General features: G+C 73.1%; 102 protein-coding genes and 2 tRNA genes (2 of these 104 cut by a window edge). 53 read left to right on the forward strand and 51 right to left on the reverse strand.

What is annotated here, in order from left to right; genetic code table 11:
* Window positions 1-56 carry the end of a RecB family exonuclease gene (locus ACFPCY_RS00560; RefSeq protein WP_378252539.1) on the forward strand. Its footprint begins 820 nt before the window's first position, so 56 of the gene's 876 nt are visible here — the last part of the coding sequence; its start codon lies off the left edge, out of view; the stop codon is at window positions 54-56.
* Between the two features lie 102 nt (window positions 57-158).
* On the opposite strand, the gene ACFPCY_RS00565 is transcribed toward ACFPCY_RS00560, so the two are convergent.
* Window positions 159-1,064, reverse strand: coding sequence for an oxygenase MpaB family protein (locus tag ACFPCY_RS00565; RefSeq protein WP_378251539.1), 906 nt, complete (start codon window positions 1,062-1,064; stop codon window positions 159-161).
* Between the two features lie 161 nt (window positions 1,065-1,225).
* A complete protein-coding gene (locus ACFPCY_RS00570) occupies window positions 1,226-2,113 on the reverse strand; it encodes an alpha/beta fold hydrolase (RefSeq protein WP_378251540.1) in 888 nt (295 codons plus the stop codon).
* A gap of 69 nt (window positions 2,114-2,182) precedes the next feature.
* On the opposite strand from ACFPCY_RS00570, the gene ACFPCY_RS00575 reads away from it, so the two are divergent.
* A complete protein-coding gene (locus ACFPCY_RS00575; protein ID WP_378251541.1) occupies window positions 2,183-2,869 on the forward strand; it encodes a glycerophosphodiester phosphodiesterase in 687 nt (228 codons plus the stop codon).
* 17 nt (window positions 2,870-2,886) lie between these two features.
* On the opposite strand, the gene ACFPCY_RS00580 is transcribed toward ACFPCY_RS00575, so the two are convergent.
* Window positions 2,887-4,962 carry a phosphocholine-specific phospholipase C gene (locus ACFPCY_RS00580; protein ID WP_378251542.1) on the reverse strand — a complete coding sequence of 692 codons (2,076 nt, stop codon included), beginning with the start codon at window positions 4,960-4,962 and terminating at the stop codon, window positions 2,887-2,889.
* Between the two features lie 172 nt (window positions 4,963-5,134).
* Window positions 5,135-8,086, reverse strand: a complete 2,952-nt coding sequence (locus ACFPCY_RS00585) for a DEAD/DEAH box helicase (protein WP_378252540.1) — start codon at window positions 8,084-8,086, stop codon at window positions 5,135-5,137.
* A gap of 442 nt (window positions 8,087-8,528) precedes the next feature.
* On the opposite strand from ACFPCY_RS00585, the gene ACFPCY_RS00590 reads away from it, so the two are divergent.
* Entirely contained in the window at window positions 8,529-9,314 is a 786-nt protein-coding gene (locus tag ACFPCY_RS00590; protein WP_378251543.1) for a hypothetical protein, read from the forward strand.
* On the forward strand, window positions 9,311-11,389 hold the full coding sequence (locus tag ACFPCY_RS00595; RefSeq protein ID WP_378251544.1) for a serine/threonine-protein kinase: 2,079 nt from the start codon (window positions 9,311-9,313) through the stop codon (window positions 11,387-11,389). The genes ACFPCY_RS00590 and ACFPCY_RS00595 overlap by 4 nt, the downstream gene beginning before the upstream one ends.
* Before the next feature lie 205 nt (window positions 11,390-11,594).
* On the opposite strand, the gene ACFPCY_RS00600 is transcribed toward ACFPCY_RS00595, so the two are convergent.
* From ACFPCY_RS00600 to ACFPCY_RS00635, 8 genes are all read right to left on the reverse strand, one after another.
* Window positions 11,595-11,879, reverse strand: a complete 285-nt coding sequence (locus ACFPCY_RS00600; RefSeq protein ID WP_378251545.1) for a GlsB/YeaQ/YmgE family stress response membrane protein — start codon at window positions 11,877-11,879, stop codon at window positions 11,595-11,597.
* 245 nt (window positions 11,880-12,124) lie between these two features.
* On the reverse strand, window positions 12,125-12,358 hold the full coding sequence (locus tag ACFPCY_RS00605) for a DUF3107 domain-containing protein (RefSeq protein WP_378251546.1): 234 nt from the start codon (window positions 12,356-12,358) through the stop codon (window positions 12,125-12,127).
* Between the two features lie 197 nt (window positions 12,359-12,555).
* Window positions 12,556-13,179, reverse strand: a complete 624-nt coding sequence (locus tag ACFPCY_RS00610; protein ID WP_378251547.1) for a TetR/AcrR family transcriptional regulator — start codon at window positions 13,177-13,179, stop codon at window positions 12,556-12,558.
* Between the two features lie 194 nt (window positions 13,180-13,373).
* Window positions 13,374-13,580 (reverse strand): hypothetical protein, encoded by a 207-nt coding sequence (locus ACFPCY_RS00615; protein WP_378251548.1) that lies wholly within the window; start codon window positions 13,578-13,580, stop codon window positions 13,374-13,376.
* A 60-nt stretch (window positions 13,581-13,640) separates the two neighbouring features.
* Window positions 13,641-15,317 (reverse strand): dihydrolipoyl dehydrogenase family protein, encoded by a 1,677-nt coding sequence (locus ACFPCY_RS00620; RefSeq protein ID WP_378251549.1) that lies wholly within the window; start codon window positions 15,315-15,317, stop codon window positions 13,641-13,643.
* 156 nt (window positions 15,318-15,473) lie between these two features.
* Window positions 15,474-16,373, reverse strand: a complete 900-nt coding sequence (gene ligD, locus ACFPCY_RS00625; protein WP_378251550.1) for a non-homologous end-joining DNA ligase — start codon at window positions 16,371-16,373, stop codon at window positions 15,474-15,476.
* Window positions 16,363-17,337 carry a non-homologous end-joining DNA ligase gene (gene ligD, locus ACFPCY_RS00630; RefSeq protein ID WP_378251551.1) on the reverse strand — a complete coding sequence of 325 codons (975 nt, stop codon included), beginning with the start codon at window positions 17,335-17,337 and terminating at the stop codon, window positions 16,363-16,365. Before ligD (ACFPCY_RS00630) ends, ligD (ACFPCY_RS00625) begins: the two co-directional genes overlap by 11 nt.
* Window positions 17,338-17,595: 258 nt before the next feature.
* A complete protein-coding gene (locus ACFPCY_RS00635; RefSeq protein WP_378251552.1) occupies window positions 17,596-18,027 on the reverse strand; it encodes a hypothetical protein in 432 nt (143 codons plus the stop codon).
* 284 nt (window positions 18,028-18,311) lie between these two features.
* Here ACFPCY_RS00635 and ku point away from each other — a divergent pair, with 284 nt between their 5' ends.
* Entirely contained in the window at window positions 18,312-19,385 is a 1,074-nt protein-coding gene (ku, locus tag ACFPCY_RS00640) for a non-homologous end joining protein Ku (RefSeq protein WP_378251553.1), read from the forward strand.
* 53 nt (window positions 19,386-19,438) lie between these two features.
* On the opposite strand, the gene ACFPCY_RS00645 is transcribed toward ku, so the two are convergent.
* The 3 genes from ACFPCY_RS00645 to moeZ form a co-directional block, all read right to left on the reverse strand.
* Window positions 19,439-20,209 carry an SGNH/GDSL hydrolase family protein gene (locus tag ACFPCY_RS00645; protein ID WP_378251554.1) on the reverse strand — a complete coding sequence of 257 codons (771 nt, stop codon included), beginning with the start codon at window positions 20,207-20,209 and terminating at the stop codon, window positions 19,439-19,441.
* A gap of 62 nt (window positions 20,210-20,271) precedes the next feature.
* On the reverse strand, window positions 20,272-20,574 hold the full coding sequence (locus ACFPCY_RS00650) for a hypothetical protein (RefSeq protein ID WP_378251555.1): 303 nt from the start codon (window positions 20,572-20,574) through the stop codon (window positions 20,272-20,274).
* Between the two features lie 504 nt (window positions 20,575-21,078).
* On the reverse strand, window positions 21,079-22,260 hold the full coding sequence (gene moeZ / locus ACFPCY_RS00655; RefSeq protein ID WP_378251556.1) for an adenylyltransferase/sulfurtransferase MoeZ: 1,182 nt from the start codon (window positions 22,258-22,260) through the stop codon (window positions 21,079-21,081).
* Between the two features lie 210 nt (window positions 22,261-22,470).
* Here moeZ and ACFPCY_RS00660 point away from each other — a divergent pair, with 210 nt between their 5' ends.
* The 6 genes from ACFPCY_RS00660 to ACFPCY_RS00685 all read left to right on the forward strand — a co-directional run bounded on the left by ACFPCY_RS00660 (window position 22,471) and on the right by ACFPCY_RS00685 (window position 28,725).
* On the forward strand, window positions 22,471-23,289 hold the full coding sequence (locus ACFPCY_RS00660; RefSeq protein ID WP_378251557.1) for a hypothetical protein: 819 nt from the start codon (window positions 22,471-22,473) through the stop codon (window positions 23,287-23,289).
* A 2-nt stretch (window positions 23,290-23,291) separates the two neighbouring features.
* The gene (locus tag ACFPCY_RS00665) at window positions 23,292-24,554 is read left to right on the forward strand and encodes a S8 family serine peptidase (protein ID WP_378251558.1); all 1,263 of its coding nucleotides are present in this window, start codon (window positions 23,292-23,294) and stop codon (window positions 24,552-24,554) included.
* A gap of 163 nt (window positions 24,555-24,717) precedes the next feature.
* Window positions 24,718-25,449 carry a hypothetical protein gene (locus tag ACFPCY_RS00670; protein ID WP_378251559.1) on the forward strand — a complete coding sequence of 244 codons (732 nt, stop codon included), beginning with the start codon at window positions 24,718-24,720 and terminating at the stop codon, window positions 25,447-25,449.
* Window positions 25,443-26,651, forward strand: coding sequence for a S8 family serine peptidase (locus ACFPCY_RS00675; RefSeq protein WP_378251560.1), 1,209 nt, complete (start codon window positions 25,443-25,445; stop codon window positions 26,649-26,651). Before ACFPCY_RS00670 ends, ACFPCY_RS00675 begins: the two co-directional genes overlap by 7 nt.
* 20 nt (window positions 26,652-26,671) lie before the next feature.
* Complete coding sequence (locus ACFPCY_RS00680; RefSeq protein ID WP_378251561.1) at window positions 26,672-27,478, forward strand: hypothetical protein; 807 nt, start codon at window positions 26,672-26,674, stop codon at window positions 27,476-27,478.
* Window positions 27,472-28,725, forward strand: a complete 1,254-nt coding sequence (locus ACFPCY_RS00685) for a S8 family serine peptidase (RefSeq protein WP_378251562.1) — start codon at window positions 27,472-27,474, stop codon at window positions 28,723-28,725. The genes ACFPCY_RS00680 and ACFPCY_RS00685 overlap by 7 nt, the downstream gene beginning before the upstream one ends.
* A gap of 50 nt (window positions 28,726-28,775) precedes the next feature.
* Here the strand turns inward: ACFPCY_RS00685 and ACFPCY_RS00690 are convergent, their stop codons facing one another.
* The 3 genes from ACFPCY_RS00690 to ACFPCY_RS00700 form a co-directional block, all read right to left on the reverse strand.
* Window positions 28,776-29,522: an SDR family oxidoreductase gene (locus tag ACFPCY_RS00690; protein WP_378251563.1), complete on the reverse strand. Its 747-nt coding sequence runs from the start codon at window positions 29,520-29,522 to the stop codon at window positions 28,776-28,778.
* A 128-nt stretch (window positions 29,523-29,650) separates the two neighbouring features.
* On the reverse strand, window positions 29,651-30,046 hold the full coding sequence (locus ACFPCY_RS00695) for a DUF397 domain-containing protein (RefSeq protein ID WP_378252541.1): 396 nt from the start codon (window positions 30,044-30,046) through the stop codon (window positions 29,651-29,653).
* Between the two features lie 21 nt (window positions 30,047-30,067).
* A complete protein-coding gene (locus ACFPCY_RS00700) occupies window positions 30,068-30,928 on the reverse strand; it encodes a helix-turn-helix domain-containing protein (RefSeq protein WP_378251564.1) in 861 nt (286 codons plus the stop codon).
* A 250-nt stretch (window positions 30,929-31,178) separates the two neighbouring features.
* On the opposite strand from ACFPCY_RS00700, the gene ACFPCY_RS00705 reads away from it, so the two are divergent.
* Both ACFPCY_RS00705 and ACFPCY_RS00710 read left to right on the forward strand, forming a co-directional pair.
* Window positions 31,179-31,406: a hypothetical protein gene (locus tag ACFPCY_RS00705; protein WP_378251565.1), complete on the forward strand. Its 228-nt coding sequence runs from the start codon at window positions 31,179-31,181 to the stop codon at window positions 31,404-31,406.
* A gap of 168 nt (window positions 31,407-31,574) precedes the next feature.
* Window positions 31,575-32,420, forward strand: coding sequence for a helix-turn-helix transcriptional regulator (locus ACFPCY_RS00710; RefSeq protein WP_378252542.1), 846 nt, complete (start codon window positions 31,575-31,577; stop codon window positions 32,418-32,420).
* Window positions 32,421-32,444: 24 nt separating this feature from the next.
* On the opposite strand, the gene ACFPCY_RS00715 is transcribed toward ACFPCY_RS00710, so the two are convergent.
* On the reverse strand, window positions 32,445-33,893 hold the full coding sequence (locus tag ACFPCY_RS00715; RefSeq protein WP_378251566.1) for an MFS transporter: 1,449 nt from the start codon (window positions 33,891-33,893) through the stop codon (window positions 32,445-32,447).
* Window positions 33,894-34,005: 112 nt separating this feature from the next.
* Here ACFPCY_RS00715 and ACFPCY_RS00720 point away from each other — a divergent pair, with 112 nt between their 5' ends.
* Complete coding sequence (locus tag ACFPCY_RS00720) at window positions 34,006-34,317, forward strand: MGMT family protein (protein ID WP_378251567.1); 312 nt, start codon at window positions 34,006-34,008, stop codon at window positions 34,315-34,317.
* A gap of 69 nt (window positions 34,318-34,386) precedes the next feature.
* Here the strand turns inward: ACFPCY_RS00720 and ACFPCY_RS00725 are convergent, their stop codons facing one another.
* Window positions 34,387-35,508, reverse strand: coding sequence for a polysaccharide deacetylase family protein (locus ACFPCY_RS00725; RefSeq protein WP_378251568.1), 1,122 nt, complete (start codon window positions 35,506-35,508; stop codon window positions 34,387-34,389).
* Between the two features lie 242 nt (window positions 35,509-35,750).
* Between ACFPCY_RS00725 and ACFPCY_RS00730 the strand changes: the two genes are divergently transcribed.
* The 4 genes from ACFPCY_RS00730 (at window position 35,751) to ACFPCY_RS00745 (ending at window position 43,865) form a co-directional block, all read left to right on the forward strand.
* Window positions 35,751-39,074, forward strand: a complete 3,324-nt coding sequence (locus ACFPCY_RS00730; RefSeq protein WP_378251569.1) for an ATP-dependent helicase — start codon at window positions 35,751-35,753, stop codon at window positions 39,072-39,074.
* Window positions 39,071-42,514, forward strand: a complete 3,444-nt coding sequence (locus ACFPCY_RS00735; protein ID WP_378251570.1) for a UvrD-helicase domain-containing protein — start codon at window positions 39,071-39,073, stop codon at window positions 42,512-42,514. Before ACFPCY_RS00730 ends, ACFPCY_RS00735 begins: the two co-directional genes overlap by 4 nt.
* 97 nt (window positions 42,515-42,611) lie before the next feature.
* Window positions 42,612-43,430, forward strand: a complete 819-nt coding sequence (locus ACFPCY_RS00740) for a class I SAM-dependent methyltransferase (protein ID WP_378251571.1) — start codon at window positions 42,612-42,614, stop codon at window positions 43,428-43,430.
* A 63-nt stretch (window positions 43,431-43,493) separates the two neighbouring features.
* Entirely contained in the window at window positions 43,494-43,865 is a 372-nt protein-coding gene (locus ACFPCY_RS00745; protein WP_378251572.1) for a hypothetical protein, read from the forward strand.
* A gap of 110 nt (window positions 43,866-43,975) precedes the next feature.
* On the opposite strand, the gene ACFPCY_RS00750 is transcribed toward ACFPCY_RS00745, so the two are convergent.
* The 4 genes from ACFPCY_RS00750 to ACFPCY_RS00765 form a co-directional block, all read right to left on the reverse strand.
* Entirely contained in the window at window positions 43,976-45,568 is a 1,593-nt protein-coding gene (locus ACFPCY_RS00750; protein WP_378251573.1) for an AMP-binding protein, read from the reverse strand.
* A gap of 96 nt (window positions 45,569-45,664) precedes the next feature.
* Window positions 45,665-47,329: an IucA/IucC family protein gene (locus ACFPCY_RS00755; RefSeq protein WP_378251574.1), complete on the reverse strand. Its 1,665-nt coding sequence runs from the start codon at window positions 47,327-47,329 to the stop codon at window positions 45,665-45,667.
* Window positions 47,326-48,777 (reverse strand): IucA/IucC family protein, encoded by a 1,452-nt coding sequence (locus tag ACFPCY_RS00760; protein WP_378251575.1) that lies wholly within the window; start codon window positions 48,775-48,777, stop codon window positions 47,326-47,328. The genes ACFPCY_RS00755 and ACFPCY_RS00760 overlap by 4 nt, the downstream gene beginning before the upstream one ends.
* Before the next feature lie 524 nt (window positions 48,778-49,301).
* A complete protein-coding gene (locus ACFPCY_RS00765; RefSeq protein WP_378251576.1) occupies window positions 49,302-50,435 on the reverse strand; it encodes an ATP-grasp domain-containing protein in 1,134 nt (377 codons plus the stop codon).
* 114 nt (window positions 50,436-50,549) lie between these two features.
* Here ACFPCY_RS00765 and ACFPCY_RS00770 point away from each other — a divergent pair, with 114 nt between their 5' ends.
* From ACFPCY_RS00770 to nudC, 3 genes are all read left to right on the forward strand, one after another.
* Complete coding sequence (locus ACFPCY_RS00770; RefSeq protein ID WP_378251577.1) at window positions 50,550-51,185, forward strand: HD domain-containing protein; 636 nt, start codon at window positions 50,550-50,552, stop codon at window positions 51,183-51,185.
* 146 nt (window positions 51,186-51,331) lie between these two features.
* Window positions 51,332-52,720 carry a dipeptidase gene (locus tag ACFPCY_RS00775; protein ID WP_378251578.1) on the forward strand — a complete coding sequence of 463 codons (1,389 nt, stop codon included), beginning with the start codon at window positions 51,332-51,334 and terminating at the stop codon, window positions 52,718-52,720.
* A 9-nt stretch (window positions 52,721-52,729) separates the two neighbouring features.
* On the forward strand, window positions 52,730-53,686 hold the full coding sequence (gene nudC / locus ACFPCY_RS00780) for an NAD(+) diphosphatase (protein ID WP_378251579.1): 957 nt from the start codon (window positions 52,730-52,732) through the stop codon (window positions 53,684-53,686).
* Window positions 53,687-53,753: 67 nt separating this feature from the next.
* On the opposite strand, the gene ACFPCY_RS00785 is transcribed toward nudC, so the two are convergent.
* Window positions 53,754-54,428: a transmembrane-type terpene cyclase gene (locus ACFPCY_RS00785; RefSeq protein WP_378251580.1), complete on the reverse strand. Its 675-nt coding sequence runs from the start codon at window positions 54,426-54,428 to the stop codon at window positions 53,754-53,756.
* A 143-nt stretch (window positions 54,429-54,571) separates the two neighbouring features.
* A complete protein-coding gene (locus ACFPCY_RS00790; RefSeq protein ID WP_378251581.1) occupies window positions 54,572-54,853 on the reverse strand; it encodes a mycoredoxin in 282 nt (93 codons plus the stop codon).
* A 183-nt stretch (window positions 54,854-55,036) separates the two neighbouring features.
* Here ACFPCY_RS00790 and ACFPCY_RS00795 point away from each other — a divergent pair, with 183 nt between their 5' ends.
* On the forward strand, window positions 55,037-57,124 hold the full coding sequence (locus ACFPCY_RS00795) for an ATP-dependent DNA helicase UvrD2 (protein ID WP_378251582.1): 2,088 nt from the start codon (window positions 55,037-55,039) through the stop codon (window positions 57,122-57,124).
* Between the two features lie 39 nt (window positions 57,125-57,163).
* Window positions 57,164-58,027 (forward strand): acyl-CoA thioesterase II, encoded by an 864-nt coding sequence (tesB, locus tag ACFPCY_RS00800; protein WP_378251583.1) that lies wholly within the window; start codon window positions 57,164-57,166, stop codon window positions 58,025-58,027.
* A gap of 92 nt (window positions 58,028-58,119) precedes the next feature.
* Here the strand turns inward: tesB and ACFPCY_RS00805 are convergent, their stop codons facing one another.
* The 4 genes from ACFPCY_RS00805 to ACFPCY_RS00820 form a co-directional block, all read right to left on the reverse strand.
* Window positions 58,120-58,428, reverse strand: coding sequence for a DUF6510 family protein (locus ACFPCY_RS00805; protein ID WP_378251584.1), 309 nt, complete (start codon window positions 58,426-58,428; stop codon window positions 58,120-58,122).
* Between the two features lie 2 nt (window positions 58,429-58,430).
* Window positions 58,431-59,204 carry a ferredoxin reductase gene (locus ACFPCY_RS00810; protein ID WP_378251585.1) on the reverse strand — a complete coding sequence of 258 codons (774 nt, stop codon included), beginning with the start codon at window positions 59,202-59,204 and terminating at the stop codon, window positions 58,431-58,433.
* Between the two features lie 4 nt (window positions 59,205-59,208).
* Window positions 59,209-59,811, reverse strand: a complete 603-nt coding sequence (locus ACFPCY_RS00815; protein WP_378251586.1) for a sulfite oxidase-like oxidoreductase — start codon at window positions 59,809-59,811, stop codon at window positions 59,209-59,211.
* A 296-nt stretch (window positions 59,812-60,107) separates the two neighbouring features.
* Window positions 60,108-60,935, reverse strand: coding sequence for an alpha/beta fold hydrolase (locus ACFPCY_RS00820; protein ID WP_378251587.1), 828 nt, complete (start codon window positions 60,933-60,935; stop codon window positions 60,108-60,110).
* 495 nt (window positions 60,936-61,430) lie between these two features.
* On the opposite strand from ACFPCY_RS00820, the gene ACFPCY_RS00825 reads away from it, so the two are divergent.
* The 3 genes from ACFPCY_RS00825 (at window position 61,431) to ACFPCY_RS00835 (ending at window position 63,692) form a co-directional block, all read left to right on the forward strand.
* Entirely contained in the window at window positions 61,431-61,967 is a 537-nt protein-coding gene (locus ACFPCY_RS00825; RefSeq protein ID WP_378251588.1) for a hypothetical protein, read from the forward strand.
* A 100-nt stretch (window positions 61,968-62,067) separates the two neighbouring features.
* On the forward strand, window positions 62,068-62,775 hold the full coding sequence (locus ACFPCY_RS00830) for an RNA polymerase sigma factor (RefSeq protein ID WP_378251589.1): 708 nt from the start codon (window positions 62,068-62,070) through the stop codon (window positions 62,773-62,775).
* Window positions 62,772-63,692: a CU044_5270 family protein gene (locus ACFPCY_RS00835; protein ID WP_378251590.1), complete on the forward strand. Its 921-nt coding sequence runs from the start codon at window positions 62,772-62,774 to the stop codon at window positions 63,690-63,692. Before ACFPCY_RS00830 ends, ACFPCY_RS00835 begins: the two co-directional genes overlap by 4 nt.
* A 40-nt stretch (window positions 63,693-63,732) precedes the next feature.
* Here the strand turns inward: ACFPCY_RS00835 and ACFPCY_RS00840 are convergent, their stop codons facing one another.
* Together ACFPCY_RS00840 and ACFPCY_RS00845 are read right to left on the reverse strand one after the other, a co-directional pair.
* Window positions 63,733-64,473, reverse strand: coding sequence for a hypothetical protein (locus ACFPCY_RS00840; protein WP_378251591.1), 741 nt, complete (start codon window positions 64,471-64,473; stop codon window positions 63,733-63,735).
* A 21-nt stretch (window positions 64,474-64,494) separates the two neighbouring features.
* Window positions 64,495-65,046 carry a GntR family transcriptional regulator gene (locus tag ACFPCY_RS00845; RefSeq protein ID WP_378251592.1) on the reverse strand — a complete coding sequence of 184 codons (552 nt, stop codon included), beginning with the start codon at window positions 65,044-65,046 and terminating at the stop codon, window positions 64,495-64,497.
* 42 nt (window positions 65,047-65,088) lie between these two features.
* Here ACFPCY_RS00845 and ACFPCY_RS00850 point away from each other — a divergent pair, with 42 nt between their 5' ends.
* Window positions 65,089-66,012 carry an alpha/beta fold hydrolase gene (locus tag ACFPCY_RS00850; RefSeq protein ID WP_378251593.1) on the forward strand — a complete coding sequence of 308 codons (924 nt, stop codon included), beginning with the start codon at window positions 65,089-65,091 and terminating at the stop codon, window positions 66,010-66,012.
* A 30-nt stretch (window positions 66,013-66,042) separates the two neighbouring features.
* On the opposite strand, the gene ACFPCY_RS00855 is transcribed toward ACFPCY_RS00850, so the two are convergent.
* Complete coding sequence (locus ACFPCY_RS00855; RefSeq protein WP_378251594.1) at window positions 66,043-67,206, reverse strand: hypothetical protein; 1,164 nt, start codon at window positions 67,204-67,206, stop codon at window positions 66,043-66,045.
* Between the two features lie 494 nt (window positions 67,207-67,700).
* Here ACFPCY_RS00855 and ACFPCY_RS00860 point away from each other — a divergent pair, with 494 nt between their 5' ends.
* The 3 genes from ACFPCY_RS00860 to ACFPCY_RS00870 all read left to right on the forward strand — a co-directional run bounded on the left by ACFPCY_RS00860 (window position 67,701) and on the right by ACFPCY_RS00870 (window position 68,775).
* On the forward strand, window positions 67,701-68,087 hold the full coding sequence (locus ACFPCY_RS00860; protein ID WP_378251595.1) for a hypothetical protein: 387 nt from the start codon (window positions 67,701-67,703) through the stop codon (window positions 68,085-68,087).
* Between the two features lie 123 nt (window positions 68,088-68,210).
* Window positions 68,211-68,489, forward strand: a complete 279-nt coding sequence (locus tag ACFPCY_RS00865; protein ID WP_117359259.1) for a WhiB family transcriptional regulator — start codon at window positions 68,211-68,213, stop codon at window positions 68,487-68,489.
* A gap of 7 nt (window positions 68,490-68,496) precedes the next feature.
* Window positions 68,497-68,775 carry a hypothetical protein gene (locus tag ACFPCY_RS00870; protein WP_378251596.1) on the forward strand — a complete coding sequence of 93 codons (279 nt, stop codon included), beginning with the start codon at window positions 68,497-68,499 and terminating at the stop codon, window positions 68,773-68,775.
* A gap of 400 nt (window positions 68,776-69,175) precedes the next feature.
* Here the strand turns inward: ACFPCY_RS00870 and ACFPCY_RS00875 are convergent, their stop codons facing one another.
* Window positions 69,176-70,513: an ABC1 kinase family protein gene (locus ACFPCY_RS00875; RefSeq protein ID WP_465251207.1), complete on the reverse strand. Its 1,338-nt coding sequence runs from the start codon at window positions 70,511-70,513 to the stop codon at window positions 69,176-69,178.
* Window positions 70,514-70,669: 156 nt separating this feature from the next.
* On the opposite strand from ACFPCY_RS00875, the gene ACFPCY_RS00880 reads away from it, so the two are divergent.
* A complete protein-coding gene (locus ACFPCY_RS00880; RefSeq protein WP_378251598.1) occupies window positions 70,670-71,464 on the forward strand; it encodes an enoyl-CoA hydratase/isomerase family protein in 795 nt (264 codons plus the stop codon).
* 64 nt (window positions 71,465-71,528) lie between these two features.
* On the opposite strand, the gene ACFPCY_RS00885 is transcribed toward ACFPCY_RS00880, so the two are convergent.
* Complete coding sequence (locus ACFPCY_RS00885) at window positions 71,529-72,320, reverse strand: SDR family oxidoreductase (protein ID WP_378251599.1); 792 nt, start codon at window positions 72,318-72,320, stop codon at window positions 71,529-71,531.
* Between the two features lie 396 nt (window positions 72,321-72,716).
* On the opposite strand from ACFPCY_RS00885, the gene ACFPCY_RS00890 reads away from it, so the two are divergent.
* Together ACFPCY_RS00890 and ACFPCY_RS00895 are read left to right on the forward strand one after the other, a co-directional pair.
* Window positions 72,717-73,220, forward strand: coding sequence for a M48 metallopeptidase family protein (locus tag ACFPCY_RS00890; protein WP_378251600.1), 504 nt, complete (start codon window positions 72,717-72,719; stop codon window positions 73,218-73,220).
* A 5-nt stretch (window positions 73,221-73,225) separates the two neighbouring features.
* A complete protein-coding gene (locus ACFPCY_RS00895; RefSeq protein WP_378252543.1) occupies window positions 73,226-73,846 on the forward strand; it encodes a hypothetical protein in 621 nt (206 codons plus the stop codon).
* A gap of 128 nt (window positions 73,847-73,974) precedes the next feature.
* Here the strand turns inward: ACFPCY_RS00895 and ACFPCY_RS00900 are convergent, their stop codons facing one another.
* The 3 genes from ACFPCY_RS00900 to ACFPCY_RS00910 all read right to left on the reverse strand — a co-directional run bounded on the left by ACFPCY_RS00900 (window position 73,975) and on the right by ACFPCY_RS00910 (window position 76,297).
* Entirely contained in the window at window positions 73,975-74,508 is a 534-nt protein-coding gene (locus tag ACFPCY_RS00900; RefSeq protein ID WP_378252544.1) for an NUDIX hydrolase, read from the reverse strand.
* Between the two features lie 62 nt (window positions 74,509-74,570).
* On the reverse strand, window positions 74,571-74,747 hold the full coding sequence (locus ACFPCY_RS00905) for a hypothetical protein (RefSeq protein ID WP_378251601.1): 177 nt from the start codon (window positions 74,745-74,747) through the stop codon (window positions 74,571-74,573).
* Window positions 74,744-76,297 carry a zinc-dependent metalloprotease gene (locus ACFPCY_RS00910; RefSeq protein WP_378251602.1) on the reverse strand — a complete coding sequence of 518 codons (1,554 nt, stop codon included), beginning with the start codon at window positions 76,295-76,297 and terminating at the stop codon, window positions 74,744-74,746. The genes ACFPCY_RS00905 and ACFPCY_RS00910 overlap by 4 nt, the downstream gene beginning before the upstream one ends.
* Before the next feature lie 89 nt (window positions 76,298-76,386).
* Here ACFPCY_RS00910 and ACFPCY_RS00915 point away from each other — a divergent pair, with 89 nt between their 5' ends.
* Both ACFPCY_RS00915 and ACFPCY_RS00920 read left to right on the forward strand, forming a co-directional pair.
* Window positions 76,387-77,472, forward strand: a complete 1,086-nt coding sequence (locus ACFPCY_RS00915; RefSeq protein ID WP_378251603.1) for an NAD-dependent epimerase/dehydratase family protein — start codon at window positions 76,387-76,389, stop codon at window positions 77,470-77,472.
* 47 nt (window positions 77,473-77,519) lie between these two features.
* Window positions 77,520-78,209 (forward strand): hypothetical protein, encoded by a 690-nt coding sequence (locus tag ACFPCY_RS00920; protein ID WP_378251604.1) that lies wholly within the window; start codon window positions 77,520-77,522, stop codon window positions 78,207-78,209.
* Window positions 78,210-78,340: 131 nt separating this feature from the next.
* Here the strand turns inward: ACFPCY_RS00920 and ACFPCY_RS00925 are convergent, their stop codons facing one another.
* Window positions 78,341-78,847 (reverse strand): hypothetical protein, encoded by a 507-nt coding sequence (locus ACFPCY_RS00925; RefSeq protein WP_378251605.1) that lies wholly within the window; start codon window positions 78,845-78,847, stop codon window positions 78,341-78,343.
* Between the two features lie 267 nt (window positions 78,848-79,114).
* Here ACFPCY_RS00925 and ACFPCY_RS00930 point away from each other — a divergent pair, with 267 nt between their 5' ends.
* On the forward strand, window positions 79,115-80,377 hold the full coding sequence (locus ACFPCY_RS00930) for a serine hydrolase domain-containing protein (protein WP_378251606.1): 1,263 nt from the start codon (window positions 79,115-79,117) through the stop codon (window positions 80,375-80,377).
* 9 nt (window positions 80,378-80,386) lie between these two features.
* Here the strand turns inward: ACFPCY_RS00930 and ACFPCY_RS00935 are convergent, their stop codons facing one another.
* The gene (locus ACFPCY_RS00935; RefSeq protein ID WP_378251607.1) at window positions 80,387-83,353 is read right to left on the reverse strand and encodes a UPF0182 family membrane protein; all 2,967 of its coding nucleotides are present in this window, start codon (window positions 83,351-83,353) and stop codon (window positions 80,387-80,389) included.
* A 192-nt stretch (window positions 83,354-83,545) separates the two neighbouring features.
* On the opposite strand from ACFPCY_RS00935, the gene ACFPCY_RS00940 reads away from it, so the two are divergent.
* The 4 genes from ACFPCY_RS00940 (at window position 83,546) to ACFPCY_RS00955 (ending at window position 85,850) form a co-directional block, all read left to right on the forward strand.
* The gene (locus ACFPCY_RS00940) at window positions 83,546-84,085 is read left to right on the forward strand and encodes a PPA1309 family protein (RefSeq protein ID WP_378251608.1); all 540 of its coding nucleotides are present in this window, start codon (window positions 83,546-83,548) and stop codon (window positions 84,083-84,085) included.
* 86 nt (window positions 84,086-84,171) lie between these two features.
* Complete coding sequence (locus ACFPCY_RS00945; protein ID WP_378251609.1) at window positions 84,172-84,639, forward strand: molybdenum cofactor biosynthesis protein MoaE; 468 nt, start codon at window positions 84,172-84,174, stop codon at window positions 84,637-84,639.
* Between the two features lie 27 nt (window positions 84,640-84,666).
* Window positions 84,667-85,713, forward strand: a complete 1,047-nt coding sequence (locus tag ACFPCY_RS00950; protein ID WP_378251610.1) for a YlbL family protein — start codon at window positions 84,667-84,669, stop codon at window positions 85,711-85,713.
* Between the two features lie 60 nt (window positions 85,714-85,773).
* Window positions 85,774-85,850, forward strand: a tRNA-Met gene (locus tag ACFPCY_RS00955).
* Between the two features lie 133 nt (window positions 85,851-85,983).
* On the opposite strand, the gene ACFPCY_RS00960 is transcribed toward ACFPCY_RS00955, so the two are convergent.
* A complete protein-coding gene (locus tag ACFPCY_RS00960; RefSeq protein ID WP_378251611.1) occupies window positions 85,984-87,093 on the reverse strand; it encodes a PucR family transcriptional regulator in 1,110 nt (369 codons plus the stop codon).
* Between the two features lie 192 nt (window positions 87,094-87,285).
* Between ACFPCY_RS00960 and ACFPCY_RS00965 the strand changes: the two genes are divergently transcribed.
* Window positions 87,286-88,212, forward strand: coding sequence for a proline dehydrogenase family protein (locus ACFPCY_RS00965; protein ID WP_378251612.1), 927 nt, complete (start codon window positions 87,286-87,288; stop codon window positions 88,210-88,212).
* A gap of 183 nt (window positions 88,213-88,395) precedes the next feature.
* Window positions 88,396-90,027 carry an L-glutamate gamma-semialdehyde dehydrogenase gene (gene pruA / locus ACFPCY_RS00970; RefSeq protein WP_378251613.1) on the forward strand — a complete coding sequence of 544 codons (1,632 nt, stop codon included), beginning with the start codon at window positions 88,396-88,398 and terminating at the stop codon, window positions 90,025-90,027.
* A 60-nt stretch (window positions 90,028-90,087) separates the two neighbouring features.
* Here pruA and ACFPCY_RS00975 read toward each other — a convergent pair whose 3' ends face one another.
* Window positions 90,088-91,308, reverse strand: a complete 1,221-nt coding sequence (locus ACFPCY_RS00975) for a cytochrome P450 (RefSeq protein ID WP_378251614.1) — start codon at window positions 91,306-91,308, stop codon at window positions 90,088-90,090.
* Between the two features lie 59 nt (window positions 91,309-91,367).
* On the opposite strand from ACFPCY_RS00975, the gene ACFPCY_RS00980 reads away from it, so the two are divergent.
* The 3 genes from ACFPCY_RS00980 (at window position 91,368) to ACFPCY_RS00990 (ending at window position 92,655) form a co-directional block, all read left to right on the forward strand.
* Complete coding sequence (locus ACFPCY_RS00980) at window positions 91,368-92,069, forward strand: TetR/AcrR family transcriptional regulator (RefSeq protein ID WP_378251615.1); 702 nt, start codon at window positions 91,368-91,370, stop codon at window positions 92,067-92,069.
* Window positions 92,047-92,123 (forward strand) — tRNA-Met (locus ACFPCY_RS00985). The genes ACFPCY_RS00980 and ACFPCY_RS00985 overlap by 23 nt, the downstream gene beginning before the upstream one ends.
* A 157-nt stretch (window positions 92,124-92,280) precedes the next feature.
* On the forward strand, window positions 92,281-92,655 hold the full coding sequence (locus ACFPCY_RS00990) for a DUF3054 domain-containing protein (RefSeq protein WP_378251616.1): 375 nt from the start codon (window positions 92,281-92,283) through the stop codon (window positions 92,653-92,655).
* Between the two features lie 182 nt (window positions 92,656-92,837).
* Here the strand turns inward: ACFPCY_RS00990 and ACFPCY_RS00995 are convergent, their stop codons facing one another.
* Window positions 92,838-93,869, reverse strand: a complete 1,032-nt coding sequence (locus ACFPCY_RS00995; protein ID WP_378251617.1) for an alpha/beta hydrolase — start codon at window positions 93,867-93,869, stop codon at window positions 92,838-92,840.
* Window positions 93,870-94,146: 277 nt separating this feature from the next.
* On the opposite strand from ACFPCY_RS00995, the gene ACFPCY_RS01000 reads away from it, so the two are divergent.
* Complete coding sequence (locus tag ACFPCY_RS01000; RefSeq protein ID WP_378251618.1) at window positions 94,147-95,796, forward strand: AMP-binding protein; 1,650 nt, start codon at window positions 94,147-94,149, stop codon at window positions 95,794-95,796.
* Between the two features lie 200 nt (window positions 95,797-95,996).
* Window positions 95,997-98,927 carry an AMP-binding protein gene (locus ACFPCY_RS01005; protein WP_378251619.1) on the forward strand — a complete coding sequence of 977 codons (2,931 nt, stop codon included), beginning with the start codon at window positions 95,997-95,999 and terminating at the stop codon, window positions 98,925-98,927.
* Here the strand turns inward: ACFPCY_RS01005 and ACFPCY_RS01010 are convergent.
* Window positions 98,924-99,613: a L,D-transpeptidase family protein gene (locus tag ACFPCY_RS01010; RefSeq protein WP_378251620.1), complete on the reverse strand. Its 690-nt coding sequence runs from the start codon at window positions 99,611-99,613 to the stop codon at window positions 98,924-98,926. The genes ACFPCY_RS01005 and ACFPCY_RS01010 overlap by 4 nt on opposite strands.
* Window positions 99,614-99,904: 291 nt before the next feature.
* Between ACFPCY_RS01010 and ACFPCY_RS01015 the strand changes: the two genes are divergently transcribed.
* Both ACFPCY_RS01015 and ACFPCY_RS01020 read left to right on the forward strand, forming a co-directional pair.
* Window positions 99,905-101,257: a cytochrome P450 gene (locus ACFPCY_RS01015; protein WP_378251621.1), complete on the forward strand. Its 1,353-nt coding sequence runs from the start codon at window positions 99,905-99,907 to the stop codon at window positions 101,255-101,257.
* Window positions 101,254-102,057: an SDR family oxidoreductase gene (locus ACFPCY_RS01020; protein ID WP_378251622.1), complete on the forward strand. Its 804-nt coding sequence runs from the start codon at window positions 101,254-101,256 to the stop codon at window positions 102,055-102,057. Before ACFPCY_RS01015 ends, ACFPCY_RS01020 begins: the two co-directional genes overlap by 4 nt.
* Here ACFPCY_RS01020 and ACFPCY_RS01025 read toward each other — a convergent pair.
* Both ACFPCY_RS01025 and ACFPCY_RS01030 read right to left on the reverse strand, forming a co-directional pair.
* On the reverse strand, window positions 102,054-103,514 hold the full coding sequence (locus ACFPCY_RS01025) for an aldehyde dehydrogenase family protein (protein ID WP_378251623.1): 1,461 nt from the start codon (window positions 103,512-103,514) through the stop codon (window positions 102,054-102,056). The two genes, ACFPCY_RS01020 and ACFPCY_RS01025, sit on opposite strands and share 4 nt — an antisense overlap.
* A gap of 128 nt (window positions 103,515-103,642) precedes the next feature.
* A complete protein-coding gene (locus ACFPCY_RS01030) occupies window positions 103,643-103,822 on the reverse strand; it encodes a hypothetical protein (protein WP_378251624.1) in 180 nt (59 codons plus the stop codon).
* Between the two features lie 48 nt (window positions 103,823-103,870).
* On the opposite strand from ACFPCY_RS01030, the gene ACFPCY_RS01035 reads away from it, so the two are divergent.
* The 3 genes from ACFPCY_RS01035 (at window position 103,871) to ACFPCY_RS01045 (ending at window position 106,561) form a co-directional block, all read left to right on the forward strand.
* Window positions 103,871-104,485 carry a TetR/AcrR family transcriptional regulator gene (locus tag ACFPCY_RS01035; RefSeq protein WP_378251625.1) on the forward strand — a complete coding sequence of 205 codons (615 nt, stop codon included), beginning with the start codon at window positions 103,871-103,873 and terminating at the stop codon, window positions 104,483-104,485.
* A gap of 42 nt (window positions 104,486-104,527) precedes the next feature.
* A complete protein-coding gene (locus ACFPCY_RS01040; RefSeq protein ID WP_378251626.1) occupies window positions 104,528-105,991 on the forward strand; it encodes a carboxylesterase/lipase family protein in 1,464 nt (487 codons plus the stop codon).
* A 75-nt stretch (window positions 105,992-106,066) separates the two neighbouring features.
* Complete coding sequence (locus tag ACFPCY_RS01045) at window positions 106,067-106,561, forward strand: GNAT family N-acetyltransferase (RefSeq protein ID WP_378251627.1); 495 nt, start codon at window positions 106,067-106,069, stop codon at window positions 106,559-106,561.
* Here the strand turns inward: ACFPCY_RS01045 and lhgO are convergent.
* The 3 genes from lhgO to hisN form a co-directional block, all read right to left on the reverse strand.
* Entirely contained in the window at window positions 106,558-107,745 is a 1,188-nt protein-coding gene (lhgO, locus tag ACFPCY_RS01050) for an L-2-hydroxyglutarate oxidase (RefSeq protein ID WP_378251628.1), read from the reverse strand. The genes ACFPCY_RS01045 and lhgO overlap by 4 nt on opposite strands.
* A gap of 61 nt (window positions 107,746-107,806) precedes the next feature.
* Window positions 107,807-107,998 carry a hypothetical protein gene (locus ACFPCY_RS01055; RefSeq protein WP_378251629.1) on the reverse strand — a complete coding sequence of 64 codons (192 nt, stop codon included), beginning with the start codon at window positions 107,996-107,998 and terminating at the stop codon, window positions 107,807-107,809.
* 233 nt (window positions 107,999-108,231) lie between these two features.
* Window positions 108,232-109,035, reverse strand: coding sequence for a histidinol-phosphatase (hisN, locus tag ACFPCY_RS01060; protein ID WP_378251630.1), 804 nt, complete (start codon window positions 109,033-109,035; stop codon window positions 108,232-108,234).
* Between the two features lie 110 nt (window positions 109,036-109,145).
* Here hisN and ACFPCY_RS01065 point away from each other — a divergent pair, with 110 nt between their 5' ends.
* Window positions 109,146-110,000 carry a hypothetical protein gene (locus tag ACFPCY_RS01065; protein ID WP_378251631.1) on the forward strand — a complete coding sequence of 285 codons (855 nt, stop codon included), beginning with the start codon at window positions 109,146-109,148 and terminating at the stop codon, window positions 109,998-110,000.
* A gap of 15 nt (window positions 110,001-110,015) precedes the next feature.
* On the opposite strand, the gene ACFPCY_RS01070 is transcribed toward ACFPCY_RS01065, so the two are convergent.
* Window positions 110,016-111,503: an FAD-binding oxidoreductase gene (locus ACFPCY_RS01070; protein WP_378251632.1), complete on the reverse strand. Its 1,488-nt coding sequence runs from the start codon at window positions 111,501-111,503 to the stop codon at window positions 110,016-110,018.
* A 13-nt stretch (window positions 111,504-111,516) separates the two neighbouring features.
* Window positions 111,517-113,148, reverse strand: partial view of a serine/threonine-protein kinase gene (locus tag ACFPCY_RS01075; protein WP_378251633.1) — the 3' portion only. 81 nt of this gene lie beyond the right edge of the window; the window shows 1,632 of its 1,713 coding nt (coding positions 82-1,713); the start codon falls outside the window, past its right edge; it ends in the stop codon at window positions 111,517-111,519.

The raw sequence follows: 113,148 nt of genomic DNA on the forward strand, positions 1-113,148 counted from the left end.
GCAAGGACCCCTGGGCCTCCCTGGACGCCGCCGAAGCCGACTCCCCGCAGCCCTGACGGCCTGAGCCTTCAGCGGGTTCCTACGGCGCTCTGAGAGCGGTTGAAGCGCCCTGTGCCCTTGGCCGCCCAGGGACTGCCTTGGAAGGGGCTGTGAAGAGCTCAGGCGGTCTTGAGGGCTCGTTCGGGCCAGCGGCGGGGGTCGCGCAGGCCGTACAGGCCGTGGCTCGTGTCGTAGCCCTCGGCGGCCAGGCGCTGCCGGGACCGCTCCAGCATGTCGCGGGTGGGCTTGGCGAAGGCGTAGTCGTGCAGGCGCTCGGGGACGGCGCTGAGGGCCGTCCGGAAGGAGCGCAGCGCGGCCGTGACGGCGGGCTGGGGCACCTCGGGCAGGATGCCGTACATCCGGCGCGCCCAGGCGGGCAGCGAGTAGTAGCAGAGCGCGCCGAACGGGAAGTAGCCCGGCTTGCCCGGCGACAGGAACCGCAGGTTCTCCGGCAGGTTCGGCCAGAGCAGGAACCGGACGGTCGCGGCGGCCTCCTCCGTGACGCGCAGCTGCGGCCGCATGTCGCTGAGGTACTCCTCCATCTCGCGGACGCTGCCGGGGACGTCCTCGGCGTGCAGGCCGACGAACGTGGCCGTGTGGCGCTGCTCGTCCAGGTAGCGGTCGGCCATGGCGTCCGTCAGGGGCAGGCCGGAACGGCGCGCGACCTCCAGGTAGGAGTAGACCTCCGCGCAGTGCACCCAGAGCAGCAGCTCCGGCTGGTCGAGCCGTTCCCTCTTGCCGGTGTCGTGGTTGAGGATGCGCAGGCTGCGGTGGATCCCGCGCACGCGCGCGGCCAGCTCCTCGATCTCGGCGGGACTGCCGAACGTGGCGACGCCGACGAAGTCGGCCGTGCGCTGGAGCCGTCCGAACGGGTCCTCCTGGAAGTTGGAGTTCTGCCAGACGCCCCACATGGCCACCGGGTGCAGCGCCTGCAACATCAGGCTGCGCACCCCGCCGACCCACATGGACCGGTCGATGTGGACGCGCCATGTGACACTTTCCGGGGGAACGACCGTCGCCGCCATCACGCACCTCCGATGAGACAAACTCCGGTAAGTGTGTCATTACCGAACCGAGTTCGGCTAGCCGGGGGTGCCGTTGGGGACGGCCCGTCCACCGGAGCTGCTCGTCCACCGGAACTGCTCGTCCACCGGAGGGGGCGTCCGTCGGCGGACGGCGCCGTCGGTCAGCGGAGGGCGCGCTCGGCGGCGGACCAGAAGTCGGTGAGGGCGGCGGCGGTGGTCTCGGGCGCGTCCACGGCGGGGGAGTGGGCGGCGCTCGGGATCACGACCTTCTCCGCGCCGAGCCGCTCGGCCATGGCCGCCTGGACGCGCGGGTCCCACACGTCGTCGTCCTCGCCGTAGAGGACGAGCGTGCGCAGGCCGTCGTCGGCCATCAGCTTCGCCAGCTCGTCCACCCGGTCGGGGCAGGAGGTCAGCTCGGTGGCCATCGCCATGAGCCCGGTCTCGCAGTTGCCGAGCGTCCGCGCCTTGAGGAAGGCGACGATCTCCGGCGGGACGCCGCGCCCCACCGCGTCCGGCTCCAGCGCGAGCTCCCAGATCTGCGCCATGCCGAGCTGGGGGATCGAGTCCCGCAGCAGGACGGCCTTGTCGGCGGACGGCCCCGTCAGCGCGCCCGGACCCGAGCTCATCAGCGTGAAGGACGCCACCTGCGCCGTCCCCGCGAGGACGGTCTCGCGCGCGACGAGGCCGCCGAAGGAGTGCCCGACCAGGTGGACGGGGACGTGGTCGTCCGCGCCGAGCTCCTCGGCGACGGCCGCCACGTCCGCGCCGAGCGCGGCGCGCGTGTAGTCCTCCGGGCCCGACCCGGCCGGGGACTCGTACTGGCCGCGCAGGTCGATCGCGAGGACCCGCCGTCCGGACGCGGCGAGCGTCTGGAGGACGGCGAGGAAGTCCTCCTTGCTCCCGGTGTAGCCCGGGACCAGCAGCGCGGGCCAGCGCTCCGGCACCCGCGACCCGGGCAGCGCCTCCAGCGCCGCGAACCTCCCGCGGGAGGTCTCGACGAACGTCCGGCGCACTCCGGAGGGCAGGGACAGAAACCGGGGCGTACTCACGGGCCGCCAGCATACTGAACGCCCCGGCCGCGACACCGGCGAAGACACTACGGTGGTAACGTTCGGGCCGTGGCCCCGCACCCGGCGGTCTCCGCCCACCGCCGCGACGCGGCGGGCCTGACCGGACTCCAGGACGCCGCCCGCTCGGGCGCCGAGTACGTCGAGATCGACGTGCGCCGCACCGGCGACGGCGCGCTGGTCGTCCACCACGATCCCACGGTCGGCGGGCTGCCGCTCGCGCGGCTCGCCCACGACCGCGCCGCCGAGCTCGCCGACCACCCGATCCCGCTGGTCGCCGAGGCGATGGAGATCATCGCCGGACGCGCCCGCGGCCACCTGGACCTCAAGGAACGCGGCTGCGAGACCGAGCTGGTCGAGATGGCCGAGGCCGCGTTCGGGCCGGACGGCTACGTCGTCACGACCCGCGACGTCGGGAGCATCCGCCAGATCAAGCGCGCCTTCCCGCGCGCCCGCGTCGCGCTGTCGGTCGGCCGCAGCCTCTGGGAGCGCGGCGCGCACCGCGACTTCGCGCCCGTCCGCGCCATCCGCGCCTCGGGCGCCGACCTGGTCGCGCTGAACCACCGCCTCGCGCGCGTCGGCGTCCTGGGCCAGATCGCCCGCGCGGGCTTCCCGGCGATGATCTGGACCGTCAACGGCGAGCCGCAGATGCGCCGCTTCCTCGCCGACCGCCGCGTCGAGGTCCTGATCACCGACCATCCGGCCCGAGCCCTGGAACTGCGCGCCGCGACCTCCTGACCCGCGATCGCGCCGTGTCAGCCCGTGACGCCGGGGCGGCCGTCCTCCACGCGGGCCATGAGGCGGCGGTGGAAGGTCGGGTCCTCGGCGGTCTTGATCTCCACGTCGTACCAGCCGTTCCGCGTCGGCCAGCTGATCGTGCGCGTTCCGCCCGGGGCGACGGTGATCTTCTGGGTGGCCGTGCCGTAGGCGAGGGCGCGAAGGGTGAAGGTCAGGGCGTCCGGGCCGGGGTTGGCAAGGGTGATCGCCAGGGCGCGGACGGACCTGGGCGACGAGGTGACGGCGACCTTCGCGGCCTTGCCCTTGGTCGTCCCGGCGAACTCGCGGCGGAAGCCGTTCGGCCCGGTAAGGGTGAGGCGGTAGCGGCCGTTCTGGACGGCGATGCGCTCGGTGTGGGTCTTCTCGACGTCGTAGTGGCGGGGCTTCGCGAACTCCTTCGCGTACGGGTAGAGCGCGAAGTGCGTCGAGCGCGGGCCGTCGTCGCGGAGGCTCAGGACCAGGGTGCCGCCGTCCAGGCGGGCGCTCGCCTCGGGCCGGTAGGGCAGCGGACGGGCCGGGCGCGTTCCCGGCTCGACGACCGGGTCCTTCTGGACGATCGGCGGCAGCGCGGGCCAGCGGAAGAAGAACTTCGGCGGCGTCGCAGGCCGGTCCGGACGCCGCGGACGGGACCGGCGGGTGAAGTCGAACGCCGAGGTCAGGTCGCCGGCGACCGTCCTGCGCCAGGCGCTGATGTTCGGCTCCCGGACGCCGAGCCAGCGCTCCAGGAAGCGGATCGTCGAGGTGTGGTCGAAGATCTCCGAGCAGACGCTGCCGCCCGCCGTCCACGGCGACACCACGATCATCGGGACGCGGAAGCCGACCCCGACCGGCCTGCCGTCCACCCACTCGTCCGTCGCGGACGCGGGCGGCAGCGGCGGCGGGACGTGGTCGAAGAAGCCGTCGTTCTCGTCGAACAGCAGGAACAGCGCCGTCGACTCCCAGACCTCGGGGTGCGAGGCCAGCGCGTCCAGCACGTCGTAGGTGATCCCCGCGCCCTGGATCGGGCTGCCGGAGCCCGGATGCTCGGAATCGGCGGCGGACGCCACGATGTACGAGACCTGCGGAAGTCGTCCCTTCGCGACCGTCTCCCGGAAGGACGCGCCGAGCGTCCCGCCCTCGACGCGGCGCAGGGCGCGCTCGAACAGGTCCCGGTCGGCCGGCGGGAGCGCGGCGACGGCCTTGTCCAGGTTCGCCAGCATCGTCGCGCGTTCGGCGGGCTTGGCCTTCGCGACGTCCCCGTAGAAGGCGGTCAGGCTCTTGTACTGGCTGAACGAGCCGAGCGCCGTCCGCATGACCTTCTTGAAGGTGACGAGGAACTCCAGCGGATTGTCGGTGAAGTTGTCCCACTCCTGGAAGACGCGCCAGCTCACGCCCGCCTCGGACAGGCGCTCGGCGTAGGACGTCAGGGCGTAGCCGGGATGCGTGTCCTCGCTGTAGGCGTCGTTCTCGACCGCGCGGTGGCCGTTGGGCTCGTAGCCGATCGTGCCCGTCCAGTGGAAGGTCCGGTTCGGGTTGGTGGGGCCGAACACCGAGCAGTGGTAGGCGTCGCAGATCGTGAAGGTGTCGGCCAGCTCGTACTGGAACGGCAGGTCGCGGCGGTCGTAGTGGACCATCGTGGGGAGCTGCTTCGCGGCGATCCAGCCGTCGTGCCAGCCGTCCCCGCGCGCCTTCTGGCCGCCGTCCCAGGAGTGGTCGAGGCCCGCGATGTAGTTCACGTCGGTCAGCGGACCGTGGCCCACCGCGTCCCGCGCGAGGAACGGCTTCACGCGGCGCAGCAGGCCCTTCTGCTGGAACACCGGATACCCGTCGGGCAGCTCGATCGCGTTGCGGTCGGCGTAACCGCGCACGCCCCGCAGCGTCCCGAAGTAGTGGTCGAAGGCGCGGTTCTCCTGCATGAGGAAGACCACGTGCTTGATCGCCTTCAGGCCGCCGGGCGGCAGCGGACGGGCCAGCGCGGCGTGCACGGACGGCGGCAGCAGCGACGCGGCCGCCGCGCCCCCGGCGACGGCCGCGCCGGACGCGAGGAAACGGCGGCGGGAGGGACCGGAGCTCATGGGGAGAACGGTGATCGCGTCCGGTAACGGGACGACGGCGAACCCGTATCACCCCGGCAACGAACATGAAAGTTCTTCAAGTCCCTGTCGCGGGCGGGGGCGGACGCGAAAACGCCGGTCCCGGAGATCCGGGACCGGCGTTCACAGGCGCTGTCAGACGCCCTGCGCGGCGTCAGACGCCCTGCGGCTCCTCGACCGGGGCCCCCGCCGGACGGCTCGCCCGACGCGGCTTGGCGCCGGACTCGGCCTCAGGCGCGCCCGCAGCGGCCTTACGCGTCCGCTTGGGCGCGACCTCCGCGGCGGGCTCCGCCGCGGCACTGGCCGTCGACTTGCGCGTCCGCTTCGGCTTGGCCTCAACGGCGGCCTCGCCGTCCGCGGCGACCTCGCCGGCCGCGGTCTTCCGCGCCCGCGTCCGCTTAGGCGCAGCCTCCGCTGCATCCGCGGCGTCCGTGCTGGCGGCCGAGGCCTTACGCGTGCGCGAGGGCTTCACCTCGGCAGAGACCTGAGCCTCACCGTCGGCCTCACTCGCACTCGCGGCCGCCTTGCGCGTCCGAGTCCGCTTGGGTGCCGCTTCGGTCGCGTCATCGCTGGCGCTGGCCGCGGCCTTGCGCGTCCGCTTGGGCTTGGCCTCCGCGGAGACCGGGGCCTCCGCGTTGGCGTCGCTTGCGCTGGCGGCTGCCTTGCGGGTGCGGGTGCGCTTGGGTGCTGCCTCGGTCGCCGCGGGAGCGTCGGCCGGGGTGGCTTCGGCGTCCGCGGTGCTGGCCGCGGTCTTGCGCGTCCGCTTGGGCTTGGCCTCCGTGGAGACCGGGGTCTCTGCGTTGGCGTCGCTTGCGCTGGTGGCTGCCTTGCGGGTGCGGGTGCGCTTGGGCGCTGCCTCGGTCGCCGCGGGAGCCTCGGCCGGGGTGGCCTCGGTGTCCGCCGCGCTGGACGTTGCCTTGCGGGCGCGCGTCCGCTTGGGCTCGGCCCCTCCCGTGTCGGACGAGTCCGTGGCAGGGGTGGGCTGGGCCTCAGCAGAGACCGGGGTCTCGGCGGGTGCCTCGCTCGCGCTGGCCGCGGTCTTGCGGGTGCGGGTGCGCTTGGGCGCGGTTTCAGCCGCGTCCTCGCTTGCGCTGGCCGCGGCCTTGCGCGTCCGCTTGGGCTTCGTTTCCGTGGAGACCGGAGCCTCTGCGGGAGCGTCGGCCGAGCTGGCGGCTGCCTTGCGGGTGCGGGTGCGCTTGGGTGCGGCCTCGGTCGCCGCGGGAGCCTCGGCCGGGGTGGCCTCGGCGTCCGCCGTGCTGGACGTGGCCTTGCGGGCGCGCGTCCGCTTGGGCGCGGTACTTGCCGTGTCAGGCGAGTCCGTGGCAGGGGTGGGCTGGGCCTCTGCGGAGACCGGCGTCTCGGCGGGGGCCTTGCTCACGCTTGCGGCGGGCTTGCGGGTGCGGGTGCGCTTCGCGGGTTCCGCGGGGGCCGACTTGCGGGCGGCCTCGCGTTCGGCGGCCAGGGCTTCGTCCTGGGACGTCGTGACGCGGCGGCGGCGCTTGGGCTCGTCCTCTACCAGGGCCTCGGCCGGGGCCGGGGTCTCCTGGGTGGCGGGGACGGCCGCGTGCTCCTTGCGGCCCCGCGTGCGCTTGCGGCGGCGCGGGGACTCGGTCGGCTGCTCGTCCCGCTGGACGGGCTGCTCGGCCGGACGGCTGTCCTGAACCGGCTGCTCGGCCGGGCGGCCGTCCTGGACGGGCTGCTCGACAGGCCGTCCGCTGCGAGTGCGCGTGCGGGAGCGCGAGCGGCGGTTGCGGCGCGGGCGCTCCTCCTCGCGGTCCCGGCCGTGGTCGCGGTCGCGGTCACGACCGTGGCCGTGGCCGTGATCACGGCCGTGGTCGCGGGTGCGGGTCTTGCCGGTCTCGCCGATGTCCTCCAGCTCCTCGGCCTCCAGACCGGCGCGGTCGTGCCGGCGGTCCTTCGGGAGGGTGCCCCGCGTGCCCTTGGGGATGCCCAGGGCCTCGAAGAAGTGAGGGCTGCTGGAGTAGGTCTCCTCGGGCTGGGCGAAGTCCAGGCCGAGGGTGCTGTTGATCAGCTTCCAGCGCGGGATGTCGGACCAGTCGACGAGGGTCACCGAGATGCCCTCGCGGCCCGCGCGGCCGGTGCGTCCGATGCGGTGGACGTAGGTGTCGGCGCTGTCGGGGCACTCGTAGTTGACGACGTGCGTGACGTCGTCCACGTCGAGGCCGCGGGCGGCGACGTCGGTGGCGACGAGCACGTCGATCTTCCCGGCGCGGAAGGCGCGCAGCGCGCGCTCGCGCTGGGACTGGCCGAGGTCGCCGTGCACGGCGGCGGCGTCGAAGCCGCGCTGGGACAGGTCCGCCGCGACGCGGTCGCAGGCGCGCTTGGTCTGGCAGAACACCATGGTCAGGCCGCGGCCCTCCGCCTGGAGCAGGCGGGCGACGATCTCCGGCTTGTCCATCTGGTGCGCCTGCCACACGAACTGCTGGACCTGCGGCGTCGCCTCGGACTCGGTGTGCGCCTCGGCGCGCACGTTCGTCGGACGGGTCAGGTAGCGGCGCGACAGCGAGGCGATCTCGCCCGGCATGGTGGCGGAGAACAGCATCGTCTGCCGCCGCTCCGGGACGCGGCTGATGATCCGCTCGATGTCGGGCAGGAACCCGAGGTCGAGCATGCGGTCGGCCTCGTCCAGGACGAGGACGGCGACCTCGGACAGGTCGAGGTACTTCTGCTTGGCGAGGTCGAGCAGGCGGCCGGGCGTGCCGACGACGACGTCCACCCCGGCGCGCAGCGCCTCGATCTGCGGCTCGTACGCGCGCCCGCCGTAGACGGACAGGACGCGGGTGCCGAGCTTGCCGCCGGCGACCAGCAGGTCGTCGGTGACCTGGAGGGCCAGCTCGCGGGTCGGCGCGATGACCAGGGCCTGCGGCTTGCCGCGGCCGTGCTCGATGCGCTGCAGCGCGGCGACGCCGAACGCCAGCGTCTTGCCGGTGCCCGTGCGGGCCTGGCCGATGATGTCGTGGCCGCCCAGCGCGATCGGCAGGGCGAGCTCCTGGATGGGGAACGCGTCGACGATGCCCTCGGCTTTCAGGGCATCGGCTATCTCGGGTACGACCCCGAGTTCGGCGAAGGTAGTCAGGGCTTCCAGCCTCCAATATGCGGGGTCCTCGCTCCCGTCCGCGGCGCAGCGCCGTCGGCTCCGCCGGAGCGCGTGTGACGATGCTCCGGGCCGACCTGGCACGGCTGCGGTCCCGGCAGGCCGAATGCCCGCCGGTCGCTTTCCGTGGCCGCGCGCTCGCGCGGGAGGGACCAGCCGTCGATCAATTCCTTACGGCGACCGCAGTCAGGGGTTGAAAGCAGTCACTCACAGTGGCTGCGTGCGGTCACACTCCGCGACGCAGTGTACCGGCGCCGGTGTGCCTACACCAATAGCCGATCACCTGTCCCAACGTTTCCGAGATCTGGGGTATTCCGCACGCCCTGCCATACCGGGGTTCTTCGCCCCGCGGATGGCCGGGAGTGGCCGCCACTCCGCCCGGATCCTGACATTCTGTGATCCGCCAGAATCTCGGACGAGGGGAGCGGAACGCATGCGGACGGTCGTGCGGAGCGTGGCGGCGGTCACGATGGTCGGGGCGGCGCTCGCCGGCTGCTCGTCCGGCGGCGGCAAGAGCGGTCCCGGCGTCCCGGAGAAGGGGACGATCGTGCTGCAGGACAACGGCGACCACCCGCAGCAGCTCGTGAAGTTCAAGGACGCCGAGTACGTCAAGGTCGCCGGGCTGCCCGACAAGGCCGCCGAGCAGCGCATCGCGCAGGCGTTCCACGCGCCGCTGGACTGGACGGTGCGGTGGCTCGGCGCGACCCTGGACGCCGACCGCAGGAACCAGTGCAAGGGGAAGTCCAGCATCGTGCAGACCAAGGTGCGGCTCGGCCTCGGCGGCCCGGACATCGTGTCCGCGACGAACGCGATCATCATGATCCCCTGCTACGAGAGCGAGGAGGCGCTGCCGACCGTCCCGGTCACCGTGGACGTCAAGGCGGGCAAGGCCCTCACCGCGCCGGACGTCCTCACCGACAAGACGCTGTCCGACCCGAAGGCCCTCTGGGACGCGCTGTCCGGTCCGAAGGACGACTGGAAGCAATGTGAGCTCGCCGACATCCAGCGCAAGGACTTCCTGCCCGGCAAGCAGGACGGCCCGGTCGAGACGCCGCCGTCCGCGGGCCTGTTCTTCGACAAGCAGGGGCTGAACCTGCTCTGGTCGACGATCGGCACCGACTGTTCGAGCTTCACCTTCACCGCGCCCTACGCCAAGCTCAAGGACATCGTGAAGCCGGACGTCCTGTCCCGCCTCCAGACCGCCGCCACCGCCAAATGACCCCCTCCAGCGGCCCCGACGCGTCCGGCGGACCTTCTGCGTCGGGCGGACCTTCTGCGTCGGGCGGACCTTCTGCGTCGGGCGGACCTTCTGCGTCGGGCGGACCTTCTGCGTCGGGTGGGCCTTCTGCGTCGGGTGGGCCTGCGGCGTCGGGCGGGCCTGCGGCGTCGGGCGGACCTTCTGCGTCGGGCGGACCTTCTGCGTCGGGTGGGTCTGCGGCGTCGGGCGGGACGTATGCGCCTGGCGGAGCGCGGGAGGCACGCGGGGCGCTGGGGGCTGGCGCGTCCGGTGAGCGGGGTGCGGGGGCGGCGGGGTGGCGGGTCGCGGGGTTCGAGGAGCTGCGCGAGCTGGGCGCCGGGGCGCAGGGGCGGGTCGTCCTCGCGCGGCACGAGGGCGACGGCACGCCGGTCGCGATCAAGTACCTGAACGTCCCGGTGGACGACCCGGGCGAGCGGGAGCGGCGGCTCGCGCGGCTGCGGGACGAGGCGGTCATGCTCGGCCGGGTCACCGATCCGCACGTGGTGCGGCTGTACCGGTTCGTGGCCGCGCCGGAGGGCGCGGCGCTGGTGATGGAGGCGGTGGACGGCGTGCCGCTGGCGCGCGTCCTCGCCGAGCACGGCGCGCTCGCGCCCGAGGCGGCGCTGACCGTCCTCAAGGGCTCGCTGCGCGGGCTCGCCGCCGCGCACGCCGCCGGGATCGTGCACCGGGACTACAAGCCGGGGAACGTGGTCGTCCGCCCGGACGGGCTGAGCAAGCTGGTGGACTTCGGGATCGCGGTCCCGGTCGGCGAGGCGTCGGCCGTCGGGACGCCCGCGTACATGGCGCCCGAGCAGTGGCGCGGCGGCCCCGCCTCGCCCGCGACCGACGTGTACGCCGCGACCTGCGTGTTCGTGGAGGCCGTCACGGGGCGGCGGCCCTTCGTCGCGGACGGCCGGGCCGCCCTCGCCAACCTGCACCTGACCGCGCCGCCGCCGCTGGACCGCCTGCCCGAGCCGCTGCGTCCGCTGGTCGGACGCGGCATGGCCAAGGACGCGGCGGACCGTCCGCCGTCCGCGGCGGAGTTCGCCGCCGAGCTGGAGGCCGTGGCGTCCGCCGCGTACGGGCCGGAGTGGGAGTCGCGGGGCGTCCGCGTCCTGGCGGGGCTGGCGGTCGCGCTCGCCGCGTTCTTCCCGCTCGCGGCGCTCGGCGGCGCGTCGGCCGGCGGGACGGCGGCCGGGGCCGCGGGGGCCGCCGGGACGGCCGGTGCGGCCGGGCTCACCGGCGGGGGCGGCCTGCTCGCCGCCACCGGCGCCAAGGTGGCGGCGGCCGTCGTGACGACCGCCCTGGTCGCGGGTGGCGCGGGCACGTACGTGGCGACGCAGAACACCGGGCATCCGGCCGCGCGCCCGTCGCCGAAGGCCCTCAAGATCACGCTGGCGAGCGAGACGACGACCTTCCACGGGCCGGAGACCGTCGTCACGGTCGGGTATCCGCGCGTGACGGGCCTCGCGTCGGCCGGCCTGGAGAACCGCGTCAACAGGATCCTGCGCGAGCCGGCCGCCGAGTGGGCGAAGTCCGTCCATGACGATTACGCGGGCTTCGTCCCGACGGCGCCGTCCGGGGAGGTGTTCCGGCCGTCGTCCACGATCGATTTCGGACTGCGGGGGCCGCGGTACCTGTCCGTCCGATACCGGCCGGTGAAGGCCTGGCGGAACACGTCCGTGAACGCGGTCGTCACCGTGGACCTGGCGACCGGGACGAAGGTGGCGACCCGCGACCTGCTGCTCCCGGCCGTGGACACCGGGTCGGGCGCGCAGAAGCTCACCGCTCTGCTCGAACGCCACTCCCCGAACGGGGTGCTCTGCCCGGGCGTCCCGCACCCGACCGGCCCTGACAGCTACCTGACGACCGAAGAGATCGACAAGGGGTATGTGAGGCCGCTCCTCACGAGCACGGGCGTGGAGTTCCACGTCCCGAAGGCCCTGCTCGGCTACGACATGGCCTGCAACCGGGACGACTCGCCCATCAAGATCGCCTACGGCGAGCTGCGGGGGACGCTCCGCCCGAACGTCCTCAAGGCGGTCACCGGAAGCTGATCGCGCACGGTGTTCCGTCCGGCCGTTCGTGCCGGTCGTCATCGGGAGTTGATCGCGGGGCGCCGCGCGCGGAGGTTCCGCAGATCGTCATGGGAAGGCGGGCGTCCGGGGGTGGACGCGCCGGAGCCCCCGTGTGCGGGCACGGGGGCTCCGAACGAGCGGGGTAGGGCGGGTCGCCGGCGCGGCCGGCCCGCCCCTCGCGGGGTCAGAAGTAGGAGCGGCGGCGCCGGCCGAAGCGGCCCGAGCCCCAGCGGCCGGTGCCGTGCGAGGTCAGCGCGACCACTCCGACGGCTGCGATGATCACCGCGAAGACGAAGGCGACGAACGAGCCCGCGCCGAGCGCGCTCGCGATCACGCCGCCGAGGATCGCGCCGATGACGCCGACGCCGATGGTCAGCAGGATCCCGATCGGGTTGCGGCCGGGGACCAGCAGGCGCGCCAGCGCGCCGATAACCGCCCCCACGATGATGAACCAGAGGACCGTGAGCATAACTTTCGATCACCGTTTTCTTCTCGGGACGCCCCGCCGGGGTGCGGGGAGGCCTGTCGGTGGTCGGTATGCCCTCTGAGCCCGATTCAAACTTGCGCCGTGTCCGGGCCAACCTTCCTTGGCGTCCCGCGAGGCTTCCCCGGCGTCCCGCAAGCCTTGCTCAGCGTCCCGCAAGCCTGCTCGGTGTCCCGCAAGCCTGCTCGGCGTGCCGCTCGTCCGTCCCCAGGCGGATGGGCGGTGGCCGGTCAGGTGTAGGTGGTGCCGAAACCGACCGAGCGGCCCTCGTCCTCGGCGATCTCCAGGTAGCCGACGTGCGCGGCGGGGATCACCACGCGTCCGGCCTTGCTGTCCTCCAGCACGAACACGCCGCCGTCCGAGGCGAGCGCGTCGCTGAGAAGGCGCTCGACCTCGTCCGCCGTCAGCGCCGTCTCGACCACCAGCTCCTTGGGGACGAACTGCACCCCGATGCGTACCTGCACGCGACGCTCCTTTGTCCGAGGCTTCTCCGTCGCTTCTCCGTCCGAGTGTGCCCGGTCGGGGCGGCCAACGGAACGAGCCCGGCCCGCAACGCGCGGACGGCCCGCACGAGCGGCGGCCGGAAGCGGCGGACGTTCAGGACGGACCGCGCGGGAAGCTGCAAACGTTCAGGACGGACCGCGCGGGAAGCCGCGGACGGTCAGGAGGAGCTGCGCGGGAAGCCGGAGATGCCGCGCCAGGCGAGCCGGGCGATCATCTTCTCGGCGGTCTCCTTGGGGATCTTGCCGTGCTGGCCGAGCCAGTAGCGGGCGCTGACCTCGGCCATGCCGACCAGGCCCATGCCGAGCAGGTGCGCCTCGTCGCTGTCGGCGCCGGTGTCCTCGGCGATGACCTGGGCGACCATCTCGGCGCACTGGGTGTTGGCGCGCTCGACCCGGGCCCGGACGGGGGCCACGTTGCGCAGGTCGGACTCGAAGACCAGCCGGTAGGCCTCGCCGTCCCCGGCCACGAAGTCGTAGAACGCCTGCATGGCGGCCTGGACGCGCAGCTTGTTGTCGCTGGTGGACGCCAGGGCCTCCCGGACGGTCCGCACTAGCGCCTCGGCGTGCTCGTCGAGCAGCGCGAGGTACAGCTCCAGCTTGCCCGGGAAGTGCTGGTACAGGACGGGCTTGCTGACGCCCGCCCGCTCGGCGATCTCGTCCATCGCCGCGGCGTGGTAGCCCTGGGCGACGAACACCTCCTGCGCAGCGCCCAGCAGTTGCCTGCGCCGGGCCAGTCGCGGCAGGCGAGTGCCACGGGGGCGGGCGTCCGGGGTCGCGGTCACCACACTCTCCGATCACCGATCAGTGCGGCGGTCCGGGGTCGTCCGCCGCGGGAGTCCATCCCACCATCCTACGCGCCGGTAACCTCGGAGGTCACCTACGCGCCCCGTTCGGGGTGCCCGCGTGTCCCGGCGACCACTCCCACCTCACCTTAGGGCAGTACCGCCGCGCCCCGGTCCCACCGGGGCGCGGCGGCTCACCGGTAGTCGTCCTCGTCGAGGGCGACGGCGCGCTCCTGGTCGGCGAAGTCGGCCTCGTCCACGTCCAGCGGCGGCGGGCCGGACACCTCGTCGTCGTCGCCGGGCAGGACGTCCGCGCGCTGCTCGGCGGCGTCCGCCTCGGGCGCCTCGTAGGACGGCGTGGGCTGGTCGGTCCCGGGCTCGAGGCCCTCGGTCTCGCTCATCGTGCGTCCTTCCCCCTCGGCGCTCGCGGAGTGCCCCCGGGACGGCCCGGGGCCCGGGCGTCAGAGCCGTCCGGCCAGCTCGCGCAGCGGCGCCTCCACCGCCTCCCCGAACGTGGGGAAGGCGTGGACGACGTCGGTGAGCAGGCTGAGCGGCGTCTCCGCCCGGATCGCCAGCGCGATCTCACTCATCCACTCCTCAGCGTAAGGCCCGACCGCCGCGGCTCCGACGAGCAGCCCGCGATCGGCGTCCGCGTACAGCTCGACGCGGCCCCGGTCGTCGGCGTCCACGGCCGCGCGCGCCGTCCCGGACAGATCGAACCCCGCGCTGATCAGCCGCAGGCCCGCCTGCTCGGCGAGGACGGGACTGACCCCCACCGCGTACACCGTCGGGGCCGTGTAGACCACGCGCGGGATCGCCCGGTAGTCCGCCTCGCGATGCTTGCCGAGGACGTTCGCGACGACCACCCGCGCCTGGTAGCGCGCCGCGTGCGTGGTCCGAGCGACGCCGGTCACGTCCCCCGCCGCCCACACGCCCCCGCCGCCCGGATGCCCCATCACGTTCTCCACGCCGTCCGGGTGCCGCATGCCGCCGTCCGCGACGTCCGGGTGTCCCATGCCGCCGTCCGCGGGCTCGGACGGCTCGACCGCGCCGTCCATGGCCTCCGCGTGCTGCGTTCCGGCGCCCACGGCGTCCGGCTGCCGCGTCGCCGTCGCCGTGCCGTTCGGGTGGCCGGTGCCCGCGTCCACGGCGTGGGTTCCCGCGGACGTGCCGTTCGGGTGGACCGTCTCTGGGGCCATGCCGTTCGGGAGGCGCATCTCTGTTTCGGCGGGTTCGCCGGGGCGGGGCACGTTGAGCACGCGGGTCTCGGTGGTGAAGCTCGATGAGCCGAGGGGGTGGACGTGGCAGGTCGCGTCCACCGGCAGCGGACGGCCCGGCTGGACGGCCAGCCCGAGCGTCTCCAGGCCGAGGCCCTCGACGCGCGGACGCCGTCCGGCGGCGACGAGGACGCGGTCGGCTTCCAGGACGCCGCCGTCCGACAGCCACAGCCGCAGCCCGCCCGGGCCGCGCTCGACCCGCGCGGGTTCGGCGCCGAGCCGCAGGTCGACGCCCATCCGGCGGAGCGCGTCGGCGAGGATCTCCCCGGCGAACGGCGCCTCGGCGGTCAGCAGCCGCCCGGACGCCTCGACCACCGTGACGGCCGACCCGAACGCGGCGTACACCTGGGCCATCTCGCAGCCGACCGGCCCGCCGCCGAGGACGACCAGGCGGCGCGGCAGGTCGGGGACGGTCAGCGCCTCGTCGCTCGTCCACACCGGGACGTCGGCGAGCCCCTCGACGGCGGGCACGGCGGGCTCGCTGCCGGTGCTGACCACCAGGTCGGTGAACCGGTACCGGGCGCCGTCCACGTCCAGGACGCCGGGACCGGTGATCCGGCCCCAGCCGCGCAGCACGGTCACCCCGGCCTCGGCCAGCCGGGCGACCGCGCGGCCGTCGTCGAGGTTCCCGGTCACCTCGTCGCGGCGCGCGACGGCCAGCTCCCAGGTCTCGCCGCGCCGCGCGGACAGCAGCAGCGACTTGGACGGCACGCACGCGAAATACGGGGATTCGCCGCCGACCAGGCGGTTCTCCACGAGCGCGACGTCGCGTCCGGCGTGAGCCAGCTCGGCCGCGGCGAGCTCGCCCGCGGTCCCCCCGCCCAGCACGACGACGTCGAAGTGGTTCTGCGACAACGACAACTCTGCCTCCGGCACCCCTCGTCATGTCCCCGCACCTCATGGTGACCGACGGCGGCGGCGGAGCGTGCCGGATCGAACACATACGGCGGCCGGAATTCCGGTCCGGGCCAGGCCTGCGAGCCCGAAACCCGGTGCTCGGGGGAGGGAAGTGTGGCGTCAGGGCAGGGGGCGGTGCTCGGTGAGGAGCGGTTCGAGCAGGTCGCCGTCCCGCTCGACGCGGGCGAGCACCTCGGCGGGACCGAACGCGAGGTCGGCCGCGCTCTTGGCCGCCTCCAGCTCGTCCCAGGTGACGGGCGTCGAAACCTCGGGACGCTCGGTCGCGCGCAGCGAGTACGGCGCGACCGTCGTCTTGGCCGGGTTGTTCTGGCTCCAGTCCACGAAGATCTTGCCCTTGCGCAGGTCGCGCTGCATCTTCGCGACGACGAGGTCGGGGTGGTCGGCGGCGAGGCGCTGCGCGGCCCGCTTCGCGTACTCCGACGTCCGGTCGGTCTCCTCGACCGGCACGTACAGGTGGAGGCCCTTCTTCCCGCTGGTCTTCGGGTAGGACGTGAGGCCGTCGGCGTCCAGGAGGTCGCGCAGCAGGACGGCCACCTTCCGCGCGTCCAGGATGTTCGCGGGCGCGCCCGGGTCGAGGTCGAACACCATGAGGTCCGGCGCGTGCAGGCGTCCGCGCGGGCCGACCCGCCACTGCGGAACGTGCAGCTCCAGCGCGGCGAGGTTCGCGCACCACACCAGCGTCGCCAGGTCGTCGATCACGACGTAGTCGAGCTTGTCGCGGCCGCGCGAGCTGCCCGGCGTCGGGATCGTCGCCGTCCGCACCCAGCCGGGGGTGTGCGCGGGGGCGTTCTTCTCGAAGAACGTGCCGCCGTCCACGCCGTCGGGGTAGCGCTTGCGGGTCGCCGGACGGTCCCGCAGGTGCGGCAGCAGCACCGGCGCGATCTTGGCGTAGTAGTCGATGACCTCGCCCTTGGTGAAGTCGGAGTACAGCTCCTTGTGCAGGTTGGAGAGGGCGAGGTCGCGGCCGTCGACCCGGACGGTCTGCTTCTCAGGGCTCACGTGTCACCTCGTGCGGCTCCTTGTCGTCGCGCAGCCCCCGCCAGGACGGGAACCGCAGCCGGTCGTCCTTGGTCCGGACGGCGTAGGCGACGTCCCCGACGAGCAGCGGTTCAACCCACTGGGCGTCCCTCGCCGCCTCGCGCGGCACCTCCTCGTCGTACGGGCTGGACGAGCGGCGCAGCGGCCACAGCGTCTCGTACAGCTCGTCCAGGTCCCGGTCGCTGAAGCCGGTGCCGACGTGCCCGACGAAGCACAGCCGGCCCTTCGCGTCGTACTCGCCGAGCAGCAGCGACCCGACGCCGCCCTCGCGCCGTCCGCGGCCCGGCTTCCACCCGCAGATCACGACCTCCTGGGTGCGGAAGTTCTTGATCTTGCGCCAGAACTCCACCCGGCGGCCGGGCCGGTAGGGCGAGTCGAGCCGCTTGGCCATCAGGCCCTCCAGCCCCTGCTCGCGGGTGAAGTCCATCAGCTCGGCGACCTGGGCGCTGTCGGAGCCGTCCAGGTAGGGCGGCACCTCGACCGGGCCGGTCGCGGCCAGCTCCAGCTCGGCCAGCAGCGCCCGGCGCTCGGCGTAGGGGACGTCGAACAGCGTCCGGCCGTCCAGGAACAGCAGGTCGAACGCGACGTACCGGACGGGCACCTCGCGGATCAGCCGCGGTCCGGGGCGGGCCACGTGCATCCGCCGCTGGAGCCGGCCGAAGCTCGGCCGGCCGTCCTCGAACGCGACGACCTCCCCGTCCAGGACGACGTCGTGGCTGGGGAGCAGGTCGGCCAGCCCGGACAGCTCGGGGTAGTGGGAGAGGACGTCCGCGCCGCGCCGGGACACCGCCCGGACCCCGTCGGCGGACACGCCGGTCAGCACGCGCACACCGTCCCACTTGAGCTCCAGGCTCCAGCGCGCGGTGTCCTCGGGTAGCTCGCCGGTGACGGCCGTCATCGGCTCCACGGGCCACGGCATGGTCATAACGCCGTTCCTACCCCCGCCCCGCCCACGGAAAAAGATCTCCCGCCCGTGTCGCCCGATTTCGCCCCCTCACACACGCGCGGCCGTGGTACGCGTGTGTGAGCCGAGGTTCGCGTGTGCGGTTGAGGCACACGCGTGTGAGCCGAGCCATCCGTGTGCGGGTGGAGGCACGCGTGTGGGAGTCGGCTCGTGCATGCGGGGTCGAGCCGTCAGTATCCGCGGCGTCGGTGTGGGGAAAGGTTCATTCGCGCGAAGCGCTTAATGGCCTTTGCTGGACGCCGCCTTTCCGATCACCGTGATTCCGAGGGCGGTGCCGGCGGCCGCCGCCGCGCCGATGCGCTTCATCCGGCTGCGGCGGGCCTCTTTCCGGAGCTCTTCGGCCGCCTGTTCGTGCTCGCTCGCGGTGGCCTCCAGCGCGGTCGCCCTTTCGTCCGCCTGGATGGCGTCCCAGCCCTTCTTGACCTCCTTGACGATCGGCCCGAAGACCAGCCCGGCGTGCCCGGTGGCCGCGCCGATCGCGATACTGCCGAGGCTGCCCAGGCCGACCGTGTCCTTGTCGACGGCGAGCCGGTCCGCGACGCCCCTGGCCTTCACCGCCTGGATGCGGACCTCGGACGCCCGCCGGTCCGCGGCCGCGACGCGGTCCTTCAGGGACGGGCCCCTCTGAAGCTTTCGCGTCTGGTTCTTCAAGAGCTCGCGAGCCTGCACGGAAATCGCCCCCAGGAACTGTGTGCGGCGTCCATTGATCCAATGGGAGCGAATCTCTGCGATCCTTGGATGGCTTAATCGTACAGTTGGCGAACAATGATCGGTAGCTCGCGCGTTCCCATTTCCGGCGGACGCAATTCCCGATCGTTCGTGAGTGCGCGCCGGACGGTCATGCGAGGCGCCGGTCGGGGGAGCCGGACATCCTTGCCGCGCACCTGGCGGCACGGGGACGGCTTGTGGCCAGCTCAAGGGGGTAAGCAGTCGGTATGCGCAGCATCTGGAAGGGCGCGATCTCGTTCGGCCTGGTCACGATCCCGGTCAAGCTGTACTCGGCGACCGAGCAGCGGGACGTGTCCTTCCACCAGGTCCACCGCGAGGACGGCGGCCGCATCCGGTACAAGCGGACCTGCACGATCGACGGCGAGGAGGTCGCCTACGCCGACATCGCCAAGGGGTACGAGCTGCCGTCCGGCGAGATGGTCGTGCTGACCGACGAGGACTTCGCGGACCTGCCGCTCACCACCAGCCGCCGGGTGGACGTCCTGGAGTTCGTGGACGCCGAGGAGGTCGACGCGATCTACTTCAACAAGTCCTACTACCTCGAACCCGAGTCGCAGGGCGTCAAGCCGTACGTCCTGCTGCGGGACGCGCTGGAGGAGTCCGGCAAGGTCGCGGTCGTGAAGGTCGCGCTGCGGCAGCGCGAGTCGCTGGCGACGCTGCGCGTGCGGGACGGCGTGTTCGTCCTGGAGACGATGCTCTGGCCGGACGAGATCCGCGAGCCCGACTTCCCCTTCCTGGACGAGGACGTCGAGGTCCGCCGCCAGGAGCTGGCGATGGCGACCTCGCTCATCGACAGCATGTCCGGCGACTTCGACCCGTCCCAGTACAAGGACGCCTACCGCGAGGCGCTGGAAGCCGTCATCGAGGCCAAGATCGAGGGGCGCGAGGTCGTCCGGCCCGCCGAGGAGGAGGGCGAGGCCCCGGCCGCCGACCTGCTCAGCGCCCTGCGCGCGAGCGTCGAGGCCGCGAAGAAGAGCCGCGGCGAGGAGGCGGCGTCCGGGAAGCGCGCCCCGGCGAGGAAGGGCGCGTCCCCGGCCGCGAAATCCGCAGGTTCGAAGAAGTCGGCGAGCACGAAGAAGGCCGCCGGGTCGAAGACGGCGGCGGGGTCGAGGAAGCGCGCCGCGTCCGGCGGGACGTCCGGCGAGGGCGGCACCACCTCGCGCGGCGGGACGGCCCGCAAGTCCGCGACGACCCGCAAGACGGCCGCCAAGAAGACCGCGTCCTCGCGCACGGCCAAGAAGTCCGACTCCTCGAAGTCCCGCACCCGCCGCTCCGCGTGACCCCCGAGCCGCCCGCCCCGCAGCGCGCTGCCCGCGCCGGGACGGCGTGCGGGTCAGCCGGGGAGGTCGAGGGGTTGGAGGGTGGGGCGCTTGGCGGTGACCTCGTCGCCGGACGAGTGGCCGCGCAGGCGGCGGCCGATCCAGGGCAGCAGGTGGCCGCGCGCCCATCGGAGGTCGAACAGGAGCTGCGCGCCGCGGCTCAGCGGGGGCAGCGGGGCGAGCGCCGGTTCGCGCCAGTCGCCCGCGTCCGGGACGCCGAGCGTCTCCAGGACGGCCAGCGCCACGCGGCGGTGGCCCTCGCTGGACATGTGCAGGCGGTCGATGGCCCACATGCGCCAGTCGCGCAGGATGTCCATGTTCCACTGGTCCACGACGTGCGCGCCGTGCCGGGCGGCGATCTCGCGGAGCCGCTCGTTGTAGCGGGCGACGCGGTCGCGGGTCAGCCGGATGACGGCCGAGTCGGCCGGGTCGACGCCGGTGAACAGCACGACGTCCGCGCCGGACGCGCGCAGGCGCGCGACGGCGGCGTCCATGGAGACGGCGAGCTCGTCCACGTCCGTGCCGGGGCGCAGCAGGTCGTTGCCGCCGCCCGACACGGTCACCAGGTCGGGGCCGAGCTCCAGCGCGGCCGGGACCTGCGTCTCGATGATCTGCCCGAGCAGCTTGCCGCGCACCGCGAGGTTGGCGTAGGTGAGGCCGTCCTCGCGCTCGGCGAGCGCCTCGGCCACCCGGTCGGCCCAGCCGCGCGGACGGCCGTCCGGGTACTCGTCTCCGATGCCCTCGCTGAAGGAGTCGCCGATCGCGACGTAACGCTTCCAAGCCATGAGCACATGCTATTTGGCCTGCTCAACCGCCTCGTCCACACCCCACCGGAGGAGGGGCGGGATCAGCCGTCGCCGCGGACGGCGAGGACGCGGGCCAGCGTGGACACGGCGCGGTCGGTCTCGGAGCAGGGCGCGATGCGCTCGCCCCAGCCGAAGTAGTAGCACCAGTCGCCGCCGGAGCGGTCCGGGGCGGCGATCACGCTCTCGTTCAGCCCGGGCAGCTCCCGGTTGCTGACCAGCGCGGTCGGCCAGCGGTCGCCGTGCGCCGAGACCTCGACGAGCCAGCCGCGCGAGCGCAGGTCGTCGGTGAGGCGCTCCAGGTGGCCGAGCGCCCGGTCGGCGTCGCTCATCACCTGCGTGGACATCGTTCCTCCAAAGTGCGGTGCGGGACGCGCCCGGCGGCCCCGCCCGGACGGCGGGGCCGTCCGCCGGCGCCCCGCCGTTCGGGCAGGGGCAGGCCGCGCGGGGCGCGAGGGTCGTGGACGCCGGTCACGGCGCGGTGGGTGTGCGACCGGCCGGCACGCGGGTCGCGCTGTTCGCGGCCGCCGCTCGTGCGGGCGGCGGACCGGAAACGCGTTCAGTCTGGCGAGCGGTGACTCACATCACAAGCACTTTGGGCGGGGCGGCCGGAGGGGGCCGTCCCTGCCCTCCCGCCGGGCCTCCGCGACCCCGCAGGTCACGCCGGGGTCATGGGCATTGCGGACGATGCGGTCCCGTCAAAACTGACCATTCGTGCCATGGTCATCAACGACCGGGGCCGGCGCGGAACGGCGAGAGGCCCCCGGAACGGAAATCCGGGGGCCTCTCGGGTGACCGGAAGCGGTCAGCGCCTCAGCGTCGGAGCGCCTCAGTGGCGGAGCGCGTCAGCGTCAGTAGGACGGCAGGCTCGGGTCGATCTGGTTGACCCAGGCCACGATGCCGCCGCCGACGTGGACGGCGTCGCCGAAGCCCGCGTTCTTCACGACGGCGAGCGCCTCGGCCGAGCGGACGCCCGACTTGCAGTGCAGGACGATCTTCTTGTCCTGCGGCAGCCGCTCCAGCGCGGAGCCGTTCAGGAACTCGCCCTTCGGGATCAGCGTCGCGCCGGGGATCGAGACGATCTCGTACTCGTTCGGCTCGCGGACGTCCACCAGGAAGATGTCCTCGCCGCGCTCCTGCATGGCCTTGAGGTCGTGGACGGAGATGGTGGAGTCCTTGGCGGCCTGGGTGGCCTCCTCCGAGACCGCGCCGCAGAACGCCTCGTAGTCCTCCATCAGCTCGGTGATGGTGGGGTTCTTGCCGCAGAGCGGGCAGTCGGGGTCCTTGCGGACCTTGACCGTCCGGTACGACATCTCCAGGGCGTCGTAGATCATCAGCCGGCCGACGAGCGGCTCGCCGATGCCGGTCAGCAGCTTGATCGCCTCGTTGACCTGGATGGAGCCGATCGACGCGCACAGCACGCCGAGGACGCCGCCCTCGGCGCAGGACGGCACCATGCCGGGCGGCGGCGGCTCGGGGTAGAGGCAGCGGTAGCAGGGGCCGTACTCGGCCCAGAACACCGACGCCTGCCCGTCGAACCGGTAGATCGAGCCCCAGACGTACGGCTTGCCGAGCAGCACCGCCGCGTCGTTCACCATGTAGCGGGTGGCGAAGTTGTCGGTGCCGTCCACGATCAGGTCGTACTGACCGAAGATGTCCAGGATGTTGTCGCGGTCGAGCGCGGTGTTGTGCACCACCACGTCGATCAGCGGGTTGATCTCGCGGACGGTCGCGGCGGCCGACTCGGCCTTCGGCAGGCCGAGCGTGGACTGCCGGTGGATGACCTGCCGCTGCAGGTTGGACTCGTCCACGACGTCGAAGTCGATGATGCCGAGGGTGCCGACCCCGGCCGCGGCCAGGTACATCAGCGCGGGCGAGCCGAGGCCGCCCGCGCCGACGCACAGGACCCTGGCGTTCTTGAGGCGCTTCTGCCCGGCCATCCCGACGTCCGGGATGATGAGGTGCCGCGAGTACCGGTTGACCTCGTCACGGGTGAGCTCCGGTGCTGGCTCGACCAGCGGTGGCAACGACACGGTGGGTGCTCCTGTGCTGACGCGTTGCGGTTACGGGGGCGGACGCCGTCGTCCTTTCACCGGACAACCTTGCCATGCCCGGCGGCATTCCCTCCGGGGGAGTCCCCAGGTCGGACGCGTTGCCGCCACTATCACGGGGTTCGCCGGGGTTCTGGAGGTTCCCTGTGAGGTGGGACGGATCGGTGCTTTGCCGGGTTAGCCTTTCCGGTTGTGGCGTTCCAGCCCCCCATGCAGCAGCCTCCGCCCTTCCACGGCCCTCCGGCGGAGCCGCCGGGGCCCCCTCCGCGACGGGTCGCCGTCCTCGGGCTGCGCGCGCGGCAGTGGATGCTCGTCGCCGTCGCGCTCGGCTGCGTCTACGCCCTCGTCGGCGGGATCGCGCTCGTGTCGGCCTACACGTCGCTGACGCGTTCGCCGACGAACGCCGAGTTGCAGTCCGCGGCCCGCGCCGAGGTCGCGCGGCGCTGGCGGGCGTGGCCCGCCGAACGGATCTTCCCCGAGCACATCGCCTACGAGGTGCGGCGCGGCCGGACCGAGTACGCGGTCCGCGCCGGGATCGCGCCGGAGGGCGACTGCAACGCCGCGGTCGATCCGCCGGTCGCCGCCGTCCTCACCCGTAGCGGCTGCCGGACCGTGCTGCGCGCGACCTACGTCGACCAGATCCAGGGCGTCGCGGTCACCGTGGGCATCGCGGTCTTCCCGGACGTGAACACCGCCGAGCGCGTCCTGCACCAGACGCCGACGGACCAGGACGGGACGCCGGTGAAAAACAGCGTCCGCGCCGTCCCGTTCCCGGGCACGGCGGCGGCGAAGTTCACCGACCCCGTCCGGCAGGACGCCACGGCCGACCGGGGCGGCCCCTACCTGGTGCTCACCTCGTCCGGCGAGACCGACGGGCGGCCCGCCGCGGCCGTCGCCGAGCGCCGTCCGAACTTCCCGTTCGCGGTCGCCCCGCAGATCGGCCGGCAGATCGCGCACACGCTCGGCGCGCAGGCCATGCCCGACTGCTCCCGCAGCGAATGGAAGTGCTGACCGTGAGGGAACTGGCGAAGCGCGCGGGCGCGCTGGCCGCCGCGATGGCCCTGGCCTGGCCGTTCCTCGGTACCGGGGTCGCGCACGCGGACCCGGTGCGGGACGCGCAGGAGGCGTCGCTCGACGCGATGGACGTGCCGTCCGCGTGGAAGATCACGCGCGGCGCGGGCGTCACGGTCGGGCTCGTGGACTCCGGCGTCCAGACCGGGCAGCCGGAACTCGCCGGCCAGGTCACCGCCGGGCCGGACATGCTCGCCGACCTCGACCGCGGGACGACGCCCGCCCGCCTGCACGGCACCAGCATGTCGATGCTCATCGCGGGCAAGGGACGCGGCTCCGGCGGCTCGGACGGCGTGATCGGCGTCGCGCCCCAGTCGAAGATCCTCGCCGTGCGGGCCATCGCCGAACCCGAGGACGCCTCCTACCGGATCTACAAGACGACCAGCAAGGGCGACGGCGCGACCGCCCGCGCGATCCGCTACGTCGTGGACCACGGCGTGGACGTGATCAACCTCTCCATCGGACGCGAGGACGAGCAGCCCGACGAGCGCGACGCCATCGGCTACGCGGTGTCCAAGGGCGTCGTCGTGGTCGCGGCCGTCGGCAACTCGGGGGACAAGCCCAGCGGCTTCGACGGCAAGGGCTACGCGCCGTACAACTACCCGGCGTCCTATCCCGGCGTGATCGCCGTCGCGGCGACGAACAGCAAGCACGTCCGCGCCGGGTTCTCCAACCGGAACTTCTCCGTGCTCGTCGCCGCGCCCGGCGTGGCCCTGCCCGGCATCGGCCCCGAGCACGGCGCCTACTACCTCACCGACGGCACGAGCGACTCGACCGCGCTCGTGTCCGGGATCGCCGCGCTGATCCGCGCCAAGCACCCCAAGCTCGCCCCGGCGCTGGTCGCGCAGGCGCTCGTCGCGAGCACGCCGTCCGGCGGCGCGGCGTACGACCCGTCCCTCGGGCACGGCGAGGTGAACGCGGTGAAGGCGCTGAACGCCGCCGACAAGCTCGCCGCCATCCCGAAGGGCGCGAACAGCAGGCCCGGCGGCAGCCGGTTCGGCCCCGGCGGCGACCCCGGCCCGGTGACCGTGATCCCGCGCCCGACCTGGGCGAAGGTCGTCATCGCGATCGTCGTCATCGGCGGCGTCGCGGGCGCGGTCGCCGCCGCCGCGATCGCCGTCACGCTGGCCCGCCGCCACCCGCCCACCGACGCCCCGCCCCCGGCCGCCGCACCCCCACTGTGGAGCACCCCACCCCGCCAGTGAGCCCGGCCCTGCCCGGTCCGCCACTGCCCGCCCGCGCCTGCGCGGCCGGGCGTGCTCGATCAGGGCGGTGCAGCCGGTCGCGACCGGTCGTGGGAGTGCGGCTGGGCGTGGACGGTCGGGGAGTGCGGCCGGGGTTGATCGGTGATCGGCTACGCTCCGCGGCATGGCCCGCGCCGAGTCCGTGACGGCCGGGTCCGGCGCCCGGCGGATGCCCCTGGCGGCGGCCGTCGTGTGCCTGGTCGTCCTCGCCGTGGCCGGGGCGCGGCTGGGGCGGGAGCTGCTGCGCGGGCCGACGCCGTCCGAACGGGCCGCCGCGTCGTCCGCCGAGGTCGCCGGACGCTGGCACGCCTGGCCCACCGGACGGATCTTCCCCGATTCCCTGCGCTACACGCTCGACCAGGGCGCGCCCGAGTACGCGCGCCGCGTCGGAATCGCGCCCGCCGCGTCCTGCCGTGACGCCGTGGACGCGTCGCTCGGCGTGTCCCTCGCGGTGCGCGGCTGCCGGGGCATCGTCCGCGCCACCTACCTCGACCAGCTCCAGGGGATCGCGGTGACGCTCGGCGTCGTGGCGTTCCCGGACGAGCCGTCCGCCCGCGCCGCCGCGCACTGGTTCCCCGCGCGCGGGGCGGCCGTGCCCGGCCTGCGCGCGCTCGGCTTCCCCGGATCGGTGGTCGAGCGGTTCGGCGACGCGTCCCGGCAGACGGCGGCGCTCGGGCAGGGCGGTCCGTACCTGGTCGCCGCCACGGTCGGGTACGCCGACGGCCGCCCGACCCTGCGCGTCAAGCAGCAGCAGGACGACCTGGCCGACCTCGGACCGCAACTGGTCGAGGACGTCCTGCGCCCGCTGGCCGCGCCCGCCGCCGTCCGCTGCGGTGAGCCGGAGTGGGCGTGCTGAAGGCACTGCGCGCCGTGTCGCCGGCGGCACTGCTCGCCGTCTCGTTGGCGGTGCTGACCTGCGTCCTTCCGGGGGAGGCCCGCGCCGACCAGGTCCGGGACGCGATGACCCCGATCCTGAACTCGCTCGACGTGCCGCGCGCGTGGGACGCGTCGCGCGGACGCGGCGTCACGGTCGCCGTCCTCGACTCCGGCGTGGACGCGACGCAGGCGGACCTCGCCGGGAACGTCGTCACCGGCCCCGACTACACGGCCGGGGCCGCGCCGCCCGGGAGCGTCCCGAAGCGGCTGCACGGCACCAACATGGCGTCCATCATCGCTGGTCACGGCCACGGGGACGGCGACGGGATGCTGGGCGTCGCGCCCGAGGCCCGCGTCCTGTCGCTGCGCGTGATCCTGGAGCAGGACGAGCCGGGCTACGAGAAGTTCAGCGGCGACAAGCGCTACGAGGACACGATCGCGCGCGGCATCCGCTACGCCGTCGATCACGGCGCGGACGTCATCAACCTCTCCCTCGGCCGTCCCTATCCCGTGCCCGCCGAGCGCGCCGCCGTCGCCTACGCGATCAGCAGGGGCGTCGTCGTGGTCGCGGCGGCGGGCAACGGGGGAGCGGACCGTCCGGCCCGGCGCCGCGGCCGCACGCCCTACACGTATCCGGCGTCCTTCCCCGGCGTGATCTCGGTCGCCGCCGTGGACTCCGCCGGACGCCACGCCGGGTTCTCCAACCGCAACCCGGCCGTCGTCGTCTCCGCGCCCGGCGTCCGGATCATCGGCGCGGGCCCCGGCGACCGGTACTGGGTCGGCGACGGGACGAGCCCCGCGACCGCCTTCGTGTCCGGGATCGCCGCGCTGATCCGCGCCCGGCATCCGAAACTGGCGCCGGCGCTGGTCGCGCAGGCTCTGGTCGCGAGCACGCGGGTCCGTCCGTCCGGCGGCTACGACCTGGGCGTCGGCTTCGGCCGCGTGGACGCCGCCGCCGCTGTCACCGCGTCCGACGGCCTCGCCTCGGCCCGCACGAGCGGCTTGGGGGCCGACCCGTCCGCCGCGCTCGGGGATGCGGACCGCGTCCGCGTCGTCCGGCATCCGGGAGGCCTCGTCCTCGGCTGCACGACCGCCTGCCTGCTCGCTCTTGCGGGATGGGCGACATCCGGAATCTGGCTTTTTCGCCAAAATGCCCGAAAAAGCGATCACTTCGAGATCTGACTCCGGTTAGATACGCGTTCGTGTCAGAAATCCCCCAATCGGAGGAGTCCGCAGAGACCCCCCACGTCGAGGACGGGCCCTCACCCGATCCCGCGCCCGTCCAGCGACCCCGCCGCTCCCGAGCGGCCATCGCCCTGCTCCTCCTGTTCGGCCTCGCCGCCATCGCCGGCGGCGGCACCGCCATCGGCTACCAGCTCACCCGCAAGCCGACCCAGGCCGAAATAGACAAGGCCGGCGCCAAGGAGGTCGCCACCCGCTGGCAACGCCTCCCCGCCGCCGACCTCTTCCCCAAGCAGTTCGTTTTCGGCCAGCAGTCCGATCCGTCGGGCAGCATCGTCCAGGTGCGCCGGGTCGGGATCGCCAAGCCGACGCCGTGCGCCGAGACCGTGGACAAGTCCGTCGCGGCGATCCTCGCCAAGCACCGCTGCGAGACCATGCTCCGCGCGACCTACCTCGACCCCAGCGGCCTGCGCGTCGTCACCGTCGGCGTCGCGGTGTTCCCGGACACCTCGTCGTCCGACGACGCGTCCACCGATATCAACGGGCTCGGCGGCGGCAAGTCACCCGGTGCGGGCCTGCACATCGCCACGTTCCCCGGCACCACCGTCGAGAAGTACGACGACGCGTCGCGGCAGAAGTTCGAGGAGTACACCAACCACACGCCCTACCTCTACCTGAGGGCGGAGGGGCCGCTGCTGTCGCAGGGCGCGCTCAAACCGGGCGAGCTGGTGAACCTCCAGTTCGCCCCGGACCTGGTGGACCGGATCATGGCCAAGCTCGCCGACGACGGCGATCCGTGCCTGCGGAAGAAGGACGTGCGATGCTGACCCGCGCCATCGCGGCATCGATGGCCGCCGCGCTCACCCTCGCGCTCGCCCCGCCGTTCGCACCGGCCGCGCACGCGGACCTCCTGGACAAGTCGGTGAAGCAGATGCTTCGCGACCTGCGGGACGCCGGCGACCAGACGCACGGTGACGGCGTGAAGGTCGCGCTCCTGGCGGACGGCGTCGCGGACGTCCTCGCCAAGGGCGCGCACGTGGCGCCCGAAAAGGACTTCGTCCGCCTCCCCGATCCGAAGCGCGAGATGGGCACCTTGATGGCCTCGCTGATGGTCGGAGGCGAAGGCGAGGTCGCCGACGCGGGCGACATGACCATCCGGGGCCTCATCAGGGACGCCGAGCTCCTGCCCGTCCGCGTGCAGCCGGACGACGGCAAGAGCCGTGCCTCCAGGCGCTGGATGATGTCGGGAGCCAACACGGACAACGCGGTCGCCGACGGACTTCGCTACGCGGTGGACCACGGGGCGCGCGTCATCGCCGTCACCAACGCCTGGATGTACACCGGGAGCCGGACCTACGCGGCGATCGCCTACGCGCAGTCCAAGGACGCGCTGGTGATCAGCTCGGTGGGCATCCGCAAGCCGACCGTTCCGGACGCCTTCGCCGCGACTCCCGGCGTGCTCGGGGTCGGCGCCGTGGACAAGGACGGGGACCGCTACGCCAAGTACACGCAGGCGTCCAGCGCGCTGATGGTCTCCGCTTACGGCGACAAGATGCCCGGCGTCGGCAGCGACGGCAGCGCCAACTGGATGTTCTGGGGCGAAGGCCCCGCGCTGGCCTTCGTCGCCTCGGCCGCGGTCATGATCCGCGCCGCCTTCCCGCGGCTGACGGCCGCGCAGGTCACCCAGGCGATCACGTCCTCGGCCCGCAACCCCAAGGGGCACTACACCACGGACCTGGGCTTCGGCTACCTCAGCGCGACCGGCGCCCTGAGCAAGGCCGCGACCCTGGCCAAGCGTCCCGCCCTCCCCGAGACGGCCGGGGAGACCGTGGGGGACAAGGCGCATTTCGTCGCGAAGCCGCCGGGAGGGGTCCGGGCCGTGCCGATCACGCTGCCCTGGTTCGGCGGCTTCGGGGCGCTCATCGGGCTCGGAGTGATCGCGATCGGAGCCGCCATCTGGCTCCTCGCCCGCCGCCGTCCCGCCCTCGCGATGGAACCGGCCCTTCCGGCCGCGCCGCCTCTCGAAGGGCCCGCGCCCGCGCCGCCGTCCGCTGTGCCTCCCGCTGAAGTCTGATCATCCGATGACCGCTGGTAGCAGGGCCGGCCCTGCTACCAGCGGGTCCGTCAGACCTGGCGGGTGGGGAGGACGACGATCTCGCGGAGGTTCAGGCGGCGCGGACGGGTCGTCACGTACTCGATCACGTCCGCGATGTCGTCGGCCACGAGGTACTCGCCGACCGACTCGAACCAGGCGGGCAGCGCGTCGCGCATTCCTTCGTGCGTCACGTTGCCCTGAAGCTCGGTTTCGGTCAGGCCCGGCTCGATGTTCGTCACCCGGACGTTCTTCGGGCCCACCTCGGCCCGGATGTTCTGCGTCAGGTGCGTGACGAACGCCTTGGTCGCCGAGTACACGTTGTAGCCGGGGAAGACCGAATGCGCGCCGATCGAGGAGATGTTGACGAGGTCGGCGGTCTTCCCGTCCTCGGCGGACGCGACGAGGTCGGGCAGGAACGCCCGGGTGATCCGCAGCAGCCCGGTGATGTTCAGGTCGATCATCTGCTGCCACTCGTCCTGGCGGCCCTCCTCGATGGGCGAGGGGAGCATCACGCCGGCGTTGTTGACGACCAGGTCGACGCGTCCGAGCTCGTCCTTGATGCGGGACACGGCGGCGTCCACCGCGTCGGGGTCGGTGACGTCCACCGCGAGCGGCAGCACGCCGTCGAACTCGTCGGCCAGCGTCTTCAAGCGGTCCTCGCGGCGAGCCAGCGCCGCCACCTTCACGCCCTGCCCGGCCAGCCGCCGCACGACGGCCTCACCGATCCCGCTGGACGCCCCGGTCACCACTGCGATGCGCTTCAGTTCGTTGCTCATGCCCATCATGCTGGCCGCGCGACCACCGTCCAACCAGAACCCGCCCAAGCCTAGGCATCCCATGCCCACGTTAAGCCGACGAGATCCCGAGCAGGTTCGCCAAGACAGCCAGCGCCGTCGTTATGCGGTCAGGTGCCGGAGCGGATGCGACGCGCGAGTTGACGGGCGTCCTCGCGTGAGAGAAACAGCTTCGGCCCGCCGGGGTCCGTCGAGTCACGAACGCCGACCGCTCCGGGAAACGACGCCAACTCGACGCAGGCGCCGTCCTGCCCAGAGCGGCCGCTCTTCCGCCAGGGTGACGTTTTCGGGGTGGCAAGACCCGAGCGCAGGCGTCGCGCGAGGTCGCGGGCGTGGTCTCGCGCGAGGAGGAGCTTGGGGCCGTCGGGGTTTTTGGAATCGCGGATTGCGACCACAGTGGTCAGGCCGGCCAGTTCGACGCAGGAGCCCTGTTGGCCGGACCGGCTGCTCTTCCTCCAGGTCGCGGTCGCCAGTTCGGCGGCGGTCGATGCGCGGGGGAACGGCATGAACACTTCCCGAGGGTCAGGTCACAGCGCCGCTGCGGTGGCTGCGATCAATGCCAAGCTATCCCGCTCGCTCAAGGCCGAACCCTGGAGATGCTGGAAGGCCCGCTTGAACGGACCGACGTCCTTGGGATCCTCGATGAGCAGCTCACCCGCGACGTTCTCGACGTAGACCGCGTCCAGATCGAGTGGCTCGCGAAACTCGAGGACCGTGAACGCGCTCGTCCCCGGGTGGGCGCCTGCGGAGAAGGGCAGCACCTGGATCGTGAGCTTGGGCAGGTCGCGGGCGAGCTCCACGAGGTGTTCGAGCTGGGCGCGCATGACGTCGGCTCCCCCGGTCATCCGGTGCAGCCCCGCCTCGTCGAGGATCGCCCAGAGCCGGAGCGGGTCGCTACCGGTGAGGAGCTTCTGCCGCTCCATCCGGACGGTGACGCGCTGGTCGATCTCGTCGTCCGTGATCTCGCCCGGGCCGCTACGGATCACGTGGCGCGCGTACTCGGCGGTTTGAAGCAGGCCGTGAATCATCCACGGCTCGTACCAGAGAAGACCACCGGCCTCCGCTTCCAGCCCGATGTAGGTGGTGTATTGCTGAGCGAGCATCTCCCGGTACGGATGCCACCAACCACGCTCGCGGCCTTGCTTGGCCAGGATGAGCACCTCTTCGCGCTGCCGAGCGTCGGTGACCCGGTACAGGTCGAGAAGGTCGGCCATGTCGCGCAGGTTGGGCCGCAGCCAGTCGCCGCGCTCCATCTTGGACAGCTTCGCGTTCGGCCATCCAAGGCGCTTCTCGACCTCCGCGATCGTCGGGAAGTGCTGTGACCGGTAGTGCCGGAGCAGCGCGGACAGGCGGCGACGCCGGAGAGTGGGGCTCTGCCTGGTCGTCATCGGGCCTCCGGTCGCTGGCTGTGACCCGATGCTAACGAATTCGAGGTGATCTCCCGTCCGATCAGACAAAAAGCATCTTTCATCTAATAGTTCCAAGCTGTTAGCTATTTTCTAAGAGCCGTGTAACTCTGGGGAGGTGTCGGATCACCTACTGCCACCGTGCGTGGCGGAGAGCGAGGTCGTGATGGAGACCGGTGGTGTCGTGTCACCCATGCCGGTGGATGTCTCGGAGGCGGATGAGCGGGCTCGGATGGTGGCGGACGATCTCAAGAACGTGCTGTGGGGGCTCACCGGGTACCAGGTGTGGCACTCCGACGCGGGCGTCCTCTACGCCGTCCGCTCCACGCCGCTCTCGGACGCCGAGCTGAACGCGGGGCTGTCGCAGACGCTCGTCGCGGACGATCCGCACGCGATGGTCGTCCGGCTGCGGACGGAGTTCGAGCGCACGACCAGGTTCTCCGTCGGACGCGGCGAGTAGGCGCCGTCCGATGCGGAACTCCGAGGCTGGTGCCCTCCCGGACGCAAGTGCCCCGGGGCAGGGCGTCGACGCGGACGCGTCCGACGTGTGAAAGGCGTCCGGCTCGGCGGGAGGCCGCTGGGTCGGGCGTCTGTTCGGCGGCCGGGTGGGGCTGGCAGGATTCTTGGTATGTATCCCAGTTCCGCGCTTGGTGAGTTCCTGCGGTCGCGGCGGGCTCGGGTCTCGCCGGAGGACGTGGGGTTGAAGCCCGGCGTCCGGCATCGGCGGGTCGCCGGGCTCCGGCGGGAGGAGCTCGCTCCGCTCGCGGGCGTCAGCGTCGGGTATTACACGCGGCTGGAACAGGGGCAGAGTCCGAACGTCTCGGACGAAGTCCTCGATTCCGTCGCGCGGGTCCTGCGGCTGGACGATGACGAGGTTGCGCACATGCATCGGCTGGCGCGAGTTGCGCGGGCGCGCGAGTCCGTGCGGCCTGAGCAGTTGCGGCCCGGCATCAAGATGATGGTCGATTCGATGCGGGACGTGCCTGCGGTCGCGGTCGGGCGGTGCGGTGACTTTCTGGCTTGGAACCGCCTCGCGCATGCTCTGCTGGCTCCGCACTGGGATTTCGACGGGGACGTGAAGCCGAACTTCATCCGGATCGATTTCCTCGAAACCGAGTTCTCGCGCGAGCTTTTTCCCGATTGGGAGCAGAAGGCGCGTGACGACATCGCTTACCTGGAGGGATCGCTCAGCCGGTTCCCCGGGGACGAGGGGCTGAACGCGCTGGTCGAGGAGCTGCTGGCGCTGAGCCCGGAGTTCCGGGCGATGTGGACGGAGCATCCGGTGAGCAACTGCGCGTCCATTTCGCGCGTGTACCGCCACGCGGAGGTCGGCGAGATGAATTTGACCGCCGAACTGCTGCGGACGCCCGACGACGAGGGCCAGGGCGTGACCGTTTTCCAAGCGGAGGCCGGGTCGGAGTCGGAGAAGCGGCTGCGGCGCCTCGCGGAAACGGTCACCGCCCCCGCCGAGTAGCGGGGGCGGTGGAAGGGATCTCATTTACCGGGCGACGAGTTCGGCGGCGGGCTCCTGAACCGGCTCGTCCTTTTCGGTCTTGCGGAGGACGAGCGCGGTCAGCGTTCCGAGCAGCGCCACCGCGCCCGCCACGATGAAGGCCGTGTGCAGGCCGCCGAGGGTGGCCAGCGTCTTCGTCGTGGTCGCTGCGAGGGCCTCGGTGCGGGCGGAGGCGATCGCGGTCAGGCCCGCGACGCCGACCGCGCCGACGAAGGTGGGCATCTGGGCGAGGCTTCCGGCGACGCCCTGGTCCGACTCGTCCAGGCCGGAGGTGATCGTGGTGATCGCGGAGACGACGGTCAGGACGTGCCCGAAGCCCATCGCCGCGGACGTCGCCAGCAGCAGAACGGGGCCGCCGTGCGCGGGCAGGAACGCCATCGCCGCGGTGCCGAGCGCCTGGACGGTCAGTCCGAGGACGATCGTCGCGACCGTCCCGCGAGCGCCGATCAGCCGCGCGGCGAGCGTCCCGGCGAGCAGCGCCGCCGCGCCCTCGCCGAGGAAGCCGAGGCCGGTCTCCAGCGGCGAGTACCCGAGGACGTCCTGCATGTAGATGCTGAGCAGCAGCGTCGCGCCGCCGCACATCCCGAAGGTGACGAGCCCGACCGCCATGCCCCACTTCACGGTGCGCCGGCGGAGCAGCCGCAGCGGGACGAGCGGCGCCGCGTGCCGCGCCTCGACCGCGAGGAACGTGCCGAGCAGGACGGCCGCGGCGACCAGCGTCGCGATGGTCGAAACGCTCGTCCAGCCCGCCTGACCGCCGTTCGAAATGCCGTACACCACCGCGAACAGGCCGCCGCTCGCCAGGATCGCGCCGGGGACGTCCAGCCGCGACCGGGACCGGGGAGCGGACGACGGCACGACCGTCACCGCGCCGACCACGACCAGCGAGCCCATCGCGAACAGGATCAGCATCGTCCAGCGCCAGTTCAGGCCGCTGGTGATGAGGCCGCCTCCGATCGTCCCGATGACGAAGCCGAGCGACATCAGCGCGCCGTTCACGCCGAGGGCGCGGGTGCGGCGCGGCCCCTCGGGGAACGCGGCGGTCATCAGCGCGAGCGCGGTCGGGCCGATCATCGCCGCCGAGACGCCCTGCCCGGCGCGCGCCGAGATCAGGAGGGCGGGGCTGGGCGCGAGCGCGCCGAACAGGGAGAACAGAGTGAAGGACGCGACGCCGACGATGAAGAGGCGGCGGCGTCCGATCATGTCGGAGGCGCGCCCGAACAGGGGCATCAGCGCGGCCGTCGGAAGCAGGCACGCGGTCGCGACCCACTGGAGGTCCGAGGCGCTCGCGAAGCCGAGGTCGCGGCCGATCGCGGGCAGCGCCACCGTGATGATCGAGTAGTCCAGGCCGGTCATGAACGTCGCGCCGCACAGCGTCAGAAGGGTGAGCCAGCCGCGGAGACCGAGCCCCGCGGCGTTCGTCGATGTCGTCATGCGGACCACGATGCGGCGAGCGGAAGAGGCCGACCAGAGCGCTGATGAGGGTACATCTGCCAGGTGCAGGCTTCCGGTCGCGCGACGGTCCGGATGGCGAAAGAATCTTGGTGTGCTCTCGGAACCAGACGAGTATGCGGAGTTGGTCCTCGACACCGTGGAACGCATCCCGCCCGGCCGGGTGCTCGCCTACGGGGACATCGCCGAACTGCTCGGCGCGGGCGGGCCGCGCCAGGTCGGACGCGTGATGTCGCTGTTCGGCGGTGGCGTCCCGTGGTGGCGGGTGGTGCGCGCGGACGGGAGCCCGGCGTCCGGGCACGAGGTGCGCGCGATGGAGGAGTACCGCGTCGAGGGCACCCCGCTCCGTCCCGACGGACGCCGCGTCGACATGCGCCGCGCCCGCTGGGACCCGTCCGACGCCTGACCGGCCGCCGCGCCGAACCTCAACGCGACGCCCGCGACGCCTGTCACGCCCGCGACGCCCGTCAGGGCGTCAGAGGGCGACGAAGGTCAGGCCGCGCTGCTTCAGGGCGGGCAGGACGGTCCGGAGGGCCTCGATGGTCTCGCGGCGGTCGCCGCCGCCGTCGTGGCAGAGCAGGACGTCGCCGGCCTTCGCGGTGAGCATCGAGCGGCGGATGTGCTCGGTGCCCGGACGGGACCAGTCGCGCGGGTCGACGTTCCAGGCGATCGGCATCATGCCCTGGCTGCGGCACAGGTCGAAGATGTACCGGTTCCAGTCGCCGCCGGGGGAGCGGAAGAACTTCGGGGAGTATCCGGCGGCGTCCTCGATCCGCTCCTTCGCCTCCATGATCTCGCGGTGGATGCGGTCCTGCCCCATGGCGGCGAACGGGCTCGGGTGCGTCTGCGAGTGGTTGGAGATCTGGTGCCCCGCGGCGGCGATCCGCTCGACGACCTTGGGGAACATCTTCACCTGCGACCCGATCAGCGAGAACGTCGCCTTGATGCCGTGCTCGGCGAGCAGGTCGAGCATCATCGGCGTGTAGACCGGGTGCGGGCCGTCGTCGATGGTGAGCGCGACGGCGGTCGGGGGCGGCGGGGGCTGGATCTCGCGCAGGTCGAACAGCGGCGTCCGGGCGGACTGGAGCTGCGAGGACGTCCAGCTCGCCGGGGGCGCGGTGCGCGGCGGCGCGGTCGGGTGGGACCCGCCCACCCCGGCGGCCTTCCCCGCGCGGTGCCGCGGCCCGCTCGCGGACGATCCGCTCGACATCAGCTCGTCCGCCGCGAACGCGGTCACGGCCGTGAGCCCGGCGGCGGCGAGTCCGCCGAACAGGACCGTCCGGCGGTTGAGGCGCTTGGAGGGACGTCCGAGGTTCGGCATGTCGTGCCCCGGCGGACGCCCCAGCGGCGCGCCGGCGCCCGGCGGCTGCATACCCGGCGGCTGGACGCCGGGAGGTTGAGCGCCGGGCGGGGTCGCGCCGGGCGGGGCGGCGCCGGGCGGGGGCGCGCCCGGGCCGGACGTCCGGATCGGAAGCGGCATGTCCCGCCGGGTCGGACCGGAGCCGGGAACTCCGCCCCCGGAGCCGGGGGAGGGTTCGGCGCGGGTGGCGTCCGGGTCGGGGGTCTGGCCGTCGTCGCGCGGGTCCGTGGTTCCCACCCCTTCGAGCATCGCGAGTCGATCCGCTGGCACCGTACCGCCAACGTGCCCGCCCCTCCTCGGCGAAACTCCTGTTTTCCCGGAAAAGATGCTGAATGGGAGCTGAATCATCACCGAACGGTCGCTCAGCCGTGGTCGCTCGCTCACCGTGCGGCACATGGGCGACATGCGGTGGATGTGGTCGGGGGAGTCCCGATCATCTGCTGCAATGAAATGTCGTGTCAGCAGCCTCGTACCGTCTCGTGCGTCGCGCGGGTCCCGCGCGTACCGCCGCGCCCGCTCTGGACGAGCGGCAGCGCGCGGTCGTCGAGCATGCGGGCGGTCCGCTGCTCGTGCTGGCCGGCCCCGGCACGGGCAAGACCACCACGATCGTCGAGGCGGTCGTGGACCGCATCGAGAACCGGGGCGTCGATCCCGAGCGGGTGCTCGTCCTGACGTTCAGCCGCAAGGCCGCCGGGGAGCTGCGCGAGCGGATCACCGGACGCCTGCGCCGGACGACCCGCACGCCCCTCGCCCTCACCTTCCACAGCTACGCCTACGCGCTGCTGCGGCGCGACGCCGTCCTGAACGACATGCCCGCGCCCCGGCTGCTGACCGGCCCCGAGCAGCTGCTGGAGGTGCGGCGGCTGCTCCAGGGCGAGCTGATGGACGGCGCCCGCGGCTGGCCGCAGAGGCTGCACGAGACCCTCGCCACCCGCGGCTTCGCCGAGGAACTGCGCGACTTCATGCTGCGCGCGGGCGAGCGCGGGCTCTTCCCGGAGGACCTGGAGACCATCGGCCGGCTGCGCGGACGCGACGACTGGGTGGCGATCGGCGGGTTCATGACCCGCTACGTCGACCGGTTCGCGCTCGACCCGACGCCGACGTTCGACTACGGCGAGCTGATCCACCTCGCGGCCGGGACGCTGGCCGAGGAGGAGGTCCGGATCCGCGAGCGGGACGCCTACGACGCCGTCTTCGTGGACGAGTACCAGGACACCGACCCCGCGCAGGAGGAGCTGCTCCAGTACCTCGCGGGCGACGGCCGCGACCTGGTGGTCGTCGGCGACCCGGACCAGTCGATCTACGGCTTCCGGGGCGCGGACGTGCGGGGCATCCTGGAGTTCCCGCAGCGCTTCCGCACCCTGGACGGCGACCCCGCGCCCGTCGTCGCGCTGCGCACGTGCCGCCGCATGGCGCCCGAACTGCTCGTCGCGTCCCGCCGCATCGCCCGCCGCCTCCCCGCCGGGACGGCCCTCGCCGCCGAGCACCGGGCCCTCCGCCACCCGTCCGAGCTGCCCTCGGAGGCTGCGCCCGACGAGGCACCGTCCGGCGGGGCGTCGTCCGGTGGGGCGTCGTCCGGTGGGGCGTCGTCCGGTGGGGCGTCGTCCGGCGGGGCGCCGTCCGGCGGGGCATCGTCCGGCGGGGCGTCGTCCGGCGAGAAGGCCGGCGAGACGGCCGACGAGGGGATGGCCGGGGAGGTCCGGGCGGTGATCGCGGACTCCGAGTCGCAGGAGGCGGCGCTCGTCGCGGACGAGCTGCGGCGCGCGCACCTGCTCGACGGGGTGCCCTGGTCGCGGATGGCCGTGCTGGTGCGGAGCGCCGTCCGGCAGGTGCCGACGCTGCGGCGGGCGCTGGCGCAGGCCGGGGTGCCCGTCGTGGTCGCCGGCGACGAGGTGCCGCTGGTCGGGGAGCCCGCCGTCCGGCCGTTCCTGCTGCTCCTGCGCGCCGCGCTCAAGAAGGACTTCCTGGACGAGGTCGTCGCCGAGGACCTGCTGACCAGCACGCTCGGCGGCGCGGACGCGCTCGCGATGCGGCGGCTCAAGCGGGCGCTGCGCGACCTGGAGGAGATCTCCGGCGGACGGCGCGAGCTGTCCGAGCTGCTCGTCGCGGCCGTGAACGATCCGCGCGAGCTGGTGCTCGTCCACGAGAAGGTGCGCGCGCCCGCCGAGCGGATCGCGCGGCTGATCGAGGTGGCGCGGCAGAGCGCGGCCGAGGGCGGCAGCGCCGAGGACGTCCTGTGGGAGGTCTGGAAGGAGTCCGGGCAGGCCGACGTCCTGCTGGAGCAGAGCGTGCGCGGCGGGATGCGCGGCGCGTCCGCCGACCGCGACCTGGACGCCGTCGTCGCGCTGTTCGACGCCGCCGCCCGGTTCGTCGACCGGCTGCCGCAGGCGGGCCCCGAGCTGTTCGTGGACACGATCTCCGCGCAGGAGATCGCCGGGGACACGCTCGCCGAGCACGCGCCCGAGGGCGAGGCCGTCCGGATCCTGACCGCGCACCGGTCCAAGGGCCTGGAGTGGGACGTCGTGGTCGTCGCCGGCGTCCAGGAGGGCGTCTGGCCGGACCTGCGGCTGCGCGGCTCGCTGCTCGGCATCGAGGAGCTGGTCGAGCACGCCGCCGGGTCGCAGGTGCCGGAGCAGGGCGCGGCGGCGGGGGCGTCGCTGTCGGCGAAGATGCTGGACGAGGAGCGCCGGCTGTTCTACGTCGCGGTGACCCGCGCGCGGCGGCGGCTCGTCGTGACGGCCGTCGGCGGGGACGACACCGAGGAGCGGCCGTCCCGGTTCCTGAACGAGCTGCTGCCCGGCGCGATCGAGCAGTCCCAGCTGGACGAGAGGACGCGCTGGCTGTCGCTGTCGGCGCTGGTCGCGGACCTGCGGTCGGTCGTCGCCGACCCGTCCCGGCCGGAGCCGATGCGGCGCGCGGCGGCCGGGCACCTGGCGCGGCTCGCGCGCGCGGGCGTGCGGGGCGCGCGGCCGGAGAACTGGTACGCGATCACCGCGCTGTCCGACACGGGCCCGGCGTTCGCCCCCGACGAGCAGATCACCATCTCGCCGTCCCAGGTCGAGACGTTCACCACCTGCGGCCTGCGCTGGCTGCTGACCTCGGCGGTCGGCGCGCAGGAGGGCGGGCCGAACGAGTACTCGACGATGGGGAAGGTCGTGCACGCGGTCGCCGAGATGGCGGGCGGCGACGACGGCGTGACCGAGGTGGACGTCGCGCGCCGCCTCGACGAGATCTGGAACGACCTCGACTTCCGGTCGTCCTGGTACTCCGAGAAGCAGCGCGAGCAGGCCGCGGCGATGGTGGACAAGTTCCTGACCTGGCACCGGGAGAACCCGAACGAGATCGTCGCGCTGGAGGAGTCCTTCAAGGTCGATCTCGGCCGCGTCGTCATCAAGGGGCGCATCGACCGGGCCGAGCGGGACGCCGACGGCCGCGCGGTGATCATCGACATCAAGACGTCCACGACGGCGGTCGGCAAGGGCGACCTGGCCCGGCACCCGCAGCTCGGCGTGTACCAGTACGCGGTGATGCTCGGCGCGTTCGAGCGGCACGGGCTGGTCGAGCCGGGCGGCGCGAAGCTGGTCCAGGTCGGCAAGGCGGCGTTCGCGAACCGCGTCCGCGAGCAGGAGCAGCCGCCGCCCTCGGACGACCCGGACCCGGAGTGGCCGAAGAAGCTGGTCGAGATCGTCGCGACCGGGATGGCGAGCGAGGTCTTCCAGGCGCGCGCGAACGACAAGTGTCGGACGTGCCCGGTACGGTCCTGCTGCCCGGTGCACGAGGAGGGAGGCCAGGTCGGTCCATGATCACTCCGGCGGAGCTGGCGCGGCTGCTCGGGGTGCCGGAGCCGACCGAGGAGCAGGCGCGGGTCATCGAGGCGCCGATGGCGCCGATGGCCGTGATCGCGGGCGCGGGGTCCGGCAAGAGCGAGACGATGGCGGCGCGCGTCGTCTGGCTGGTCGCGAACGGGTTCGTCCGGCCCGAGCGCGTCCTCGGGCTGACGTTCACCCGCAAGGCGGCGGCCGAGCTCGGCGTGCGCGTCCGCAAGAGGCTCGACACGCTGCGCGAGCAGCTCCCCGGCCACGAGCTGGAGCGGCTCGGCGGCGAGCAGATCTTCGACGGCGAGCCGATGGTCTCGACCTACCACGCGTACGCGGCGCGGCTGTTCGGCGACCACGCGCTGCGCGAGGCGCTCGAACCGACCATGCGGCTGATCTCCCCGGCGGTCGCCTGGCAGCTCTGCTCGCGCGTCGTGGACGCCTACTCCGGCCCCATGGACAGGATCGACTGGTCGCCGGACACGGTCACCAAGGCCGTCATGGAGCTCGGCGGCGACCTGTCGGAGCACCTGCGCACGCCCGACGACGTCCGCCGCATCGGCGACCGGCTCGACGCGATGTTCGCCTCGCTCAGGAAGCCGCTCAAGGCGCAGCGCGACATCCTCGCCAAGCACGAGGTCCGGCAGCAGCTCATGCCGCTGATCGAGCGCTACCAGCAGGTCAAGCGCGAGCGCGAGGTCATCGACCACGGCGACCAGATGGCGCTCGCCGCGCGGATCGCGCGCAACCACCCCGAGGTCGGGATGATCGAGCGGTCCCGGTTCTCGGTCGTGCTGCTGGACGAGTACCAGGACACCAGCCAGGCCCAGCTCGTCCTGCTGACCTCGCTGTTCGGCGGCGGCCACCCGGTCACCGCGGTCGGCGACCCGTGCCAGTCGATCTACGGGTGGCGCGGCGCGAGCGCGGGCAACCTGCTGCGGTTCGCGCGCGACTTCCCGCGCCGTCCGGCGGTGGGGAACGCGCCCGCCGAGCCCGCGCCGATCAACAAGCTCAGCCGCAGCTTCCGCAACGGCGAGCGCATCCTCGACGCCGCCGCGCGGGTGCAGGCCGAACTGCGCGAGGACGCGCGGGACGTGCCCGTCCTCGTCCCCGGCGCGGGACGCGACGGCCGCGGCCGGGTCGAGTGCGCGCTGTTCGCCACCGTCGAGGACGAGGCCGACCGGATCGCCGAGCGCGTCGTCCAGCTGATGGGGCCGACCGAGTACGCGCCGGACGGCGGCCCCGCCGGGGACGAGCCGCTGAAGTGGTCCGACATCGCCGTCCTGGCCCGCAAGCGGTCGCAGTTCCCGCTGCTCAGGCGGGCCCTGGAGCTGCGCGACGTGCCGGTCGAGGTCGTCGGGCTCGGCGGCCTGCTGACCGTCCCCGAGGTGCAGGATGTCGTCGCGACGCTGCGCGTCATGCACGACCCGACCGCGGGGGCGTCGCTCGCGCGGCTGCTCACCGGCCCGCGCTGGCGGCTCGGCCCGCGCGACCTGGTCGCCCTCGGCCGCCGCGCCCGCACGCTCGCGACCGAGCAGGCCCGCGACGTGACACCGCCCGAGCCGTCCGAGGCTCCGGAAGCCAAGGCTTCGGAAGCCGGGGCGCCGGTAGCCGGGACGTCGGGGGGCGGGACGTCGGAGGGCGGGACGCCGGAGGGCGGGGCGCCCGTCGATACGTCCGAAACCCCGGCGGCGGACGACCCGCTGCGTCAGCTCGTCTCCGAGCTCAACCAGGAGACCGGCAGCCTCGTGGACGCCCTGGACGACCTCGGCGACCCGGCCGCGTACTCCCCGGAGGGTTTCGGACGGCTCCGCCGCCTGCGCGACGAGCTGCGCCACCTCCGCTCCCAGGTCGGCCTGCCGCTGCCCGACCTGGTCGCCGAGGTCGAGCGCTCGCTCGGCCTCGACATCGAGGTCGCCGCGCGCTCCGGGCTCGACCCGGTCACCGCGCGCGCCGACCTGGACGCGTTCGTCGGCGCGGCGTCCGACTTCGCCGGCGACGCCGAGGACCCGACGCTCGGCGCGTTCCTCGCCTACCTGAAGGCCGCCGAGTCCGAGGAGTTCGGCCTGGAGGCCGGACGCGTCGGCGAGACGAACAGCGTGAAGCTGCTGACCGTCCACGCGTCCAAGGGGCTGGAGTGGCCGGTCGTGATCGTGCCCGGGCTGTCGTCGGTGCCGCAGAAGAACGGGTCCCCGGCGAAGGGGTCGATCTTCCCGTCCCCGCCGCAGAACACCACCCGCTGGACGGCGAACCCGCGCGTCCTGCCGTTCCCGCTCCGCGGCGACTACGCCGACCTGCCGAAACTGAACGGGCTGGAGAAGGACGACCTCGCCCGCTTCGACGAGCAGTCCATCCGGCGCGACCTGCTGGAGGAGCGCCGCCTCGCCTACGTGGCGCTGACCCGCGCGTCCGCGCTGCTGATCGCCACCGGGTACTGGTGGGGGTCGTCGAGCCGTCCGATCGGGCCGTCCCCTTATTTGGAGGAGGTCCGCGAGGTCTGCGTCGCGGGCGCGGGCACCGTCGCGGTCTGGACCGACCCGCCCGGCGAGGACGAGGTGAACCCGCTGCTCACCGAGCAGGAGGAGGCCGAATGGCCGGTCGCGCCCGGCGACCTGCGCGGCGCCGACTCGTCCGCCCGCGCCCGGTACGAGGCGATCGTCGAGGCCGCCGGGATGGTCCGGGACGCGATGCACGGCAGCACCGGCCTGTGGGCGGGCACCGACGGCCTGTCCGACGGCGACCGGGCCCGCATGACCGCGTGGGCGCGCGACGTCGAACTGCTCCTCGCCGAGCGCGACCGGGGCCGGTCGGGCGACGGGCTGCTGGTCGAGCTGCCCGCGCACCTGACCGTGTCGTCCCTGGTCACGCTCGCGAGCGACCCGGCGGCGCTGGCCCGGCAGATCCGCCGCCCGATGCCCCGGCGGCCCGCGCCCTACGCCCGCCGGGGCACCGCGTTCCACGCCTGGCTGGAGAGCCGCTGGGGGCAGCAGCGGCTCATGGACATGGGCGAGCTGCCCGGTTCCGCCGACGAGGACGCCGCCGACGACTCCCAGCTCGACCACCTCCAGGAGATGTTCGAGAAGTCCGAATGGGCGAACCGCGAACCCCTGGACGTCGAGGTCCCGTTCGAGACGATCATCGGGGACCGGCTCGTCCGGGGCCGGATGGACGCCGTCTTCCGCGACGGCGACGGCCGGTACGAGGTCGTCGACTGGAAGACGGGGCTGCCGCCGTCCGGGGCCGCCGCGGACGCCGCCGCCGTCCAGCTCGCCGCCTACCGGGTCGCCTGGGCCGAGCTCGCCGGCGTCCCGTTGGACCAGGTCAGCGCCGCCTTCCATTACGTGAAGGCGAACCGGACGATCCGTCCGGCCGACCTGCTCGACGCCGCGGGCCTCGCGGCCCTGCTCGACAAGGTCCCCGCCGCCTGAGCCCGTCCTGACCGCGCGGTCTGACAAGTGGGCGGCCGGGCCCTGTTCAGGAGTGGGGGAAACGGGGAAGATCCCGGGAAACCCCGAGGAGGCCGGCGTGGCGGTGACCCCTTGCGAGACGGACGGGCGGCGGGAGAGTCGCGAGGAGCACGGCGAGCGGATCGTCCGGGAGTTCACCCGGCAGGCGGCCGCGTTCGCGGACCCGCGGCTGAACTCGGCGTTCACCGCGCAGCTCGGACGGCTCGTCCGGTTCATGGAGCCCGAGCTCGACACCGAGGACGTCGTGCTGGAGGTCGCGGCCGGGACGGCGCTGGTCTCGCGGGCCGTCGCGGGACGCGTCCGGCACGTGACCGCGCTCGACCTGACGCCCGCGATGCTCGCCGAGGGCAAGCGCGCGGCGGACGCCTCGGGCGTCACCAACATGACCTTCACCAAGGGTGACGCGACGGCGCTGCCCTACCTCGACCGCTCGTTCACGCTGGTCGTGACGCGGTTCTCGCTGCACCAGGTGGACGACCCGGACGCCGTGGTGCGGGAGATGGTCCGCGTGGCGCGGCCGGGCGCGGCGATCGTGGTGGCCGACCTCGTCCGGCCGGAGGGCCTGGCCGGCGATCCCGACCTGGTCGAGCGCCGCCGCGACCCGTCGCACGGGACGCTGCGCACCGAGGCCGAGATCACCGCGATGCTGGCGGCGGCGGGCGCGGAGGTGCGCCGCACGGACCGGTTCGACGTCGTCCGGCCGCTGGACCCGTGGCTCGCGTTCACCGGGACGCCGGACGAGACGGCCGCGGTGATCCGCAAGGAGCTGGAGGACGAGCTCGCGGGCGGCGCGCCGACCGGCATGCGGCCCGTCCGGGTGGACGGCGCGCTGCACTTCACCCACTCGCACGCCTTTCTCCAGGCGATAGCGGGGTGAACCGGGCCGCTTTCTCGACCAAACGTTCGACGATCTTCGCTCAGGTGTTCTATGTTGTCGAACATGGGTTCCAGCACCGCTCTTCCCCTGGAGCGCGAACCGGCCGCGCTCGCGATGCGGATCGGGATCGTCGCCGCCGAGGCCGCGCTCGCCACGTTCGCGCGCAACCTCGACCTCGACGACCTCGCCGATGGCGAGCTCGACTTCCGCGGCGCGATCGGCCCGGCCGAGTGGCCCGTCTTCTCGCTGGTCATCGACACCCTGGCCGAGGCCGGGGCGGGTGACGGCCGCTCCCTCGACGAGCGCCGCGCCGACGCCCTGAACGACCTCGCCCGCATCTGCATGGCCGCACGCGCGAACGCCGCCGGGACCGCTGGGACCGCCGCCGGGACCGCTGTCGGCGATCTCGCCGGCAGCGCTGACGCGGCGGCCTGAGCCCAGAGGTCGGTCAGCCGCTCACGGGCGCGGGCCTGGGCGGTCAGCCGCTCAGAGCGCGCGCCTTGGCGGGGCGGTCAGCCGCTCGGGGCGCGGCCTTGACGGGCCGGTCAGCCGCTCAGGGCGCGTGCCTTGACCTTGCCGGTGCTCGTGCGGGGGAGTTCGGTGACGAAATGGACGTCGCGGGGCACCTTGGAGCGGGCCAGGCGGGTGCGGACGTGGTCCTTCACGGCGTCCTCGGTGAGGGACGCGCCGTCGCGCCGGACGATCCAGGCGGCGAGGCGCTGCCCGAAGGCGTCGTCCTCCACGCCCCGGACGGTCACCTCGGCGATGTCCGGGTGGGCGCCGAGGAGCTCCTCGACCTCGCCGGGGAACACGTTCTCGCCGCCGGAGACGATCATGTCGTCGGCGCGGCCGTCCACGAAGAGGCGGCCCTCGGCGTCGAAGTGGCCGAGGTCGCCGCTGCCGGTCAGGCCGCCGCGCGTGCGCTTGGAGCCGCCGCCGGTGTAGCCGGTGAAGCGCAGGCCGCCGCCGGTGTAGATCTCGCCGATCCCGCCCGGCGGGAGCTCGGCGCCGTCCTCGTCGAGGATCTTGATGGTCAGGCCGAGGGACGGCCTGCCGACCGTGCCGGGAGCGGCGCGCAGGTCGGCGGGGGTGGCGATGGTGGCCCAGCCGGTTTCGGTCGCGCCGTAGATGTTGACGAGGATGTCCCCGAACTCGTCCATGAAGCGGGACGCGAGGTGCGGTTGCAGCGCGGCGCCCCCGCAGACGACGGCCTTCAGCGAGGCGGGGCGCGGGCCGTCCGGGACGTCAAGGAGGCGGGCCAGCATGATCGGGACGGCGACGAGCGCACCGGCCTCGTGCTCGTCCATGAGCCGCAGGAGCCGCGCCGGGTCGAACCGGCGGACCAGGATCAGCGGCATCCCGAGGCCGAGGCCCGAAAAGCAGTACGCCATGCCGAGCAGGTGGAACAGCGGCGGGCCGACCGCGATCGGCGCGCCCGACTTCAGCGGGACGCGCATCATGTGCGTGATGCCGGCGGGCAGCAGCATGCCGAGGCTCAGATCGTGCCGAGCGCCCTTCGGCGTGCCGGTCGTGCCGGACGTCATGACGATGACGCGGCTGGTCCGGGACGGCTTGAACGGTTCGGCGACGGTCGTCGCGCCCAGCTCGGCGATCGAGGGATGCTTGCCGTCCGGATCGTCCCGCCAGGCGTGGATGCGGAGCCCGCCGTAACCGGACTCGTCCACCACGCCGTCGAACTCCTGGTCGTGGACGAGCACGCCGACGCCTTCGCGTTCGGTGACCTCGCCGAGCTGCGGCGCGGAGAAGTCGGTGTTCAGCAGCACGACGTCGTTGCCGAGGCGCGAGGCCGCGAGGACGGCTTCGACGAATCCGCGATGGTTCCGGCAGAGGACGCCTACACGGTCGTCCTCTCGTACGCGCGCGCGTAGGGCGCTCGCGAGGACGGCCACGCAGCGTTCGAGTTCCGCGTGGGTGAGCGAGCCTCGATCGTCCAGCAGGGCGACGCGGTTCGGGAAGCGGAGCGCCGACATCGCCTCGACCGTGCCGGGCGTCGCGCCGTAGCGGACGTACTGGAGCGGCATCCGGACGGCTCGGTCGGGACGGACCGGGTGCAGCACCCCCGCGTCCCAGACCGCCCGGGGGATCCGCGCCACCGTTCGCACCAGCTCGAACGCCACGGTCTACTCCTTCGGGGGGACGGGCCGGGATCAACCACATACCCGGCAATCAGTCAGATATGTAGTGGACCGTCCGTCCCCGGCGAAGGCGCGGCGTCAGGATGTGAGCTGTTCCACACGCAGCGGGTTGGCGACCTGCACGTACCCGGCGGCGCGGTCGGCGGACCGCGACCAGCGCGTCCGCAGGTTCGCCTTCGCGGGCACCGGAACGCCCGCGAGCAGCGCGCGCAGCCGGGGATGGTCGCCCGCGAAGTACGGGCGCGCCGCACGCCACAGCTCCGGCTCCAGGTCGGGACGCAGGTCGGCGAGCGCGGCGGCGACCTCGGTCAGGTGGTTGATCAGCAGGCAGTAGACGACGCGGTCCCAGCCGCGATGCGCGTCGTAGGTGACCGCCTCGCGCACGCGCGCGGGGAGATGGCCGAGGGCCCAGCGTCCGGCGACGAGCTTCGTGCCTTCCAGGTCGCGGAAGGCCGCCTGGACGGGCATCCCGCCGTCGTCCACGCACACCAGGACGTTCTGGAGATGCGGTTCCAGCACGACGCCGTGCTCCAGGAACGCGCGCAGGACGGGCGGCGCGACATGCGAGACGTAGGCGTCCCACCAGGCCAGCGGGTCGGCGTGGACAGCGGGGAGGTCGGCCAGGCCGTCCGGCGCGGCGAGCGCTGCGGCGAGCAGCGGGCGTCCGCGCAGGCCCCGCACCCCCTGCCGGACGAGCACGCCGAACCCCTCGAACAGGCGGCGGTCGGCGAGCGCGAGCGAACGGTACGCGGGCTCGGCGAGCAGCGTCGCGCCGAGCGCCTCGAACACCGGGCGCAGCATCCGGTCGAGCTCGACCGCGCCGGTCAGCTCGTACCAGGCGTTCTTCCGGACGCAGTTGGTGATCCGCACGTCCAGGCTGAACTTCAGGAACGCGTCGGCGTCCGGGAGGTACGCCGTCCGGACCGAGGACGTGGGGAACGCGTCCGCCGGGCCGGGGCCGAGGTCGCGGACGAGACCGTCCGCGACCGCTCGGCGCAGGAGCGGATCGTCCTGGAGGAGGGCGAGCTGCCACGGATGCGCGGGCAGGAGCCGGTGTCCCGGCGGCGCGGCGAACGGCTCCAGCGCCGCGAACGCGCCGGGATCGCCCTCCTCGACCAGCAGCGTGTCCGGAACGGCGAGCCAGTGCGGCCGGAAACTCGTCCGGGCCTCGGGCGCGTACCGGATCCACTCGTCGGGCGCGCCCTGGCGCGCCTTCGGCGACGGATGGAAGCGGTGGCCGAACACGAGCGACTGCTCCGACTCGATGAACGTGTCGTCGTGGGAGCGGTCGGCGGGATCGGCGTGGCTGGCCTGGTCGGCGGGGTCGGCGTGGCCGGCGTGGTCGGCGTCGGGATCGGCGGGACGCTCCGGGCGCGCGGCGATGATCGCTTCGAGGGCGCGGTAGCTGCCCTCGACCTGCGCCGTGAACTCGGGGTTCGCGCGTCCGGTGGACAGCTCCAGCTCCCCGGCGATCAGCGAGGCGAGCCGCGTCCAGTCCGCCGCGATCCACGCGCCGTCGCGGTGCTCCTCGAACGGCGGGACGAGCCGGAACGTCGGCCCGTGCGGCGGGCGGGCGAGCCCGGCGCGCAGCAGCACCCCCACCCGCGGCAGCCGCATGACCAGGCGGCCGTCCCGGTGCCAGAGCTGCCGTTCCGGCCCGCACACCTCGCGGACCAGGCAGTTCAGCAGGGCGGTGGAGGTGCCGTCCGCGGCGGTCGCGACGGCCGAGCGGGTGAGGGTCACGTCAGGTCCCGTAGGTAGTTCGGCCCGTCCGGGCCGTAGTGCTTGTTGATGTCGGCGGCGCCGGTCCGGACCTTGTCGACGAGGGTCCCGGCGGTGACCATCGCTTTCGCGGGCAGTGTCGGCGCGTCCAGCACGCGGGCGCGCAGGAACGCGATCTCCGCCCCGGCGTCGAGAGCGGTGGACGGGCCGAGGCCGGTGGACGGGCCGGGGCCGGTGGAGGGGCCGAGTGTGGCGGTCGGGCCGAGGGCGGTGGAGGGCCCGGGAGCGGTGGACGGGCAGAGCAGCGCGTCCAGGCGGTCGCGGATCATCGCCAGGCCCTCCGCGCGCGGCAGGAGGCCGTGCGCGGCCAGCGCGAACGCGGGCGCGGCGGCGCACAGGTGCAGGGTGATCGTGATGAACACGCGGGCGAGCGCCTCGCGGTCGCGCGTGCGCATCCGGCGGTCCTCGAACGGGCAGGGCGCGCCGAGGACGTCCGGGTTCACGAGCATCCCGTCGTTGTCCTTCAGCAGGAGCCGCAGCGGCTCGCCGGGAGCGAGGACGAGCGCGACGTTCTGCTGGTGCGCTTCGAGGGCGATCCCGCGCCGGAACAGCGCGACGTTCCAGCCCAGCAGCGCGTCCAAGTACTGGCCGAAAAGGTTTCGGACGTCCCATTGCTCGATGACCAGGCCGCCGTCGGGATGCGGCGCGGTGAGCGCGGCGACGGGCACCACGTGTGCGTGTGCCGTTTCGGCCGGGAAGCGGCGGACGAGGTAGGCGAGGAACGGAGTTCCCGCGTGTCCGTAAGTCTGCTCGTCGGCCAGCAGGACGGGATGGTCCTCCTCTGCCAGGACGTCCCGCAGCAGCTTTTCGGCGAGCGCGCCGTCCGGCAGGGTGCCGGGCACGATCGTCCGCCGGTTCCGCAGGCCGAGCGTGCTCGTCGGCAGCGGCACCTTCAGATGGACGAGCGCGTCGGCGGCGACCGTCCGCATCGACAGCGTCGGCCGCACCGGACGGAACGCTTCGGGCAACACCTCCGTGTGTTTCCGGACGGCCGAAACCGCGAGCGGATGCACGGGGAACAGCTCCGGCCCCGGCCACCACCCGGGCAGATCGCCCACCGAGGTGATGTCGTCCTTCGGCACCCGCGCCCAGCGCAGCGGGAACTCCGGCGCGAACTCGGGCGCGTACCGCCGCAGATCGCTCGGCGCGAGCCCGGCGCGGGCGTGCGCGCACGGGTACACCGGATGCTCGGTATGCGCGGCGAGCGTCTCATAGAACACGCCCGGCCCGAGCGGATCCGCCCGCGCGAGCCGCTGCATCACGCCCGGACGGCTGCTCTCGCAAAGCAACGTCGCCGTCAGCGCCTCCCGGCACTCCCGCGCGAGCGCCGCCACGTCGTCGTGAGGGTCGGCGACGCGTCGCGCGATCGCGAGCACCTCCGTGAGCCGAAGTTCCTGCCCCGCGTCCACGACGGCGTCCGCGAGAAACCCGGGACAAAGCCCACTCACCACCTCGTCCGCCGTCCCGTCCGCCGTCGCGCCGGTCGTCGCGTCCGCCGTCGCTTCGGCCGTCCCGTCTGCCGTTGCGTCTGCCGTTGCGTCGGCCGTCCCGTTGGCTGTCGCGTCGGTCGGGCCGTTCGTCGAGCCGTCTGCTAAGCCGTTTGTCGGGCAGTCTGCGGAGTCGGTTGCGGGGGCGGCTGCTGAGCTGTCCGCCGGGTTGCTTACCGAGCCGTCCGGTGAGGTGCGTGTGCGGAGTCTTATGGGGGTGCTGCCGGGGAGGGCCAGAGAGCCGTCGCGCACGTATGTTCGCAGCCCGCCGTAGTCCTCGCGCAGCAGGGCGTCCAGGACGCGCGCCGCGAGGACTCCCTCAGTGGAGATTCGGGGGGCGCGGCGGGTCCGGCTCAAGGAAGGCGACTCCTGCGAGCCGGCCCGCCGCGCGTTCGGGATGAGACGCCCGTCGGCCGCGGAGGCGGGCGGGGGGCCGTCGACCCGCGTCATGCGATCGTCCAGGTGTTGGCGGTGCGGAAACGGGTGATGGCGGCCTCGACCTCGGGGCGGGACGGGCCGATCGCCCGGATCGTCCCGAGGTAGTCGCGGTTGGTGCGGGTCAGCGGCGCGTCCGTGCCGAGCGGACGCAGCGGACGGTAGGTCAGCCGGACGTCCCCGTCGTGCAGGTCGGCGGCGGCGGGAGCCGAGGCGAGCCTGCCCGGACGGTCGGCCAGGATCCAGTCGGCGACCGCGTGCCGGGCGGGGCGAGGGACCGGCGGCGGCAGGCGCTCGCCGAGGTGGACGCGCAGGATCCGCTCGAACAGCGGGACGCCGAGCAGGTCGGCCAGCAGGAAGTCGCAGTGGTCGCCGATCACCCGGTAATTGACCTCGATGATCCGCGCGCGTCCGGCGTGGACGACGAACTCGGTATGGCAGGCGCCGAAACCGACGCCGAGCGCGTCGAGCTGGGCGAGGACCTGCGGGGTCTCGGGCGGGGGCGGGGCCCATTCGAGGCGTTCCTCGACGAAGTGCGGGGGCGGGGAGAGGCGCGTCCGGAACGAGCCGAGGACGTGCAGTTCGTGCCCGTCCCCGAGGGTTTCGAGGGTGTGCAGCTCGCCCGGCAGGTACTCCTCGACGACGAGCGGGCGGCGCGTGCCGATCTGCGCGCGCCGGGCCGAAAGCTCGGCCGCGTCCGCGACGAGGAAGACGTCCTCGCTGGCCACGCCCTCGCGCGGCTTGAGGACGAGCGGGTACGGCGCGTCCGGCGGGACGCGGTCGGCGGGTGCGGAGAACACCGGGTCGAGCGCGGCCAGCGCGCGGCGCGTCTCGTGCTTGTTCTTCGCCCGGACGGCGGCCCGCCAGTCTTTACCGGGCAGGCCGAAATAGGCGGCGGCGAGCGCGACCGGGGCCTGCAGGAAGTCGGAGTTGGTGAACAGCGCGTCCGGGCGTCCGGCCGCGATGATCTCGCGGAAGTCGCCGACGTCGCAGCGCACGACCGGGCCGCCGAAGACGGCGGCGTGCGCGTCCGGACGGTCGGTCAGCACGGTCACGTCCAGGCCGAGCGCGGCGGCCGCGGGCAGGAACCCGTGCGCCACCGAGTCGGTGAGCCTGCCGGAGACGAGGTGGAGCGCGGCGGCCACGGCACCCTTTCGGCCAGATAGTGAGGTTAGCCTTGCCTAACTCGAACCGTCACCATAGTGGCCGGGGCCCGCCCGGTGTGCAAGAACGGCGGACACGCGTGTTGGATGGTCCCCATGAAGCACGCCGACCCCGAGGGAGCCACGGACGTGGTCGAGCGCTGGGTCGCGCTCGCCGGTGCGGACACCCGGCACATCGGCGCGGACCTCGCCGCCCGTTACGCCGAACCCCACCGCCGCCACCACGGCCTCGCGCACCTGACCGCCGTCCTCGACCTGGTGGACGAGCTGGCGGCCCACGCCCCCGACCCGGACGCCGTCCGGCTCGCCGCCTGGTTCCACGACGCGGTCTACGACCCGCAGCGCGCCGACAACGAGGCGCGCAGCGCCCGCCTCGCGGCCCGCGTCCTCGCGGACACCGACCTGTCGCCCGCGCGCCTCGCCGAGGTCGTCCGGCTCGTCGAGCTGACCGAGACGCACGACCCGGACGACGCCGACGCCAACGGCCAGGTGCTGTGCGACGCCGACCTCGCCATCCTCGGCGCGGACCCCGAGCGCTACGCCGCTTACACCGCCGCCGTGCGCGAGGAGTACGCCTTCGTCCCGGAGGAGATCTTCCGCGCGGGCCGCGCCGAGATCCTGCGCGGGCTGCTCGACCTGCCGAAGATCTTCCACACCCCGGAGGCGAACGCCCGCTTCGAGGCCGCCGCGCGCCGCAACCTGGGCACCGAGCTGATGCTCCTCAACGCCTGACCGGCGAACGCGCGAACGCACCCCGAACGCACCCCGAACGCACCCCGAGCGCGCGCGAAAGGGGGGGCGTGGATGTGCGAACGCGCGGACAACGCCCGGCTTCGGCGTCCCCTAGAGTTCATGGGCAAAGCATCATGCAAGGGAGCATGTCAGTGGACGTTGTGGAGTACATCCAGGCCAACAAGGCCCAGTTCTTCGCGGACCTCAAGGAGTGGCTGGCGATCCCGTCCATCTCCGGGGACCCGGCCCACCACGACGACGTGCGCCGCTCGGCCGACTGGCTCGCAGGCCACCTGCGCGGCCTCGGCTTCCCGACCGTGGAGGTCTGGCCGACCGCCGGGCTGCCCGCCGTGTTCGCCGAGTGGCCCGCCGCCGACCCCGACGCCCCGTCCGTGGTGGTCTACGGGCACCACGACGTCCAGCCGGTGACGCCGCTGGAGGAGTGGGACACCGACCCGTTCCAGCCGGTCGAGCGCGGTGACCGGCTCGTCGGGCGCGGCACGTCCGACGACAAGGGCCAGGTCTTCTTCCACACGCTCGGGCTGCGCGCGAACCTCGCCGCCCGCGGCGCGGACGCCCCGCCCGTCACGATCAAGCTGCTGGTCGAGGGCGAGGAGGAGTCCGGCTCGATCCACTTCGCCGAGCTGCTGCGCGAGCGCCGCGACCGGCTCGCCGCCGACGCCGTGATCATCTCCGACACCACCATGTGGGCCGCGGACGTGCCGTCCATGTGCACCGGCATGCGCGGCCTCACCGAGGCCGAGATCACGCTGCGCGCGGCGGACGTCGACCTGCACTCCGGCTCGTTCGGCGGGGCCGTCCCGAACGCGCTGCACGCCATGGTCGAGCTGCTCGCCAAGCTGCACGACGCGGACGGGCGCGTCGCCGTCCCCGGCTTCTACGACGACGTCGTCCCGCTGACCGACGAGGAGCGCGAGCTGTTCGCGCGGCTCCCGTTCGACGAGGCCGCCTGGCTCGAGACCGCCGGGAACAGCCGCGTCGCCCACGGCGAGGCGGGCTACAGCACCCTGGAGCGGATCTGGGCCCGGCCGACCGCCGAGATCAACGGCATGTGGGGCGGCCACACCGGCCCCGGCGGCAAGACCATCGTGCCCCGCGAGGCGCACGCGAAGATCTCCTTCCGGCTGGTCGCCGGGCAGGAGCCCGCCAAGGTCCGGGACGCCTTCACCGCGTGGATCGAGGCGAACACCCCCGCGGGCGTCGAGGTCGAGGTGCGCAGCGAGGGCGGCGGCGTCCGGCCGTGCTTCTCGCCGATCGACTCGCCCGGCGTCCGCGCCGCGCGCCGCGCGATGGAGAAGGCGTTCGGCACCGAGGTGCTGTTCACCCGCGAGGGCGGCTCCGGCCCCGAGGCCGACCTCGCCGACATCCTCGACGCGCCGCTGGTGTTCGTCGCGGTCGGGCTGAACGACGACCGCATCCACGCGCCGAACGAGAAGGTCGAGATGCCGCTGCTGCTCAAGGGCGCCGAGGCCGCCGCCCACCTCTGGGACGAGCTGGCCACCGCGCTGCGCTAGCGTGATCGGGTGAGCGAATCCCCCCAGGTCGGAGACCGGTCAACCGGAGACGAGAGCGGCACCGGGCCGCTGGAGTGGCTCGCGCTGGCGCGCGGCACGCTGGACCGGGCCGCCGAGCGGCGCGGCGACGACGCGTTCCTCGACGCGGCGTGGCACGACCCGCGCACCCGCGTCCTCGTGCTGCGCGACGGCGAGGTCAACGCGATCGTCGAGCCGGACCCGGTGCTCGTGCTGCTCCCGCCGGCGGACGCGCCGTCCGGCGACCGCTACTTCCTGGGCGTGGACGACGACGGCGTCGCCTACTTCGCCGTCACCGGCCCGCTCCCGGCGGTCGAGGGCGCCGAGCGGGCCGGGCTGCGCCGGATCGGCGCCCTGCTGCCGGACCGCGACTCCGGGCTGCTGACGCACGCCGTCGCGCTGGAGCACTGGCACGCGGCGAACGTCTACTGCCCGCGCTGCGGGACGAGGACGGAGATCCGGCAGGCCGGGCACGTCCGGCGCTGCCCGAACGACGGCTCGGACCACTTCCCGCGGCTGGACCCGGCCGTGATCATGCTGGTCACCGACCAGGACGACCGGCTGCTGCTCGCCCGCGGGCCGCAGTGGCCGGCCGACCGCCGGTCCGTCCTCGCCGGGTTCGTCGAGCCGGGCGAGTCGCTGGAGCAGGCGGTCGTGCGCGAGGTGCGCGAGGAGGTCGGGCTGACCGTCCGGGACGTCCGCTACCTGGGCAGCCAGCCGTGGCCGCTGCCGCAGAGCCTCATGATCGGGTTCACCGCCGGCGCGGACGGCACCGTCCCGCTCGTCCCGGACCCGGTCGAGATCCGCGACGCCGGCTGGTACACGCGCGAGGAGCTGACCGAGGCGATCGAAACCGGACGCATCGTCGCGCCCGGCCCGCTGTCGATCGCCGCGCAGCTCATCATGCGCTGGTACGGCGGCCCACTCCCGAAAATGCCGCCCTTCTGACCCGCGGCCGTTGTGACCGGCGGGCCGTTCTGACCAGCGCGTCGGTGTGACCGGTGGGTGGGCGTGGTCAGCGGACGCCGGTGAGGTCCAGGCGGAGCGGCGCGGACGGCGAGCCGCCCGACTCGTGCCGGGCCACCGCGTAGACCGCCACGACGTAGGCGAGGTCGAGGACGGCCGTCGCGATCATCAGGTAGGGGAGCAGCGGCCCGTGGCGCCACGGCTCGTCCTGGAGCCAGATCCAGGACGCGCCGGACGCCAGGGCCGTGCCGACGCCCTTGGCGAGCGCGATCCAGACCGACTGCCCGCGCGCCGAGCCGCGCGCGATCAGCATCGACAGGAACAGCCCGGACATCATCAGGTTCTGCCCGAAGGCGGCGAACGTGGCGAGCCCGTGGTCGAACTGGCGGCTCACGAAGTCCACCCCGAGATACCCCATGACCAGCACGGACGCCAGCATCGCGAGGAACCCCCAGCGGGGCAGGAAGCGGAACTCGCGCGGCCCGTACGCCACGACCAGCGCCAGGATCACCACGTCGAACCCGAACCAGACGTAGTTCACGACCAGCTGCATCCCGTCGCCCGGCCGGACGAACGAGAAGATGAACTCCCAGCCGAGGTTGGCGGCGAGCGCGGCGATCGGCATGCCGTACGTCCGCTGCTTCCAGCCCGTCCAGATGATGAGCAGGTAGGTCGCCGTCCAGGCCAGTCCCGAGCCGAGCGACAGCGCGTCCGCCAGGTCCAACGTGAAACCCCTTCGTGTCACGGAAACGCGCCCAGGCTAGCCATACCGGACGGCCCGCGGGAACGCCGAAGGCCCTTCCGTTACCCGAACGGAAGGGCCGACTCGGCGTGAAGCGCGCTGTGACGCGGGACGGGACGGAGACGTCAGGCGCCGATGAGGCGCTTGACCTCCTTGGCGCTGGGGTTGGTCAGCACGACCTCGCCCGCGTCCGGGGTCTGGATCACGACGGTCGGGACCGTCTGGTTGCCGCCGTTCACGCTCATCACGAACTCGGCGGCCTTCGGGTCGCGCTCGATGTCCACCTCGACCATCTCGATGCCGTCCCGGCCGAGCTGGGTCTTGAGGCGGCGGCAGAACCCGCACCACGTGGTCGTGTACATGGTGATCCGGCCCTGCTCGGGCTTCTCGGCGGCCTGCGTCGTCATCGCTCTCGTCGGCTCCTCACCTGGACGATCTCCGGTCGTGCGTCAGCGTCAACACTGGGACGCCACCGGACATTCCACACCATGAGTCAGGGTCCGGTACCCCCGGTGCTCACAGCCGGCCCTGCCCGCGGCTCACGGACGGGCCTGCCCCGAGCATCGGGCCGGGCCTGCCACCATGGAGGGATGGAGGCGGAGGCGGTGCTGGCGGGGCTCGACCCCGAGCAGCGGGCGGTGGCGGAGGCGACGCGCGGGCCGGTGTGCGTGCTGGCGGGCGCGGGCACGGGCAAGACCCGCGCGATCACGCACCGGATCGCGTACGCGACGCTGACCGGGGTGGTCGCCCCGCAGCGGGTGCTGGCCGTGACGTTCACCACCCGCGCGGCGGGCGAGCTGCGGTCCCGGCTGCGCGCGCTCGGCGCGCCCGGCGTGCAGGCCCGCACCTTCCACGCGGCGGCGCTGCGGCAGCTGTCCTACTTCTGGCCGAAGGTGGTCGGCGGCGACCCCCCGAAGATCATCGAGTCCAAGATCGGGCTGGTCCGGGACGCGGCGCGCGAGTGCGGCATCCGCGAGTCCGACCCCGCCAGGCTGCGCGACATGGCCTCGGAGATCGAGTGGGCCAAGGTCACCCAGCACCGGCCCGAGGACTACGTGGACGCCGCGTCCCGCGCGGGCCGCAAGCCGTCCACCGACGTCGTCGAGGTCGCCCGCGTCTACGCCGAGTACGACCGGCTGCGCCGCGAGCGCAACCTGCTCGACTTCGAGGGGATGCTGGAGCTGACCGTGGCCGTCCTGCACGACGAGCCGCAGGTGCTCCGGCAGGTCCGCGAGCAGTACCGGCACTTCGTGGTGGACGAGTTCCAGGACGTCAACCCGCTGCAGAAGATGCTCCTGGACACCTGGCTCGGCGACCGCGACGACCTGTGCGTCGTCGGCGACCCGAACCAGACGATCTACTCCTTCACCGGGGCGACCTCGTCCTACCTGCTCGACTTCACCAAGCAGTACAAGGACGCGAAGGTCGTCCGGCTCGTCCGCGACTACCGGTCGACGCCGCAGGTCGTGCAGCTCGCCAACGAGGTGATCGGACGCGCCCGCGGCGACGCCGCCAAGCGCCACAAGCTCGAACTGGTCGCCCAGCGCGAGGACGGCCCCGCGCCCGTGTTCAGCGAGTACGGGGACGACGCGTCCGAGGTCGCCGACATCGCGCAGCGCTGCCGCAAGCTCATCGACGAGGGCGTCCCGGCGCGGGAGATCGCCGTCCTGTTCCGGATCAACGCGCAGTCGGCCCGGATCGAGGAGGCGCTGAGCGACGCGGGCGTCCCCTACGTCGTGCGCGGCGCGGAGCGGTTCTTCGAGCGGCCCGAGGTGCGCGAGGCCGTCGTCCGGCTGCGCGGCGCGGCGCGCGCGGGCGGCGACGCCGAACTCGACGGCCTCGGGCTGATCCAGACCGTCCGGCACGTCCTGATGGGCGCGGGCCTCACCGACGCGCCGCCGGACGGCGCGGGCGCCGCCCGGTCCCGGTGGGAGTCCCTCGCCGCGCTCGCCCAGCTCGCCGAGGACATGGCGGTCGACAACCCGTCCGCCGGGCTGCCCGACTTCGTCGCCGAACTGGAGGAGCGCGCCGCCGCCCAGCACGCGCCGACCCTGGAGGGCGTCACCCTCGCGTCCCTGCACGCCACCAAGGGCCTGGAGTGGGACGCGGTGTTCCTCATGGGCCTCACCGACGGCATGGTCCCGATCAAGTACGCCGAGACCGCCGAGCAGGTCGAGGAGGAACGCCGCCTGCTGTACGTCGGCGTCACCCGCGCCCGCGCGCACCTGCACCTGTCCTGGGCGCTGTCCCGCGACCCGGGCGGCGAGCGCTACCGGCAGCCGTCCCGCTTCCTGGACGGCCTCACCGGCAAGACCGGCACGCCGACCCCGGCCCGCGTCGACCGCGCCGCGTCCCGCCGGACGCGCCGCTCCGGCCCGCAGCCGTGCCGCGTCTGCGGACGTCCGCTCACCGCCGCGATCGAGCAGAAGCTCGGCCGCTGCCAGGACTGCCCCGCCGAGCTGAACGAGGACATCCTCGTCGCGCTCAAGGACTGGCGCGCCCGCACCGCCGCCGACCGCCGCGAACCCGCCTTCGTGATCTTCACCGACTCCACCCTCCAGGCCATCGCCGAGCGCGCCCCGGCCTCGATGGAGGAGCTGGCGCAGATCCCCGGCGTCGGCCGGGTCAAGCTCGACCGCTTCGGCGCGGACGTCCTGGAGCTGGTCAACGGGGGGTGAGAGCCCGCTCACACGCCCCCGTTTGGGACACTGATCGGCGTGAAGGAATCAGTGAAGGCGCTGCTGGACATCCTCGACCTGGAGCAGATCGAGACCGACATCTTCCGCGGCCGCAGCCCCGAGGACCGGCAGCAGCGGGTGTTCGGCGGCCAGGTCGCCGGCCAGGCCCTCGTCGCCGCCGGACGCACCGTCCCGCCGACCCGCGCGGTGCACTCGCTGCACGCCTACTTCATCCGCCCGGGCGACCCGTCCGTCCCGATCGTCTACACCGTGGACCGCGTCCGCGACGGCCGCTCCTTCACCACCCGCCGCGTCCTGGCCATCCAGCACGGCAAGGCGATCTTCAGCCTGTCGGCGTCCTTCCAGATCGACGAGCCGGGCCCGGCCCACCACGCTCCCATGCCGGACGCCCCGGACCCCGAGACCCTCCCCACCGCCCTCGACCGCCTCATCCCGGTCTTCGGCGAGCGCGCCGCCACCGAGTTCGTCAACCGCCGCCCCTTCGACGTCCGCCACGCGACGCCCCTCACCTGGGAGGCCGCCAAGGACCCGTCCCTGGCCACCCCCGAGTCCAAGGTCTGGCTCAAGGTCGACGACGACCTCCCCGAGGACCCGCTCCTCCACGTCTGCCTGATGACCTACGCCTCCGACATGACCCTCCTGGACACCGTCCTCCTCAACCACGGCCTGGCCTGGGGCGACAAGCGCACCATGGGCGCCTCCCTGGACCACGCCATGTGGTTCCACAAGCCCTTCCGCACCGACGACTGGCTCCTCTACTACCAAGACACGCCCTTCGCCGGCGGCGCGAGAGGCCTGGCAAGAGGCCAGATCTTCACCCGAGACGGCGACCTGGTCGCCTCCGTCATGCAAGAGGGCCTCGTCCGCGTAACCGACGCCTGACCAGCGAAATCGCACCTCTCGTTCGGCGTGCCGCAGGAGACTGCCGAGGAAACCGCCTGGGGGTGCCAGGGCGAACGTGCCGGGTGGCGCGGTCAGGTGTGGGGGATGGACAGCGCGCTGCCGCCGGGGAGGTCGAGCCAGAACCGGTCGGGCGCGGCGACCAGCCGCAGGGTCGGGTGCGTGCAGATGCCGCACCGCAGCACGTGGCCGGGGGCGTCGCCGTAGAGCGGGGCGCGGGCGAGCAGGTCCCGGTGGCCGCAGTGGCCGCAGCGCCCCGCGGCCAGCGCGGTGTCGGGGACGAACAGCATGCTCAGCGGCCCGGCGAGGGCGTTGCCGTCCAGGCGCCGGTCGTCGGGCAGGTAGTCCTGCCAGCCCAGGCCGGCGGTCGCGGGGTCGGTCATGGTCATCCTCCAGTGGGGCCGAAGCGTTCGGTGCGGATCCGGGACGGGTCGTGGCCGAGGGCGGTGAGCGTCGCGCTCACCGCCTCGACGAAGCCGGTGGGGCCGCAGACGTAGCAGCGGGGCGCCTGCTCGGCGGGCATGCCGTGCCGGGCGAGGTCGGCGGGGGTGAGCCGGCCGGGTGGACGGTCCTGCCCGCCCGGGGTGCGGCGGGTGTAGGCGAGCAGGACGCCGGCGTCCGGCCCGGGCAGGCCGGCCAGCTCGGTCCCGTAGCAGAGGCGGTCGGGGGAGCGCAGCGAGTACAGCAGCCGGAGCGGCCCGGCGGGCTCGCGGCGCCAGGCGCGGACCATCGCCATGATCGGGGCGATGCCCACCCCGCCGGCGAGCAGCAGGGACGGCGCCGGCTCGGCCGGGCGCCAGACGAACCAGCCGCCGACCGGGCCGAGGACCTCGATCTGCGCGCCCGCGGGCAGGTCGTCGACCAGGTACGGCGAGACCTCCCCGTCCGGGACGCGCTGCACGGTCAGCTCGACCCGCCGGCCGTCGGCGGGAGCGGACATCGAGTAGCTGCGCACCGCCTGGTAGCCGTCCTCGGCGGTGAGCCGGACGTCGACGTGCTGGCCGGGCAGGTGGCCTGGCCATCCGGGCACGTCGAGGATCAGGGTGCGCGTCGCGGGGTTCTCCCGGCGGTCCCCGGTCAGCGTCGCCGGACGCCACTGCGGCCCGTTCGGTCGCGCGACCGCGGCGGCTCCGGTGCCGGTGCCGGCGGGGGCGGTCACGGGGTCACGTCCACGAATAGCGCTGCTCGCGCCACGGGTCGCCGTAATCGTGGTAGCCGGCCGTCTCCCAGAAGCCCGGCCGGTCGTGGGTGAGCAGCCGGATGCCCTGGATCCATTTGGCCGACTTCCAGAAGTACAGGTGCGGGACGAGCAGCCGCGCCGGCCCGCCGTGCTCGGGCGCGAGCGGCCCGCCGTCAAAGCCGTGGGCGATCCACGCTCTGCCGCCGGTGATGTCGGCCAGCGGCAGGTTGGTGGTGTAGCCGCCGTAGCAGTACGCCAGCGCATGCGACGCGTGAGTGTCGAGACCTGCCAGCAAGGTGTCGACGGACACGCCCTGCCAGGACGTGCCGAACTTCGACCAGCGGGTCACGCAGTGGATGTCGGTCGTGGGCCGCTCCTGCGGCAGCGCCATGAACTCCGCCCAGGACCAGGACCGGGTGACGCCCGCCTCGCTCTCCACGGCCAGCGACCACGTGCCCTGGTCGATGCGCGGCGTCGGGCCCGCCGACAGGACGGGGAAGTCCTCGGTGAGGTACTGGCCCGGCGGCAGCCGGTCGTCCGCCTCGCGCTCGCGGCTGCGCCGGTGGAAACCCGGAGAGAAGGCCATCGACGTCATCTCCGATCGGAACCCAGGGCGGTCCCGCCTGCGGCGCCGCGCCTCACCGAGGACGCGCCGGTCTCGGCGGCGGTTCGGCGGCGTCCTGGCCGGCCCGCCATGAGCGAGTCCTCGCCACCGGCTCCCGCGAACGTCGTCGCCATTTCTCTAGACGGGGCCGCCCGTCCTTTCCCCTGCTCGGTCATGCACTCCTCGATCTCTGCTCACCGGACGTGAAGCAGCCCCCGGCCGGTCCTTGTCAACCCGGTCACCAGGGCGCCCTCGTCACGCCCTGATGCCGGGAATCCTCAGCGTTTGAGGAAGTCCAGCAGGTCGTTGTTGAATTTCTCCTTGTCGCCGGGGACGAGCGCGATTCCGTGGGAGCCGCCTTCGTACACCTTGAGGGTGGCGTTCGGAATGATCTGGGCGGACTTGCGGCCCGTGGCGTCGATCGGGACGATCTGGTCGTCGTCGCCGTGCACGACGAGCGTGGGGACGTCGAATTTGCGCAGGTCCTCGGTGAAATCGGTGCGCGCGAAGGCGTCCACGCATTTCACTCCGGCCTGGATGTTCTCGTGCATCGCCATGAACCAGAACGCGTCCCGGTTGCCCTGGGTGACCTTGTTGCCGGGCCGGTTGGCCGAGAAGAAGCCTTCCGAGGCGTCCTTCCAGTACTGCGACCGTTCACGCAGGATGCCGCTCTTGATGTCCTCGAACACCTGCTCGGGGACGCCTTCGGGGTTGTCCGGGGTCTGGAGCATCAGCGGCGGGATCGCCGACAGCAGCACCGCTTGGGCGATCCGTGCGGTGCCGTGGCGGCCGATGTAGCGGGCCAGCTCGCCACCGCCCATCGAGTGCGCCACCAGCGTGACGTCCCGCAGGTCGAGCCGGTTGATCAGGTCGTCGAGGTCGTCGGCGAAAGTGTCGAAGTCGTAGCCGTTGAACGGCTGGCTGGAGCGGCCGTGGCCGCGGCGGTCGTGCGCGATCGCCCGGTAGCCGTTCTCGGCGACGAACTTCATCTGGTCGTCCCAGGCGTCGGCGTTCAGCGGCCACCCGTGGATGAACACCACCGGCCGCCCCTGCCCCCAGTCCTTGTAGAAGATCTCTTCACCGTCGCGCGTCGTGACGTACCCCATTGCAGTTCCCCCGTGCCGCCCGCATTGCCGGCGTGATCGTGGTGATGGACGAGTCCGTCTCAAGGGTCCTCGTCACGAATTCCAGGACGGCACGGCTTCGCGTCGGGGCAAAGCGAGGTGACCGGACAGGTCTCGTCCCTCCACATGCAGTCACGCTCCTCCTTCCCTGGATTCCAGCAGCGCAGACGGCGCCGAAGTAAAAATGGTTTTGTCGCTACCAGCTGCATCGCTGACCGCGCCAATGCGGAGTTTCGATGCTCCGGTACGCATCCAACGGACGAACCGACGACGGCTACGTCCTTGTCCGCGAGAAGGCGCTTCACGGCTGCGGTGGCGACGATGTGGCGCAGCCTTGCCAGGCTGCCCGACCGGCCACGGCGGGCCGAGGGGACGGGGGATCCGCCGGACGGAGTCCCCGGAATCGCCCCGCCGAGCCCCCCGCCAACACCTAGGGTGAAGGACCCGTCACGAACTTGAGATCCTCTCGGAGGTGCCATGGCCTCGGGCATGAGCCCCAAGGACGCCCCCATCGGCGACGTGAGCGCCGCCCTGGCCGTCGTGGACTCGCATCTCAAGCGGTTCGGGACGGACCAGGCCACGGCCGGACGGGACGAACTGCTGACCCAGTACATGGGATCGCTCGGGCGAGGCGGAGCCTCCGACGTCCTCGACGGGGCCTGCACGCTGCTGTACGTCTTCATGCAGTGGCTGCGGAGCGCGCACGAATCGCAGGACAAGGACGTCCTTGAATACGTCCTGCCCTACGTGGTGGGCACCTTGAAGCACATGCGGACCGTCAGCGACGAGGGCATCCCGACCATGGCCGCGATGATGACCGCGTCGGTGGTGGACGTCAGCCCGTCGCTGTGGCGACACGAACTGGGGAGCTGGCGCAGGGAGGAGATGACCGCGTTCGAGGTGACCCTCTTCATCCTCGCCAGGCGCATCAACGAACTGTGCGGCGACGAGAACGCCGCGACCCAGATGGTGATCGAGGCCCTGGACGCCGCCGAAGACGGCGAGCCCGAGTGACCGAACGCGGATCCAAGGCCTCGTGGTCGTGCGGGGATGGACCTAAGTAGGGGGCTTCGGGCAATCACGGGTGTATCGACCGTCGAGGAGAGGTCATCAGATGCCCCGTTCGGGCTCGGCCACCAGAGAGCCCCGGCCGCCGGCCGTCCCACCGGACGCCACGCCGGACGTCCCAGCGGACGCCACGCCGGACGTCCCGCCGGACGCCACGCCGGAAGCAGGTGCGGAGTCGCCCGCCGGCGCCGATGACTCCGCCGTGATCGTCGCGTCGCGGCGGGAACCCGAACGGTTCGCGCTGCTGTTCCAGCGGCACGCGCGGGCCATCGGCCGCTACGTCACGCGGCGGCTGGGCCCCGGTCCGGCCGAGGACGTCGTGGCGGAGACGTTCCTGATCGCGTTCCGCGAGCGCGACCGCTACGACGCGTCCTGTCCCGACGCCCGTCCCTGGCTGTACGGGATCGCGACCAACCTGGTGCGGCGGCACCGGCGCGACGAGGTCCGGCTGCTGCGGGCGCTGGCCCGTACCGGGATCGATCCGGTCATCGAGTCCTTCTCGGACGCGGCGGACGCGCGGCTCAGCGCCGGTGCGGCGGGCCGCGGGCTGGCGGCGGCGATCGCCGGGCTGCCCGCGGCGCAGCGCGACGTCCTGCTGCTGGTCACGTGGGCGGGACTCACCTATGACGAGGCCGGGCAGGCGCTGGGCGTCCCGTCCGGAACCGTGCGCTCGCGCATGAACCGGGCCCGCGCCAAGCTGCGCGGCGCGCTCGGCGGAACCGATCCCTCCGCGCTCACCGAGGAGTCGCAGTGAACGAACTGACGCACGTGCGGCGGCTGCGCGCCGAGGTCCCCGAGGACCTGGACATGCCGGCCGCCGAGGACCGGCTGCGGGCGGAGATCGCCGAGGCGCGGAAGACGCCGGCGCGAGCCCGCAAACTGCGCTGGACGCTAATCCCCGCCGGGATCGCCGCCACTGCGATCGCCGTCGCGCTGGTGACCGTCCCGTGGTCGGACGGGTCCTCGGCCGAGGCGGTCGCTCTGATGGCCAGAGCCGCGCAGACGGCCCTGCACACACCCGCGTCGCCGCCGCGCAACGACCAGTACATCTACCAGGAGACCGTCGAGAAGCTGCGTCCCGCAGGACGGCCCTATACGCGGTACCGCTCCGAGTGGCTTTCGGTGGACGGCTCCAAGCCGGGACTGATCCGCGAGAGGAACGTCATCCCCGCCGGGACGCCCGCACCGCCCGCGGAGGAGATGCGTCCGGACGGCGAGACGGCCCTGCGGGCGTGCGGCGCGACGCCCCCGCTCTCGCGTCCCTATATCGGCAGCCTGCCGTCCAGGCCCGCGGACGTCCTGAAGCTGCTCGACGAGCGCGCCGGCGACGGCGGCCGGGGCGAGCGCCTCTGGAGCGCCGCGACGGACATGGCCGACACCGCCATGGCGCCCGCCGCCAGGGCGTCCTTCTACCGGGCGCTGGCCGAGATCCCCGGCGTCGGTGTCGCCGCCGACTCGGTGGACGCCTCGGGCCGGCACGGCGTGGCGCTGACCAGGACGTCCGACGGCGTCCGGGAAGAACTGATCTTCGACCGCACCACCTACGCCGTCCTCGGTGAACGCACCCTCGACGAGAAGGGAACCGAGTTCTCCTCGACCGCCCTCCTCAAAACCGCGGTCGTGGACAAGGCCCCGGCCCCCCGCCCCGGCACGTCCGAGGACACCTGCTGACCCCGCCGCCGCCCGGCCCCGAGGCCGGGCGGCCGAAGCCTCAACCGGGCTTTCCGGGAGTGTCGTCCAGCAGCTCCACCAGGCCGGCGATCATGGTGAGGATGAGCCGCCGGTCCTGAGTGACCGGCGTCCGGAACCTGAGCTCGGGAGGGACCAGGTCGGCAGACGTCCGGGTCGGCGAGGGAGAGCCCAGGTCGGCGGACGCCCGGGTCGGCGAGGGAGGCACCCAGACCCAGCCGCGCATGAGGGCCTCCTTGACCTCGACGGGAATCGCCGTGAAGCCCCCGGCCAGGTGGATGTCGTGCTGGACCACCTCGCGGTACAGGTAGTCGGACACCACGACGGCCAGGTCGGTGCCGGGATCGGCCATCACCGTGCGGAAGGCGGGGGCCTCGAGCAGCCGGAACAGCTCGGTCAGCGACGTTCCCGTGGCTCCGTGCCGGTCGAGCTGGACGAACCCCGCGTGCACGGCCACCCGCAACCGGAGCTGCGCCACCGCGGAGGCCAGCTTGTTGTGCCGCCGGACTTCGGAGAGCAGCTCCGGCACCAGCCGCGTGAGGAGGACGGACGGTCCGGTGCCCGGCTCGGCTATCAGGTACAGGCCGTCCCCCCGGTCCTCGTGGTGCGCGGACTTCCACGAGACCCCGGCCGCGGCGCAGGTCCGCTCGGTGAGGCCGTGGATCGAGGCGCGCAGGTGGAGCTGGACATCGGGATCGCGGCGGGTGCCGAACGCGACGATGTCCACCGCGAGCATTCCGCGATGCAGGGCGGGTGCGGTCAAGGCGTCCATGGGACCTTCCGGTCAGCCCACGACAGAGATCTGGCCACGCGGGGTGCGCAGTTCCGGGACCTCGCCGACCTCGTAGCACGGCCGGTTGCGGTCCGCCGCATAGGTGGTGACGGTCAGGCGGACGGGACGTTCCGCCGCCGTGTAGGCGGTCCGGTGGACGACGATGACCGGCCGGGACCCGCGGACGACGACCTGGGAGTTCTCGTCGATCTCCAGCCAGCCGGCCACCTCCCGGCTGGGGTACTCGATCCGCGCCTCGAAGTCCCGTATGCCGGGCCTCCGTCCCGCCGCCCGGACGCCGGACCGGTAGGAGTCCAGGTCGTCCGGCGTGCTCTCGCCGCCCTCCTCCCGGGACAGGAGCACCATGAACGGCAGCGGCCCCTTCGGGACGAACATGCCGTGCCCGTGGCGCAACTCGATCAGTCCCTCGTGCTCCAGCGCCGAGATCGCGAGGCGGATGGTGTTCCTGGACACCCCGAACTCGGTCTCCAGTTCCGGGACGTCACCTATCTCTTTCGGGAGTGAACTGTGTGACTCAAGGGAGGGATGCCACGACTTGTGCAATGCGCCGGTGGAGCCGGGCGGACGGCTGGCATAGTGGGGACGGTGACTCAGTTCGCTGTGCAGGCCGAGATGCAGGCCCAGGTGATCGAGGAGATGGGGCCTCTGCGCTCCAGGCTCGACGGGCGGGAGTTTCTCCTTTTCGGAAACGTCACCTCGCTGGACGACGAACTGCCGGAAGTCGATTCCGCGGTCGTCGTCGTCCATGGGGCGTTGCGCAATGCCGGGCACTATTTTCGAATAGTCGAGGAGGCGGCGCGGGGGCGCGAACCCGGGCCGCTCATCCTCGCGCCGCAGTTCCTCACCACCGCGGACGTCCGAGGGCGTCCGGAGCGGGAGGGGCTGCTGCACTGGGAGACCGAGGACTGGAAGAGCGGCTTCGGAGAGGTCAGCTCGTTCGAAATCCTCGACGCGCTGCTCGACCGGCTGCTCAACATCGACGGGCTGCGGAAGGTCACGGTCGCGGGCAACTCCGCGGGCGGGCAGTTCGTCAACCGCTACGCGGCCGTGGGCGACGCGCCCGACAAGGCGCCCGCCCGGGTGCGCTTCGTGGTGGCCAATCCCTCCACCTATCTGTACTTCGATCGCCTGCGGCCCACCCCGGACGGATTCGCCGAAGCAGGCGCCCCCGAGATCGACCATTGGCGCTATGGGTTCGGCGGCGATCGCCCGCGTTACGTGCGCGAAAATCCCGACTACTACTTCCAGCGTTATCTGAGCCGCGAGGTCGTCTACCTCCTCGGCGAGGAGGACGCCGACCCCGCCGCGGCACTTCTGGAAATCCACCCCGCGGCCCTCGCCCAAGGACGCACCCGCTACGAGCGCGGCGTCCGATATTACGACTACCTGCAACAAAAGGCGGGCGGTCCTCTGGAGAACCATCAGCTCGTACGCCTACCAGGAATAGGCCACGACGCGCACGACGTCTTCACCTCTTCCGCGGGCGTCACTCACCTGTTCGGCCATTGACCATTCCTCGGGTGGGGCGGCCGAACGTGGTCAGTGGGTGGATGCGGAGCGGAGGGTGGCGGCCAGGGGCGCCAGGGCTGGTTCTGCGGCTAGGGAGAGGGCGGCGATTCGGCGTTCTGGGCCTTGGCGGGTCAGGCAGGTGATCAGGGCGCGGGTCTGGGTGGACGCGCAGTCGCCGGATGGTTCGAGTAGGGCGGTGGCCTGGGCGGGGAGGTCGGCGGGAAGAGGTGTTAGCGGGACGTCGTCGTCGGGGGAGATGCCGGCGGCGAGCATCAGGAAGCGGGCGAAGACCTCGGTGAAGTCGGTGCGGCGCTCGGGGAAGCGGAGCATGCCGGGCATGAGCTCGGACGTCGAGGAGAGGGCCGTCTCCAGGGCCGTCCCCAGGACGATGTGCCGGTGCTCGGCGCAGCGCAGGGTCAGGCGTGCGGCGCGGGTGCGGGACGCGAGCGAGCGGGACAGGCGGGTGGCGAGTTCGTCCGCTTCGTCCTTGAGGTCGTGGAGGTGGCTCAGGTTGCGGTCGATCCACTTCTGCTGCTCTTGCAGAGCCTTGTCGTAGCGCTCCTCGGTGTCGGTGGCCTTGGCGGCCTCCTCGTCCAGGCGGCGCTTCAGTTCCTCCTCGTACCGGACGACGGACGCCAGTTCCGCGCCGAGTTCCTTGTCCAGGTTCTCGATGGACGCGATCACCTGGTCGGCTGAGCGGACAGCCTGCCCGGAAGGCGCGAGCGGGAAGGGCGGGAGCCGGTGCGCGACGGGCGAGGGCTCGTTCCGGGGAGTGGTCGCGGGGGCGAGGAGGCCGACCAGCTGAGCGGTCTCCCGGCGGGCCTGGAAAAGGGTGGATTCGAGCGTTTCGTCCAATCGCAGGATCATCTGGACGAGTGCGCCGAGGCCCAGAGCGCGGGCGACGGGGTCGTTGGCCTTGAGGGAAGCGGCGCGCTGGAGGCGGCGTTCGCGCGCTACCGCGGCGGCTCGGGCGATGGCGCGGGCGATGGTTTCGGCCCGTTCGTGGTCGCCGTCCGTCCGGTAGCCGAGGACCTCGCCGAGGTACAGGCCGGACGCCACCGACTCGCGGACCAGGGAGAGGATCTCGTACGCCTTCGCGGTCAGCAGCGCGGTCGGGAGGTTCAGCGCGGTGAGGTCGTCCACCAGGGCCGCGCGGAGTTCGGCGGCGGGCATGGTGGGCCGGGAGGGATCCATGGGCGGATTATCCCGTTGGCATCCGCTAGCGGTGTGCGGCGGCAGACGCGACGGCGCGAAGGACCGGGAGGGCTTCGCCGAGGTGGGGCCGAAGCGCGCGGAGTCCGATGCGTAGCCGCTTGTGGCCAGTTCCGGCAAATAGCGGGTGAGCGGGACGTCCAGGCTCAGCTCGCCGTCCGCGACGGCCACGCCCACCGCCGCCGACGAGGCATCGGGGCCCCTCCCGGCCGGGAGTCCCGTCCGCGAGCGGACGTGGCCGGACGCGGGCGTGCGCGGGCGTGATCATCAGCGTCCGGCGGGAGTAGGGTGTCAACGGCGGGCGCGAACCTCGGGGACGCGCGGGACGCGGTGCCGGTTCCGGTGAGACGGGCCACAAAACCGCAGGTCAAAAATATCTTGCTGATTTCCCGCGGATCACCGTACGCTCGTGACGAGCATTCAGCAGTCGAACGACTGGATCTTGGTCCGGCGGTCGGCACGAGAACAGGAAGGCGGTGTCCGGTCCGGTGAAGAACACGATCTCGTTGAGCGCGTGGCGGAACGGGGCCCTGCCCTGCCCCGCGTTCTCGGCCGCCTACGCCGGCGCCCACGCCGTCCTCGTCCGCACCGGAGAACTCGGTGACATGGCGAAACTCCGCGGCGGCGAGCGCATGGACGCGCGGTTCCAGGCCGGTCCGGACGGCTTCGGCCGGTTCGGCGGCGGCCTGCGGCTGCGCGGCCTGATGCAGCAGGTGTCCCGTGATGAGCAGGGGCGCAGTGTCTTCGCAACCGACCTCGCCGAAGACATCGAGCCCACCGCTCCGGCCACGACCCACGTGAACGTCCCCTCCCCGGAGGGTGACGAGTCGGGTCCGCACCCCTGGTGGCGACGACCGGTCTAGCACCGACCGGCGAGCCCCCAGGCCGCGGATTCCGACACCGGAGTCCGCGGCCTTCTTCTTTGCCCAGACGACCCGACGACACGAACCCGTTGAGATCCAACGAGAGGAACAAGGGTGACCGTGATGCAGGGGGCTCTCGCGATGAGCGACGAGGACCTTACTCTGCCCTGCCGGACCGACCCGGAGCTCTTCTTCGCCGAGGCGCCCGCCGACGTCGAGCTCGCCAAGGCGCTCTGCCTGGAGTGCCCGCTCCGCCGCGAGTGCCTCGCCGGCGCGCTCGAGCGCAAGGAGCCGTGGGGTGTGTGGGGAGGCGAGCTGTTCGTGCGCGGCGTCGTCGTCCCGCGCAAGCGGCCGCGCGGCCGTCCCCGGAAGCACCCGCTTCCCGACCAGGTGACCGCGTGATCCGGCGATGAACCCGATGCCGACCGTCCAGTTCGAGACGCAGGGCGGCGCGACCGTCGAGTCGCGCCGCCCCGTCCCCCAGGAGACCGAGATGAACTTGCTCAGCCAGGACCTTTCGCGCGAGCGAATACCCGTTCCGGAGATCGAGGTGGACGCCGCGTCCGCCGCGGAGCTGCGCGCCGCCCGGGTGCGGGCGCTCCGCCGGGCCCGGCGCGCCGCGCAGTTCCGCGCCGCGCGCGTGAGCCGGGCGCTGCTCGCCCCGGCCCCGCGCCGTCCGCTCGACTGACCCGTCCGTCCCGTCCCGGTCGTCCGGTTCGGCTGACCGGTTCGGACGACCGGTCCCTCCGATCCGACCCGGCCGGTCCGTCCCGACTCGACCCTGTCCGGCCGCCGCGCCCGCGTGGCGCGGCGGCCCCCGAAACCTCGCCGATCCCGGTTGCAGGCCCGGTCCGTTCTTTCTTGGATGGTTTGACGGGCTAGTGCGCCTCCCGGAACCGGCGTCCGCGCGTCCGGCCATCCCTCTCCCCGGCCGGACGCGACGAAACGGGGCCGCGCACCTCATCAGTGCGCGGCCCCGTTCGCATGCCGACCCGGTTTCAGGCGTCTCCGTTCAGGGACGTCTTCACTCAGGGACGTCTTCACTCAGGGACGTCTTCACTCAGGGACGTCTTCACTCAGGGACGTCTTCACTCAGGGACGACGTCGTCCTCGTCCGCGAAGCCGGGGACCCAGCGGAGGGACTCGGCGCGCGCGGGGATCTCGCATTCGAGCTGGCAGAGCACGCCCGTCCCGGCGGACAGGACGCGGTGCACGATCACGTACTCCGGCGGCAGGTTGAGCTGCCGGACGACGTTGGTCGGCCGCAGGTCGGTGACGCGGGCCGCCATGTCGCGCAGCCACTCGCGGTTGAACTTGAAGGTCTCGGTGATGAACGGCTCGGTGATCGGGGCGAGGAACGCCTCCAGGCCGTCGATGTCCACCTCGACGCCCTCGCGGATGAAGTCCTCGTCGCGGAGCGCGGCCTCGATCTCGTCGATGTCCTCCAGCGTGCCGATGCGCAGCAGGCGGCCCATCCGGTACTGGAACTCCTCGGGGATGCGGTCGACCGCGCCGAAGTCGAGGACGCCGAGGCGGCCGTCCGGGAGCAGCCGGAAGTTGCCGGGGTGCGGGTCGCCGTGCAGCAGGCCGCAGCGCTTGGGCCCGGACAGCAGGAACCGGCAGTACAGCAGGGCCGCATGGTCGCGGGTCTCGTCGTCGCCGTCGCTGATGATCTTCGACAGCGGGGTGCCGTCGATCCACTCGGTGACCAGCACGTTCCCGGCCTGCGCGACGACCTCGGGGATGTAGAAGTCGGGGTCGTCGCCGGGGAAGCCCTCGCGCATCCGGGTCTGGGAGGCGGCCTCGATCGAGTAGTCGAGCTCCTCGATCACCCGCTCCTTGAGCTCGGCGAGCATCGACTTGACGTCCAGGCCGGGCATCAGCACGCCGAACAGCCGGCCGAGCCGGGCGAGCTGGTTGAAGTCGCTGATCAGCGCCTTGCCCGCGCCGGGGTACTGGACCTTGACCGCGACGTCCCGGCCGTCCTCCCAGACGGCCCGGTGCACCTGCCCGATGGACGCGGCGGCGGCGGGCTTGTCGTCGAACTCCTGGAACCGGTCGCGCCAGTCCTCGCCGAGCCCCTCCGCGAGGACCTTGTGGACGGCCGAGGCGGGCAGCGGCGGGGCGGCCTCCTGCAACCGGGTGAGCGTGGCCCGGTACGGGCCGGCGATCTCCGGCGGCAGCGCCGCCTCGAAGATCGACAGCATCTGGCCGAGCTTCATCGCGCCGCCCTTGAGCTCGCCGAGCACCTTGAACAGCTGCTCGGCGGTGCGCTGCTGGATCTCCACGGCGACGGCCTCGGCGGACTTGCCGAAAGTGCGTTTCCCGACGCCCAGGGCGGTGCGCCCGGCGAAACCGAGCGGGAGGGACGCCAGCTTTGCGGACCGCGTCACCGCGCGGCGGGGAAGATCGCTCACGGCGCCCATTGTCGCGGGCCGCTGTCGTTCGCGCCACAACGACCGGTGACAAAGGCGCCGACCGGATCCTGCCGCACTTCCGCCACCTGCGAAGATGTGGTAAGTGTGCGCTTTCTCACGCGGGCGGGGGGTACCCGCGGAGGGCTCCGGCGGTACGGTTCGGCCATGGCTGAAGATCGCGTCCTGCTGGTGGAACGCCGACCGAACGGCGTCGCCGTGCTCACGCTGAACGACCCGTCCCGGCGCAACGCCATGTCGGACGCGATGACCGCCGCCTGGAAGGACGCGCTCACCGGGCTGCGCGCGGACACGGAGCTTCGCTGCGTCGTGGTCACCGGCGCGGGCACCGCGTTCACCTCGGGCGGCGAGCTGTCCTGGCTCGCCGACACCAACGCGGCGGCGCTGCCCGAGCTGCGCGCCCGGATGACCGAGTTCTACCGGACCTGGCTGATGATCAGGGATCTGGAGGTCCCGACGATCGCGGCCGTGAACGGGCACGCGGTCGGCGCCGGGCTGTGCCTCGCGCTGGCCTGCGACCTGCGCTACGCCGCCGCCGAGGCCAAGCTGCTCGCGCCCTTCACCGCGCTCGGCCTGCATCCCGGCATGGCCGCGACCTGGCTGCTGCCGGAGGTCGCGGGGCTGCCGCTCGCGCGCGAGATGCTGCTGACCGGACGCGTCCTGACCGGTGCCGAGGCGGAGACGAAGGGGCTGGTCAACCGGGCCGTCCCGGGCGAGAGCGTGCTGGCCGAGTCGCTCGCGGTCGCGGACCGCGTCGCCGCCCAGGCCCCGATCGCCACGCGGCTGACCAAGACCGCGCTCGCGGGCGGCGGCCACCCCGACATGGCGACCGCGCTGCGCTGGGAGGCCCTCGCCCAGCCGGTCACCATGACCACCGCCGACATGCTGGAGGGCCTCACCGCGCAGCGCGAGAAGCGCCCGCCGAAGTTCACCGGCCGCTGACGATCGAGGTTCGATCGAGCGCCGGGGGCGCTCAGACGACCGCGGTTTCGGGCGCCGGGGGCGGTCAGGAGGTCGCGGTTTCGGACGGGCGGGCCGTCCGGAAGTGGTCGGCCAGGTAGTCCTCCCAGGTGCGGGTGCCGCGGACGGCGCCCTCGCGGGCGAGGTTGAGGCCGTCGCGGTAGGCGCGGCCGACCTTTCCGGGCATCGGCACGGGGAGCAGCGGACGCCGCTTGCCCGCCGCCGCCAGGTACCCGCGGACCAGGTCGGGCAGGGTGTGATCGGCCGGCCCGGCCAGGTCGGGGACGAGTCCGGCGGGCTCGGCGAGCACGAGTCCGGCCAGGTGCTCGGCGACGTCCCGCTCGTCCACGGGCTGGAAGCGCAGCGCGCCCGGGGCCGGGACGACCGGCAGCTTGGCCATCTTCGCCGCGACGCCGAGGATGAGGCTGTGGAACTGGGCGGGCCGCAAGGTCGTCCAGGGAACACCCGAATCCTCGACGGCCCGCTCGGACGCGAGCTTGGACCGCAGCCAGCCGATCGGGACGCCCTCCACCCCGGTGACCGAGACGTAGACGAGGTGCCGCGCGCCCGCCCGCTTCGCGGCTTCGGCGAGGTTCCGGGTCGCGATGTCGTCGCCCTTCGGGCCGCCCGCGAGATGGACGATGATCTCCGTTCCCGCGACGGCCGCGTCGACGCCGTCGCCCTTCAGCAGGTCGCAGGCCACGTACTCGACGCCGTCCGAGGCCGGGCGGGCGTGCCGGGTCAGCACCCGCACCGCGCGGCCCGCGTCCCGCAGGTGGGGGACGAGCAGGGAGCCGAGCGTCCCGGTGCCGCCGGTGACCAGAATCGGTGTCGCCATGACTTCTCCGTTTCCGCGAGGACGGCGCGGTGCGCGCCGTCTACAGGAGCGACGGATCTCGCCCGGGAGATGTGACAACGCGCTGGTGAGACGGTCCGGAGCCGGTCGGCGCGGCCGTCCTCGCGGAGGCTCCGAGCCGTCCGGGATCGTTCGCTCACAGCGAACTCGCGTCACGCTCCGTACTTATTTCGGACAGACCGAATTCACCGAAACTCCTTCCGGGAGGCCGTCCCGGTCCGCCCCGCGGTCGCTACGACTAACCCGCGAGCGGGGAAAACATCGGTCCTGAGCTGGGAAAACGGCCAACCCCCCCTGTGGCGGGCGCAAAGTTTTGGGTACGGTTCTAGCGTGCCCCCAAACGTTGAGGTCCGCCGGAGCAGCAGACGTCGGCGGACGGTGTCCGCATATCGGGACGGGGACAAGGTCGTGGTGATGCTGCCGTCCCGGCTCAGCAAGGCCGAAGAGGAGCAGTGGATCGCGACCATCCTCCAGCGCCTCGCCGACCGCGAGCGCCGGCGCCGCCCGAGCGACGCCGACCTGGAGACCCGCGCCCACGAGCTCAACCGGCGCTACCTCGGCGGCCGGGCCGTCCCGGCGAGCGTCCGCTGGGTGGAGAACCAGCGCACCCGCTGGGGCTCCTGCACCCCGGACGACGGGACCATCCGGCTCTCCACCCGCCTGCGCGGCATGCCGTCCTGGGTCGTGGACTACGTGCTGGTCCACGAGCTGGCCCACCTGCTCGTCCCCGGCCACGGGGCCGACTTCTGGGAGCTGGTCGGCCACTACCCCAAGGCCGACCGCGCCCGCGGCTACCTGGAGGGCGTCGCCGCTGCGGCCCACCTCCCGATGTCGGAGGAGTCCGACGAGGACGACGGCCTCCGGCACGGAGTGGCCGGTTGACCGCGGTGCGGTATGCGGGGGTGCTGGCCGTGCGCTCGTCCGGCGGGGACGCCCAGCCGCCGCCCGGCGTGGACGCGGGCGACTACCGGCTCGCGCTGCTGGAGGACACCTACGAGGTCGTCGCGGGGCTGGAGCTGGTCACCGCCGCGCTCGTCCTCGACCCGCCCGACCAGCCCGACGTCGAGGCGCTGACCTGGCCGGGCACCCCGATCGTCCGCGAATCGGGCCTGCCCCCCGCGTTCGCCGCCCTGCACGCGCTCGGCGCGACCGAGGCCGCGCTGCTCGCGCCGGACGCCCCCGACCTGCCGCCGCTGCTGCTCGGCAAGCTGTTCCGCGCGCTCGGGCACGCCCCGGCCGCCGCCTGCCAGTCGGCCGGCGGAGGGCTCGTCGCGCTGGCGGCCCGGCTGCCCCTGCCGTCCTGGCTCGAAGACGCCCTGACCAGCACGGATCTCGACGTCCCGGACGCCCTGGCCGTGCTCCGCGCCGCCGCCCCGCGCCCCGGCCAGATCCCGCAGGGCCCGAGCTGGCACCGGCTGCGCACGCCCGAGGACGTCGCGCTCCTCGACCCCGGCCTGGAGGGCTGGGAGTCCACCCGCGCGCTCCTGGAAGGCAACCCCGTCCGCTGACCCCGGCCGCCTCCGCGTCCAAGCAGCGGAAATCCGCGGTCAGAGGCGCAGCGGCGTCCGCGATCAGCAGCGCGGCGGGGATCCGCTTTCAGCGGCTCGGATTCCCGTCCGGCGGTGAGGATCCGCGGTCAGAGGCGGGCGGCGGTGATCAGGCGGCGGAGCGCGTCGTCGGTCGGGTGCGGGAGATCGTCCAGGGGGAACCAGCGGAGATCGTCCGACTCGTCGCTCACCGCGGGCCGCGCGCCGGGCGGGGCGACGGCCACGTACTGGACGTCCAGGTGCCACGACCCCTCGGGATGGCACTTGACGGCGTGCCGGTCGAGCCGCACCGGCACCGGCTCCAGGACGAGATCCGGGATTCCGGACTCCTCGGTGGCCTCGCGCAGCGCGGCGTCCGCGAGGGTGACGTCGCCCCGCTCGCAGTGCCCGCCGAGCTGGAGCCACAGCTTGATCTTCGCGTGCAGGGTGAGCAGGACGCGGGAGCGCGTGGCGTCCAGCACCAGCGCGCTCGCCGTGATGTGCCCGGGCAGGCACTCGCGCCACGTGCCGTCCGGGTGGGCGGCGAGGTGGTCGAGGAACCCGTCGCGGACGCGCCGCTGCTCGGCGTCCGGCGCCGTCCACTCCGAGAGGACGCGGACGGCGTCGGCGTGCAGCCCGGCCACCCGCCCCCCGCCGTCCGGCGGCGGGGAGGCGGCGTGGTCCGGTCCGGGAGGCGGGGGAGCGGTCACACGCGTCCCACGCGGGGGTAGCGGGAACCCGCGCGCTGGTGGCGGCGGCGCTCCTGGTCGCTCGGACGCTGCCAGCACAGCGCCGTGCGGGACGCGCGGCGGCGCATCAGCGCCGGACGGGACGGGCTGAGCGCGCAGCCGTGGACATGGGAGGCGGGACGCGACGTGCTCATGCGCCCGGCTCCGCTTCGCCCCGGCCCTTGCCCCCGTCCTCGCCGTCGTCCGGCTCGGCGTCGTCGGGTTTCACGGCCTCGTCCGGCTTGGCGGCCTCGACGGGTTTCACGGTCTCGTCCGGTTTCGCGGTCTCGTCCGGCTTCGCGGTCTCGTCCGGTTTCGCGGTCTCGTCGGGCTTTTCGGCCTCGCCGGGTTTCGCGGGCTGCTCGGAGATCTGCGCCTCGTCCGACGGGCGCTCCGCCGTGAGGGCGGACAGGTCGGCGTCCGACAGGCCCGGATTGTCCGGGTCGCCGTGGACGAAGGCGTCCGGGTCGGCGAGATCGTCGGCGGTGGGCAGCAGGTCGGGGTGCTCCCAGACCGCGTCCCGGCCGTCCACCCCGCGGGCGTCGGTGAGCGCGCGCCACAGCGCGCCCGCCTCGCGCAGCCGCCGGGGCCGCAGCTCCAGGCCGACCAGCGTGGCGAAGGTGCGCTCGGCGGGACCGCCGGTCGCGCGCCGCCGCCGGACGGCCTCGGCGAGCTTGACCGCCTCGGGCAGCCGTCCCTCCGCGACCCGGTTGACGACCGTGTCGACCCAGCCCTCGACCAGCGCGAGCGTGGTCTCCAGCCGGGCGAGCGCGGCCTTCTGCTGCGGGGTCTCGGCGGGGGTCAGGGAGATCCCGTCGCCGAGGGCCTCCTGCAGCGCCTCGGGGTTGGACAGGTCCAGCCCGGTGACGGCCTGCTCGATGCCCGACAGGTCGACGGTGATGCCGCGCGCGTAGTCCTCGACCGCGCCGAGCAGGTGCGCGCGCAGCCAGGGGACGTGCGCGAACAGCCGCTGGTGCGCGGCCTCGCGCAGCGCCAGGTACAGCCGGACCTCGTCGCCCGAGACCTCCAGGCCGTCGCCGAACGCCGCGACCCCGGCGGGCAGCAGCGCGCCGACCCCGGCGGGCGCGAGCGGCAGGCCGACGTCGCTGGAGGAGGTGACCTCCTTGGCGAGCGCGCCGAGCGCCTGCCCGGTCTGGCCGCCGACCATGGCCCCGGCCATCTGCCGGACCATGCCGATCAGCGGCCCGGCCATCGCCTGCATCTCGGCCGGGACGTCCTCGCCGAGGCCGCCGCCGAGCGCGCCGCCCATCGCCTCGACCATGCGGGAGGCGATCGGGTCGCAGACCTGCTCCCAGACCGGGAGGGTGCCCTCGATCCACTCGGACCGGCTCCACGCCTGCGGGGAGCGGATCCCGGCGGGCAGCGTGGTGCCCTCGTCGAGCCACAGGTCGGCGAGGCGGAGGGCCTCCACGACCTTGCCGCGCTCGGCGTCCAGGACGGACGGGTCGCCGCCGTCCTCGACCACGGAGTGCCGGGCGATGTTCCTGGCCAGGTCCCAGTTCAGCGGGCCGTCGCTCCCGGATCCGGGCGCGCCCTGGGTGCCGATCATGTCGGCGAAGCGGTGCAGCATGTCCGCGAACTGCCGCATGTCGCCCATGCCGCCGCCCATGCCGCCGAACGGGTCCTGGGGCTTGTCGTCGTCACCGTCGCCCGGACGGTTGAAGCCGAACGGAGTGTCATTCATCGGTTTGCCCCTGGCATGCATGATGGGCTCATATCCGCAACGTTAGCCGGTCCCGGCGAGGTCGCGTACACAGAGAAGGGGGAGCTCCCGTGGCAACGGGCAAGGTTCGCCCTCGGCGTAGCAAGGGCCCGGTCGTCGCCGTCACCGGCGCGGCGTCCGGTCCGGGGCGGCTGCTGGCCGCCCGGCTCGCCGAGCGCGAGGAGATCCGCAAGGTCGTGGCCGTGGACGGCCACCGCGGCGACGTGCCCGGGGTGACCTGGCGGGTCGTGGACATCCGTGACCCGCTGCTGTCCAACCGGCTCTCGGACGTCGACGTGGTCGTCAACCTCGACATCGAGCGCTCGCCCGACATGGACCCGAGGGAGCGCCGCACGCACAACGTCCGCGGCGCGCAGACGGTCGTGACGGCCGCCGCGGCGGCGCGCGTCCGGCGTGTCGTCCTGGTGACGAGCGCCATGGTCTACGGCGCGACCGCGGACAACGAGGTCCCGCTGAACGAGGACGCGCCGCTGCTCGCCGAGGCCAACACCTCCATCGCCGGCGACTACCTGGAGATCGAGGACCTGGCGGCGTCCGCCGGGGCGACCCATCCGGGGCTGGAGGTCACGGTCGTCCGTCCGGCCGCGCTCGTCGGGCCGGGGGTGGACACGGTCGTGACGCGCCACTTCGAGGCCCCGCGCCTGCTCACGGTGAAGGGCAGCGAGCCCGCCTGGCAGTTCTGCCACGTCGAGGACCTGGCGTCCGCGCTGGAGACGGTCGTGGTCGAGAACCTGCCGGGTCCGGTCGCGGTCGGCTGCGACGGCTGGCTCGGCATGGCGGAGGTCGCGGAGATCACCGGCAAGCGCGGCTTCGAGCTGCCCGCCGCGGTCACCTTCGGGATGGCGCAGCGCCTGCACCGCCTCGGCATGACCCCGGCGCCCGCCACCGACCTGCACTACGTCGCCTTCCCCTGGGTCGTGGACGCCGCCCGGCTGCGCGCCGCCGGCTGGAAGCCCGCCTACGACAACGCCACCGCCCTGCTCGTCCTGATGGAGGAGACCGCCGGACGCCACGCCGTCGTCGGACGCCGCGTGGGCGGCAAGGAGGCCACGATGGCCACCGCCGCAGGCGCGACCGTCGCCGCGATCGGCGCCGCCGCAGCCATCCGCCGGGCCCGCCGCCGCCGTCGCGTCTGACCCGCGTTCACCTGACCCGGGGCTGCGGGGGCGGCGACAATGGCCGCATGGGATCTCCTGAGGGTCGGGTGCGCTTGATCGTGGACGCGGCGGGCGTCTCGGACGCCTCGTCGTGGGTCGTGGACGGCATCGGCGAGTTCGGAAGCGGCGTCCGCGGGCTCATGCCGCCGGTCTTCGAGGGTTATGTCCGGATCCTGCATCCGGCTTCGTCGCCTTCGGAGGAGCCGGTGCGGTGGGAGGACGTCGCGCGCGAGGCCGGAACGCGCGTGGACGCCCGGACGCGCTTCGATGAACTGGCCAAGGGGGCGTCCGGGCGGCTCTGGGACGAGGGGCCGCGCGCGGGGGAGTTCCCGGCGTCGCGGCTTCCGGCGCTGGCGTCCGTGCTGCGCGCGCACACCCGCACGCCGGACGCCTGCTGGTTCTGCCTCTGGGACGGCTGGGGCTGGATTCCGGACGGCACGTTCGCCTCGGCGCCGCGCGTGCGGCTGCCCCACCGCGACTACCTGCTCTACGAGGGACCGGTGGACGCGGCGGACGAGTTCGGGCAGCGCGGGGACGGGTTCTTCTTCCCCCAGTCGCCGAACCTCTTCTGGCCCGCCGACCGCGGCTGGTGCGTGGCGACCGAGATCGACCTGGAATCCACGTACGTGGGCGGTTCGGCCGCGCTCGCGGAGGCGCTGCTGACCGATGACCGATTCGAGGCGCTCTCCGTTACTGCCGACGACCCCGTGGCGTGACCCCGTGGCGTGACCTCGTGGCGTGACCTCGTGGCGTGAATGACCCCGTGGCGTGAATGACCCCGTGGCGTAGAAGTCGCGGGACAGGCCGGAGGCCCGTCCCCGGCGGGAGACGGGCCTCCGGACGTCGGTCAGCCGCCCTTCTTGCAGGCGGAGATGTAGACGGTCTTGCTGACGCTCCGGCCGCTGGCCGTGGGCGGGGTGTAGCCGGGAGGCGCCACGACGGACGCGACCGCCACACCGGTGTACTTCTGCCGCTTCACGCAGCGGCGGGCCGCGTTCTGGCTGATGGACGACTTGCCCGTGTTGCTCTTCACACCGCTCTGCTTGTACAGGTGGCCGTTCTTGTAGAGGCCGACCCGGATGCTGATCCGCGCGACCTTGTGGTCGCACTTCACCGTGCCGACCACGTTGACCATGCTGCGGTTCTTGGCGTCCGCGTGGTGGGAGTAGTGCGGGTTGTGCGCCACGATCGTGCAGTGGATGACCTTGGCCGCCGCCGCCCGCTGCGCGCCGGTGGGCTCCAGGGTGATGACCGTCCCCGTCTCGGCGTTCGCCGTGCCGGTCAGCGCCAGGGGAGCCAGCACGACGGCCGCTCCGGTGAACGCGCCCGCGGCCAGCTTGGTGATCCGCTTCATCTCGCCCCTTCGATGATCGGGTGTGCCGGCGGCCCAACTTAGGGCTCCGCTCGTCGTCACCAATAGTGATTGACCACTTGCGGACGAGTCGTTAAATCAGGCCCCAATCTCCCCATCCGGCTAGGAGGATGGCGCCCCCTCGGCCCCGGTGTCCCGAACGGCCTCCCCTACCCCTCCGGGGCGACCCGGGGGTTGGCTCCGGCGGGTGACGCGCGCCCGACCGCACGGTCCCTAGCGTTCAGGCATCGTGATCTTCGGGAGCGAACAATGAAGACTTTGACGACGGCGCTGACTCTGACCGTGACGGCCGCGGTGGCGACGGGCGCTCTGGCGGGCGGACTCACCGGGAAGACCCCGGCGGCGCTGGCCGCCACGGAGCGGCCCGCGACGGCCCAGCCCGCGACCGGCTCGGGTTCGGGTTCCGGTCTCGGTTCCGGCTCTGGCTCCGGCTCGGGCTCGTCGGGGGCGGTGACGGACGACGCGCGGCTGCGGGAGCTGCTGCAGCGGGTGACGACGGTGGACGGCGTCCCCGGAGCGTTGCTGGAGGTCCGGAACAAGCGCGGCCGGACGGTCCTGACCAGCGGCGTCGCGGACGTCCGGACCGGCGCGCCGGTGCGCGGCGACTCGCGGTTCCGGATCGGCAGCATGACCAAGATGTTCACGGCGACCGTCCTGCTCCAGCTCGTGGGCGAGCACCGCGTCGCCCTGGACGCGCCGGTGGAGCGCTACCTGCCCGGCGTCATCCGGGGGAACGACAACGACGGGCGGGAGATCACCGTCCGGCAGGTGCTCCAGCACACCAGCGGGCTGCCCGACTACGTCGCCCTCCTCGACCCAGATGAGGCCATCGCGCACCCGCTGGCCCACTACGACGCCAGCGACCTGCTGAAACTCGCGCTCACCCAGCCGCGGACCTTCAAGCCGGGTGAGGACTGGGGCTACTCCAACACCGGCTACCTCGTCGTCGGCATGATCATCGAGCGGGTGACCGGGCACTCCTACGCGTCCGAGATCGAGCGCCGCGTCATCCGGCCGCTCCGGCTGAAGGACACCAGCGTGCCGGGCGACGCCACCGAGATCGCGGGCCCGCACCCGCGCGGCTACGTCCGTCCGGACAACGACGCGCCGATCGTGGACATCACGTCCTTCAACCCCTCGATCGCCGGCGCCGCGGGCGAGATCGTCTCCAGCGCCCGGGACCTCGACCGGTTCCTGGGCGCGCTGGTGCGCGGCAAACTGCTGCGCCCGGCGGAGCTGCGGCAGATGATGAAGACGCGCGACACCGGCGGCGGCGACGGCCGCGCCTACGGGCTCGGCCTGGAGAGCAGGACGCTGCCCTGCGGCGGCATCTACTGGGGGCACTCCGGTGACATCTTCGGCTTCCAGACCATGGGCGGCGCGACCACGGACGGCCGGACGGCGACCGTCATGGCCGACCTGGACCCGGGCCGCCTGCAGAACCAGTCCGGCGACATGAAGGCCGCCCTCCAGACCGCCCTCTGCGACGCCCGGCCCTCAGCCGGCCACTGACCCGAACCCCTACTTGGCCGGCTTCTGGATGGCCTCGGTCAGGGCCTTGCGCGCCTGGAGCATACGGTTCCAGGCGTCGCCCATGCCCTTGTAGTCGCCCGCCTTCTGGGCCTTGTCGAAGTCGTCGATGGCCTTGGAGAGCTCGCTGATCGCCTTCTGCGCCTCGGGTGAGAGCTTGGCGCCGCCCGGCTGGCCCGGCTGGCTCGGCTGGCTCGGCGGGGTGCCGGGGGACTGGCCGGTGCCGGCGCCGCGGCCGAACAGGCCGCTCAGCGCGGACTGGAGGAGGTCCACGTCCTTGGGAACCTCGGACCGGATCGCCAGGCTCACGTCGCCGTACTTCACCAGGACGGCCAGCAGGGTGGGGTACGGCGACTGGTTGCTCTGCGTCGTCTGCGAGTAGATCGGCTCGATGTTGAGCAGGCCGCCCGCGAACGGGAGCGTCAGCAGGTTGCCCAGCTTGGTCTCGGTGCCGCTGTTGCGGTTCGGGAACAGCAGGTTCCGGATGGGCGTGTAATTCTCGAACGCCTGCTGCACCTGGCCCGGCCCCTGCGGCCGCGGCTGGCTCGGCTGGTCGGCGGTCGGCATCTCCAGCAGCCGCAGCTTGCCGTAACCGGCGTCACCGGGCGTGGAGTCGGCGGTCAGGAACGCCGACAGGTAGCGCTGCCCGCGCGGGGTGTACACCGAGGTCAGCGAGAAGCGCGGCGGCCCGAACTGATCGCTCGCCCCCTGCCCGCTCGCCGTCCCCTCTTGCTGGGTGCCGGGCTGCTGGGGCATGCGGAGGCTCAGGTAGTACGGGGGCTGGGTCTTGCCCTTGTTGGCGGGGGACGGGTCCTCCGGGACGTCCCAGAAGCCCTGGCCGCCGTAGAAGGCGTCGGCCTGGGTGACGTGGTACTGGGCCAGGATGCGGCGCTGGACCTTGAACAGGTCCTCCGGGTAGCGCAGGTGCTCCAGCAGCCCCGGCGGGATCTTCGACTTCGGCTCGACGGTGCCGGGGAAGACCTTCATCCAGGTCCGGGCGATGGGGTCCTTCTCGTCCCAGAGGTAGAGGTGGACGGTGCCGTCGTAGGCGTCCACGGTGGCCTTCACCGAGTTCCGCAGGTAGTTGATCTTGTGGTCGGCCTGCCGGGCGACGGCCGAGCGGGTGTCGGTGATGGTGTCGCGGGTGGCGTCCTGGAGGCCGAGGGTCTGCGAGTACGGGTAGCCGTTGGAGGTGGTGTAGCCGTCCAGCACCCACTGGATGCGGCCGCCGACCGCCACCGGGTAGGGGTTGCCGTCCAGGGTGAGCCAGGGGGCGGCGCGGTGCACGATCTCGCGCGGGGTGCGGTGGTAGAGGATCCGGGCGTCCTTCTTGATCGCGCCGGACAGCAGCAGGTTCCAGTCCTGGAACTTGGCGGCGAACAGCAGCCGGTTCAGCGGCGAGTCGATGCGGACGCCGCCGCGCCCCTGGTAGGTGCTGTTGACCTGCTGCGAGCTGTCGGACGGGTCGGGGTGGTCGAACTCCTTCTGCCCGCGTCCGCCGACGATGGAGTAGTCGGTCGTGCGCTCGCCGAAGTAGATCTGCGGGGTGCTGACCGGCGGGCCCGAGACGTCCTTCTGGGGGATGTCCTTCTGCTGGAAGTCGGGGGTGCCGTCCGGGGTGAGGCGCTCGCCGGGCGCCCGGACGAACCCGTAGCCGTGGGTGTAGATCAGCCGGTCCTTCACCCAGCTGTTCTGGCCCTTCGGCGGGCCGGACAGCTCCCGGACGGCGACGACGGAGTCCTCCAGGCGGCCCTTGACCTGGTAGCGGTCGACGTCGAGGGTGTCGGGGAAGCGGTAGAACTCGCGGTTCTGCTGGAGCTGCTGGTAGGTCGGGCTGACCACGGCGGGGTCGAGCAGCCGGACGCCGGACAGGGCCTGCGCGTCGGCGGCGAGCTTGCTCTGGTCGGTCTCCGGATGCCCGCCGTACGGTTCGAGCGTGACGCCGTCGACGCCGTAGGCGGTCCGCGTCGCGTCGATGTTGCGCTGGATGAAGCGGCGTTCCTTGTTCTGCTCGTCCGGCTTGACCTGGAAGCGCTGGATGAGCAGCGGGTACAGGCCGCCGATCAGCACCGCCGAGAGCACCAGCAGGATCAGCCCGACGCCGGGCAGCGCCATGCCGCGCCGCAGCAGGTTGGAGAAGAACAGCAGCGCGCACACGATCGCGATGACGGCGAGGATCGTCTTGGCGGGCAGCAGCGCGTTCACGTCCGTATAGGACGCCCCCGTGCGGACGCCGCGCTCCGAATGCACCAGGCCGTACCGGTCGAACCAGTAGGCGAACGCCTTCAGCAGCACGAACAGGCCGATCAGCACCGACAGGTGCGCGCGCGCCGCCGGGCTGACCTTGTCACCGGGGCCCTGCAACCGCAGCCCGCCGTACAGGTAGTGCACCATCACGGCGGCCAGCACCGACAGGACCACGGTCGCGAACACCACGCCCAGCACCAGCCGCAGGAACGGGTAGGTGAAGACGTAGAAGGACACGTCCTTGTGGAACTGCGGATCCTTCACGCCGAAGCTCGTCCGGTTCAGGAAGGCCAGCCAGGTCTGCCACCGGCCCGCCACGGACGCGCCGGTGAGCACGCCGAGCAGCAGCAGCGTCACGGCCGCGATGATCCGGCGGCGCGGGTCGATGAGCACCCGGTACCGCTCCAGGCCCTGCTGCTCGACCGACAGCGGCCGGTAGGCCGGGCGCAGCCGGTGCGCGACCGCCATGTTCACCCCCACGACCAGCGCCATCAGCAGGCCGCCGCCGAAGAACAGCGTCACGCGCGCCCACAGCTGCGTGGTGTACACCGAGGAGAGCCCGGCCGACCGGTACCACAGCAGGTTCGTCCACACCGAGGTGACGGTCATGAAGGCGATCACCAGGACCGCCAGCGTCACCAGGGCCGGCAGCAGCAGCCGGGACCGGCCGCCGCCGAGCCGGCGTCGGATACCGGGAGTCCGGAAGGTCAACGGGCCCCTCCGTTCAGGTCGCGCCCCCACCGGCATCCCCCGCCGGTGCTGTCCTAGAAACCTATCGAGTGGGCCGCCGGTTCCCGCACGTCCGCGCCCGATTGTGGATAACTCCGTGGCAGGCGGTTCCCGCGCCGCGGTGCCGGCAGGTCCCGCGTCCCCGCACGCGCGCGGACGCGGGAAGATGGTCATGTGAGCCATCTCGAAGAAGTCGTCCTGGACCTGGAACGCCACGCCGCCGAGCAGGGGTGGGACGCCGCGCCCAGGCTGTACGCGCTGGTCTACGGCAGTGAGATCCGCACCGCCGAGCCCGAGCTCGCGGCCGAGCTGGGCCTCGCCGAGGATCCGGGGGACGGCGACACGCTCGCCGCGCTGGAGCAGCCGGAGCTGCCGCGGCAGGCGTCCGTCGAGGACGCCCTGGCGACCATCGCCTGGCCGGACGCGGTCGCGGGCTGCGCCCTGGTCATCGAGCGCGTCGTGCTCCCGCCGGAGGCCGAGGAGGAGATCCCGGCCGACCCGGAGGAGGCCGCCGCCTTCGCCGCCGACCACCCGGCCCGCGAGGACGTCCGCATGATCGTCGGCGTCCTGCGCGACGGCGAGCGCCACTCCGCGCTGCGCCTGCGCCGCCACGACCTGGACGACGAGGTGCTCGTCGGCCCCGACCTCGTGCCCGCGCTCGCCGACGCCCTCGCCGCCACCCTGGAGCCCGACCTCCCCGCCCACGACACCTGACCCGCCCGCCCGGTGCGCCCGTGTGCGTCTCGGCGTCCGGGCGTGGGGGCGGGAGGGGGAGAGGGTGGTCGAGTAGGCTGCGTCGGGTGAGCGAGGTCACCCACTCCCCAGAGGGCTCCGGACCGGAGAGCCTCGACGTCGTGCGGCTGTGCGAGGTGCGCGGGACGCCGCTGTCGGTGGACGAGGTGTTCGCCGCCGTCCAGGACAGGGCGGCCGGCGGCACGGCCGTGTTCGTCGGGACGGTCCGCGACCACGACCACGCGCGCGAGGTCAGCGCCCTGTCCTACAGCGCGCACCCGACCGTCGAGCGCGAGCTGCGCCGGGTCATGGAGAAGGTCGCGGCGGACTTCCCGGTCCGCGCGATCGCGGCCGTGCACCGGGTCGGCGACCTCGCGATCGGCGACCTGGCCGTGGTGGTGGCCGCGTCCTGCCCGCACCGCGCGGAGGCGTTCGAGGCGTGCCGCCGCCTGATCGACGACCTCAAGGCCGAGGTGCCGATCTGGAAGCACCAGGCGTTCGCCGACGGCGGGGACGAGTGGGTCGGCGCCTGCTGAGTCCCCGCGTGGCCTAGGCTTTCCGGCATGTCTCGTCGTGCCGTCACGCTCGCCGTCGCGAGCGCGCTCGTCCTGGTGCTCGCGGTCGTCGGAGCCGTCATGCCGGTGCCGTACGTCGCGCTCATGCCCGGCCCCACCACCAACACGCTGGGCGACAACGGGAAGGGCGTGCCGCTCGTCCAGATCGACGGAAGGCAGACGTACCCGGACAACGGCCACCTCAACTTCGTCACCGTCACCTACCGGGGCGGACCGGAGGCGCGGATCGACCTGTTCACCGCGCTGCGCGGCTGGCTGTCGTCGGACACCGCGATCGTGCCCGAGGAGACGATCTTCCCCAAGCACGAGTCGCAGCAGCAGGTGGACGCCGAGAACACCCGCCAGATGCAGGACTCGCAGCAGAACGCCGAGGCCGCCGCGCTGCACGAGCTGGGCATCGCGGTCCCGACCCGGGTCGTGGTGAACTCCGTCCAGCAGGGCCGGCCGGCCGCCGCGCAGCTCGCGGCGAACGACGAGATCACCGCGGTGAACGGGGTGAAGACGAGCACGGTCGCGCAGGTCAAGGCCGAGATGAACAAGGCCGGGGTCGGCGGCAGGGTCGACTTGGACGTGCTGCGCGCGGACAAGCCGGTCAAGGCGGCGCTGACGACCGTGGCGGGCCAGGACGGCAAGCCGGTGGTCGGCATGGTCCTGTCGGAGGACTACAAGTTCCCCTTCAAGATCAACATCAGCGTCGGGGACATCGGCGGGCCGAGCGCGGGCCTGATGTTCTCGCTGTCCATCGTGGACAAGCTGACGCCGCAGTCGCTCACCGGCGGCAAGTTCATCGCGGGCACCGGGACGATCACCCCCGAGGGCCAGGTCGGCCCGATCGGCGGCATCGAGCAGAAGATGATCGCCGCGCGCCGCGCCGGGGCGACGATCTTCCTCACCCCGAAGGACAACTGCGCCGAGGCGCTGTCCGCCCGCCCGAAGGGCCTGCGGCTCGTCCGGGCGGACACGCTGCACGGCGCGATCCAGTCGCTGAACGCGATCAATTCGGGGCGCGGCGACGTTCCCGCCTGTTCCAAGTGACGCCACTCCGGGAAACCGATTTGGTCCACCACCGTTCATGCCCTAGAGTTGAGACATCGCCGCGGGGTGGAGCAGTTCGGTAGCTCGCTGGGCTCATAACCCAGAGGTCGCAGGTTCAAATCCTGCCCCCGCTACCAGGTCCGGAGGCCCGGAGCCATAAATGGCTCCGGGCCTCCGGCATTTCACGCCCCTTTTTCTTTTTCCGCCCCGCCGCCCCGCCGTCGCGCCGTCGCGCCGTCGCGCCGTCGCGCCGTCGCGCCGCCGCGCCGGTCAGCGGTTGAGGTGCGGGGCGAGCGTGAGCGCCAGGTGCAGGGTGAGGCGGTCGCGGCCGTCCGCGAGGACGAGCCCGGTGACCTCCTCGATGCGCCGCAGCCGGTGGTAGAGCGTCTGCCGGTGGATGTTCAGCGCCCCGGCCGTCGCGTGGACGCTGCCCGCGTGGTCGAGGTAGGCCAGCGCCGTCCGGGCGAGGTCGGCGTGCCTCGGCTCCAGGAACCGCGAGATCCCCGGCGTCAGGACGGTCTGGGCCAGCGACTCGCCGTCGCTGAGCCGCAGCAGCCTCAGCGCGCCCAGCTCCGCCCACGCCCGCGTCCCACCGTTCGCTACGCGGGCTGCTACGCGGGCTCGTTGCCAGCCTTCGCGGACGGCCGCCAGGTCCGCGCAGGGGTCGGACAGCCCGGCCGCCACCGGGCCGGAGCCGCGCTCCTCCAGGAGCCGCCGGGCGCGCGCCACGATCGTCTCGGTGGTCGAGACGTCGAGCGGGATCGCCAGGACGTGATCGCGTTCCCAGGTCGTCGTGAGCACCGATCTGGGCAGCAGCCAGGGGTTCAGCGGCTGCGGCTCGTCGTCGAGGGTGCGCAGGACGGCCACGACGAGCGGCGGATCCAGCACCTCGCCGAGCGCGGCGGCGGCCGACGCCCGCACCTCGGCGTGCGCGGACAGCAGGTCGGCGAGCTGCCAGCCCAGGTCGGCGCGCTCGCGGGACTGCCGGGCCATGAGCAGCCCGGCGCGCTCGGCGAGCGGCGCGGCGCGGGCGAGCAGGTCGTCGCCGATGCGGCCCTCGTCGTCCAGGAGCCACAGGTAGCCGTAGGTCACCGACCGCCACCGGACGGGCAGGCAGAGCCGTCCGAGGACGCCCGCCGCCGGGTCGGCCGGGATGCGCACCGGCCCGGTCGCCCGCGCGATCCCGTACCGCTCGAACCGGTCGCGGACCTCGTCGGTCGCGCGCCGGTTCAGGATCGAGTCCATCCGGACCGGGTCGATCGCCCCGCCGTGCGCCGCGTAGGCGACGAGGTGGAAGTCGCGGTCCTCCAGCGTCGCGGGCGCGCCGAGCAGGTCGGCGACCAGCTCGGTGAGCTCCTGGAGGTCCCCGGATCCGGCCACCGCCACCCCTCATACAAATGTCTGAACACCCGGCTGCCAGCACGTGACAGTTGACTATATCCGCGCAGGTCAGACGGGCCTAACGTCGGAGTGAGGGGGCGTGTCGCCGGGCCCGGCGCCGGCGACCGCGCCGTCCGGTGGACGGCGGCCCCGCACCAGCCATGCCGGCTCGTCGGAAACCGGAGGTCCAGCGTGCTCGCTCCACTTCTCAACGCGGCCGCGCGCAGCGCGCGGATGCGCGGTCTCATCACCTCCGTTCCGCTGACGCGGGGCGTCGTCGACCGCTTCGTCGCCGGGGAGGACCTCGGCGCGGCCATCCTCGCCATCCAGGAGCTCAACGGGGACGGCCTCAAGGTCACCCTCGACCACCTCGGCGAGGACACCACCGACCGGAGCCAGGCGGACGCCACCCGCGACGCCTACCTGGAGCTGTTCAAGGCGCTCGCCGCCGAGGGCCTCACCGTCGGCGCGGACGCGTCGCTGAAGCTGTCCGCGCTCGGCCAGGCGCTGCCCGGCGACGGCGAGCGGATCGCGCTCGACAACGCCCGGCGGGTCGCCGCCGCCGCGGACGGCCTCGGCATGACGATCACCCTGGACATGGAGGACCACACCACGGTCGACTCCACCCTCGGCATCCTGCGCGAGCTGCGCGCCGACTTCCCGGCGACCGGCGTCGCGATCCAGGCGATGCTGCGCCGCACCGAGGGCGACCTGGCCGACCTCACCGGTCCCGGCTCCCGCGTCCGCCTGGTCAAGGGCGCCTACGCCGAGCCCGAGTCGGTCGCCTACCAGGCGAAGAAGGACGTCGACCGGGCCTACGTCCGGGCGCTGAAGACGCTGATGGAGGGCGAGGGGCACCCGATGGTGGGCAGCCACGACCCGCGCATCATCGAGATCGCGCTCGACCTGGCCCACCGCAACGGCCGCAAGCCCGGCAGCTACGAGTTCCAGATGCTGTACGGGATCCGCGCCGCGGAGCAGCGCCGGCTCGCCGAGACCGGCGAGGAGATGCGCGTCTACGTTCCGTACGGCTCCGACTGGTACGGGTACTTCATGCGCCGCCTGGCCGAGCGCCCCGCCAACCTGGCGTTCTTCCTGCGCTCCTTCATCTCCCGCTGACTCGATCAGCGCCGGCCGGCACCGACTCCGACCGGCACCGGCTTCGACCGGCACCGACTCCGACCGGCACCGACTCCGACCGGCACCGGCGCCGGCCGGCGCCGGCGCCGGCCGGCGCCGGCTTCGACCGGCACGACCCCGACCCGCGACGACCTCAACCCGCGACGACTTGCAGGAGGACTCATGGACGCCGTGACCAACGTTCCGGCACCGGTGAACGAGCCGGTCCGCGGCTACGCGCCCGGCAGCCCCGAGCGGGCCCGCCTGGAGGCGAAGCTGGCCGAGCTCCAGGCGCAGGCGCCGATCGACCTGCCGATGACCATCGGCGGCGAGAAGCGGCTCGGCGCGGGCGAGAAGGTGCAGGTCGTCCAGCCGCACCGGAAGCGCGCCGTGCTCGGCACGTTCGGCACCGCCACGCAGGACGACGCGCGCGACGCGATCCAGGCCGCGCTGAAGGCCGCCCCGGCCTGGCGCGAGCTGTCCTTCGACGACCGCGCGGCGATCTTCCTGCGCGCCGCCGACCTGCTGGCCGGACCGTGGCGGGAGACGATCGCCGCCGCGACCATGCTCGGCCAGTCCAAGACCGTCCAGCAGGCCGAGATCGACAGCCCGTGCGAGCTGGTCGACTTCTGGCGGTTCAACGTGCACTTCGCGCGGCAGGTCCTCGCCGAGCAGCCGATCTCGTCGCCGGGCGTGTGGAACCGGTCCGACCACCGGCCGCTGGAGGGGTTCGTCTACGCGATCACCCCGTTCAACTTCACCGCGATCGCCGCGAACCTGCCGACCGCCGCCGCGCTCATGGGCAACGTCGTGGTCTGGAAGCCGTCCCCGACGCAGACCTACGCGGCCGTGAAGACCATGGAGCTGCTGGAGGAGGCCGGGCTGCCGGCGGGCGTGATCAACCTGGTCACCGGCGACGGGATCGCGGTGTCCGAGGTGGCGCTCGCGCACCCCGAGCTCGCGGGCATCCACTTCACCGGCTCCACCGCGACCTTCCAGCACCTGTGGAAGACGGTCGGCGCCAACATCGACAAGTACCGCACCTACCCGCGGCTCGTCGGCGAGACCGGCGGCAAGGACTTCGTGGTCGCGCACCCGTCCGCCGACAGGGCCGTCCTGAAGACCGCGCTCGTGCGCGGCGCGTTCGAGTACCAGGGGCAGAAGTGCTCCGCCGCGTCCCGCGCCTACGTGCCGCGCTCGATCTGGGAGGACGGCTTCCGCGAGGAGCTGGCCGCCGAGGTCGACTCGCTCACCATGGGCGACGTCACCGACCTGTCCCACTTCATGGGCGCGGTCATCGACGAGCGCGCGTTCGCCAAGAACAAGGCCGCGATCGACCGGGCGCACGCGGACCCGAAGGTCGAGGTCGTCGCGGGCGGCACCTACGACGACTCGGAGGGCTACTTCGTCCGGCCGACCGTCCTCGTGTCGGAGGACCCGGAGAACGACATCTTCCGGACCGAGTACTTCGGCCCGATCCTCGGCGTCCACGTCTACGACGACGACCGGTACGACGAGATGCTGGCGCAGATGGAGTCGGTCTCGGCGTACGCGCTGACCGGCGCGGTCATCGCGAACGACCGGGCCGCCGCCGCGCGCACCGCCGAGGTGCTGCGCTTCGCCGCCGGCAACTTCTACATCAACGACAAGCCGACCGGAGCGGTCGTGGGCCAGCAGCCGTTCGGCGGCGGGCGCGCGTCCGGGACGAACGACAAGGCCGGTTCGATCCTGAACCTGCTCCGCTGGACGTCCCCGCGCTCCATCAAGGAGACGTTCGTCCCGCCGACGGACCACCGGTACCCGCACATGGGCTGATCCGCCCCCGGAGGTCCCGCGTCCGGCGCCCACCCGCCCGGACGCGGGGCACCGTGTGCGTCACCCCGCCCCGGGCCGACCGCCGAGGTGGACGGGGAGCGACACCCAGCCCCGGGTGAAGGGAGACATGATCCTCTTCGCCCGGGGCCGGTCCACGTCCAGGTGCGGATGCGCCGCCAGCAGCTCCTCCAGGGCCACCCGCGCCTGGAGCTTCGCGAGGTGCGACCCGATGCAGAAGTGGACGCCGCTCGCGAACCCGAGATGGCGCGGGATCTCCCTCGTCACGTCCAGGGCGTCCGCGGACGGGCCGAACTCCCGCTCGTCCCGGTTGGCCGCGCCGTAGAGCATCATCACCTTCTCCCCGGCGGGGATCTCGACGCCGTGGACGGTGACCGGACGCGTCGTCGTCCGCCCGAGCGCCTGCACCGAGCCCTCCAGCCGCAGGAACTCGACCAGGGCGTTCGGGATGAGCGACGGGTCCTCGACGAGTTTCGCGCGCTGGCCGGGGCGCTCCGACAGGAGCGTCACGCCGTGCGAGATCAGGTTCCCGGTCGTGTCGTTGCCGCCCGCGACCATCACGAAGCAGAAGCCGAGGACGTCCCAGTCGGTCAGCCGCTCGCCGTCCGCCTCCGCGACCGTGAGCGCGCTGATCAGGTCGTCCCCGGGCCGGGCCCGCCGCTCGGCGATCACGCCGCTGAAGTACGCGAACATCTCCGCCACGGCCTGGACGCCGGGCCCCTCGGTCATGGCGGCGGCGTCGAAGCCCCGGTCCTGGAAGGTCGTCAGCGCCGCGACCCACGGATCGAAGCGCTTTCGGTCGGCCTCGGGGACGCCCAGCAGCTCGGCCAGCGCGAAGGTCGGGAGCGGCGAGGCGAGGTCGCGATGCAGATCGACGGTCTCCCCGTCGGCCTCCCGCTGCCGCATCTCGGCGAGGCGCGCGCGGACGAAGGCGCGCAGCGCGTCCTCCATGGCGGCCGTCCGGCGCGGCGTGAACCCGTGGCTGATCAGCCGCCGCAGGACGGTGTGCCGCGGCGGGTCCAGCATCACGATCGTCGGGGCGAGTCCGAGCTTGCCGATCTCGTCCTCGTAGAACGTCAGGCCGCTCGCGGAGGAGAACGTCCCGTGGTCGCGGACGGCCGTCCAGACGTCCTCGAACCGCGACAGCGCCCAGAACGGCGGATCGGCGTGCCGGTGGACGGGATCCTCGTCGCGCAGCCGCCGGTAGGCGGGATAGGGATCGGCCTGGAACGCGGGGTCGAACGGTGCGTAGACGTCGGTCACGGCGAACCTCCGGAGACTTAACGACCCCCGTTATTAACGCTCTCCGTTAATATCACCGCATGCCGAGGGACGCAACGGACACCCGCGACCGCCTGCTCCGCGCCGGAGCCCGGCTGTTCGCCGAGCGCGGCGTCGACGCCGCCCGCACCCGCGACATCGTCGCCCTCGCCGGGCAGGGCAACGACTCGGCGATCACCTACCACTTCGGGTCCCGGCGCGGCCTGCTGGAGGCGATCCTGCGCGCGGGCGTCGCCCGGATGGAACCCGCCCGCGCCGCCGCGCTGCCCGGCCTCGACCCGTCCGACCCGCGCGGCGTCGTCGCGGCCGTCGTGGAACCCCTGGCCGCCGAGCTCCGCACCGCCGAAGGCCGCGACTTCCTGCGGATCGTCGCGCAGGTCGCGGGGCGTTCGGGCGTCCGCGAGCACTCCCTGCCCGCGCTGATCCAGGACACGGCCCTCGCGGGGCAGCTCGCCGTCCTCGCGGACGCCTGCCGGGCCGTCCTGCCGGAGCCGGTCGCGCTCGAACGCGTCGCGCTGTTCATCGCCTTCCTGACCGCCGCCCTCGCCGACCGCACCGTCCGCGTCGGACCGGACGGCGAACCGGACCCGGCGCGTCCCGGACGCACGCTCCTCGGGCACGACGACTTCGTCCACGACCTGGTCGAAGGGCTCACCGCGGCCCTCACCGCCCCCGCTGGTTTGCCTAAGGATCCGGGACCCCATAGAGTTGAGACATCGCCGCGGGGTGGAGCAGTTCGGTAGCTCGCTGGGCTCATAACCCAGAGGTCGCAGGTTCAAATCCTGCCCCCGCTACCAGGCCCGAAGGCCCGATCCGAACCAGGATCGGGCTTTCGGCGTTTCCACGGGCCTATGTTTCCGCGCGTCCGTGTTTCCGCGCGTCCGTGTTTCCGCGCGTCCAGGCCCGTCGCGGGGGCGGTGCCGGGCGCCGGGACGTGCACACTAGCCTGGGGATATGCGGAATGTGGCGGGAGCGGCGGTCGCGGACGCCGCGTGCGTGCTGGTGTTCGTCGCTATCGGACGGTCTTCGCACGACGAGGCGGCCAGTGTCACCGGGTTCCTGAACACGGCGTGGCCGTTCCTCGCGGGCGCGCTCATCGGGTGGCTGGTCGTGCGCGCCTGGCGCCGGCCCGCCGCGCTCGTCCCGTCCGGGGTGGGCGTCTGGATCGCCGCCGTCGCGGGCGGGATGCTGCTGCGCGTGATCTCCGGCCAGGGCACGGCGGTCGCGTTCGTCATCGTCGCGACGCTGTTCCTGGGCCTGGTGCTGCTCGGCTGGCGGGCCGTCGCCGCGCTCGTCGCCCGCCGCGGCAACCGCACCAGCACCGCTTGAGCGTCCGCCCGCGCGTCTGACCGGCCGCGCGTCTGAGCGCCCGCGCGCTTGACCGGCCGCGCGCTTGGACGTCGGGCCGCATCGCCTGAGCGTTCGGTCGGTGGTGGGCGGCCCGGACGCTCGGGGGAGGACGTCCGGGCCGCGCATGCGTCCTCGGCCGAGCGCCCGGCTCCGTGCCGGTTTCAGCCGCCGAGGACGCGCATGAGGGTGGGCCAGCAGCGGTGCAGTTCGCGCTGCCAGTACACCCAGCTGTGGGTGCCCGCCTCGTAGAGGTGGGTGGTCACCGGGATCCGCAGCTGTTCGAGCCGGGCCAGCAGCGGCTTGGTGGTGTACCAGCAGAACGCCTCGGCCGGGTCCACGATCTGCGCGTCCTTCGGGTCGAGCGGACCGCGGCGGCCGTTGCGGGCGACCGAGATGTGCAGCTGCGTGCCGCGGAGTCTCGCGGCCTGGCTGACCGGGTCGTGCGCGGCCCACACCGAACGCTGGAAGGCCGGATTGCCCCACATCGCGTACTTGTCGGTGAAGGGGCCGAGACCGGTGAGGCCCGTCATCAGCACTTCCGGCGCGCCCGGTGTGAGCGTCGAGCCGAACGGGCTGAACGCGCCCGCGTAACGGAACATGCCGGGATGCCGCGCCGAGTAGATGAGCGCGCCGTACCCGCCCGTGGACTGCCCGACCACCGCGCGCCGCTTCCCCGCGCGGTACCGCGTCTCCAGCAGGACGCGCAGCTCGGTCAGGTGGAAGGTCTCCCATGCGGGCGAGCCGCCGAAGCCGTAGTTCCACCAGTCCGTGTAGCCGCCCGCGTACCCGCCCTCGGGCATGACGACGATGACGTCGGACCGGTCGGCGAGCTCGGCGATGTCGGTGTTGCGCGTCCAGGCGTCGTAGTGGCAGTTGCCGCCGTGGAACACGTACAGGACGGGCCAGGTGCGGCGGGCCGTCCGCGACCAGCCTCGCGGGAGCAGCAGGCGCACCTTCAGCGACCGGCGCATGGAGGGGGACGCCACGGTCAGGTCCACGGCGCGTCCGCCGACGCGCTTCTCGGACGTCACGTGCGCGGGTCCACGCGTCGTACCCGAAGCGCTCGCATCGGCCAGCCGCGGCGGTGCGGTCGCGGCGGAGGCCGACGCGGACGGGTCGGGCAGCAGGGTGCCGCCGAGCGTGGCCCCGGCGGTCAGGGCGGCGGTGCGGCAGAAGGCGCGCCGGTTCTGCATACGGCTTCTCGTTCCTGGCATCTCGCGCGCCGAAGAGGGCACGCGAAGGGGGGCGGGGCGGAAGAGGCGTTCCGGTGGAGGCGAAGTGGCGTGACCGTAACAACCTGGTGGAACGCGCGGGTACGGCGGGACGTGAGTTGTTTTCGCCCGAGGTTGTCACCTCGTTCACAAACGCGAAGGACGTCCAGCGGGTACCTGTTGACGCGGAAGCCCGGACGCTGGTGAAGTTACCCACGAGTCACGTGGGTGACGGGAGAAAGCGCTGAAAGGGACACCGATGGCATCCGCTCTGCGGGACTGGCTGGACAAGCCGAACACCGGACGCGGTATCAGCCTGGCCACCGACGACGGCGGCTGGGACCACCGCGACTACGGCCGGCTGGCGTCCGCGGCGCGGCGCACCGCCGGTGCGCTGATCGAGGCGGGCGTGCGCCCCGGCGACGTGGTCTGCGTCGTGCTGCCGACCGATTTCACCTGCGTGGAGACCTACTTCGGCGTGTGGGCGGCCGGGGCGACGGTCTGCCTGGTCACCCCGCCGCTGTTCCAGGACGGCGACGACTACGTCGCGCACGTCGCGGCGATCCTGCGGCAGGCCAGGCCGGCGCTGACCGTCGCGTCCGCCGACCTGGCGCCGCTCGCGGCCCGCGCGATGGCGGACGCGGGCCTGCCCGGCGAGCCGTGGCTGCCGCGCCAGGCCGAGACCGAGGCGGACGTCCAGCCCGCGGGCGAGCTGGCGATCCTCCAGTTCACGTCCGGGTCGTCCGGCGCGCCGCGCGGCGTCATGGTCACCTGGGACAACCTGGAGGCCAACTGCGAGCTGATCGCCCGCACGGCCGGGTACCAGGACGGCGACGTGGTGGCGTCCTGGCTGCCGCTGTACCACGACATGGGCCTGATCGGCTGCTTCCTGACCCCGATCTCGCTGCAGGGCGACCTGAGGCTGCTGCGGCCGGACCACTTCATCCGCGACCCCGCACGCTGGATCCGCTGCTTCGCGACCGCCGCGCACACCGCCGCGCCGCCGTTCGCCTACGCCTACTGCGCGCGCCGGGTGAAGCCCGAGCAGCTCGAAGGGCTGGACCTGTCCGGCTGGAAGATGGCGCTGATCGGGGCCGAGCCGATCGACCCGCACTCGCTGGAGGTCTTCGCCGAGCTGCTGGAGCCGTTCGGGTTCCGGCGCGAGGCGTTCAAGCCCGCCTACGGCATGGCCGAGACGACGCTGCTGGTCACGATGGACCATCCATGGCGGCTGCCGCTGGCCGTCCGCCCGGACCCGGCGTCGCTCGCGTTCGGGCGGCCGGTGGAGATCCTGGAGCAGCACGAGCTGGGCGAGTCGTCCCGCGGCGCGAAGTCCGGCTGGATCGTCGGCTGCGGCACGCCCGAGGAGGACGTCCCGGTCTGGATCGTGGACGACGACGGCAACGAGCTCGCCGAAGGGCTGCTCGGCGAGATCGTCGTCGGCGGCCCGTCCGCCTGCCCGGGCTACTACGCGGGCGCGGAGGGCAAATCCACGCGCTTCGCGGACGGCAAGGTGTTCACCGGTGACGCGGGCTTCTTCCACGAGGGACGGCTGTTCGTCCTCGGCCGGATGGGCGACAGCATCAAGGTGCGCGGACGGTCCGTCTACGTCGAGGACCTCGAAGCGCGCATCGCCGAGGTGACCCGGCTCGGCAAGGGCCGCATCACCGTGACGGCGGTTCCGGGCGCGGGCCAGAAGGGCCTCGCGCTGTTCGCCGAGACGAACGACGCCGCGTGGGCGCCGGACGTCCGCGAGATGCTGCGCCGCCGGGTCGGCGAGGACGTCGAGGTCACCATCATCGTCGGCTCGGGGCTGATCCAGCGCACGTCCAGCGGCAAGCCGCGCCGCCGCTACATGTGGGAGCAGTTCCAGGCGGGACGCATGCCCGCCGCCCGCCGCGTCGAGTAGCCGCGGCTCCAACGACCTCCGGCCCGGCGGCCGCGCGAAAAAGCGCATCCGCCGGGCCGTCGCCGTCTGCCGGGGGCCTTCCGAGCGTGCTGACCGTGTGTAGAGCGCGGGATCACACCCCGGAGCTGATCGCTTGTTGATAAAACTGTCGATTGCGGTAAAAGATGGCGTGACCCGGCGGAAGGTCGACAATGCCCCCTGTGACGAGATCCCTGCTCCGGCTCGGGGCTCGGCTGGGATCCACCGCGCAGAACGCCCTGGAAGTCGCCCGCTTCGGCGGGCTGGCCACCGACGAGGACGCGTCGCCGAGCGAAGTGGTCGCGCAGCAGCGCACGTATCGGCTGCGCCATTACTTCCCGGCCGAGCTGGAGGACGACAAGCGTCCGGTGCTGCTGCTCGTCCCGCCGCTGATGATCACGGCCGAGGTGTACGACATCTCGTCGCGGGTGAGCGCGGTCGCCGAGCTGCACCGCCTCGGCGTGGACCCGTGGGTGGTCGACTTCGGCGCGCCCGAGCGCGAGCCGGGCGGGCTGGAGCGGACGATCACCGACCACGTCCTCGCGGTGAGCGACGCGATCGACCGGGTGCGCGCCGCGACCGGACGCGACGTGCACGTCGGCGGCTACTCGCAGGGCGGCATGTTCGTCTACCAGGCCGCCGCCTACCGGCGCAGCCGCGGCATCGAGTCGATCGTGACGTTCGGCAGTCCCGCCGACACGTCGGTCGGGCTGCCGTTCGGGCTGCCGAGCTGGCTCGCGACCGACGCCGCCGAGCGCGTCCCGGACGCGCTGCTGCGCAACTTCGACGTCCCCGGCTGGGTGACGCGGACCGGGTTCCAGCTGCTCAGCCCGGTCAAGTCGGTGCGCAGCCGGGTGGACTTCCTGCTCCAGCTGCACGACCGCGAGGCGCTCGCGCCGCGCGAGCGGCAGCGGCAGTTCCTGGAGCGCACCGGCTGGGTGGCGTGGCCGGGGCCGGCGCTGGCCGAGTTCGTCCGCCAGTTCGTCCAGCACAACCGGATGCTGACCGGCGGGTTCGTCATCGGCGACCGGCTCGTCACGCTCGCCGACATCACCTGCCCGGTGCTGACGTTCGTCGGCGAGGTGGACGAGATCGCGCCGCCGCCGATGATCCGGGGCATCCGGCGGGCCGCGCCGCGCGCCGAGGTGTACGAGGTGTCGCTGCGCGCCGGGCACTTCGGCCTGGTCGTCGGGTCGCTCGCGATGGCGCAGACGTGGCCGACCGTCGCCGAATGGGCCCGGTGGCGGACGGGCGCGGCCGACCTGCCGCTCCCGGTGACGAGGGTGAACGGCGACGAGGGCGCGGAGTCGCCCGCGCCGCCCGGCGGGACGGCCGGATACGGCCTCAACCTCGCCGTCGGGATCGGCGCGAACACGGTGCGGTCGGCCGTCCGGAGGGCGTCGCGCGTCGTCAGCGGGACCCGCCTGCTCGCCCACGAGGCGACGCAGAACCTGCCTCGGCTCGCGCGCCTGGAGCGCATCCAGCACGACACGCGGATGTCGCTCGGCCTGCTCCTGGACGAGCAGCACGACCGCGCGCCGGACGGCGTCTTCTTCCTCTACCAGGGCCGCGCCTACACCCAGGACGCCGCGAAGAAGCGCATCGACGCCGTCGTGAAGGGCCTGATCCACATCGGGGTCCGGCAGGGCGACCCGGTGGGCGTGCTCATGCACACGCGTCCGACCGCGCTCGCGCTGGTCGCCGCGCTGAGCCGGCTCGGCGCGGTCGCCGTCCTGCTGCGCCCGGACGGCGACCCCGCGCGCGAGGCGGCCCTCGCCGGGGTGACGCGGGTGATCACCGACCCGGACAACGCGTCCGCCGGCGCGGCGCTCGGGCTGCCCGTCCACCTGCTGGGCGGGGTGCAGACCCGGCGGGACGAGCCGGACATCCCCGACATGGAGGAGATCGACCCGGACGCCGTGCCGCTGCCCGCCTGGTACCGGCCGAACCCCGGCCGCGCGGGCGACGTCGCGTTCGTGCTGTTCGCCGGGGACGGCGAGCACACCCGCGCGAACCGCATCACGAACCGGCGGTGGGCGCTGTCGGCGTTCGGGACCGCGTCGTCGGCGGCGCTGTCCCCGGCCGACACGGTCTTCTCGATCACGCCGCTGCCGCACCCGTCCGCGCTGATGATGTCGCTCGGCGGCGCGGTCGCGGGCGGATCCCGGCTGGCGCTCGCGTCGGCCTACGACCCCGAGACGTTCTGGGACGAGGCGCGCCGCTACGGCGTGACCGTCGCGTCGTACACCTGGACGCTGCTGCGCGAGCTGGTCAACGCGCCGCCGAACCCGGCCGAGCGGCACCATCCGGTGCGGCTGTTCATCGGGTCCGGGATGCCGCGCGGGCTGTGGCGGCGCGTCGAGGAGCGGTTCGCGCCCGCGCGCGTGCTGGAGTTCTACGCGTCCACCGAGGGCGAGGCCGTCCTGGTCAACCTCAGCGGCAAGAAGCCGGGCTCGCTCGGGCGCCCGCTGCCGGGCAGCGCCGAGGTGCGGCTCGCGCGCTACGACCTGGAGCGCGGACGGCTCGTCGAGGGGCCGGACGGGTTCGCCGAGGACGCCGCGCCCGGCGAGATCGGGATGCTGCTCGCGCGCGTCCGGCCGGACACCGTGCAGAGCGGGCGCCGGCCGCTGCGCGGCGTGTTCGCGCCCGAGGACGCCTGGAAGGTCACCGGCGACCTGTTCCGCCGCGACGAGGACGGCGACTTCTGGCCGGTCGGACGGGACGCCGAGCTGATCCGCACGGCCGCCGGGATCGTCCCGCCGGGCCCGGCCCGCGACGCGCTCGGCGACCTGCCGCAGGTGGACGCCGTCGCGGTCTACGGCGTCCCGGCCGGGGACTCCGAGATCGTCGCCGCCGCGATCACGCTGTGCGCGGACACCGACCTGAAGCCCGTCGATCTCGCCGAGACGCTGCTGCGCGTCGAGCCCGAGCTGCGTCCGGCGGTCGTCCGCGTGGTGGACGCCATCCCGGTCACCGCCGGGCACCGGCTCGACCCGCGCGCGCTGCGCGAGGAGGGCGTCCCGGAACCCGGCGCGGGCGAGACGTACTACCGCGACTCGTCCGGCGCGTACCGCCGCCTGACGGCCGCCGCTCGCCGCCGCCTCCTGCGCTAGCGGACGTGGACGGGCTCGCCGTCACGCACCAGGCCGGGAAGCATGTCGGCGGTGTGCATCGGCACGCGGACGCAGCCGTGCGACGCCGGATGGTTCGGCACGCTCACGGAGCCGTGGATCGCGTAGCCGTAGTAGAAGTACAGCGGCCGGTACATGTAGCCGAGCGGCGACCGGTGCCATCCGCGCAGCCGGTGGGTGACGTGGAAGTCGCCGCGCGGCGTGCGCGCGACGCCGCAGTGCCCGGCGTCGCAGTAGTGCCGTCCCGAAGCTGTGGAAATGTGCGAGATGAGCGCGACCCGGCCGCCCTTGTAGACGACGAGCACCTGGCGCCGGACGCTGACGTCCACCCGGTCGCGGGACCGGTCGGCGGTCAGCGGGCGCGGCCACTTCGGATGGGCGAGCGCCCACTGGAGCCGGCCGTCCAGCCTGCCGGTCGGAGCCATGTCGTTCACCTGCTGGAACGCCCAGACGGCGGAGCGGGTGAAGCCGGTGAAGGCGCCGTTCGCCGGGCCGGGGTCGTAGCGCAGGGCTTGCAGCCGGAGTTGCAGGGCCCGAACGTCCTCCCGGTGCGAGACGGACCGGGAGGCGGGCACGGCCTGCCCTGCGGGCACGGCCTGCCCTGCGGGAACGGCGAGGACGGCGGCGGATGCGGCGGAGGCGGCGGCGAGCGCGAGACCGGCGAGCATGGCCGGAGGTTAGGCCGGACAGGACGCGTCCACCCCCGGTGACACCGAACGCGGACGCAAGCTTTACCGCCGCCTCCGCTGCGGGCGAAGCCAGGCCCCCGCATCGGGTCGCAGCGCCGGGGCCGCGCCGGGCCGCAGCGCCGGGCCGCAGCGCCGGGCCTCGCGCCGGGCCGGGAGGGTGGACACGCGGGGAAGCGGCACGCTACAACAGAGGGACAAATATCGCACTTTTGTAGCGCACCGGACGGGCCGGCTCCGGCGGGCCGCGGCCCCGGTGCCGGGAGGTACCGCATGGCCACGCGCGTTCTCGCCGCCCCGCCCGCGGGCAGCGGCCTCAAGCCGGTCGTCGGGGCGCCGGGCCTCCCGTACGTCGGCAACACGCTCGCCGTGATGCGGCGCCCGTTCGACGTGTCGCGCGACCGGTACGCCCGGTTCGGCCCGGTGAGCTGGAGCTGGCTGCTCGGCCAGCGGACCGTCACCGTCCAGGGCCCGGAGGCCGCCGAGGTCGTGCTGGTCAACCGGGACAAGGCGTTCGCGAACGGCCCGGCGTGGAGTTTCTTCATCGGCCCGTTCTTCACCCGCGGCATCATGCTCCTCGACTTCGAGGAGCACCTGCACCACCGGCGCATCATGCAGCAGGCGTTCACCCGGCGGCGGCTGGAGGCGTACCAGGCGACGATGGCCCCGAGCATCGGCAAGGGCCTGGACGCCTGGGAGACGGGGCGCGGGTTCAAGGTCTACGACCACGTCAAGCAGCTCACGCTCGACCTCGCCACCGACGTGTTCATGGGCGTGGACCTCGACCGCGCCGAGGCCGACCGGATCAACGGCGCGTTCGTCGACGCCGTCCGCGCCGGGACCGCCTACGTCCGCTTCCCGGTGCCGGGCCTGCGCTGGCACCGGGGCCTGCGCGCGCGGCGGACGCTGGAGGAGTTCTTCCGGACGCACCTGCCCGCCAAGCGCCGGGACGGCGGCGACGACCTGTTCGCCGCGCTCTGCGCCGCCGAGACCGACGACGGCCACCGGTTCACCGACGAGGACGTCGTCAACCACATGATCTTCGCGCTGATGGCGGCGCACGACACCACCACGATCACGCTCACCACCATGGCCTACTACCTGGCCAAGCACCCCGAGTGGCAGGAGCGGCTGCGGGACGAGTCGGTCGCGCTCGGCAAGGAGGTCCTCGACTTCGCCGACCTGGACGCCATGACCGGCATCGACGCGGTGATGAAGGAGTCGCTGCGGCTGGTGTCGCCCGTCCCGGCGCTGCCGCGCAAGGCCGTCAAGGACACGCAGGTGCTCGGCTACCACATCCCCGCCGGGACGACCGTGGTCGTCCCGCAGCTCACCAACCACCGCATGCCGGACGTCTGGCCCGACCCGGACCGCTTCGACCCGGACCGGTTCTCGCCCGAACGGCGCGAGGACAGGGCGCACCGGTACGCCTGGTCGCCGTTCGGCGGCGGCGCGCACAAGTGCATCGGACTGCACTTCGCGGGCATGCAGGTCAAAAGCGTCATGCACCAGTGGCTGCTGCGGTACCGCTGGAGCGTGCCGGGCCGCTACACGTGGCCGCTCGACACCACGTCCCTCCCGTCCCCGAAGGACGGGCTCCCCGTCCACCTGGAGCGCCTGTCATGAGCAAGGTCGTCGTCATCACCGGTGGCGCGCGCGGGATCGGCTTCGCCACCGCGCGCGCGTGCAAGGCCAAGGGCGGGACGGTCGTCATCGGCGACATCGACGAGGCCGCCGCAAAAGCGGCGGGGGAGCGGCTCGGCGTGACGGCGCTCCCGGTGGACGTCACCTCGCGCGAGTCGTTCGAGGCGTTCCTCGCGGCGGCGGAGGCCGCGCACGGCCCGGTCGACGTGCTCGTCAACAACGCGGGCATCATGCCGATCGGCCCGGTGACCGGAGAGTCGGACGCGGACGCGCGCCGCTGCCTGGACATCAACGTCCACGGCGTCATGCTCGGCACGAAGCTCGCGCTCGGCCGGATGCTGCCGCGCGGGCGCGGGCACGTCGTCAACATCGCGTCCGTCGCGGGCCTGCTTCCGACGCCCGGCCTCGCGCTCTACAACGCGAGCAAGGCCGCCGTCGTCGCGTTCACCGAGGCGACGCGGCTGGAGGTGCTGGACAGCGGCGTGCACGTGAGCGCCGTCCTGCCGTCCTTCACCAACACCGAGCTCATCGCGGGCACGCAGTCGCCGCGCGGGCAGAGGAACTGCGAGCCCGAGGACATCGCGGACGCCGTCGTCGCGCTCATCGGACGGCCGCGCGCGCAGGTCGTCGTGCCGTCCAGCCTGGGCCTCCCGACGCGGCTCGGGCAGCTGTTCCCCGAGCGCGTCCGGGAGGCCGTGATGCGGATGTACCGGCTGGACAAGGTCTTCCTCGACTGGGACCGCGAGGCCCGCAAGTCCTACGACGACCGCATCCGGAACTAGAACGGGTAGTGCGCCTGCTGGGTGGCGAGGGTCACCCAGCGGGTGTTCGAGAACGCCTCCAGGCCCCAGCGACCGCCGAACCGCCCGTACCCGGACAGCCCGAACCCGCCGAACGGCGCCTGCGGCTCGTCGCCGACCGACTGGTCGTTGACGTGCACGATCCCGGTCCTGAGCCGGCGCGCGACGCGCAGCCCGTGGGTGCCGTTCTCGGTGATGATCCCGGCGGTCAGGCCGTGCTCGGTGTCGTTGGCCTTGGCCACGGCCTCGTCGTCGGTGCCGAACGTGTCGAGCACGCACACCGGGCCGAACGCCTCGCCGTGGAAGAGCTCGGCGTCCCGCGGCAGGCCGGTGAGGACGGTCGCCGGGTGGACGGCCCCGTCCGGCTCGCCGCCGCCGGTGACCACGGTCGCGCCCTTGGCCACGGCGTCCTCGACCAGCGCCGCGACGCGCCGGGCGGCGTCGCGGGTGACCAGCGGCCCGATCACCGTGGACGGCACCGACGGGTCGCCGGACGGCAGCCCGGCGACCTTCGCCGCGAACTTCGCGGTGAACTCCTCCGCGAGCGACTCGTGCACCAGCACCCGGTCGCCCGACATGCAGATCTGGCCCGCGTTCATGAACACGCCGAACGTGGCGGCGTCCACGGCGTAGTCGACGTCCGCGTCGTCCAGGACGATGATCGCGTTCTTGCCGCCCAGCTCCAGCAGCGCGGGCTTGAGGTGCTTCGCGGCGTGCGTGCCGATGATCCGGCCGACGCCGGTCGAGCCGGTGAAGTTCACCGCCCGGACGCGCGGGTCCGCGATCAGCGTCTCGGCGACCTCGGCGGCGTCCGCCGGGTCGTTGGTGACGACGTTCAGCACGCCGTCCGGGAGGCCCGCCTCGCGCAGCACGTCCGCGACGAGCAGGCCGCACGCGATCGGCGCGTCCTCGCTGGGCTTCATCACGACGGTGTTCCCGGCCGCGAGCGCCGCCGCGACCGACCGGACGCCCAGGATGACCGGCGCGTTCCACGGCGAGAACGCCGCGACGACGCCGACCGGCTCGCGCACCGCGAGGCCGAGCGCGCCCTCCTCCTGCGCCGCGAGGACGTCCCCGCGCGGCGCGGTGATCGCGGCGGCGGCCTCGCGCAGCATGTTCGCGGCGAGCATGACGTTGAACCCGGCCCACGGCGCCGTCCCGCCGACCTCGGCGGCCATCAGCGCGATCACCGATTCGGCGCGCTCCTCCAGCAGGTCGGCGGCGCGCAGGAAGATCGCGCGGCGGGCGAACGGGGACAGCGCGGCCCATCCCTCGAACGCCGCGTGCGCCGCGTCCACGGCCGCCGTGACGTCCTCGGGCCCGGCCGCCGCGACGGTCGCGTACACCTCGCCGGTGAAGGGGGAGACGTCGTCGGTCGTCCGCCCCGACCGGGCGGGGACGTCCTTGCCGCCGATCAGCAGCGCGCGGGTGATGGGCATCGTGTCTCCTTCGGGCCGCGCCGTCGCGGCCGGTGGCCTTCCGCGCATTGTCGGCCTTGTTCCGTCCCGCCCGGTGCTCCGCTTTCCGCCCAGCGGAAAGGGGCCGGCTCCGCGTTCGCGGTTCCGGTTCAGCGGACGCGTGGACGGCCTTCGCGGGTGTTCTGGAGCACGGCGGCGCGCGGCCCGACCAGCAGCAGCCGGGTGTCGGCGAGGTAGGCCCAGGTCAGCGAGGTCGGCCCGAGAGGCGGGGGCGCGGTCGTGGCCGTCATGGGTCGCCGCCGGGGGTAGCCGTGGAGGAACAAAAACATGAGGATTGTAACTATGTTCCCCCGCGGCGGCCAGCATAGGGTGCGGGCATGACCATGGACGCGTCCCCGCTGGCCGGGCTGCTGGAGGCCGCCCCGGACCCCGACGACCTCGACACCCGCATCCTCGACGCGGCGCTCGCCGAGTTCGAGACCTACGGGCTGCGCCGGGTCAGCGTCGAGGACGTCGCGCGCCGCGCCGGGGTCGCCCGCACCACCATCTACCGCCGCTTCACCAACAAGGAGCAGCTGCTCCAGGCCGTCAACCTGCGCGAGGTCCGGCGCTTCCTCACCGCGATCTCGGACGCGACCGAGAGCCGCGGGAACGCGGTGGACGCCGTCGTCGAGGGCTTCGTGGTCGGCCTCGCGGCGGCCCGCTCGCACCCGCTGATCACCCGCGTGCTGCAGAGCGAGCCGGAGGTGTTCGTCCGGCAGCTCGGGATGAACGGCGCGGCGGTGCTGCTCGCCGCCCGGGACATCCTCGCCGCCCGGCTCCGCCGCGCCCTGCCCGCCGCCGACCCGGCCGAGATCTCCGCGGCGTCCGAGGTCATGCTGCGCGTCGCGGTCTCGGTGCTGCTGATCCCGGGCGGCGGCATCCCGCTGGAGGACGAGTCGGACATCCGGGCTTTCGCCCGCGTCCACCTCTCCCGGCTGCTGCCGGGTTAGGCTGCAATCCTCGAACCTCGTTCTAGAACGCCGGAGGCGCGCATGGAGTCGGCGATCGTCGCCACCCGACACGGCAAGGTCAGGGGCAGCGTCCTGGAGAACGGCGTCTCGGCCTACCTCGGCATCCCCTACGCCGCGCCGCCCTTCGGCGCGGACCGCTTCCGCGCGCCGCGCCCGCCCGAACCCTGGGACGGCGTCCGCGACACCGTCGAGTACGGCCCGACCGCCCCCAAGCCCGCCTACCCCAGGCCGTTCGACCGGCTCCTGCCCGACCCGGTCATCCCGGGCGAGGACTGCCTCAACCTCAACGTCTGGACGCCCGACCCCGGCGGCTCCGGCCTCCCGGTCATGGTCTGGATCCACGGCGGCGCGTTCCGCAACGGCTCCGGCGCCGTCCCGGTCTACTCGGGCGCGAACTTCGCGCGCGACGGCGTCGTCTGCGTCACCCTCAACTACCGCCTCGGCGTCGAGGGCTTCGCGCACTTCCCGGACGCGCCGTCCAACCGCGGCCTGCGCGACCAGATCTTCGCCCTGGAATGGGTCCGCGACAACATCGCGGCCTTCGGCGGCGACCCCGGCAACATCACCGTCTTCGGCGAGTCCGCGGGCTCGATGAGCGTCAACACGCTGCTCTCCCTCGACCTCGGCCTCTTCCGCCGCGCCATCGCGCAGAGCGGCGGCGGCAACGTCGCCCAGACCCCCGAGGACGCCGCCCTCGTCCTCGCCGAGACCGCCCGCCGCCTCGGCGTCGAACCCACCGCCGCCGCGTTCGCCGAACTGCCGCCGTCCCGGATCATCCCGGTCCAGGCGGCCGTCGCCGGCGAGGTCGCCACCTTCCCGGACGCGGGCCGCTGGGGCGAGACCACCGCCCGCACCGCGATGTCGCACGCCCCCGTCCTGGACGGCGACCTGCTGACCCGCACCCCCGAGGACGCCGTCGCCGCCGGCGCCGCCGCGGGCACCGACCTCCTCATCGGCTACAACGCCGAGGAGTTCCGCCTCTTCCTCATGCCGAACGGCCTCGCCAAGGCCCTCACGCACGAGCTGGTGACGCCCATCGCGTCCGCCATGGGCGTCCCCGGCGAGGTCATCGACGCCCACCGCGACCTCCACGACGCCCCCGGCGACCTCCTCGCCGCCCTGATCACCGAGTCCCTCTTCCGCATCCCCGCCACCCGCCTGGCCGCGGCCCACACCGGCCAGACCTGGATGTACGAGTTCGCCTGGCGCAGCCCCGTCGAGGACCTCGGCGCCTGCCACGCCCTGGAGATCGGCTTCGTCTTCGACAACCTCGACACCCCCGACACCGCCGGCCTCGCCGGCCCCAACCCGCCCCAGCCCCTCGCCGACACCATGCACAAGTCCTGGGTCGACTTCGCCACCACCGGCACCCCCGGCTGGCCCCGCTACACCCCCGCGACCCGCCAGACCCGCCGCTTCGGCGACGCGAAGAACCCCCTGGTCAACGCCCCCAACGAACACCTCCGCCGCCTCTGGCCCGCCTGATGCCCGGGGGCCGTGCGGGAGCGGTTGCGGGGGAAATCGGTGGGGGGTGCCGAGAGGGGCTGGGATAGTCGGCGGGTGATCAGTCTGATGCCGGTGACCTTGGACGGGGACGAGCTCGCCGAGATTCACGCCGTCTTCGCGTCCAATCCCGACTACTGGCGGTACAGCGGCGACCTCGACCCCGACGCCGTGACGGTCGAGGCCGTCGAGGGGTTCGTGCGCGGCGAGCTCGGCCAGGACGGCTACGAGGTGCTCGCCGCGCGGGACGAGGCCGGAGCGCTCGTCGGCTACGTCGAGCTGCTGCTCCGGCACCCCCGCGACAAGGCCCCTTGGATCGGCTTCCTGGTGGTGCACGGCGACCGGCGAGGACAGGGCCTGGGACGGGCCGTCGCCGCGGCGGCCGAGGCGCGCCTTCGCGGGCGGGGAGACTCCGTAGTCTGGCTCGGCGTCCTGGAGAACAACGTCGAAGCCTTCAAGTTCTGGACGGCCCTCGGCTACGCGGAAGTCGACCGCCGTCCGGACGTGGCCAAGGGCCGCCCCACGATCGTCATGCGCAAGTCCCTCGCCTAGCCGAAGGCTTCGGCGACGATGTGGCGGGCTATGGCCAGGGAGGACGTGGCGCCGGGGGACGGGGCGTTGCGGACGGACGTGATCGGCCCCAGGTGGTTGATGCGGAAGTCGTCCACCAGGGAGCCGTCCGGGTCGATGGCCTGGGCGCGGACGCCGGCAGGGGCCGGTACCACGTCCGAGGGCCTCAGCGACGGGACGAAGGTGCGGGCCTCCTTGACGAAGGCGCGCTTGAACAGGGAGCCGTACATCTCCTTGGCGCCGGTTCGCCAGTGCTGGCGGGCCAGGGAGGTGAAGCCGGGCCAGCGGAGGGTTTCGGACAGGTCGCGGGGGTTCAGGTCGCGGCGGCGGTAGCCTTCGCGGGCCAGGGCCAGGACGGCGTTGGGCCCCACGTCCACGCCGCCGTCCACGCGGCGGGTGAAGTGGACGCCGAGGAACGGGTAGCGCGGGTCGGGGACGGGGTAGATCAGGCCGCGGACGAGGTCCGGCCTGGTCAGGCGGTAGTACTCGCCGCGGAACGGGATGATCGCGGGGGCCGGGCCGTCGCCGGCGAGGCGGGCCACGCGGTCGGACTGGAGGCCCGCGCAGATCACCAGGCGGTCGAAGACCAGTTCCTCGTCGCGGGACGCGACGGCGACGCGTTCCCCGAGAGGGGAGATTCGGACGACCTCGAAACCGAGCCGGACGGAGCCGCCCGCGTCGGTCACGTCGCGGGCGTAGGCGCGGGCGATCGCGGGGAAATCGACGATCGCGGTGGTGGGGGAGTGGAGGGCGGCGACGCCTCGGGCGTGGGGTTCGACTTCGCGCAGTTCGGCGGGGGTGAGGCGGCGCAGGCCCGGGACGCCGTTGGCGATGGCGCGTTTCTCGATCTCCAGGAGCGGTTCGAGCTCGCGGGTCGTCCGGGCCACGACGACCTTGCCGCACTCGTCGTAGGGGAGCCCGCGGTCGGCGCAGTACTCCCTGAGCAGGCCGATGCCCTGGCGGCAGAGGGTGGCCTTGAGGGAGCCGGGCGCGTAGTACAGGCCCGCGTGGGCGACGCCGCTGTTGTGGCCGGTCTGGTGGGCGGCGACCCGGTCCTCCTTGTCGAGGACGGTGATCCGCGCGTCCGGGCGGACCTCGCCCAGGCGGCGCGCCACCGCCAGCCCCAGGATGCCCGCGCCGACCACGCCGATGCGCGTTTCGGTCATCCGGGCACCCTACGGGGCGGACGGTCCGCCCGCCCAGCCGCACGGCCGGAGCCGGCCCGCGTCAGCTTCCCAGGCGCTTGCGGCTCTGCGCGCGCACCCGCTTGCGCTGCGACGGGTCGAGCATCAGGTAGCCCGCGACCGGCAGGCCGATCGCGGCGAGCACCAGCAGGCCGACCACCCAGGTCGGCAGGAACACCCAGAGCACCAGTGCGACGATCACGCCGCCGATGGCGATTTTTGCCGGCGATGACATGGTCTGAACCTCCGTACGGCCGCCCACATGTAAGACGGCCGAGGCGGGCCGCCGGTTCCACGATATGTCGCGTTTCCCCGGCGGTCGAGCGCCGACCGCGCAGGTGAGCACGTTCCCGGAACCGAACGGCCGGCCCGTCCGTGGCCGGTCCGTGGCCGGTCCGTGGCCCCGTCCGGCGTCCCTCCGGCGTCCGTTCGAAGTCCGTTCGGGGTCCGTCTGCGGCCCGTCCGGGGTCAGACGCGGAGGGTGAGGCGACCGCCGCCGAGGGCCTTCAGGACCTCCGCGTGGAGCTGCCCGTTGGTGCACACGACGCTGCCGCCGTCCGGGCCGGGGACGCCGGACAGGTCGGTGAACATCCCGCCCGCCTCCTCGACGATCACCTGGAGCGCGGCCAGGTCCCACAGGGACACCTCGGGCTCGGCGGAGATGTCGACCGCGCCCTCGGCGACCATCATGTGCGACCAGAAGTCGCCGAACGCGCGCGTCCGCCAGACCGAGCGGGTGAGATCGAGGAACTTGTCGAGGCGTCCCTGCTCCTCCCACCCGCCGAGGGACGAGAACGACAGCGACGCGTTCGCCAGCTCGGACACCTGCGACACCTGGATCCGCTGCGCGCGGTTCAGGCTGCGGCCCGTCCAGGCGCCGCCGTCGCGCATCGCCCACCAGCGCCGGTTCAGCGACGGCGCGGACACCACGCCGACCACGACCTCGTCGTACTCCATGAGCGCGATCAGCGTCGCCCACACCGGGACGCCGCGGACGAAGTTCTTCGTGGCGTCGATCGGGTCGACGATCCAGCAGCGCCGCCCGCCGCCGGTGCGGCCGTACTCCTCGCCCAGCACCGCGTCGCGCGGCCGGGCGCGCGACAGCGTGCCCCGGATCTGCTCCTCCACGCTGCGGTCGGCGTCGCTGACGGGGGTCAGGTCGGGCTTGGACTCGACCTCCAGGTCCAGGGCGCGGAACCGCTTGGTGGTGATGTCGTCGGCCGCGTCGGCCAGGACGTGCGCCAGTCGCAGGTCATCGGAATAGCTCGCCACGGCCGGACACGCTACCGCGATCACCCGCCGCGGCGACAGCCTAACGGGAAGCTCGGCTCCGAAGCGTGGCGGAGGGGCGGCGGAGCGTGCCGGGATGGGACGATGGCGGCATGGCGCACGACCTTCCCGGGTGGGTGGCCGAACTGACCGACCCGCGCCGGGCCTCCACGCTCGACGAACTCGCCGACCGGCTCGTCCCGCTGGCGGAGCACGCGATCGACGTGTCCCGCCGGCTGCAGGCGTTGCTGAACGAGCTGAACGACCCGTTCAAGCGGGACGCCCTGTACGGCCGGGTGGACCGGCTGAAGTCGCGGTCCGGGGAGGCGATGGACGAGATCACCGCGGAGATCGCGGCGTCCGGGGCCGAGCGGGTCGAGCGGATCTGGGCGGACTGGCTCGACCGGACCCGTCCGGGGGACCGGGGGTCCGGGCGGGCGCGGGAGCTGCGGCGCCGGCTGGAGGGGGAGATCGTCCCGGAGCTGACCCGGCGGCAGCGCGACGTCGCCGAGCAGGTCGCCGCGCGGACCTCCTCCGCCCTGGAGGAGGCGACGCAGACGCTGCTCACGCGGGTGGAGGAGCTGGCGAAGGCGGTGACCGAGCTGATCCACGGCGTGCTGCCGATGGCGCGCGAGGGCCTGGCGCTGGCGAGCCGCATCTCGGGGCTGTCCACGCGGGCCCGCCAGGTGGGCCGCGGCCCGGTCCCGGACGAGATGCGCGAGGAGACCGTCGAGATCACGCGGACGTTCGACGAGGCGGTGGCGCGGCTGGAGCTGGAGTGGGCCACGCTCGGCGCCCGGTCCGCGACCGTCCGGGCGGCGCTGCGGGCCGCCGAGGAGACGGCGTTCTCGCACGTCACGCAGGCGATGACCCAGTGCGTCGAGGAGCTGGCGCCCGAGCACGTCCGGGTGCTCCAGGAGACCGAGGCGCGCGCCGCGACCCTGTTCGACCGCTTCTCCGAGAGCTGAGGCCGCCCCGGCGGATCACCGGACGGACTGGGGGAAGCGGAGCAGGCCGTCCGGGTCGTACCTCCCCTTGACCGCGCCGAGCCGGTCGGCGTTCGCGCCGTAGTAGTCGCCGCGCCAGGACGCCAGTTCCGGATCGATGTAGTTCACGTAGGCCGCGCCGCGCAGGTACGGGTCCATGGCGGCGTGGACGCCGCGCAGCCACGCCATGTCGCCGCCGTCCGCGAGGTACTGGACGCAGAACAGGCCGTCGCGGTGCGGGAACGCGGTGTCGCCGGGCGCCACGCGGCCGATCGCGCCGCCCATCGCGTCGAGCAGGACGGACCGTCCGTCGCGTCCGCGGACGCGACGGACGAGGGTGTCGATCGCGTCGTCGGGCAGGGGGCGGCGCGCGATGTGGGACTTGGCGGCGTAGTCGGTGCGCGGGAAGCGGCCTTCGGGGCGCTGTCCGGGGAGTCGTCCCGGTTCGTGGCATTCGGCGACGGTCTGTCCGGTGCAGCCCGCGAGGCGCTTCATCGCGTCCAGGTAGGGCTGCGGCCGGACGGACGTGTCGGCGTCCGGGCCTCCGATCGCGCCGTTCAGGCCGTCCAGGGACCGGGACGGGTCGGACAGCGCGAAACCCTCGACCGAGACGCCGCGCGAGGCGTCGAGCTGGAAGCTCGTCCACACCGAGTCGGGCGCGGACGGCAGCCAGCGCTGCCACCCGCGCAGGGCGTCGGCGGCGCGTGACCACGGCCAGCCCAGCGAGAACGGCGTCACCTCGGCGTCGATCCGCTGCGGCCGGTAGGCGAAGGCGAGCGCGACGCCGAAGTTGCCGCCACCTCCGCCCCGGCAGGCCCAGAACAGGTCGGGTTCGCGGGACGCGTCGCACTCGCGGACGGTCCCGTCCGGCGTGACGATCCGGACGGATTCCAGGACGTCGCAGGTCAGGCCGTGGGCACGCGCGGTCGCGCCCAGCCCGCCGCCGAGCGTCAGGCCGGAGACCGAGACGGTCGGGCACGTCCCGCCGGGGACCGACAGGCCGCGCGCGCCGAGCCGCGCGTACAGGTCGATGAGCCGGACGCCCGCCCCGGCCGTCACGCGGTCGGCCGAGACGTCGATCGAGTCCAGCGGGGACACGTCGATGACCAGGCCGGTTCCGGTGGAGAAGCCCGCGTAGTTGTGCCCGCCGCTCCGCACGGCCACCGGGAGGCGCTGCCGCCGCGCGAACGCGAGGCATTCCGAAACGTCCGATTCGTTGGCGCAGTAGGCGATCCCGGCCGGCCGGATCCGGTCGAAGCGCGGGATGTAGAGCTGACGCGCGCGCTCGTAGTCGGCGTCCCCCGGCCTGATCACCTTGCCCTGGAGGCCATGGGCCAGCGCGTTCCAGTCAGCGGGACCGGTCGCGGTGGGCGAAGCCGCCGAGCCGCTCGTGCGCGCGCGTGAAGGCGACGGCTTCTTGGACGACGTGGAGCACCCGGCCAGGACGCCCGCCCCGGCCGCCAACAGGAAGACCCGTCGCTCCATGGCACTGATCACATCACTTCAACCGGAACGACCTGCAGAACTCCTCGTAGGTGTCCTGGCTGCCGTTCCAGTCCTTCTGGGCGGCGGCGAGCAGCACGGCCTCGGCGCCGCCGTTCACCGGGAAAACCCGAACAATCGCCCGTCCTGGGACGTCCTTCCCGCTGACAGTCCGGATGAACGTGAACTGGATCTCTCCGGCGTCGTGGCCGCCAACCGGGGCCGAGTCCCTGCGCCCGACCTCCTTGTAGGCGTGGAAGGAGTCGCTCTGGCTGAGGTCCCTGCTGACCTGGTCGAGCGTGAACGAGGTGCTCACGAAGAGGCCGGACGCCTTGAACACCGAGATCCCCTTGGTGACGCCGGGGGCCGGGTCCTTGAACGTGACGTCGGTACCGCTGCCGTCCACCGTCCAGCCCTTGGGGTAGGCGGCGCTGAAGGAACTGCCGTCGTAGAGCGTGTACCCGTTCGGAACGGCCTGCGAGGACGGCTGCTGAGAGGACGGCTGCTGCTGGGACGGCTGTTGCTGGGACGGCGACGAAACGCCCGTGTTCGATGACGGCGTGGGCGGATGCGACCCGGACGCGCCGTTCCGCGAGTTCCCGTTCAGGAAGACGGCCATCACGATGACCGCGACCAGCAGCAGCACCCCGAACACGGCCGCCGGGACGACGACGGGCCACGGGATCTGCTTGACCTGCCGGATCGGCGGCTGCGTCGTGGCGCCCGGCGGAGGAGACGTGGCGCCCGGCGGAGGAGACGTGGCGCCCGGCGGAGGCGTGGCGGCCGGTGGAGGAGGCGTCGTGAAGGCGGGCGGGGGAGGCGGCGGAAACGGCAGGTCGCCCACCGACGGGTCTTTGGGCGGCTCCACCACCGGGCTGCCCAGCGGGACGCCCAGCGGCGGCGAGGACACGGCCGCGGGAGCCTGGACGACCTGCCGCAGCGCCCGCTCGGCCTCGTCCGCGTTCATCCGGCGGTCCGGGTCGCGTTGCAGCAGCCCGTTCAGGACGGGCGTGAGCGGCCCGGCGAGCCGGACCGGGTCCGGGTCGTCCGAGAGGAGCGCGGCCATGACGCCCCAGACGTCCTCGCGCTGGTACGGCGGACGCCCCTCGACGGCCGCGTAGAGCGTCGCGCCCAGCGACCACAGGTCGGACGCGGGCGTCGCCTTCTGGTGCCGGGCCTGCTCGGGCGCGAGGTAGGCCGGGGAGCCGACGACGACGCCGGTCTGCGTGAGCGTCTCGTCCCCGGCGATCGACGCGATGCCGAAGTCGGTCAGGACGGCGCGCTCCGCACCGAGGAGCACGTTGCCCGGCTTCACGTCCCGGTGGACGACCCCGGCGGCGTGCGCGTGCCGCAGCGCGTCCAGCAGGTCCAGGCCGATCGCGGCGACGCGGGCGGGCGGCAGCGGACGTCCCCGCCGGTTGATGTGGGCGTCGAGGGCGGGCGCGCGCACGAGGCTCATGACGATCCACGGCCGCCCGTCCTCCTCGACGACGTCGTGGACGGTCACGATGCCGGGATGGTCGAGCCGCGCCGCCGACCGGGCCTCCCGGAGCGTCCGCTCGTGCACGCGCGCGGTCTGCTCGGCGGTCAGGCCCGGCGGCAGGTCGACCTCCTTGACCGCGACCTCGCGGTCGAGCGTGCGGTCGCG

This window comes from Actinomadura gamaensis (assembly GCF_042652125.1).
Taxonomy (GTDB): Bacteria; Actinomycetota; Actinomycetes; order Streptosporangiales; family Streptosporangiaceae; genus Spirillospora; species Spirillospora gamaensis.

Excerpts from the sequence above, each read along its gene's own strand:
- ACFPCY_RS01040 (WP_378251626.1), top strand. The coding sequence starts at position 104,528 with ATGGAGTCGGCGATCGTCGCCACCCGACACGGCAAGGTCAGGGGCAGC.
- ACFPCY_RS00980 (WP_378251615.1), top strand. The coding sequence starts at position 91,368 with ATGCCGAGGGACGCAACGGACACCCGCGACCGCCTGCTCCGCGCCGGA.
- ACFPCY_RS00885 (WP_378251599.1), bottom strand. The coding sequence starts at position 72,320 with ATGGCGACACCGATTCTGGTCACCGGCGGCACCGGGACGCTCGGCTCC.
- ACFPCY_RS00770 (WP_378251577.1), top strand. The coding sequence starts at position 50,550 with ATGAAGCACGCCGACCCCGAGGGAGCCACGGACGTGGTCGAGCGCTGG.
- ligD (WP_378251551.1), bottom strand. The coding sequence starts at position 17,337 with ATGACCATGCCGTGGCCCGTGGAGCCGATGACGGCCGTCACCGGCGAG.
- ACFPCY_RS00950 (WP_378251610.1), top strand. The coding sequence starts at position 84,667 with ATGTCTCGTCGTGCCGTCACGCTCGCCGTCGCGAGCGCGCTCGTCCTG.
- ACFPCY_RS00645 (WP_378251554.1), bottom strand. The coding sequence starts at position 20,209 with ATGGCTTGGAAGCGTTACGTCGCGATCGGCGACTCCTTCAGCGAGGGC.
- ACFPCY_RS00990 (WP_378251616.1), top strand. The coding sequence starts at position 92,281 with ATGCGGAATGTGGCGGGAGCGGCGGTCGCGGACGCCGCGTGCGTGCTG.
- ACFPCY_RS01025 (WP_378251623.1), bottom strand. The coding sequence starts at position 103,514 with ATGCCCATCACCCGCGCGCTGCTGATCGGCGGCAAGGACGTCCCCGCC.
- ACFPCY_RS00865 (WP_117359259.1), top strand. The coding sequence starts at position 68,211 with ATGCAGGGGGCTCTCGCGATGAGCGACGAGGACCTTACTCTGCCCTGC.
- ACFPCY_RS00820 (WP_378251587.1), bottom strand. The coding sequence starts at position 60,935 with ATGGGGTACGTCACGACGCGCGACGGTGAAGAGATCTTCTACAAGGAC.
- ACFPCY_RS00790 (WP_378251581.1), bottom strand. The coding sequence starts at position 54,853 with ATGACGACGCAGGCCGCCGAGAAGCCCGAGCAGGGCCGGATCACCATG.
- ACFPCY_RS01020 (WP_378251622.1), top strand. The coding sequence starts at position 101,254 with ATGAGCAAGGTCGTCGTCATCACCGGTGGCGCGCGCGGGATCGGCTTC.
- ACFPCY_RS00775 (WP_378251578.1), top strand. The coding sequence starts at position 51,332 with ATGTCAGTGGACGTTGTGGAGTACATCCAGGCCAACAAGGCCCAGTTC.
- ACFPCY_RS01035 (WP_378251625.1), top strand. The coding sequence starts at position 103,871 with ATGACCATGGACGCGTCCCCGCTGGCCGGGCTGCTGGAGGCCGCCCCG.
- ACFPCY_RS00905 (WP_378251601.1), bottom strand. The coding sequence starts at position 74,747 with ATGAGCACGTCGCGTCCCGCCTCCCATGTCCACGGCTGCGCGCTCAGC.
- ACFPCY_RS00650 (WP_378251555.1), bottom strand. The coding sequence starts at position 20,574 with ATGTCCACGCAGGTGATGAGCGACGCCGACCGGGCGCTCGGCCACCTG.
- ACFPCY_RS00700 (WP_378251564.1), bottom strand. The coding sequence starts at position 30,928 with ATGACGACCAGGCAGAGCCCCACTCTCCGGCGTCGCCGCCTGTCCGCG.
- ACFPCY_RS01030 (WP_378251624.1), bottom strand. The coding sequence starts at position 103,822 with ATGTTTTTGTTCCTCCACGGCTACCCCCGGCGGCGACCCATGACGGCC.
- ACFPCY_RS00825 (WP_378251588.1), top strand. The coding sequence starts at position 61,431 with ATGGCCTCGGGCATGAGCCCCAAGGACGCCCCCATCGGCGACGTGAGC.
- ACFPCY_RS00920 (WP_378251604.1), top strand. The coding sequence starts at position 77,520 with ATGGGATCTCCTGAGGGTCGGGTGCGCTTGATCGTGGACGCGGCGGGC.
- ACFPCY_RS00880 (WP_378251598.1), top strand. The coding sequence starts at position 70,670 with ATGGCTGAAGATCGCGTCCTGCTGGTGGAACGCCGACCGAACGGCGTC.
- ACFPCY_RS00690 (WP_378251563.1), bottom strand. The coding sequence starts at position 29,522 with ATGAGCAACGAACTGAAGCGCATCGCAGTGGTGACCGGGGCGTCCAGC.
- ACFPCY_RS01070 (WP_378251632.1), bottom strand. The coding sequence starts at position 111,503 with ATGGAGCGACGGGTCTTCCTGTTGGCGGCCGGGGCGGGCGTCCTGGCC.
- ACFPCY_RS00715 (WP_378251566.1), bottom strand. The coding sequence starts at position 33,893 with ATGACGACATCGACGAACGCCGCGGGGCTCGGTCTCCGCGGCTGGCTC.
- ACFPCY_RS00670 (WP_378251559.1), top strand. The coding sequence starts at position 24,718 with ATGGCCCGCGCCGAGTCCGTGACGGCCGGGTCCGGCGCCCGGCGGATG.
- ACFPCY_RS00925 (WP_378251605.1), bottom strand. The coding sequence starts at position 78,847 with ATGAAGCGGATCACCAAGCTGGCCGCGGGCGCGTTCACCGGAGCGGCC.
- ACFPCY_RS00795 (WP_378251582.1), top strand. The coding sequence starts at position 55,037 with ATGGAGGCGGAGGCGGTGCTGGCGGGGCTCGACCCCGAGCAGCGGGCG.
- ACFPCY_RS00580 (WP_378251542.1), bottom strand. The coding sequence starts at position 4,962 with ATGAGCTCCGGTCCCTCCCGCCGCCGTTTCCTCGCGTCCGGCGCGGCC.
- ACFPCY_RS00855 (WP_378251594.1), bottom strand. The coding sequence starts at position 67,206 with ATGGATCCCTCCCGGCCCACCATGCCCGCCGCCGAACTCCGCGCGGCC.
- ACFPCY_RS00735 (WP_378251570.1), top strand. The coding sequence starts at position 39,071 with ATGATCACTCCGGCGGAGCTGGCGCGGCTGCTCGGGGTGCCGGAGCCG.
- ACFPCY_RS00615 (WP_378251548.1), bottom strand. The coding sequence starts at position 13,580 with ATGAGCGAGACCGAGGGCCTCGAGCCCGGGACCGACCAGCCCACGCCG.
- ACFPCY_RS00870 (WP_378251596.1), top strand. The coding sequence starts at position 68,497 with ATGAACCCGATGCCGACCGTCCAGTTCGAGACGCAGGGCGGCGCGACC.
- ACFPCY_RS00705 (WP_378251565.1), top strand. The coding sequence starts at position 31,179 with ATGGTGGCGGACGATCTCAAGAACGTGCTGTGGGGGCTCACCGGGTAC.
- ACFPCY_RS00910 (WP_378251602.1), bottom strand. The coding sequence starts at position 76,297 with ATGAATGACACTCCGTTCGGCTTCAACCGTCCGGGCGACGGTGACGAC.
- ku (WP_378251553.1), top strand. The coding sequence starts at position 18,312 with ATGCGCAGCATCTGGAAGGGCGCGATCTCGTTCGGCCTGGTCACGATC.
- ACFPCY_RS01010 (WP_378251620.1), bottom strand. The coding sequence starts at position 99,613 with ATGCTCGCCGGTCTCGCGCTCGCCGCCGCCTCCGCCGCATCCGCCGCC.
- lhgO (WP_378251628.1), bottom strand. The coding sequence starts at position 107,745 with ATGACCGAAACGCGCATCGGCGTGGTCGGCGCGGGCATCCTGGGGCTG.
- ACFPCY_RS01000 (WP_378251618.1), top strand. The coding sequence starts at position 94,147 with ATGGCATCCGCTCTGCGGGACTGGCTGGACAAGCCGAACACCGGACGC.
- ACFPCY_RS00875 (WP_465251207.1), bottom strand. The coding sequence starts at position 70,513 with ATGGGCGCCGTGAGCGATCTTCCCCGCCGCGCGGTGACGCGGTCCGCA.
- ACFPCY_RS00830 (WP_378251589.1), top strand. The coding sequence starts at position 62,068 with ATGCCCCGTTCGGGCTCGGCCACCAGAGAGCCCCGGCCGCCGGCCGTC.
- ACFPCY_RS00565 (WP_378251539.1), bottom strand. The coding sequence starts at position 1,064 with ATGGCGGCGACGGTCGTTCCCCCGGAAAGTGTCACATGGCGCGTCCAC.
- ACFPCY_RS00805 (WP_378251584.1), bottom strand. The coding sequence starts at position 58,428 with ATGACCGACCCCGCGACCGCCGGCCTGGGCTGGCAGGACTACCTGCCC.
- ACFPCY_RS00815 (WP_378251586.1), bottom strand. The coding sequence starts at position 59,811 with ATGGCCTTCTCTCCGGGTTTCCACCGGCGCAGCCGCGAGCGCGAGGCG.
- ACFPCY_RS00590 (WP_378251543.1), top strand. The coding sequence starts at position 8,529 with ATGCGGACGGTCGTGCGGAGCGTGGCGGCGGTCACGATGGTCGGGGCG.
- ACFPCY_RS00745 (WP_378251572.1), top strand. The coding sequence starts at position 43,494 with ATGGGTTCCAGCACCGCTCTTCCCCTGGAGCGCGAACCGGCCGCGCTC.
- ACFPCY_RS00930 (WP_378251606.1), top strand. The coding sequence starts at position 79,115 with ATGAAGACTTTGACGACGGCGCTGACTCTGACCGTGACGGCCGCGGTG.
- ACFPCY_RS00710 (WP_378252542.1), top strand. The coding sequence starts at position 31,575 with ATGTATCCCAGTTCCGCGCTTGGTGAGTTCCTGCGGTCGCGGCGGGCT.
- ACFPCY_RS01015 (WP_378251621.1), top strand. The coding sequence starts at position 99,905 with ATGGCCACGCGCGTTCTCGCCGCCCCGCCCGCGGGCAGCGGCCTCAAG.
- ACFPCY_RS00685 (WP_378251562.1), top strand. The coding sequence starts at position 27,472 with ATGCTGACCCGCGCCATCGCGGCATCGATGGCCGCCGCGCTCACCCTC.
- ACFPCY_RS00600 (WP_378251545.1), bottom strand. The coding sequence starts at position 11,879 with ATGCTCACGGTCCTCTGGTTCATCATCGTGGGGGCGGTTATCGGCGCG.
- pruA (WP_378251613.1), top strand. The coding sequence starts at position 88,396 with ATGGACGCCGTGACCAACGTTCCGGCACCGGTGAACGAGCCGGTCCGC.
- ACFPCY_RS00595 (WP_378251544.1), top strand. The coding sequence starts at position 9,311 with ATGACCCCCTCCAGCGGCCCCGACGCGTCCGGCGGACCTTCTGCGTCG.
- ACFPCY_RS00695 (WP_378252541.1), bottom strand. The coding sequence starts at position 30,046 with ATGCCGTTCCCCCGCGCATCGACCGCCGCCGAACTGGCGACCGCGACC.
- ACFPCY_RS00995 (WP_378251617.1), bottom strand. The coding sequence starts at position 93,869 with ATGCAGAACCGGCGCGCCTTCTGCCGCACCGCCGCCCTGACCGCCGGG.
- ACFPCY_RS01055 (WP_378251629.1), bottom strand. The coding sequence starts at position 107,998 with ATGTCATCGCCGGCAAAAATCGCCATCGGCGGCGTGATCGTCGCACTG.
- ACFPCY_RS01065 (WP_378251631.1), top strand. The coding sequence starts at position 109,146 with ATGGCGCACGACCTTCCCGGGTGGGTGGCCGAACTGACCGACCCGCGC.